Raw genomic sequence first — 111,780 nt, 5'->3', positions numbered from 1 at the left:
GTGGGCAGGTCGGCCGTGCGCATCCCCGCGAGCCGGCCGCGCCAGTAGTCGAGCTGCTCGTCGAGCGCGGCGGACCGCTCGCGCTCCCAGAGGGCGTAGTCGGCGTACTGCACGGGCACGGGCGGCAGGCCCGCCGCGACGCCGGCGACCGCGGCCTCGTAGGCGGCGGCCAGCTCGCCGAGGAGCCGACCGGTCGACCAGCCGTCGCAGACGATGTGGTGCATGGCCAGTACCAGCACGTGCTCGCCGGCGTCCACGCGCAGCAGGGTGGCCCGCAGCAGCGGTCCGCGGCGCAGGTCGTACGGCGTGTTCATCTCCGTCGCGAGGAAGCGCTCGACCGTGGTCTCGGCATCGGGCCCCGACACGTCGACGGTCGGCAACGCCTGGCCGGTGTGCTCGTGCACGACCTGGACGCCCCGGCCGTCGACCGCGTCGAAGGTGGTGCGCAGCATCTCGTGCCGACGCACGACCTGGTCGAGCGCGGCGGTGAGCGCCGCGGCATCGAGGCAGCCCCGCAGCCGCAGCGCGCGGAGCGCGTTGTACTCGGCGCTGTCCGGTTCCAGTTCGGCCAGGAACCAGAGCCGTTCCTGCGCCGACGACATCGGCGGCAGGCCGTCGCGCGGGGCGGTCGGGATCGGCAGGTCCTCGGGCGCGGACTCGCCGGCGAGGCGGCGCAGCAGCTCCGCCCGGAGGTGTGCCGGTACGGACGCGAACTTCTCGTCGAGCTGGGTCACTTGCGTTCCTCCCTGGGTCAGATCCGGCCGGGAGCCGCGGCGCCGGACACGGCGGCGAGGCTCGCGAAGACGCGCTCTCGGACCACTCCGGCGAGGTCGCTCACCCGACGGTGCTCGAAAAGATCTCTCGGGGAGACCGGCACGCCGAACGCCGCGCGCAGGCGGACGGCCAGGCGCATCGCGTTGATCGAGTCGCCGCCGAGGTCGAAGAAGCTGTCGTGTGTGCCCACCCGGGGCACGGCCAGTACCTCGCCCCAGATCCGGCAGAGGGCTTCCTCGGTCGGGTCGGCCGGCGCCACGTACGACTCCTCGTCCGGACGGACGCGCGCCACGGGCAGCGCCGCCCGGTCCAGCTTGCCGTTGCGGTTGACCGGCAGCTCCGCCAGCGGCACCACGGCAGCCGGGACCATGTACGCGGGCACGTGCCGGGCGACGTGTGCGCGCAGCTCGTCCGCCGGCACGCCGGTACGCGGTACCACGTACGCGACGAGCCGCTTGCCGGCGCCGTCGGCCTGCACGACGACCGCTGCCTCGGCCACCGCCTCGTGCCGCAGCAGTACGTGCTCCACCTCGCGCGGCTCCACCCGGAAACCGCGGATCTTGACCTGGTCGTCCGTCCGGCCGGCGAACACCAGCGTGCCGTCCGGGTTCCAGCGCACCAGGTCGCCGGTGCGGTACAGGCGGGCGCCCGGCTCGCCGAACGGGTCGGCCACGAAGCGCTCCGCGGTCAGACCGGGCCGCCCGATGTAACCGCGGCCCACGCCGTCGCCGCCGAGGTACAGCTCGCCCGTGACGCCGGGGGGCACAAGGCGCAGCCGGTCGTCGAGGACGTGGACACTGGTGTTGGCGATCGGCCTGCCGATCGGCACGTGGTCGTACCGGACGCCGGGCTCCACGGCGAACAGCGTCGCGGCGACCGCGCATTCGCTGGGACCGTACCCGTTGAGCAGACGGCGTCCGGGTGACCACGAGGCGGCGAGGTCCGGGGTGAGGACCTCGCCGCCGCACAGGATGGAGTCGAGGTGCGGGAGCGCCGCCGGGTCGAGCGCCGGCAGGACGGTCGGCGGCCCGGTGACCGCGCTGACATCGGCCTCCCGCAGTTGCTCGATGAGTTCGGCGCCGCCGTAGGTCCCGGTGGTCGCGGGGGCGACCAGGGTGGCGCCTCCCGCGAGCGTGCTGAACAGGACGAGTGAGGCGGCGTCGAAGCTCATCGGGGAGAGCTGGTAGATCCGGCTGCCGGGGCGCACGTGCAGGGGAACGACGGCCTCGACGGTGTTGACCATGGAGCGGTGCTCGACCATGGTGCCTTTGGGCTTCCCGGTCGAGCCCGAGGTGTAGACGGTGTACAGCAGATCGCGGGGGCTGCCGTGGTCGGGCGGGGCGGTCGCCGGCCGGGTGGCGATGGCGGGCCAGTCCGCGTCGAGCAGCACGAGCGGGGTCGTCGTGCCCGCGAAGAGGCCGCGGTGGCGGGTGTGGGTGAGCACCACTGCCGGGCGCGCCTCCGCCAGGATCGCGGCGGTGCGCGCGGCGGGGTAGTCGGGGTCGATCGGCACGTACGCGCCGCCTGCCTTGAGGGCGCCGAGGACGCCGACGACCAGGTCCGGGCCGCGCTCGACGGACACGCCGACCATCACGTCCGCGCCGACGCCGAGGCCGGTCAGGTGGTGGGCGAGCCGGTTGGAGCGCTCCTCGACCTCCGCGTAGGTGAGCCGGTGCTCGCCGCGCTCGATCGCGACGGTGTCCGGCCATCGGGCGGCGCGTTCGCTGATGATCCGGTGCATGCGCCGCTCGATGGAGTACTCGGAGGGAGCGGCCACGCCCCACTCGCCGAGGACGAGTTCCCGCTCGGCACCGGTCAGCGCGGTCACGTCGCCGACGCTCGGCGCGGAGCCGGCGGCCAGTGCGTCCAGCACCGTGATCAGACGCGCGGCGGTCCGCTCCACGGTGGCCGGCTCGAAGACCGTCTCGTCGTAGAGCAGTCGCATGGACAGCGACTCGTCCGGGAACACGCTCAGCGCCAGGGGGTAGTTCGTGGCGAACTCGACGTCGAACGCGCGGATCATGGTCCGGTCGAGCGGATAGTTCTGGAAGACGACGACGGTGTGGAACAGCGCGGTGCCGGGCGCCGTGTCGGCGAAGGACTGCACGCGGTTCAGCGGAGCGTGGCCGAACTCCCGCGCCACCGCCTGCTCGCGTTGCAGCTCCGCGAGCCAGGACCGGGTGTGCGCGTCGTCGTCCACCCGGACCCGGACGGGCTGGGTGTTGATCATCATGCCGACCATCGACTCGACGTCGGGCAGGTCCGCCGGCCGTACCGCCGTGCTCGTGCCGAAGCAGACGTCGCGTTCGCCGCTCAGACGCGCCAGCAGGATCGCCCAGGCCGCCTGGACCAGGGTGTTGGAGGTCAGCCCGGTGCGCCGGGCGTACGCCGAGACCCGCGCGGCCGTCTCCCGCGGAACCGTCACCTGCACCGCCTGTCTGGCCGCGGGACGGTGGCCCTCGGGCGGCTGTCGGTCGCCGGGCACGGAGACCGGCGTGGTGAAGCCGGCCAACCGGCCGCGCCAGTAGGCGTCGGCGGCGGCCAGGTCCTGGTCCGCGAGCCAGTGCACGAAGTCCTGGAACGGCGGCCGTCTCCGCACCGGCTCGCCGCGGTACGCCCCGAGCACGTCCTGGAGCAGTTCCCCGGCGCTCCACCCGTCGGTGAGCACGTGGTGCATCGACCAGACGAGCTGGACGGAGTCGGGGCCGAGCCGCACGAGGGTGACCCGGCTCAACGGCGCCCTGGTGAGGTCGAGGCCGGCGGCGCGGTCGGCGTCGAGCAGTTCCCGCAGCCGCGCGGGGTGCTCCGTCTCCGGTACGGCGCTCCAGTCGAGCCGGCTCACCGGCAGCGTGACCTCGTCCCTGACCAGTTGCACGGGCTCCTCGACGTCGGCCCAGCGGAGCTCGGTCCGGAGCACCGCGTGGCGTTGTGCGGCCTCCTGCCAGGCCCGGCCGAGACGCCCGGGGTCGGTGACGTCGCCGAGCCGGACGACGAACTGGACCAGGTGCAGCGACGGGTCGTCGAGCATGAGGGCGTCGAAGAGCATGCCGCTCTGCATGGAGGTCAGGGGGTAGCTGTCCGCCGGCGGCGAGCCGTGCGGTACCGCGGGGACGTTGTCGAGAGGCGTCGCCGCGTCGGCCAGCGCCTCGACCGTCCGGTGGTGGAAGACGTCGGCTGTGCTCACCCTGAGCCCTCCGGCCCGCGCCCGCGCGACGATCCTCATGGCCAGGATGGAGTCGCCGCCCAGGGCGAAGAAGTCGTTCCGCACACCGATCCGTTCGGCTCCGAGGGTCTCGGCCCAGATCGTGGCGAGGGCGCGCTCGGTGTCCGTGCGCGGCGCGCGGTACGCCTCGGCGTCGTCGGCCGGGGGCTCGGGCAGCGCGGACCGGTCCACCTTGCCGTTGGCGTTGACGGGCAGCCGGTCCATCCAGACGACGCGCGCGGGCAGCATGTAGCCCGGCAGGCGTCCGGCCACCTGGTCGAGCAGCTCGCGTGCGGCGAGGGGGCTCGGTCCGGTCGGATACGCGACGATGCTGCGCGTCGGGCCGCTCTCGCGCACCACCACCACGGCGTCGGTGACGCCGGGGCAGTCGCGCAGCGCGGCCTCGATCTCGCCCAGCTCGATCCGGAACCCCCGCATCTTGACCTGGTGGTCGGTACGGCCGAGGAAGTCGATGAGGCCGTCCTCGGTCAGGCGCACCCAGTCGCCGGTGCGGTAGAGGCGGCTGCCGGGCGTGAACGGGTCGGCCACGAAGCGTTCGGCGGTCAGCGCGGGGCGTCCGAAGTAGCCGCGGCCCGTGCTGTCGCCGCCGAGGTAGAGCTCTCCCGTGCCACCGGGTGCCACGGGGCGCAGCCGCTCGTCGAGCACGTACGTCTCGGTGTCGTCGAGGGCCGTGCCGATGACGGTGGCCCGGACGTGTTCCTCGTCCGGTGCCGTGCGGTGCGAGGTGGCGAAGACCGTGGACTCGGTCGGGCCGTACCCGTTGACGAGCGTGATGCCCGGGCAGGCGCTCCGCACCCGTTCCACGGCGGTCGCCGACGGGGCTTCGCCGCCGGCCCACACCTCGCGCAGCCCCGCGAAGCAGCCGGGCTGCTCCTCGGCGAAGAGCCGGAACAGCGTCGCGGTCAGGAAGACCGCTTCGAGGCGGTGCTCCGCGACGAGTGCGGCCAGCCCCGGCGGGGTCAGCTCCCCGGGCCCGATGACCAGACGGCCTCCGTTGAGCAGCGGCAGCCAGACTTCGAGGGTGGAGAGGTCGAAACCGAGCGGCGCGATGAACAGCGCGCTGCGGCCGAACGAGGCGCGCATACGGGGTTCCCGGGCCAGCGCCATGATGTTGCGGTGGGTGATGGACACGCCCTTGGGCCGGCCGGTCGAGCCGGAGGTGTGCATGACGTAAGCGAGCTGCTCCTCGTCCAGGATCATCTGCGGGGCGTCGGCGCGGCGGCCCGTGTCCGCGCCGTCCGCGAGGAGCACGGGCGTGCCGGCGGTCGCCGCCCGGCCGGCGGTCGACCGGTCGGCGATCAGCGCGACCGCGTCGGTCTCGGAGAGCATCCAGCGGATCCGGTCGTCGGGGTAGCTCTCGTGCAGCGGTACGTAGGCCCCGCCCGCCTTGAGTACGGCGAGCAGGGCGACGACGGTCTCGGCCGAGTGGCCCGAGCGGCCCGTCAGCATGCCGACCCGCGACTCGGCGGTCACTCCGGCGCAGACGAGGCGGTGGGCCAGGTGGTTGGCGCGTTCGTCCAGCTCGCGGTAGGTGAGGGTCGTGCCGGCCTCGACGACGGCGGGCGCGTCGGGTTGCTGCCGGGCATGCGCGGCTATGAGGTGGGGAAGAGCCCGGTTCTCCGGAGCGGCGGGTGCGTTGTCGAAACCGTGGGGCATGCTCGGCCCTTCACTAGAGACACACGTGGCGCGCGGATAGTGGACGGTCGAGCTTGGCGCGCGCGGGCGTACCGGCTCCACGTAGTTGAGCGGTGAGGAAACTGCCCGTTCGGCTGCCGGTCCCGCGGGGGGGTGCGCGAAACAGGTGAGGCGTGGCCGAAGCCACGCCTCACCTGCGCCGGCGGTCGTACGTCACTCGGGCCGTGCGATCGCCTCCACGGCCGGCGGCCGCAGTGCGAGCCGGGCCGGCAGCATCACGGCGGGCCAGGCGATCACCGCGGCCGCGACCACGATGCCGAGGTACATCAGGGGCGGTATGGACGGGAACACCGAGTGGCGTATCGCGTAGCTCATCCCGATCAGCGCCGGCAGCGCGGCCAGCGTGCCGACGACGACCGCGCAGAGCACGATGATGCCCGCCTCCTGGCGCATCATCGACCGGACCTGGCTGGTGCGGGTGCCGACGAGGCGCAGCAGGGCGAACTCGCGCCGGCGTGAGATCGTCGCCATGACCAGTGTGTTGACGACGGCGATGGCGAGATAGCCGAGCAGGACGGCGTTGAGCACGAGGCTGGTCCCCCCGCCGCTCGCGTCGTCGGTCGGTGCGGCGGTGACCGCCCCGGCGTCGCGCACGCCCAGCGTCGGGTACGGCTTCAGCGCCGCGGTCAGGTCCGCCTCCCGGCTGGAGTTGACCATCAGCCACTGGTCGAGGTGGTCGGTGGTGTGCGCGATGACCACGTCGTGGGGCAGGGTGACGTCGCCGAAGCCGAGCCCGTTCTCGTAGACCGCGACGACCTTGGCCTTTTCGACGGTGCCGTCGCCGAGGTGCACGTCGACACGGCCGCCCACGTCGACGCCGACGGTGCCGGCGACGAGGCGGCTGAGGGCGACCGTGGACCCGGTGAGACCACCGAGGTCGCCGCGCAGCACGTCCAGGTCCAGGGTGTCCGGTACGGCCGCGGGGTCGACGCCCTGGGCCGTGGAGAGCCGGTACTGGATGCTGTCGCCGTCGGGCCAGGTGAGGATCGTCGAGGTCCGGGCGACCGGGCCGACCGTGCGGACACCGGGGACGCCCCGCAGCTCCGCGGCCAGGCCGGGTGAGATCCCCGTGCTCGCGGAGGTCACCACATGGTCGGCGATCACGCCGTCGACGGCCTGGTCGTGTGCGGCGGCGGCGAGCGTCGTGCCGCTGAAGAGCTGTGCGGACGCCATGGTCACGCCCATGATCAGCGGGGTCGTGGCGGCGCTGAGCCGGCGGGCCCGGGCCCGGGAGTTGGCGAGGGCGAGGAACCGGGTGGCGTTGCCCGGGCGACGGCCGAGCAGCGTCACGACGCCGCCGAACAGCCTGGGTCCGAGCAGGCCGACGGCGATCACCAGGACCAGGGCGGAACTGGCGGCGCCGTCGATGGCGGACTCGCCGGGCAGCGCGATCGGCAGCACGATCGCGGCGGCCAGGCCCCCGGGCACGAGCAGCGCACCGAGCGAGAGCCGGAACCAGCCCAGCTTCCTCGATTCCACGGCCACGTCGCCGAGCGCCTCGACGGGACTGACCTTGGCCGCGCGCCGGGCCGCGAGCCAGCCGCCGATCCGGGCCGCGAGGACACAGATCAGCAGGGCGCACAGCACGGGCAGCGGTGTGATCACCAGCGAGAAGCCGGACGGCAGCGTGCCGGCCGCCGTGAACACGGCGTGCAGCAGCTTGGCGAGCAGGATGCCGGGGACGGCGCCGAGCACGGCGCCGGTCCCGCCGACCAGCACGGCCTCGCCGCCGATCATGCGCAGCACCTGCCGGGGGGTGGCGCCGACGGCCCGCAGCAGGGCCAGCTCGCGGCGGCGCTGCTGCACCGACAGGGCCAGCGTGCCGGAGACCACGATGATCACGAGCAGGATCATGGTGGCGCCGAACGCACTGGCGATCTCGATGACGAACGCCCGCATCTGCCCGACGTCGAGCGTCTCGACATCGCTGCGGTCCTCGCCGGTGTACGTGACCACGCCGGGCACGGCCTTCTTGATCCGGCCGGCGAGGTCGCCCGCGTCGGTCCCCTTCGAGGCCAGCACACCCACCGCGTCGATCTCGTCGGAGGTGCCGTAGAGCCGTGCCGCCTGGTCGTCGGTGAAGAAGACCGCGGACTGCCGGTCGAGCGCGGTCCCGGGCTCGGCGACGCCGCTGACCCGGTACGCCCTCGGTTCCGATCCGGTCACCAGCGTGACCTTGTCTCCCGGGGCGGCTCCGGCTCGCCGGGCGAGGTCGCCGTCGAGCACGACGTCGCCGGCCGTCTGCGGCCGGGTGCCCGAGCGCAGCGTGAACGGTGCCAGCACCGAGGCGGACCAGCCGTGCCCGTACACGGGCGGTCCGCCGAGGACGGCGTCCTGCTTCAGCACGGCCGTACGGACGCTGACGTCCCCGACCGCGGTCTCGACGCCCTTGACCGCAGCGACCTTCGCGACCGTGCCGGCGGGCAGCCTGACCCGTTCGGAGAGCCGGGGGTCCGTGTCGCCCTCGACGGGCATGGTCTGGGTGCCGCCGACGACCACGGCCGCGCGGTCGTACCGTTCGGCGGCGACTCCGGAGCTGATGCCGGTCTCCAGCAGCACACCGCACGCGGTGATCACGGCGGAGCCGACCGCGACGGCGATCAGCACCGCCGCGAAGCCGCCCTTGCGGCCGCGGATCGTGCTCCAGGCCAGCGAGAGGTTCCGGCGTGACAGCGTGCGGACCTTCTTCTTCGCCTTCCTGGCGGCCGGCGGATCCGCCGCCTCCGCCTTGCTCTTGCGGCTCACCACTCACCCAGCCTGGTCATCCGGTCGGCCACCCGCTCGGGCGTGGGCCCGACGAGTTCGCCGGCCAGGCGGCCGTCGGCCAGGAAGGTCACCGCGTCCGCGTGTGAGGCGGCGACCGGGTCGTGGGTCACCATCACCACGGTCTGGCCGGTCCGGTCGACGACCCCCCGCAGCAGTTGCAGGACCTGCCGGCCGGTGCGGGTGTCGAGCGCGCCCGTCGGCTCGTCGGCGAAGATGACGTCGGGTCTCGTGATGAGGGCGCGGGCGATGGCGACGCGCTGCCGCTGACCGCCGGAGAGCTGCCCGGGGTAACGGTCCCCCATGTCGGCGAGCCCGACGTGCGCCAGTTCGGCGTGTATCCGGTCGGTGGGGATCGGGGCGTCGGCCAGCCGGAACGGCAGGCCCACGTTGTCGGCGATGGTGAGCGAGTCGAGCAGGTTGTACGCCTGGAAGACGAACCCGACCCGTTCCCGGCGGAGTTCGGTGAGCTGCTCCTCGTTCAGGCCGGCCAGGCGGGTGTCGCCGAGGGTGACGCCGCCCTTCGTGGGTTTGTCGAGACCTGCCGAGCAGTGCAGGAACGTGCTTTTCCCCGAGCCGGAGGGACCCATGATCGCGAGGAACGTCCCGCGCGGCACCCTCATCGTCACGTCGTCCAAGGCTGTGACCGCGTTACGGCCGGAACCGTAGATTTTCGTCACGGATTCCAGTAAGAGAGCAGACCCGCCAGCCACTTCACACCCTTTCCCCGTTTCCTGGGACGGTAACGCCGACGCCCTCCCCGATCAACCCTGCCCCAAGGAAGAAACGTTTTCGAGCCGCACCTCGAAGGCAGGAGTAACGGCTTTCGCCCGCACGCCTCTCTTTTCGGCCACGGCTTTCCCGATCGGCTGCCCGACTGGATATTTACGCCTGATATACACCCTTCTGCCGGTAACGACTGGGCGCGGCGAGGGCCGGGCAGCGCCGTCACCAAGCGAGCCGACGTGGACGGGGGTGCCGTGGGGTGTGCCCTGGGGTGCGCCGTCCGGCAGGCGGCTCTGAACTGCGGGTTTCGCTCTGCGGTCAACAAGATGGCCGAACCGTCGGGCACGCCGAAATACTTCTCGACGCCCCGGAGGATTCCTCACCGCCGGGTGGGACGACAGCGCTTGACAATTCCCTTGCAGCGATGGGCAGCGAAAAAATGATTCCTGCGAATCTGGAACGCGCCGTCTACGGAATGTACGCCACGCACGCTCTGCGAGTCGCGGACGGACAGGGCGTCTTCGCGCACCTGATACGGCACAGCGGCGACAGCGCCGGGAAGATCGCGGCAGCCCTGGCCGTCGACGAGGACACCCTCGAGCGGCTCCTGCTGGTGCTGTCGTCCTTCGGCGTCCTCGACGCGGACGGCGATCGGTACGCGCTCGCGGCGGGCGTACGGCCGTACGTCGACCGCGAGGACCCCCGTTACCTGATGGGGTTCGTCGACCATCTGATCAGCGACACCTCCGAGCAGTTCGGACGGCTGAGCGGCTACCTGCGCGCGGGCAAGGCCGAGAGCGACCGGGACACGCCGGCTCCGTTCGAGGCCCTCTACCGCGACGACGAGTCGGTGGGCCGGTTCCTGAACGCGATGTGGGGCCTCAGCCATCACGTCTCGCACGAACTCGTGGCCCTGGCCGGCCTGAGCGACGCCCGGCGGCTGATCGACGTGGGCGGAGCGAGCGGACCCTTCTCGGTGGCCGCCCTGCACGCCTGCCCACAACTGCGCGCGACCGTGTTCGACCTCCCCCAGGTCCGTCCGCACCTGGCCGCACGAGCCGCCGAGCACAAGGTGGGAGACCGGCTGGACTTCGCGGCCGGCGACTTCTTCCACGACTCGTTGCCGGCCGGCGACTGCCTCGCCTTCGGCTACATCCTGTCCGACTGGGACGACGAGACCTGTGCGACGTTGCTGCGCAAGGCGTACGACGCCTGTCTCCCCGGCGGCCGGGTCCTCGTCATGGAACGGCTCTTCGACGAAGACCGCGGCGGCCCCCTCGCCACGGCCGTCATGAACCTCTCCATGCACGTCGAGACCCGGGGCCGGCACCGCACGGCGACCGAGTACCTGGGCCTGCTGCGTCGTGCCGGCTTCGTGGACGGCACGGTCCGGCGCTCCGGCGGCGACAAGCATCTGATCATCGGCCGGCGGGCCGAGAGCGGGTCCGGGCGGTGAGCGCCGTACCCGCCGTCGCTCCCGTCCCCGCGCGGGAACTGCCCGTCCGCTGCGCCGAGCTGGCTGCCCGGCTGCACGCCACGCCCCTCGCCGAACTGCCCGAGGAGGAGGTCCTTCGGCTGTCCGAGCAGTACGACGCGGCCGTGGCCGGGCCGGACACCGAGGAGAACGAGATCCTGCGGCTGCTGACCCGGCCGTTCAGCCGGCGCCTCGACATACCCGAGTACTACCGCTACACCGGACTGCACGTGACCGGCTGGTACCTCGCCCGGCGGGAGGACGCGTACGAGGCGAGCCTGCTGCTTCTGCACGCGCTCGTGACCGACCTGATCGCGCTGGAGGAGCGCGAGGCCGGGCGGCACGAGACCACGGTCGAGGAGGGCGCGGAACGCGTGCGCCGTCTGACGGCCGTGCTCGACCACCTCGGCCGGTCCCCCGTCGGCCCGGACCGCACCATGGCGGGCGCCGGGCTGGTCCGGCGCGCCGGCCACGACGACGTGCTGGTCCGCGACCTGCTGGTGGTCAACCGGTGCTCGGGATTCCGCTGGTCGGACAAGCACGACGAGCACATCTTCATGCGTGCCGTGCAGGCCTGCGAGATCGCCTTCTTCCTCGTCCGCTGGACCGCGCGCCGCGCGACCGAGGCCATCGGCCGTGACCGCGGCGCGTACCTCCTGCGGATGAGCCAGCTCACCTCGGCGGCCGACTTTTTGAACGTCGTCTTCCACGCGCTGCGCACGCTGACCCCGGAGCTGTTCATGGGCTTCCGGGACGCGACGGGGAGTGCCAGCGCGGTCCAGTCGCTCAACTACCACCTGATGGAGCTGGTGGTGTACGGCTACGACGAACGGAAGGCCGAGATCTACCAGCGGTTCGCGCACCTGGCCCCGGTCGGCAGCCCGCTGCTCCGCGCGTTCACGTCCCTGCGGGACGCCGCGGCCGGCGCCCGCGATGCCGACGTGCGCGAGGCCTTCGCGGCGAGCGAGGCGCCGCTGCACATCTGGCGCGGCCGGCACTACGGGTTCGGCCGCCGCTACCTGCCGGAGATGACGGGGTCCGGCGGCACCGAGGGCGCCGGTTACCTCAAACGCTTCGTCGGAAAAGCCGGACTGCCGTCCGGTGACCGTACGGACGACGCCGGGCACCTGCTCACCCGGTTCGCCTTCTGCTGACGGAGATCACTCGATTCCTATCCCGGCGCCCCGGCGCCGGTGAGTCCCGGCATCGCCGTGGCTCCAAGCACGCTTCGCCCGACACTCGCTTGAGAGGTGCTTGTGAACAGAATGCTGCCGACGGTCTCCGCGGAGAACCTGACCCAGTTCGAGACCCTCGCCCTGTCCAGCTCGATGAACCTCGCCGACGGGCACGCCCGCCAGCAGCTCACGGCCGCGCAGAGCAAAATCGTCGCCGAACTGCCGGACATGTGGGCCGAGGCTGCCGTGCGCCCGGTGGACGAGATCGAGCAGGAGGCCGCCGAGTCGTTCTTCGGCATGCTCGGCCAGCACAGTCATCCGTTCGCCGCCGGCCGGACACTGAGCTGCTACTCGTCCTCGCTGGCCATGGAGATCCTCGCCCGTTCGCTGGTCACCACGTCCGACGCGGTGGCGCTGATCCACCCCACGTTCGACAACATCCCGGACATCCTGCGCGGGGTCGGCCTGCGGCTGGTGCCGGTGGAGGAGGAGCAGGCCCACGACGAGGACCTGCCGGCGGAGCTGCTCGAACAGGTCGGGTGCGTCTTCATCACCACGCCGAACAACCCCACCGGCCGGGTGATGAGCGAGGCCCGCCTGCGCAGGCTCGCCGAGCAGTGCGCCGAGTACGGCGTGGTGCTGGCCCTGGACACCTGCTTCCGGGGGTTCGACCCCGACGCGCAGTTCGATCACTACGCCGTGCTCGACGCGAGCGGCTGCCGCTGGGTGGTCATCGAGGACACCGGCAAGCTGTGGCCCACGCTCGAACTCAAGATCGGCTGGCTGGTCCGCTCGGCCAACGTGGACCTGCCGGTCGAGAAGGTCCACTCGGACATCCTGCTGGGCACCTCGCCGCTGATCCTGCTCATGGTGAAGCGGTTCGCCGACGACGGGGCGGACGGCGGCCTGGCCGAGTTGCAGCGCACGATCGCCGACCACCGGGCCCTGGTGCGTGCCGAGTTGGCGGACGTGCCGGACATCGGTTTCGTCGACGACCGGGCCCGGGTCAGCGTGGAGCGCCTGCACGTCGGCTCGCGGCTGGGCATGGACGTCTGGTCGGCGGTCCGCTCGCAGAACCTCTACGTGCTGCCCTGCCAGAAGTTCCACTGGGCGAGGCCGCGCGAGGGCGAGCGGATGCTGCGCCTGGCCCTGTCCCGGAACTCCCCCACCCTGCTCGCGGGCGCGCGGGTGCTGCGCTCGGCCCTGCTGGGCGTGCCGGAGCTGCGGGGCTGATGGTGCGACCGGACACGACCGTCTCCCCGCTTCCGCAGGCCCGGTGGTGGCGTGCGGGAGTGGTGCAGGCCGTCTCCCCGCCCGGCGTCATCGACCTCGGGCCCGGCTACCTCGAACCGGCTCTGCTGGCGGTCGACGAGGTGCTGCCGCTCTACGCGGAGGCCCTCACCATGTTCGGCCCCGCGGCGCTCAGTTACGGCGCGAACGCCGGAGCCGAGCCACTGCGCGCCTCGCTGGCCGCCCGGCACGGCTGCACGGCCGAGGAGATCATGGTCACCGCCGGCAGCTCCCAGGCGCTGACCTTGCTGTGCACCGTACTGGGGCGGCCCGGCCGGTTCGCCGTGGTCGAGCGTACGTGCTACGACCTGGGCCGGAGCATCATGACGGACCACGGTCTGCGCCTGCGGGAAGTGGACGCCGACGGCGAGGGCGTACGGCCCGAGGCCCTGGACCGGGCCCTGTCCCACGGCGACGACGTGGCGTTCGTCTATCTGACGCCGACCTTCCACAACCCGACCGGCACGGTCGCGGGCGTACAGCGCCGCCGGGAGCTGCTCGCCGTCGCCGCCCGGCACGGCGTGCCGATCGTGGAGGACGACGCGTACACGGAACTGGGCCTGGACCGCCCCGCCCCGCCGCCCTCGCTCGCCGCGCTGGCCGCGCGCCGGGGGGTGATCCGGCTCGGGTCGTTCGCCAAGACACTCGGGCCGGGCCTGCGGCTGGGCTGGCTGGAGGCGGGACCCGGCCTGATCGACACGCTGGCCGGGCGCGGACAACTGGTCAGTGGCGGCGCGCTCAACCATCTGACCTCGCTGGCCGTGTCCATGCTGATGGGGGACGGCCGCTACGAACGGCGCCTGGCGTGGCTGCGTGGGCAGCTCCGGCTGCGGCGCGAGGCGCTCGTGGCCGCCCTGCGGTCCGGCCTGGACGAGTCGGTGACCGTCAGCCGTCCGGCCGGCGGCTTCTTCGTCTGGCTGACCTTCGACCCGCGGCGCAGCGAGGCGGCGCTGCTCGCCGCGGCCGGCCGGGCAGGCGTCGCGGTGGCACCGGGCTCCCGCTTCGGCAGCGCGGTCGGCACTCATCTGCGCCTCGCGTACAGCCTCAACCCGCCCGACCGTCTGGCGGAGGCGGCCGCGCGGCTCGCCGCCGCCTGGAGAACGGAGGAAACACCTCGATGACCACTTCCGTCGCCAGCAGCCTGCGCGGCTACAGCCTTCCGCTCTCCCCGTCCGGTACGTCGGCCACGCTCACTCCCCCGCCGTGGCACTTCTCCGGCGAGATCGTCATGGTCGACTACCACGTGGATCCCGCGGCGGCGGCGCTGTTCCTCCCGCCCGAGCTCGACCCCGGCGCCGATCCGGGGCAGGCCGCCGCGGTCTTCGCGCACTGGCAGTGGTGCTCGGAGCCGGGCACCGAACTCGCCGACCCGGGGGCCAGCCAGTTCAGCGAGTTCCTGATCCTGCTCGGCTGCGAGTACCGCGGCCGCCCCCTGGCCCGGTGCCCTTACGCCTGGGTCGACCAGCCCGTGCCGCTGCTGCGCGGCTGGGTGCAGGGAATGCCGAAGCAGTTCGGCGAGGTGCATCAGACCCGGCCGATGCGCGTCGGCAAAGCGGGGCCCCTGGGCTCTGCCGCGGGCGCCTATCACGGCACCGCCGCGGCCGGAGGCCGCCGCATCGCCCACGCCTCGGTGCACGTGACCGGCCCGGCCGCCGAACCGCCGGCGCTGCACACCGTGCCGCTGGTGCACAGCCGGGTCCAGTCGCCCTGGCTCGCCGGTGAGCAGCCGCCCGTGGAGCTGGTGACCTCGACCGTCACCGGAGTCGAGTTCTCCGAGGTGTGGTCGGGCGACGCGAGTCTCGAGATGTTCGACGTCCTGGACGCGGACTTCGCCTCGCTGCGGCCGGTCTCGGTCGGCCGTGGTCACGTGTTCGGATACGCCGAGACACTCGTCTCCGGCCAGGCACTCGCCTGAAACCCCTCCCGGAAGGAGCAGCACATGACGAACCCGTTCGACGACCCTGACGCGACCTTCAAGGTGCTGGTCAACGAGGAAGGCCAGCATTCGCTCTGGCCCGCTTTCGCCGCCGTCCCCGAGGGGTGGTCGGTCGCGCTGCCCGACACGGACCGCGACACCTGCCTCGCGTACGTCGAGGAGCACTGGACCGACATGCGCCCGAAGAGCCTGGCCGACCGCATGGCCTCGCGCTGATGGGTGTCGCGACCGTCGGCGGCATCCGGCTGCACTACGACGACCCCGTACCCGACGGCGGCGCAGGCGGGGAGCCGGTCGTCCTGGTCATGGGCTCCGGCGGTCGCGGCCGGACCTGGCATCTGTACCAGGTGCCGGCGCTCACCGCGTCCGGCTATCGAGTGATCACGTACGACTCCCGGGGTGTGCCCCCCAGCGACCCCGCCGAGGCGGGGTTGACGGTCGGCGATCTCGCAGCCGACCTGGCCGGGCTCATCGAGCACCTGGGGGCCGGGCCGTGCCGCCTGGTGGGCACGTCGCTCGGCGCGCACGTGGTGCAGGAGCTGCTGCTGACCCGGCCCGATCTGGCCACCGCCGCCGTGCTGATGGCCACCCGCGGCCGCGACGACCGCCTGCGCGCGGCCGCCGCCCGGGCCGAGATCGAGCTGCTGGATTCCGGCATCACGCTGCCGCGCCGCTATCACGCGGCCCGGCAGGCGATGCTGAACCTGTCCCCGCACACGCTCGACGACGACCTCGCGGTGTCCGACTGGCTCCCGGTGTTCGAGCAGTCGCAGTCGACCGGCCCCGGACTACGGCACCAGCTCGCCATCGCGCCGGACCCCGGTCGCCTCGCGGCCTACGCCGCGATCACCACGCCGTGCCTGGTCCTCGGCTTCGCGGACGACCTCGTCACGCCCCCGCACCTGGTCGCCGAGGTGGCGCGCGCCATCCCCGGCGCCGTCTACCGGCTGATCGACCACGCGGGTCACTACGGGTACCTGGAGCAACCGGAGGAGGTGAACCGGCAGATCCTCGCGTTCTTCGACGGCGTCGGCGAGCGACGGGACTGACCTGGCCGGAATCCCTCCATCGCACGGCCGGCCGACCCGATGCGAAGTAACATCCTGCGCGGGGGAGGGAGGCCGGCGTGGAGGAGTGGGCCCTGCCAACTGCTGTGACGCGTCGTGATGATGCCGGTGCCGACCGTGGGGCACCTGATGCCGCTGTGACGCGTCGTGACGACGGTGGTGGTCCCTCCGCTCTGCTGCGCTTACCGTCGGTGCTGGCCGAACGGTTCGTGGTGGTCCGGGAGTTGCCGCACCAGGGGCGAGAGGCGGATGTGCTGCTGGTCCGCGACGCGGCGGGGGGCGAGTTCGTCGCGAAGGTGTACCGCAGCGGGGTGCGGGTCGCTCCCGAGGTCTGGGAGCGGTTGCGGGGACTGGACACCGGCCATGTGGTGCGGGTGGTCGAGACGGGGTTCTCGGACGGGCGCGACTTCGAGGTGTCGGAGTATCTCCCCGGAGGGTCGCTGGAGGACCTGGTCGGGGCTGGGACCGTACTGTCGCCGGCTGTCCTGTCCGGGCTCGTCTCCCAGTTGACGGAGGCGGTCGGGCAGTTGCACGCGGCGGGGATCGTGCACGGCGATCTGAAACCGTCCAACGTGCTCCTGCGCCGGAGGGAACCACTGGAACTGGCGCTGGCGGACTTCGGTGTGAGCAAGTCCCTGGACGCGACGTCCCGGTTCACGCAACGCGTGTTCGGGACGCTGGCGTATTCGGCACCGGAGTACGTGTTCGGCGCGGAGGTGTCCGGTGCACAGGACTGGTGGGCGGTGGGGATGATCACCCGGCAACTGGCCACCGGCCGCTCACCGTTCCGGGACCTGTCGGAGCAGGCCGTCCGGCATCATCTGGCGACTCGGCCGGTCGATGTCTCGGATGTGGCGGACGAACGGTTACGGCTGCTGTGCAGGGGGCTGCTGGTCAGGGACCCGGTCCGGCGGTGGGGTGCCGCCGAGGTGCGCGGGTGGCTCGACGGCGGCACCCCGGAGGTGGCGGAGGAGCCACCGGCTCCCGGCACCGAACCGGTGAGCGCCACCGGTCTCAGGCCCCTGCGGTTCCACGGGGTGAAGTACACCGAGAGAAGGGCACTGGCCCGGGCACTGGCAGCGGACTGGGAGACCGCCGCACGCCGGTTCTTCGTGTCCATGGGAGACCGGGACGACCCCAGCCAGGGCTGGCGCCAACTGCGCACCTGGCTGGCGCAGTTCGAGGATCCCGACCGCGACGACGTCGAAGACCTCGTGGACCTGATCGACCTCCACCTCCCGGGAACCGACCCGCCGGACGTGAAGCTGCTGCGCCTGCTGCACTGGCTCGATCCGACGATGCCACCCGTGTACCGCGGCAAGCGCCTGCTCCCCGACGATCTGCTCACCCTCGCCGAACACGCCTCGTCCGCCCACGACGAGGCCGGGCGCCGGACCGCACGCGGGCTCGTCGACGAGTTGTACACCCGCGACCTGCTCGCCACCCTTGCGACGTTCGGCGAAGGCGCTCACCAGCTCGCCGGCGTAGACCGTCGTTGGCGTGATCTGCATGCCCGGTGGGAACGGCTGCGGGAGTCGGCCGCGCTGCCGTCCAGGATCCGCAAAGAGCTCATGGGCGCCGAGATCCGCGTGGAGGCGCTGGCCATCGCGGTGTCCCCGGAATGGGCCCGGGCGCTACGACAGCGGATCGAAGCCGCCGCGGCGCCCGTACGCGGCAAGACCGGCTGGTTCGACGCGCTGCTGGCCGAGGGCGGCGACCCCGTCCGTCACCTGGCAGCCACGCGCACGCTGCCGACGGCTGTCGCCGAAGCCCGCCGCCTGGAGGAGCTGCGCCGCGCGCACGCAGCCGCGGCGACGGATCATCCACCCGAGTGGCAGGACCCCGGGGACCGCGGCCGGTCCGGCACCCGGGAGGCGGTGCTGCGCGCCCTCGGCGGGGTGGCCCTGCTGTTCGCCCTGCCCGTCGGTGTGCCGCTGCTGCTGGGAACCCTGATCGGCGACGGGGACTTCCTGCAGCGGTTCATCCCGGCCGCCACGGTGATCTGCGGTGTCCCGCTCGCCTGCGAACTGGTGCTGGCGGCGAAGCTGGGACAGGTCTACCACCCGCGGTGGTCCCTGCAGTCCCGCCTCGCCGGCATCTTCCGCGGCCTGCCCGGCCGGCGGCACACCCTGGCAACGCATCTGTGGCCCATGCGCAGGCGCACGAAGGTCCTGGGCGGGGGCTGCCTCCTGTATATGGCCATCGGCACCGTGACCTGGGTGATCGTCACCCTGCGGGTGTGGTCACCGGTTCCCCTCGTGGTCGCGGCGGGGTACGGGCTCTGGACCTTCGTCCGCTACCGGGAGGGGCGCACAGCGCACCAGGCACAGCGGACCCAGCCTCTGGGGGAGCGATGAGCGGGCCCAAATGCACGACGTACCGGCGTGACCGGTCCCTCACCGCCGCGGCGTTGCGCGCGGCCGCACGAGACGCCGCGGTGCGCGAGGCCACGCGACGCCGTGCGGAAGCCGCCCGCGAGGCAGCCCTCCAGGCCGCGGCCGCCCGGGACGCGGCGGTACGCGGGGTGAAGACACGCAACGCTCGCATCACGGCCCTCTCCGTGTCCTGCCAGGACCTCAGGGAGCAGTACGGTGCCGCCATCGTCGTGACGCCTCCCGAGCCCTTGCAGATCGGCACGCAGTCCACGTCCCGGCTGGAAGCCTGGTGCGCCGAGGCCGACCGCGCGCTGGCCGCCGCGGAGCGGGAACTGCGGGAACAGGCCGCTCGCGCCGTCGCGGCCGCTCTGTTCTCCAGCGTGACCGGGCACACCGCCGAGCGCCGTCTGACCGACGCCGCCGAGCTGTTCGCGGCGTACGCAGAGGACACCGAGGACGCAGAGGACACAGCCGCGCGCGAGGATGTCGGACAGACCCTGACCCGGGTCCTGTCGCGCCTCCTCCCGGACTGCGACGAGGGCCACCGGGCGGAGGCTCGGCAGGCCGCCGCGCGGGTGGCCGAGGCGGCCACCGCCGACGAAGCACGCACCTGGCTGACCGAGACGAGGCTCCGGGTCCAGCGTGCCAATGCCGCCGCGGAGGCCGGGCGACGCGAGGCCGGCGAAGCGATCGCGCTCCTGCACGACCTCCAGGACGCCCGGGCAGCGGACGCGGACCCGGTGCGGGCCCTGCTCACGGAGGTCGTGGCCGGCCGCCGTACCCTCGACGAGCCGCTGCGCCGGCGCGTGGCCGACTGCCAGGCCGCGGCCGAAGCGGAAGCCGAGCAGCAGTACGTGGTCAACACGGTGGCCGACGCCCTCACCGACCTCGGCTACCAGGTCAGCCAGGGATTCGAGACGCTCACCGTCGCCGACGGCACCCTGCGCCTGTCACGGAGTGAATGGCCCGAGCACGCGGTCAACCTGGTGGTCGACCAGCAGAGCGGTCAGCTACGTACCGCGGTGGTGCGCACCGTTGCCGGAGGCGACGACGACGCCGCGCACACCGACGTCGAACGAGAGGAACAGTGGTGTCAGGACTTCCATGAACTGCGGGGCCGCCTCGCCCAGGCGGGGCTGAGCACGGACGTCCAGGTCGCGGTCCCGCCCGGACAGGTTCCCGTGCCCCTGGCCGTCTCCCCGGTCGCCCCGGACACGCGGGCCCGGCCCAGGCACCGGGAGAGTGACCGGTGACCCGCCCGACGGACCGCACCCGCGCCTCCGACGGATCGGCGCCGGCGGGGCCGTCGTTCGTCAGGGAGTTCGAGGCGACTCTTCCCGTGCACTCGCAGTTCGTGCTGTGGGGGAACCGCCATGACAGCTTCCTGTTCCGGGAGTCCGCCGACGCACGCCCCCGTCTGCTGTCCTTGCCCGACCTGCTCTGGGAGACGCTCCGTACGAACGGATACGCGTTCCTGCTCGTGCACGACCCCGTCGACGGCCTCCGGGTGCACCTGCCGGCCGGTGCCACGGCCGAGGAGGCCGGTCGGGCCGAGGCGGCCGTGGCCCGGCTGCTTCCCCGGTTCCCCCGGCCGGGAACACGTCCCTCGCTGGAGACCCTGCGCGGCCTGATGGCCGAACTGGCCCGCCCCGCACAGCCGGTCCGGGCGGCGCTGGCGATCGACGACGCCTCCCGCATCGCGCGCAGCGCGACGGACATGGAGCCGAACGAGCGGAGCTTCTTCAGGTTCTGTGCCGGGCTCTCCCGGACCGCCGTTCCGGTGGGTGCGCCGAGCGGACGTACGACCCCGCTCTACAACCCGGTGATCTGGCTGGCGGACCGTGAGGGCGATCTGCCGGCCTGGCTCACGTCGGCCAACGACCAGGTGCGGTCCATCGGGGTCCCGGTTCCGGATCTGGGCGACCGGCAGGCCACCGCGCGCCTGCTGATGAAGCTCTTCGGCGTCACGGACCTCGGCGCCGACCCACAGGCGTCCGAGGTGTGCGACGCGTTCGCGGCCCAGACGGACGGACTCACTCTGCAGGCGATGATCGAGGTCACGCGGCTGGCCCGGGACCGCGGCCTGACGATGACGGAGCTTCCGGACGCGATCCGCATCTACAAACTCGGCGTCATGGACAACCCCTGGAAGCGGGAGTACCTCCGCAGACGGATCACGGACGGCCAGCACTCGATCCCGCGGCGCGTCGTCGGACAGCCGCAGGCCGTCACCAAGACCCTCGACATCCTGAAGCGGGCAGCCCTCGGGCTGTCCGGCGCGCAGCAGTCCACGTCCTCCACCCGGCCGCGCGGCGTGCTGTTCTTCGCCGGCCCCACGGGCGTCGGCAAGACCGAACTGGCCAAGGCCGTCTCGTCGTTGGTCTTCGCGGACGAGTCCGCCTATCTGCGGTTCGACATGAGCGAGTTCTCCGCGGAGCACGCCGGGGACCGGCTGATCGGGGCACCGCCCGGGTACGTCGGCTTCGAGGCGGGCGGCGAACTGACCAACGCGGTGCGGCAACAGCCGTTCCGGGTGATCCTCTTCGACGAGATCGAGAAGGCCCATCCGCGGATCCTGGACAAGTTCCTGCAGATCCTCGAAGACGGCCGGCTGACGGACGGGCGCGGCTCGACGGTGCACTTCACCGAGTCCGTCCTCGTGTTCACCTCCAACCTCGGTATGAACGTGGACGACGGCAGCGGCCGGCTCGTGCCCCACGTCCACCCCGACATGCCGTACGACGAGATCGAGGAGCGCGTGAAAGCGGCGATCAGCGACCACTTCACCCGGGTCCTCGGCCGGCCCGAGCTGCTCAACCGCTTCGGGGACAACATCGTGGTGTTCAACTTCATCGACCACGAGGCGGCCACCCGCATCTTCGGCCTCCAGCTCGACAACATCATCTCCAGGGTCCACGAGGAACAGCGCATCGTCCTGGAGGTGGACCCCGAGGCCCGGGCCGCACTGCAGAAGTCCTGCACCGGCAATCCGCACATGGGCGGCCGGGGCATCGGCATGGCCCTGGAATCGCAGTTCGTCAATCCCCTCGCCCGGGCCCTGTTCGACCGCGGCTCGGCGGCCGGCGCACACGTCCGGGTGACCCGCCTGCGGCGCGAGGGCGATATCGTCTCCGTGGAGCTGGCATGACGGACTCCCCCGCCGCTCCCCGCCCCGTCGAGCTGATGCTGAACAAGGCGCACTACCCGGTGACCTCGCTGGGCCCCGGGACCCGGGCGGGCATCTGGACGCAAGGCTGCACGATCGGGTGTGCCGGCTGCGTCTCCCAGGACACCTGGACGGCCGACCCGGGCACGCTCGTGGACCTCGCGGCACTCCAGGCCTGGCTTTCCGGTCTGCCCGATCCGCTCGACGGGATCACCGTCTCGGGAGGAGAGCCGTTCCAGCAGCCGGAGGCACTCGCGGCGCTCCTGGAGTGGGTCCGCGCCTGGCGCCGCGAGCGGCCCGCGCCCCTGGACGTGCTCGTCTACAGCGGGTACTCCCTCGCCCGGCTGGAGAGGGAGCACGCCCCGCTCCTCCGCCAGTGCGACGCGGTGATCACCGGCCCGTACGTCGAGCACCTCAACACTCCGGGACTGCGCTGGAGAGGTTCGAGCAACCAGCGCCTGACCGCGCTGACCGATCTCGGGCGCGAGCGGTACGAGGGGACCGGCTCCGTCGACTCGGCACCGCCCATGCAGGTCGCGGTGGCCGACGGCCGCATCTGGTTCATCGGCGTACCCCGCCGGGGCGACATGGACCGCCTGGGCTCCCGGCTCCGCTCGGCCGGCATCACCCTGGAAGAGGTGTCATGGCGCAGCTGATCTGTCTGTCCTGCGGCCTGGAGGCGGAGGAGGACGATCTCGTCTGCCGGGGATGCTCCGGGAACCTCAGCCGTCCCGCCGTCGCCCGGTACCCCCTGCCCGGGCAGCCCCCGCACCCGCCGGCGGCCGGGCCGGAGACCTCGGGGGCGGTGGGCGAGGGCGATCCGGCCGAGGAGGGGCAGCCCCGGGTCTGCCCGCACTGCGGGGCCCCGGTTCCGGTGCCGGCCAATCAGGTGTGCGTGGCCTGCCAGCGGATGCTGGACGAGCCGCGCCCGTCCCGGACCGCCGGCTCCGGCGAGCGGGCCGCGGACGTGCAGGCGACCCGCCACGATGTGCCCACCACCGTCCTGCGGATCCGGTTCGGGGCGGTGGAGCGCACCGTGACGCCGGGCAGCACGCTGCTCCTCGGCCGCGCTCCGGCCGCCTACACGACGCACAGCCTGCTGGAACGCCACGACAACGTCTCCCGTCAGCACGCGACCGTCGGTCTGGAACCGGACGGCACCGCATGGGTGCGGGACGAGCACTCCACCAACGGCACCTTCGTGAACAGCAGCCCGGTCAGCCCCGGTGCGCGGACGCCCCTGCGGGACGGCGACGTTCTGCGGCTGGCCGCGGACTGCACGCTCTCGATCACCGTCGATCAGCCGGGTGAAGCGGACCGGCGGTGACCAGGTCCCGGGAATCGGCCGGGGTGTCCAGCACCGCGACGACCCGGGAACCACAGTGGGCGGCCGCTCACTGAATACCGGGGCCGGCCGGGCCGACGCGGTGCTCTGCCGCACCGGTTCAGTCGCACCCCTTGGCGCTGTCGGCCGTGACCGCCTTGGCCGTGTACGGGCACTGGAAGCCGATCCACCGCAGCTCCTCCCACAGTTGTGACCAGGGCTTCAGCGGGCCACGGCACACCATGAACTTCTGGCCGTCGTCGGACACGGGCAGGTCGTTCTCGTACGCGCCGCGCTTCTCGCACGACTGGAAGAGCTTGCCGAACTGCTTCGAGTCCACGCCGATGGTGATCACGGTCGTCTTGTCCTCGCCGGGCCGGCCGAAGTCGGCGTACGAGTTGTGGCCGCTGTACGCCTTCGGCAGCCCGTACTGCGGCCCCCACTTGTCGATCGCGCCGGCCTGGCCGTAGTGGTTGCCGTAAATGACGGTGTGGGCCTGCTCGTCCGGCGGCAGCGAGTGGTAGATGGCGCCCACCTGCCGGGTCATCGCGGGCCAGCCGGCCTGGTCGAACTGCGTGATGGCCGCGCTGCTGAGGACGGCGTTGCCCGCGTACGCGTCGATCGGGAGCGTCGGCAGCAGCAGGATCGCGCAGCTCACCGCGTTGAGCCCGGTCAGCCCGCCGATCACCGCGAACCGCTTGACGCTGCGCGCCCACCGGTCGACGACCACGGCCCCCGCGGCGAGGAGGACGTACTGCAGCGAGGTCGTGTAGGCGCCCTGCCCGCCCACGGCCAGCAGCAGGACCACCATCAGCAGGTACGACCAGCCGACGAACCGGTAGGCCCGCCACTCGGGACGGCGCAGCAGCGCGACCAGCCCGGCGATCCACACCGGGCTCAGGAAGATGCCGACGAGGAGGAGCTGCATCGGGACGAAGGTGCTGCGGGACAGGGTCTCCAGCGCCTTGGACAGCGCGGCGCTCATCTCCAGTTGGGGCAGGCCGTGCGTGATCTGCCAGATCAGCACCGGCGAGGCGATGGCCACGGCCACGCCGACGGCGGCCGGGAAACGCCAGGTCCGGAAGACCCACCGCGGACCGGACACCAGCAGCGCGGCCCCGAGGCAGAGGAGCAGGAGAACCAGCAGGTACTTCGCGGTGAGGCCGACGCCGACCACGACGCCGATCGCCCACCACAGCCGGGTGTCGCGGGTGCGCACCATCCGGATCAGCAGCCAGGACACCGTGACCCAGGACAGCTCGTCCCAGTTGTTCGTGCCCATGATGTGGCCGGTGAACATGACCACGCCCGAGGCGAACGCCATGCACGCCGCGAGTGTCTGCGCCCGGGAGCCGCCGCCCAGTTCGCGGGCGATCAGCGGGGCGAGCAGCACGGCGACGGAGGCCAGCAGCGCCGGCACCACGCGGAAGCCGAAGAGGTTGTCCCCGAACACCGCCGTCTCGGCCTTCGCGACGAGCGCCACGAGCGGCGGCTGGTCGATGTAGCCCCACGCGAGATGGCGGCTCGCCACCCGGGTGTACAGCTCGTCCACGTGGTAACCGTGCCGGGTGGCCAGCGCCAGCAGGCACACCGTCATCGCGGCGGCGGTCAGCGACACCGGCCGCCACGGCACGGGGGTCGGCCGGTCCGGCGGCGGGGACGCCTCTTGTTCCGGGGAAGCCGTCGCTGTCGCGGAAGTCATAAGGGACTCCGTTCCGTAGTGGCTCGCTGCCGTGCCGGTGCCGGACACGACTCAGCGCTCCACTATCGACGCGTGCACGGCTGTCCTCCACGAACTTGAACCGTGCCGACAATGCGCAGGCCGTGGGCTACGCCGGGGACGGGACGCGGCTGGCCTCGGAGTTTCGTCCACGGGGCAACTTCGTGGCGATGGCCGCCCCGCCGCCGGGAGACTCGGTGACGTCCGCTGCCGTCACGCGGGAAAGGCACGGCATGACCGCATCCCTGTCGCGCAACCGGAACTACCGCATCCTCTGGTCCGGCATGTTCCTGTCCGAGATGGCCGCCGAGATCGCGTACATCGCGTTCCCGCTGCTCGTGCTCGCCCACGGGGGCTCGGCGGCCGCGGTCTCCGGCGTCGCCGCGGTGCTCGCCGGCGCCCGTACGCTCGTCAGCCTGCCCGCCGGAGCGCTGGCCGACCGTGTACACCGCAAGCGGGTGATGGTGCTGGCCCAGAGCATCCGTACGGCGGCGATGCTCGGTGTCGCCGTCACCGTCCTGCTGGGCACCTGCCCGCTGTGGCAGATCCTGCTCGTAGCGGTCGTCGAAGGGGCGGCCGCCGGCGTCTTCGTACCGGCCGAGAACGCGGCCCTGCCCCAGGTCGTACCGGAGCACCAGTTGCCCCAAGCGCTGGCGGGCAACGCGGCCCGGCCGTTCGCCGCGCTGCTGATCGGTCCTGCGCTGGCCGGCTTCACGTTCGGGCTGCACGAGGTGCTGCCGTTCGCGCTGAACACGTCGGTGCTCGCGGTGTCGTTCGGGGCACTGGCGGCGCTGCACCTGCCGCGCCGTGCCGCCGGGCCCTCGGCCGGTGAGGCAACCGCGGCGGCCGCCGCGCCCCGGCCCGGCGGGTTCGGGCCGCTGCTGCGGATGCGCACCATACGGGCGACGATGGCCTGGATCGTCGGCGTGAACCTCTCGTTCCACACCCTGGTCGTGCTCGTCCTCATCGTGTCGGGCGAGGACGGCGTCGCGCCCGGGCAGATGGGCCTGATGATGACGTGCTTCGGCGCGGGCGGCTTGGCCGGCGCCCTGGCCGCCAACCGGCTGCACGCGGCGGCACTGTCGCCGGCGGTGCTCGTCATCGGCTCGACCTGGGTCTTCGCCGCCGTCGCGGGCGCCATGGCGTACGCACCGCGCGGCGTGCCGCTCGGCATCCTGCTGGGCGTGGCCGCGATGGCCATGCCGGTCGGGAGCACCGCCGTGATCACCTGCCAGCTGGCGGCCGTGCCCGACGGCTTGCGCGGACGCCTGTCCGGTCTGGTCGGTACCGGCTCCGAACTGGCCGCCACGGCCGGCCCCGTCACCGCCGGTGTGCTGGCCACCGCCACCCGGGACGGCTCCCTGAGCATTCTGGGCGCGTCCGCGCTGCTGGTGGTCGTCGCCACCGGCGTCACCTCCAGCCCGACCCTGCGCCGTCTCGCGCTGCCCCGGCCGTCGGCCGCGTGACCGCCGGCGCGCTCCTGACCACCGACAACGGAGGACGATGATGCTGAAGCTGCAGTTGCGCGACGAGGACATCGCCGCGATCGAGAAAATCACCGCGGAGGTCGCGGGGCGCTTCTCGTCCATCGAGGATCCCGCGCTGCACCGGGCCGCCCCGGTCTACGCGCACGAGTTGCCCCGCGCCCTGCGGACGGCGCTGGTCGACTTCAAGCTGACCGAGCCGTCGGGCGTGGTGGTCGTGTCCGGCCTGCCCGTCGACGACGCGGCGCTCGGACCCACCCCGCCGGACTGGCGCGACAAGGCCGCACCGGACGCGACGCTGCGCCTCGACATCCCGTTCCTGCTCATCGCCTGCCTGCTCGGCGAGCCGATCGCCTGGGCCACCCAGCAGGACGGGCGGGTCATGCACGACATCTTCCCGATACGTGCCCACGAGCACGGCCAGATCGGCTGGGGAAGCGCGGAGACGCTCACCTGGCACACCGAGGACGCCTTCCATCCGCTGCGCACCGACTACCTGGGCCTGATGTGCCTGCGCAATCCCGACGGGGTGGAGACGACCTTCGCCGACATCGCCGACGTGCGGCTCGACGACGTGACGCGCGAAGCCCTGGCGGAGGAGCGTTTCAAGATCCTTCCGGATGACTCGCACCGTCCGCAGAACCAGGTCGCGGGCGGCCAGGAGGATCCGGAAGCGGCCGAGCTGATGCGGCGCAGCGCCGAGCGGGTGGACAGCGCCCTGCGGTCCCCCGAGCCGGTCGCGGTCCTCTTCGGCTCGCAGCGGGACCCGTACCTCCGGCTGGATCCCTATTACATGCAGGGTGTGCACGGTGAACGCGAGCAGCGGGCCCTGGAGGAGATCGGCAAGGCCCTGGACAGCGTGATGGACGGGGTGGCCCTGCGGGCCGGCGATATCGCTTTCATCGACAACTACCGTGTGGTGCACGGCCGTAAGCCCTTCCGGGCGCGTTTCGACGGCACCGACCGCTGGCTGCGCCGGCTGAACGTCACCCGTGATCTGCGCAAGTCCCGGCACGCACGGCTCACGGCTCAGGCACGGGTCATCTACTGACGGGACGCCGCCAGGTGACGGGCGCCTCACGTGGCGGGGCCGACGAGGTCCTGGGTGCCGAGGACGGTGACGAGGGCGAGACGTTCGGCGTCCTCGGTGCCGGGTTCGGCGGTGTACACCATGATCCGCAGGTCGCTGCCCGCCACGGTGAGGATGTCGCAGTCCAGCGTGACCGGCCCGGCCTGCGGATGGTCGATCGTCTTCCGTGAGCCCTGGTGGCGGCCGACGGCGCCCGCGTCCCACAATTCGGCGAACCGCTCGCTGCCCGCGCGCAGTTCGGTGATCAGCCGCCGCAGCCGCCGGTCGGCCGGGTAGCGTTCGGAGGTCTCGCGCAGATCGGCGACGAGTGCGGCCTCCCGGTCGCGCTCCGCCTGCGGCGTACGCCGGGCCCCCGGCCCCGGACCGAGGAAGTGGCGCCACACACCGTTGCGTTCGTAGCCGCGCCGGCCGGACGGGTCGCCCATCAGGGCCGCGTAGGGCGCGTTGGCCAGGAGCAGGTTCCAGGAGGCGTCGAAGACGGCCACGGGCGTCCCCGTCAGGCGGTCCAGCAGCCGCTGGACGCTCGGGGTGAGGTACGTCGGCACCGTCTCGGGGCCCGGCGGCACGAGGCCGGCGAGCCGGAACAGGTGCGCGCGCTCCTCCTCCGTCAGCCGCAGCGCCCGGGCCAGGGCCTCCACGACCTGGGACGAGGGGTTGGTGGCCCGCCCCTGCTCGAGCCGTGTGACGTAGTCGACGGAGATCCCGGCCAGCATGGCCAGCTCCTCGCGGCGCAGCCCGGCCGCGCGCCGCTGTCCGCCGGCCGGTATCCCCGCCGCCTCAGGCCGGACCCGGTCGCGCCAGCGACGCACCGCCTTGCCGAACTCCGCCGTCGTCATGCGCCCAGTCTGCCCCGCCGAGCGGGTGCGTGCCTGGTACCGCTGGTCCCAGGAAGGCGGGACTCCTGGCTGCGCGGGCGGCCGGGGTGGACGGTGGGGGCATGACGACGACACTGATCACCGGAGCCAACAAGGGTCTCGGCTACGAGACCGCCCGCCGCCTCCTCCGCGCGGGACACACCGTCTACGTCGGCAGCAGGGACGCGGACCGCGGCCGCCGCGCGGCCGGGCGGCTGGGCGCCGGAGCCCGGGCCGTACAGCTCGACGTCACCGACGACGCGTCCGTCGCGGCGGCGGTGCGGACCATCGAAGCCGACGGCGGCCTCGACGTGCTGGTCAACAATGCCGGCATCGAGAGGCGCGGCCCGGCCAACGAGGTGCCCACCGCCGCGAACACCACCGCCGGCATGATGCGGGAGGTCTTCGAGACGAACGTCTTCGGCACGGTGCGCGTCACCCACGCGTTCCTGCCGCTGCTGCTGCGGTCCGCGTCGCCGGTCGTGGTCAACGTCAGCAGCGGCCTGGCCTCGCTCACGCGCGTGACGCGGCCGGGTCACCCGGCCGCCGCCTATCCCGGGGTGGCGTACCCGGCATCGAAGACGGCGGTCAACATGATCACCGTCCAGTACGCGAAGGCGTTCCCGGCCGTGCGGATCAACGCGGTGGAGCCGGGCTTCACCAGGACGGACCTGAACGGGAACACCGGGACCCAGACGGTCGAGGAGGGCGCCGAGATCATCGTCCGCATGGCACGGCTGGGCCCGGACGGCCCCACCGGCGGGTACTTCGACGCGGCGGGTCCCCTGCCCTGGTAGCCGTCCGCAACAGGACCGGCGTGGCCCCGCGTCGCACACGGCGAGCGTGGCCGGGGCGGACCGGCTGATCGTCGCCCACGTCGGCCGGTTCTCACTGCCGGACAGCCTTCAGGCCGCCTCGGTGTTGTCCCGCTCCAGTGCCGTGCGCAGCCACTCGTCGGCGGAGCCCGGGGTCGGTCGTGGCCGGTCGCCCGGGGGCGTCAGCACCACGGACGTCAGTTCCCAGTAGCGGTCCAGGCGCGGCGCCGCCGCGAGCCGCGCGGCCAGCAGGCGGCGGAAGTCCCGGGTGTCGGGGCTGCGGTAGGCGGTCGCGTACGCCGTCACGTAGGCCTCCAGTGCCTCGCCCGGGTGCGGCTGCCGGGCCCGGCGCAGGTGCGGGGCGGCCAGTTCGTAGGCTTCGGCGAGTCCCGCGTACAGCGCGGCCGCGCCGCGGGCCCCGGCCGTCCGGTGGATCTCCGGCTGGGGCTGCCGGCCGGCGGGGCAGGGGGCCGTCGTCATGGCGTGCAGCCGGGTGAAGGCGAGCACCTGGGCGGGGTCCGGCTCGTCGGGCGGCTGCGGAACGGCGACCTCCAGGAACCGGGCCGTGGCCCGGGCCGGCATCCGCGGCGGCAGCCAGGCACGCCAGAACCGGGCCAGCGCCGCCGTGCTCGGCGGGACGCTCACCGCGCCGATCAGCCGCAGCCGGTCGGCGCGTTCCGCGGGCGGGCACTCCCGCACCAGCCGCAGCGCCGCCTCCCGCCAGCGCAACGCCTTCAGCTCGCCGCCCAGTTCGCGCAGCCGGCCCGCGACGGCGTCCTCCAGCACACGGCCCGCCGCGTCCTCGTCCTGGACGATCCGGCGCACCTCGGGCAGCGGCAGGTCGAGGGCGCGCAGGGAGCGGATCAGCCGCAGCCGCTCCAGCGCCTCGGGGCCGTAGCGGCGGTGTCCGCCGCCGCTGCGGGACGCCTCGGGCAGCAGACGCCGGTCGGAGTAGAAACGGACGGTCTTGACGGTGACGCCGGCGCGCTCGGCGAGTTCGCCGATGCTCCACAGCACCTCGTGCGACGCGGACAGTTGAACCTCCCTCTGGGGGAGTTCCTACGGTACCGGCCTGCGGGTCCGGGCGGAGGTCCCGGTCCGCCGGCCACGGCGCGCGATCGGCGCGGTGGCGTGTGACAAAACCGAGGAGAGGGCCGATGGCCGTATTCATCATGGTGGCGGGCGTGTTCACCGGCGCCCACGTGTGGCAGGAGACGGCCGCGCGGCTGGTCGCGGCGGGCAGTGAGGTGCACGCGGTGCCGCTCGGCGGAGTCGACGCGGGCCGCCCCGCCACGGCGGCCGGCGTCGACCTGGAGACGCACATCGCGGACGTGGTGTCCGTGATCGACGCGGTGGACCCGGCGTCCGGCCCGGAGATCGTGCTCGTCGGCCACGACTACGGCATCCATCCGGTGCTCGGCGCGGCCGACCGGCGGCCGCAGCGTGTGGCCCGCGTGGTGTACCTGGACTGCGGGATGCCGCGGGACGGTGTCCCCGCCCTGGCCGCCGTACCGGACCAGGCGCTGCGCGCGCGGCTGGCGGAATGGGCCGAAAGCGGTGTGAGCGAGGGCGAGTTGGCGCCGCCCGGCCGGGATGAGTGGCAGCGCTGGGGCAGTACGGCCGGCGTCGGGGACGCGGCGCTGGACCGGCTCACGGCCCTGGCCGCGCCGCAGCCCCTGGGCACCCTGCTCCAGCCGCTGCGGCTGACGGGAGGGGCGGCCGCCGTGCCCACCACCGGGGTGCTGTGCACCGGGAACGGCGTCAGCGTCGACCTGGTCCAGCGGCTCGTCGACTTCGGCGACCCCGCGCTGGCCGCCCTGACCGGCCCTGGGGTCACCTTCTTCGAACTGCCCACCGGACACTGGCCGATGCTGTCCTGCCCGGCCGAGCTGGCGGACGTGCTGCTGCGTGCCGCGGCCGGCGCGGGGCGCCGTCTGCGCCCGGCCGGTGCCGACGCGCCGCCCGCGCACCTGCGGCCGTTCCCGCTGGACGTGCCCGAGGTGCCCCGGGACCGCCAGGGCCGTGTCGACCTGTACGCCCCCGACGCCGGAGGACCGCGGCCGGCCGTGGTCTTCGTGCACGGCGGTCCGGTCCCCGCCGGCGCCCGGCCGACCCCACGCGACTGGCCGACGATGGTGGGCTACGCCCGGCTGGCGGCCGCCGAGGGCATGGTCGGCGTGACCCTCGACCACCGGCTGCACGGCATCGGCGACTACCCGCGCGCGGCCGCGGACGTCAGCGCCGCGGTGGAACGGGTGCGGGCCGATCCCCGGGTGGACGCCGACCGGATCGCCCTGTGGTTCCTCTCCGGTGGCGGCCTGCTCACCGCGGACTGGCTGGCCGGTCCCCCGGCCTGGCTGCGCTGCCTGGCCGCCGCCTATCCGATCCTGGCGCCGCTGCCCAACTGGGGCCTGTCCGGCACCCGGTTCCGGCCCGACCTGGCGGTCGCGGGCGCGGGCACCCTGCCCGTCGTCCTCCTCCGGGCGGGGCGGGAGACACCCGAGATCGCCGCCACCGTGGAGCAGTTCGTGGCCGCGGCCGAGGGCTGCGGGGCCCGCCTGGAACTGGTCGACGTCCCCGACGGCCACCACGGCTTCGAGACCGTCGACGCTCCCGGGGAGGTCCGCCCGGCCCTGCGCCGCGCCATGCGCTCGGTGGTGGCCCACCTGACCGGCTGACCCCCGCGCGGCTCACCGCCCGGCGTTCCGCGCGGGGCCGGGCTCCGTCCCCGGGCGGGCTCAGTGGCCGAACGTCAGGCGCGGTACGGCGTTGCGGGCCAGGGAGTGCGCCTGGTCGGGCCACCAGGCGCCGGCGGGCGGGTCGACGACGCCGTACTCGGGGTCGACCGTGCCGCCGGTGCCGCGCGTGCAGCTGCCGTCGGACTCACCGGGGACCTTGACCCACAGATAGGCGTCGACGAGCGGGGTGCCCGTCGCGGAGGTGGGGCGCGGGCCGAGACCACGGCCGGGCGCGTTGCACCAGGCCTCCGGGTCCCCGCTGTACTTGCCGGGCTCCGGGGTCCAGGCGCCCCGGCCGTTGCGGCTGGTGTCGATCACGAAGTGGCGCAGTGCGCCGGCCGGCGGGGTGCCGGCGTATCGGTCGAACCAGGCGTCGGTCCACTTCCAGGTGGCGGGGTCGGCCGAGGAGACGCTGCCGCCGGGGGTGCCGTCGTTGGGGGCGGCGGACGAGTAGTACTGGTCGGCACACCAGTCGGTGTGGCCGCGTGCGGCCTCGGGTCCCTCGGTGGCGTACCACATGCACTTGGCGATCCAGGTGCCGTACCGGGCGTTGTGGTCGGTGGGGTGGGTGTTGGACACGTTCAGGGCGAAGCCGTCGCCGTACCGGACCCCGGCGTCGAGCAGCCGCTGCGCCATGTCGCCGACGGACCGCCACTGGACGTTGCCCGCGTCCAGGTAGACCGCGGTGTGCCCGCCGGCCTTCAGGGTCCGGACGGCGTAGGCGAGGTCGGCGATGCGGGCGGCCGTGCGTTCGCCCGTCGGGTCGGTGGCGAGACCGCACTCCCTGGGCAGCAGGGCCAGGCCGTCGGGTTCGACGACGACCACCGCCTTGTCGCCGGCGATGCCGGCGGCGAACGCGTCGATCCACTGCCGGTAGGCGGCGGAGGAGGCCGCTCCCCCGCTGGAGTACTGCGCGCAGTCCCGGCCCGGGATGTCGTAGGCGACCAGGACGGGGGTCCGGTGCGCGTTCCGGGCCCGGTGGACCAGCGTGCTCACCTTGGCGCGCACCTCCTCGGGCGTGCCCTCGGTGAACCATGTGGCCTGCGGCTGGCTCGCGAGCCGGGCCATGTTCGCGGCGTCCTCGATGTCGCCGTCCTTGAAGTCCGCGAGAGCCTGCTGCGCGGCCTTGCCGTGCGGGTCCGCGTAGAACTTGGTGGCGGGGGTGAGCGCGTCCTGCGTGGGTGTGGGTGTGGGTGTGGCCTGGGCCTGTGTGGCGGTGAGGGCGGCGCAGGCGGTGAGCGCCGCGATGACGGCGCCCACGCGGCGTCGTAGGGTGCGTGGTGGCATGGCTGCTCCTGGTGGAGGGGTGGAGGGGTGGAGGGGAGAGCGCCCGGCGGAGTGCCGGCCGCCGGGCCGCGGGTGTCCCGGATCAGTAGCCGTAGATCATCTTGTAGGCGACCTCGGGGAGGAACTGTCCGGCCGAGGAGCCGGCTCCGACGCCGCAGTTGCCGTCGGACTCGCCCGGGGTCTTGATCCACAGCAGCATCTCGGCGCCGCCGCCCACCCGTGTGGGAGTGCCGGTGCGGCGCCCGGCGGGGTTGCACCACTGGCCGTTGGAGCCGTTGCCGTTGCGGCTGGTGTCCACGACGAACGGCTTGGTGTAGCCGTAGCGGGCCTTCAGTTCGCTGTTGACGGCGTTGCCGAAGGTGATGTTCTCCGCCGTGGTGAAGTAGTTGGAGATGTTGAGCGAGAAGCCGTGGGCCTGCCGGAGGCCGGCCTCGTGGAGGCGCTGGGCCATGGTGGCCGGGGCGGCCCAGCCGGGGTTGCCGGCGTCGAGGTACACCCAGGTGTTGGGGGCCTTGCGGCTGAACTGGGTGAGGGCCCCGGTCAGCATGGCCTGGCGTTCGGCGATCTGGGCCTGTGTCATGCAGCCGTAGTCCCCGAGGGAGTCCGGTTCGAGGATCACGGCGGCCGGGCGGCCGGCGATCCCGCCGGCGAACTGGGCGATCCAGGTTGCGTAGGCGGACGGCGAGGCGGCTCCGCCCGCGGAGTGCCCGCCGCAGTAGTCGCGGTTGTAGATGTTGTAGGCGACGAGCAGGGGCAGTTTGTCCGAGGAGTCCGCCGCTCCCGCGTACGCGCCCGTGGCGGTGCCGATGGCGCCGCTCCACGAGCCGAACCAGCGGGCCATCGGGGTGTTGGCGATGGAGGTCTTGATCGCGGACGCCCGGCCGTCGCCGGGGTTGGCGGCGACCCACCTCTTGGCGCTGGAGTCGGGGTCCACGTAGAACCCGCTGGTCATGGTGGTCGGGTCGGCGGCGTGCGCGGACGGGGCGACGGCGAGCGCGAGCGGCAGGGCGAGGAGCGCTGCCGTGAGGGCGCGGATGCTGCGGCGCATGGCTGTACCTCGGGTTTCCTGGCAGGGAGGCGTCGCACGCTCTCGTCCCGTGCGTGCGACGCGCTGAGGAAGTGCGGTGGTACGGCGTCCCCGGGTGCCGGCGGGCTCTTCCGGCGGGAACGACACGCCGAGGGACCGGCGATACGTGCTGGGAGCGCTCCCAATGGAAGCGCTCCCAGTCGCGTCGAAAGCCCTCGGGTGTGGTCGGTATCGTGGGACGGGCCGGAAAGACTGTCAAGAGTCGGCGTGCGATGAGCCGTCAGGTGATCGCTCTTCACAGGGCGGGAACGAGGCTCTACAGTCCGGGAACTGGAAGCGGTCCCAGTGTCCGCGCCCACCTCCGCACTCACCTCCGTATCCGCCTCCGTACCCGCCCTGTCCGGCCCAGAGGGAAAGGTCCACGGTTCATGACCGAAGCCGCGCCGCGTCGGCAGCCGACGCTCGACGAGGTGGCCCGGCGCGCGGGCGTCTCCCGTTCCGTGGCCTCCCGCGCCCTCAACAACGCCCCGCACGTCAGCCGCGCCAAGCGCGAGGCGGTCGAACGGGTCGTCCGGCAACTGGGGTACGTGCCGAACCCGACCGCCCGCGCCCTGGCCACCCGTCAGACGGGAGCGGCCGCCCTGGTCGTCTCGGGAGAGGATCCGTCGATCTTCGCCGACCCCTTCTTCGCGCAGGTGATCGTGGGGGCGTCGGCCGCTCTGGAGGAGGCCGACCTGCATCTGATGCTGTGTCTGGCCGCGTCCGACCGGGGCCGCGAGCGGGTGGGGGAACTGCTGCGGTCCAAGGGCGCCGACGGCGTCATGCTGATGGCGCTGCGCGAGAACGACCCGCTGGTCCGGATGGCCGAGGAGGCCGAGATCCCCGTCGTGTTCGGCGGGCGCCCGGTCGGTCCGGCTCCCCGGTGGTACGTGGACGTCGACAACGCCGGCGGGGCGCGCGAGGCGACGGAATATCTGCTCTCGCGTGGCCGGACCCGCGTGGCCGCCCTCTGCGGGCGCCTGGACACCGAGGTCGGGCGTGCCCGCTACCGCGGCTACCGGGACGCGATGTTGGCGGCCGGCCTCGCTCCGTTCCCGCCGCAGGAGGCGGACTTCACCGAGCCCGGCGGAGCCGCCGCCATGGCCGCGCTCCTGGCGGAACACCCGCTTCTGGACGGGGTGTTCGCCGCCAACGACAACATGGGGGCGGGGGCGCTGCGCACGCTGCGCGCGGCCGGCCGGCCGGTGCCCGCCGCCGTCTCCGTGGTCGGCTTCGACGACCTGGCCGCGGCCCGGATCGCCGATCCCCCGCTCACCACCGTCCACCAGCCCGTCGAGGCGCTGGGGCGGGAGATGGCGCGGATGCTCGTCGCGCTGATCGGCGGACAGGACCCCACCCCGCTGATCCTGCCCACCCGCCTCGTCATCCGCTCCAGCGCCTGAGCACCCCGCCCGGCCGGCCCGGCGTGCCCAGCCACCTGCCCCTCCCCCGGCGGTCCGGCCGGCTTCCCGTACGGGTGGTCCGGCTCCCCGCAAGAACGCGCTCGTGGGACCGTTTCAGGGCGTGGTCAGCTCGAACCGCGTGACGCGGACCGCGCCGCCGAGCGCCTGCGTGGCGTGGTTGAAGAGGGCGAACCGGTACCCCATGAAGAACCGCCAGTCGTTGCCCATGGAGAAGGCGGGTCCCAGGCGGGTGAAGGTGGTGCCGTCGGTGCTGTAGGAGAAGGTGCCCGGGCGTGCCGAGCCGGGGCGGATGTCCGCGTTCGCGCGCAGCCAGATACGGCCGCCCGGCACGACGGCGCTCGCCAGCTCGGTGCCGGTGTTCGTGGTGTTCCAGTTGCCGTCCATGGCCAGTCCGCCGGTCATGACCACCCGTGTCACCCCGCCGTCGCGCTTGACCCCGATCCAGGCGGAGGAGTCGCGCAGCAGCGCCAGCCCGGCCCGGTCGCCGTCCCGCATGGCGGAGTGGTCGAGCTGGACCGTGGCGGTGGAGGTGGGTCCCTGGATGCGGTGTGTGAGGGTGTTGCGGGCCCAGTACAGGTCGTCGGTGACGGTCGCGGTCCGCAGGGTCAGGCCGCCGCCGACCGACCACTTGGTGTTGTCCGGGTTGTGGTTCCACTCCCACCTCGGGTTGAGGGCGGGGCCGTCGAAGGTGTCGACGCCGGTCATGGGAGCGACCCGGCGGGGCGGAGCGGGCACGGCCGGGCTGGGATACGTGGTGCCCCACGCGCCGTTGACGAGTTGGACGACGGGCCAGCCGTCCGGGGTCCAGGAGACCGGGGCGAGGACGGGCATCCGGCCGCCGGGGTACGCGTCGACGAAGGCCATGTAGTACCAGGCACCGCCCTGGGTCTGCACCAGCCCGCCCTGGTGCGGGACCCCGCCGCCGGGCAGCGGCCCGCGCAGGTCGAGGAGCACCTGACGCATCGTGTAGGGGCCGAACGGGCCGCTGGAGGACTTCAGGACGTACTGGCCGTTGGCGGGCCGGGTCACGAAGATGTAGTACTGCCCGTTGATCTTGTAGAAGCGGGAGCCCTCCAGGGTGCCGACGCTCGACGGTGCCGTGAACACCTGCTGCGTGCGGACCTGGGTGCGGCCGTCGGGCGAGAGCTGGGCCACGCTGAGGGTGGTGTTCCCGTACGCCACGTAGAGGGAGTCGTCGCTGTCGACGAGCAGCCCCGCGTCGTAGTAGGGGGTGCCGATCGTCGTCAGCCTGCTCCACGGCCCTTCGGCGGCGGTGGCGGTGTAGAGGTACGTCCGGGCGAAGTCGATCTGGCCGAGCCAGTAGAACGTCTTGTTGCTCGGCCGGTAGGCCAGTGACGACGCCCAGATGCCCCGGACGTAGCCCCGGGCGCCGTTCAGGTCGTACTTGGCGCCGAAGTCGAGCACGGGTACCGAGTGGCCGGCGATCTCCCAGTTCACCAGGTCGTACGAGCGCAGGACCGGCGCGCCCGGCGAGTAGTGCATGGTCGAGGCGGAGGCGTAGTAGGTGGCGCCGACGCGGATGACGTCGATGTCCGCGAAGTCCTGCCAGATCACCGGGTTCGTGAACTCCGTGGCGGCCGCGCGGTCCGGCCCCCGGGCGGGAGCGGCGGCGGCGCCGGAGGCCCCGGCCAGCGGGAGCACGGCACCGGCGGCCAGGCCGGCGGCGGCTCCCAGGGCGCTGCGGCGCGACACGGGCGGCTGACCAGTACATGACATATCCACGGCACTCTCCTGTACGTTCGCCATTTCGAACGATGGTCGATTTACCGAGCAACTCGGATGATAGGGGGGTGGTGAACCACGTCAATACCTCTCGCACGCATCGGATGACCACGCGCAACTTTCGAAGAGTCGGGTGCCGAGCACGCCCTCGCGGTCGCGGGCCCGCGCACAAGGTGCGTGAACTCCCCCGTAGGCTGCGGAGGTTGGGATCACCCACGGGAGAGGGAGCAGCACATGGCGACGGCGATCACGTTCGCGGCCTATGGAGGGCCCGAGGTGCTGGCGGTGTCCGAGGTCGAGGAGCCGGTGGCGGGCCCCGGCGAGGTGCGGGTGCGGGTGCGCGCCGCGGGGGTGAACCCGGTCGATGTGAAGGTGCGCCGCGGTGACTTCCACGGCATGACCCCGGCCTCGTTCCCCCAGCGGCTGGGCAACGAGTTCGCCGGGGTGGTCGACCAGATCGGCGCGGACGTCACCGGGTGCGCCGTGGGTGACGAGGTGCTCGGCTACACGGCCATGCGGGCGTACGCCGACGTGCTCACCGTCCCCGCCGACTCGGTGGTGCCGAAGCCCGCCGGGCTGTCCTGGGAAGTGGCCGGCGCGCTCTCCGCCGCCGGGCAGACGGCCGTCAACGCGCTGCGGGAGCTGAAGGTGACGGCCGGCGAGACCCTGCTCGTCCACGCGGCGGCCGGCGGTGTGGGCACCGTGGCCGTGCAGCTGGCCCGCCGTCTGGGGGCCCGTGTGATCGGCACCGCCAGCGAGCGCAATCACGACTACCTGCGTTCCCTGGGCACCGATCCGGTGGCCTACGGCGACGGGCTCGTGGAGCGGGTCCGCGCACTGGCGCCCGAGGGGGTCGACGTCGTGCTCGACGCGGTCGGCGGAGCGGCGGTCACCGCGTCCCTGGAACTGGTGGCCGACCGCACCCGGATCGGCACCACGGTGGACCAGCGGGCGGCGGACGAACACGGCATCATACGGCTGCGGGGCGCGCGCTCCGCGGCGGTCCTCGCCGAGTTGGCGCGTCTGGCGGCGGTCGGCGAGCTGGTGCTCCCCATCGCGGCCGCCTACCCCCTGGCGTCCGCCGCCGACGCGCACCGCGACGTCGAATCCGGCCATGTCCGCGGCAAGGTGGTGCTGACCGTGCCGGCCGCCGGCTGAGACCGGGCGCGCCGCCCGGCGGGACGCTCGCGGGCACGTCCGCCGCGCGGTGCGCCGACGGCGCCTTCCGGCGGGCGGGGCGCTCCGGTGCGCCGTGCACGCCCCCCGACTCCGCCGGAGGAACCGGCTCACACGGCTGACAGCGGGTACCGGGCGGGGCCCGTGACGCCTCGCACGCCTCCCCGTACGCTCTGGTGGCAGCCGTTCACGGTACGTGACACTGAGAGCCATCGTCCGCGGACACCGACGATGGAACCAGTGGGAAGGAACCACCCCTCCATGCACCGTGTCGCTTCACTCGCCCTCGCCTCGGCCGCCTTCGCGGCGGCAGCCCTCGGCACAGCAGGTCCCGCCACGTCCGCCCCCGCCACCACCGTTGCCGCCTCCGCCCCGTCCGCCTCCGGGAGCGGTGCCGCCGCCACCTACAGGTGCGACCCGGGGAACTTCTGCATCTACAGCAGCTGGGACGGCGGCGGCACCCGCTGCCAGTGGACCTCGGAGAAGATCGCGAACACCGCCGACCAGTGTTCCTTCATCCGCAACGGCAAGAACGTGCTGTCCCTGTGGAACGGAACCGGACACCGCGTCCAGTACTACACGCAGACCAACTACCACTCCCGGGTCGGCTCGACGCCCGCCGGACACGGAGGGAACCTCCAGGGCAGCTACCAGATCCGCTCGTTCAAGAAGCAGTAGGTCCCGCGCGGCGGCGCACGGGGCGGGGCACCGCCTCGGCGCGCCGCAGGACGCGCAGCCCCTCGTGCCGCTGGTCGACGATCCGCGCGGCGCGGGTCTCGGGGTACACGCGGTGCAGTTGGTCCACCAGCAGCTTGTGCTGGGTGTCCGGGTCGGCCTCCGGAGGCAGGGCGTAGGCGTGCGGTTCGACCACCGAGCCGTGGGTGCGTGCCGGTCGCGGCCGGGGCGCGCGGTCACCGGCCGGTTCCCGGGGCGGGGCGGCGGGCGACGAAGGTGTGGGTGATGCCGGTCTGCCAGCCCGGCAGCGGCAGGACGCGCACCCGCTCGAAGCCCGCGTCGCGCAGGCGTACGGCGAACCGGGCGGCGGTGTCGAACTCGACCACGCTGCGCCACAGGTGCCGGTACAGCCGCCCGTCGCCGAGTGCGGTGGCCACGGGCAGCACGAGGCCACCGCACACCGCCGTCCACACCGCGCGGTCCACGCGCCGGCCGCCGAGGGTGTACTCGTGCACGCCCAGCCGGCCGCCGGGTGCGAGCGCCGCGCGTACGGCGTGCAGGACGGCGTCGGGATCGGCGGTGTTGCGCAGCAGGTACGCGGCGAACACCGCGTCGAACGGGCCCTCGACGCCCGCCCGGCGCAGGCCTTCCGCCGGGGCGTGCACGAAGGAGACGCGGCGCGGCCACCGCTTGGCCGCGGCGCGCCGCAGCATCCCGGCGGAGGCGTCGACCGCGGTGATCTCGGCTTCGGGCAGGACGGCGGCGAGCGCCGCGGTCGAGGCGCCGGTGCCGCAGCCCAGGTCCAGGACGCGGTGCCCGCGCCCGCCGTCGGGCAGGCCCAGCCGGCGCACGGAGCGCCGCAACTGGGAGTGGTAGCCCGGGTTGGCGGCCACCAGGGTGTCGTAGCCGCGGGCGGCGTGATCGAAGGCGACGGTCAGGTCCGCGTCGCGCAGCACGGTCATGGGCACTCCTCGGTCCGGGGAAGGGGGCGCGGCGGACGCGCGGGGGTCGAACTCCGGGCGGCGGGTGCGGACGAACCCGCCGTGGAAATACTGGAGCAGCAGGGTGCGGGCGGGTGGCAGGCCGACCAGCGGGTGGGAGTCGAACACCTGGCGGGCGCGGAGCGTGCGGGGCCGTTGACCGGCGTCGCGGGCGGGGACGCGCGCGCCGCCCCGGGCGCCCTCGACGTCCGTCTCGATCACCGCAGCCCTCTCTCGGTCGGGTCGCACCGGGACCGGGGGCCGCCCGGGTGGCCGTACGGCCGCGCCGTGGTCCGGCACGCCGGAATGTGCCCGGTTTGTCAAGGAATATCACTCTCTTGGTGATGCTATCCGAGGCACCGCCGACCGATCGTGTCCGCCGCACCCGCGCCCGCACCCGGTGCGGTCGCCCTCGGCGGGACGACCGCCAGCCGACGACGAGAGGAACCGGGAAGCGCTCGCCCCAGCCGGGCGACCGTGCCGGTCCCGCACCGCGTCCGCGCCCCTGCCGCGGACCGGTGCTCGCCACCTCCGACCGGCGCGGCTTCTCCGGGGCCCGGCGCCTGGCGGTGCCGCTGCGTCCGCTGGGCCGTGCGGCCGCCGGACGCCTGGGGCGTGACGACCTGGCCTATGCCGAACGCCGCCGGCGGCTGCGGTCACAAGGGGGTTTCCCGGGCTGAACGGTCGTCACCGCCGCTGTGCGTTCCCGCAACTGGCCGCACACCCTGGCGTCCGTCCGGAATTGCGGCCGTTTCCGGTGTGCGGCAAGAGCCTTCTGTCACGCCCGCGTGAATTCCGGCGGCCCGTGGTACGGGAAACTCCGCTTTTCCTTGACCGGCCGCTCGCGCGGCTGCCACGATCGAGGGCATGACGATGCGACCGGACCTCACGCGGCGACGCCACGTCGACCTCGTGCGCGTCTCCAGCGCCTCCTGTCGCCCCGCGGCCTGATCACCCGCCCCTCACCACGGGTCCCGGTCCGCCCGCCGCCCCGGCGCGTCCCGACCCGCCGCCCGCCTCTCCGCCGCGTTCACTGCGCACCGGGCAGTGCCGCGCCTTTTCCCGCACCTCACCGATCCGGTGTTTCCCGGCGCCTGAATTCCGCGCGCCCGCACGGCATTTCCGCTTGACCGGCAACAGGAGTTCCGCATGTCCCAGGCACCCGTGAAATTCGCCTACTGGGTTCCCAACGTCAGCGGGGGACTCGTCACCAGCAAGATCGAGCAGCGGACCGACTGGGGGTACGAGTACAACCGCGAACTGGCCGTCCTGGCCGAGGACAACGGCTTCGAGTACGCGCTCACCCAGGTCCGCTACATGGCCAGCTACGGCGCCGAGTACCAGCACGAGTCGACCAGTTTCAGCCTCGCCCTGCTGCTCGCCACTCGGCGCCTGAAGGTCATCGCCGCCGTCCACCCCGGCCTGTGGCACCCTGGTGTGCTGGCCAAGCTGGGCGCCACCGCCGACCACCTGTCGCACGGCCGCTTCGCCGTGAACGTCGTCAGCGGCTGGTTCAAGGACGAGTTCACCGCGCTCGGCGAACCCTGGCTGGAGCACGACGAGCGCTACCGCCGCGCCGAGGAGTTCATCCGCGCCCTGCGCCGGCTCTGGACCGAGGACCACACCGAACTCTCGGGCGACTTCTACCGGTTGCGGGACTTCACCCTCAAGCCCAAGCCCCTGAGCGCCCCGGGGCGCCCGCACCCGGAGATCTTCCAGGGCGGCAACTCCACGGCTGCCCGTGCCATGGCGGGCCGCGTCTCCGACTGGTACTTCTCCAACGGCAAGGACTTCGCCGGGGTCACCGAGCAGCTCACCGACGTGCGCGCCGCGGCCGGACGGGCGGGCCGCGCCGCGCCGCGGTTCGGCCTGAACGGCTTCCTCATCGCCCGCGACACCGAGGCCGAGGCCCGCGAGACCCTGCGCGAGATCGTCGCCCGGGCCGACACCGCGGCCGTCGAGGGCTTCGGCGCGGCGGTCAGGCAGGCCGGCCGGTCCACCGCCGACGGCAAGGGCATGTGGCAGGACTCCTCCTTCGAGGACCTGGTGCAGTACAACGACGGGTTCCGTACCGGGCTGATCGGCACGCCCGAGCAGATCGCGGAACGCATCGTCGCCTACAAGCAGTTGGGCGTCGACCTCTTCCTGCTCGGCTTCCTGCACTACCACGAGGAGGTCGAGTACTTCGGCCGGCGTGTGCTGCCGCTGGTGCGCGAGCTGGAGGCCCGGCTCCCGGACACCGGGCCCGCGGCCACGGTCCCCGCGCCCGCCTGACCGCCGTCCCGTTCCCTCCGCGCCCCCGCCGCGTTCCGCCCGCGGGGAACCCGTCATCCCACCCGGAAAGAGGTCACCGAAGCATGAGCACCGTCGACTCCACCGACTGGCAGACCCGCCCCGCCCCGCGGACGGCCGAGGAATGGACCGCCCGGGCCGCCGAGGTCGCCGCCGTCCTCGCCACCGACGCCGCCGCCCGCGACCGCGCCGGGGCCACCCCGTACGCCGAGGTCCAACTGCTCAAGGACTCGGGCCTGGTCACCCTGCTCGGCCCCGTCGAGCACGGCGGCGCGGGCCAGTCCTGGCCCACCGCCTACCGCGTCGTCCGCGAGGTCTCCAAGGCCGACGGTTCCATCGGCCAGCTCCTCGGCTACCACTACCTGTGGAACTGGGCCGCCCGCCTGGTCGGCACCCGCGAGCAGTGGGAGCACGTCGAGGCCGAGGCCGCGCGCAACCGCTGGTTCTTCGGCGGCGCCGTCAACCCCCGCGACCAGGACGTCGTGGTCACCGAGGACGGCGACGACCTGGTCTTCACCGGGCGCAAGTCCTTCTCCACCGGCGGCAAGGTCTCCGACGTCACCGTCCTGGAGGGCGTCCTCGACGGCACCGACCAGCACGTCTTCGCCATCGTGCCGTCAAGCAGCGAGGGCCTGGTCTTCCACGACGACTGGGACAACATCGGCCAGCGGCTCACCGAGAGCGGCAGCGTCACCCTCGACGGGGTCCGTACGCCCTGGTCCTCCGCGGCCGGCTACGTCGACAAGCAGTTCCGGCCGCGCACGTACAACACGCTCAACGTGCCCACCATCCAGCTCGTCTTCGTCAACTTCTACCTCGGCATCGCGGGCGGCGCGCTGGAGACGGCCGCCGCGTACACCCGCACCAGGACCCGGCCCTGGCTGCACGGCGGTCACCAGCGCGCGGTCGACGAGCCCTACGTCATCGACACCTACGGCGATCTCACCGCCAAGCTGTGGGCGGTCGAGGCGCTCGCCGACGCGGTCGCCGCCGAGGGGCAGCGGCTGCACGACGACCCGGACGCCGTCACCGAGAGGACCCGCGGCGACTTCGAGGTGCGGGTGGCGGCGGTGAAGGCGCGGGCCACCGAGGTCGCCCTGGAGGTGACCAGCCGCATCTTCGAGGTGACCGGCGCCCGCTCCACGACGACCGCCGAGGGCCTGGACCGCTTCTGGCGCAACATCCGCACCCACACCCTGCACGACCCCGTCGCCTACAAGCGGCGCGAGGTCGGCCGCTGGGTCCTGGAGGGCGAACTGCCCGAACCCACCTGGTACTCCTGACCGGCGAGCGGTGCGGCGCCCCCGGCCGCGGGAGCCTGGACCGCCGCTTCCCGGGTAGCCGTATCCCACGGGGTCCGCGGAGCACGGGGCCCCCTGGTGAAAGGAGCGTCATGTCCGGAGTCCTGCAGCGCATCAAGCAGTTCGCGAGCAGCCCGCAGGGGCAGCGCACGATCGACCAGGTACGCCGCACCGCGGCCGATCCGCGCCGCCGGGCCCAGGCCCAGCGCCTCTTCGGCAAGCTGCGTGCCCGCCGGTCGGCGGGCTGACTCAGACGCCCGCGACCGACTGGATCCAGGAGCGGTACGCCGTCACGTTGGTGTACGCGGTGTTCGACTGACGGTCGCTGGTGGAGGCGACGCCGACCTGCACGCCGTTCGCCATCATCGGGCCGCCGGAGTCACCGCCGGCGGTGATCCCGTTGCCCCAGGTGGCGCAGATCGCGGAGCCGCCGTAGGCGTCGGTGCAGCCGCTGTTGACGGTCACGTTGGCGACCTTCAGGTAGCGGGACTGGCAGTTGATCTCCGAGCCGCACTGGGAGGTGGCGCCCCAGCCGTACACCTGCACGCCCTGGCCGACCCGCACCGTGCCGGGCTGTCCGAGCGGGGCGTAGGACGTCGAGACGGAGCGGTCGAGGCGGACGAGTGCCAGGTCGGCGCCGTGGGTGTAGGTCTGGACGCCGTTGGCGACCGTGCCGCCGCTGTACTGGTCCACGCTGCCGATGCGGAAGGACAGCGAGCCGCCGCTCACACAGTGTTTGGCGGTGAGCACCCAGGTCGGCGCGATGATCGTCGCCGTACAGGTCTCCTGGCCGTTCGAGTACAGCCGGGCGGCCCAGGGGCCGCTGTTGGCGTACCCGCCGCCGATGATGGGCTGGGGGCTCTTGGCGGTGACGGGTGCGGTCGCCGGCGCCGCGGAGGCGGTGGGGGCCAGCAGTGCGAGGGCGGAGACCGCCGCCGCGGCGATCGCGGGCGCGAGTCGTGATATACGCAAGGTTCCTCGATCCGGAACGCACGTCTGCCGACGTGCACGGGTGTGGGGTGGACGGCCGCGCGGACCGTGCCCACGCGCGGTGCCGCCACCGGACGGCACGCACGTCATGGACATGCCCTAGCTTCGGCAAGGAACCGTGCCCTGGGTACTAGTACTTCGCCATAACACCGCGTTATGGGCGGGCCCGGTCCGCGCGGCGGGCCAGGAGGGGCAGGGCGGCCGGGACGGCCAGGGTGACCAGGCCGAGCAGCCCGACGGCCGAGGACAGGTCCCCCACGACCGCCTTGCCGCCGAGGAGGACCAGCGGGCAGAGGAACTCGCCGAGGAAGAAGGCCGCCGTCCACAGACCGGTGCCGCGCCCCCGGTCGGCGAAGTCCAGCCGGGACATCGCGAGCGTCAGCAGCGACGGCAGGAGCAGGCCCGTGCCGACGCAGTTCAGCACGGCGCCCACGAGCAGCAGCGGCAGGCCGTCCGCCACGGACATGCACAGGAAGCCCGCGGCGCAGAGCAGGAAGAGCAGCGGCAGCCGGCGCCAGGGTCCGCCGGTGCGGCGGGTGAACAGGACCGAACCGAGCACGGTGGCGGCACTGGCGAGCGCGGTGACCGCACCGATCACACCGGTGGACTCCACGCCCAAGTCCGCCAGGAGATAGGACATCTCCACGGGCACCGTGTAGAAGACGACCGCGCCGAACACCGTCAGCAGGCACAGACCGGCCATGCGGCGCACCGGGAAGGGCCGCCGCTCGTCCGTCGCCGGCCGGGCGGCGGGGGTGACGGCGGGCAGGACGCGGGCCATGAGCGGGGCGAGCGGCAGCCCCACGGCGTACAGCCAGAACGGCGCCCGCCAGCCGGCCGCGCCCAGGACGCCGCCGAGCGCGAGGAACACCGTGGCGGACGCCGACGCGCACATGGTCTGCGCCGCGAGGTACCGGTCGCGGACCCGGCCGGTGTAGTAGTCGCCGATCAGCGTGGTGCAGCAGGTCATGACGGCCGCTTCGGCGACCCCCACCAGCACCCGGCTCGCCACGATGCCGTACAGGGAGTCCAGCCACAGCGGCACCGTGCCGAAGAGCGCGTAGAGGAGGGTGGCCGCGACCAGGAGGCGCTTGCGGCCGAGCCGGTCGACGACGGCACCGGCGAAGGGCGCGAGCAGGGCGAGCGAGAGCGCCGGCACGGTCAGCATGAGCGGCACCAGCGCGGTGCTGCCGGGCACGGCCTCGAAGTGGCGCTGTACGGCGGGCAGGACCGGGGCGAGCAGGACCGCGCCGAGGACGGGCAGACAACTGCCGGCCATCAGCAGGGCGGCGGGCGGTCCGCCCGGTGCGGCCGGGGTCGTGCCGTGGGCACGGGCGGGCGGGGCGGCGGATGCGGGCATGGCGGCACTCCGGGCGTGAGGTGCGGGAAGACGGCGCCGTCGAAGCGGACCCGGCCCGGCTGTCGCGGGACCCGGCGCAGGGCGCGTGATGTGCCACGACTATGCGGTCCGGGCACGGCCCTGCCCAGCCCTCGCACGATCCGAGTTCCGGATGGCGTTGATCCACGCGGTGGATGGACCGGCGCCCGGCGCCCGCAACACCGCGCGGGAGAGCCGTCCGCGCCGCCTCGGCAGAACAAGGCATAAGGGGAAGACCGGCCGGAAGATAAACGGCGTGGATACCGGTCATCCATGAAATCTATTTCCCAGATCACGGGTGCGCGGTCCAGATTGGTCACACCGCAATCAGGAGGACATGTCCGTGAAACCTGAACCCGCGTCCGCGCTCTTCGCCGGACCGTTCGCCCTCGCCACCCTCTCGGCCCCGGACGGGCCCGAGTTCCCCGCGCTCGTCACCCCCGACGGCCAGGCCCTCGACCTGCGGGCCGCCTTCGGTGACGGCCGGCTGACCACGCTGGACGTGCTGTCCGACTGGGAGACGACGCTGCCGCGGCTGCGCGCGCTGGCCGACGCCACCGGCCTGGCCCGCACCGCCGTCGCGGACTTGGGCGTGCACGCGCCGGTGACGCCGCGCCAGGTGTTCCAGTCGGGGGCGAACTACCGTCAGCACGTCATCGACCTGCACGTCGCCCACCGCGCACCCGGCGACGACCGGCCGGAGGACGAGCGGCGCGCGGAGGCCGCAGAGATCATGGACCGGCGGGCCGCCGAGGACCTGCCGTACGTCTTCCTCGGACTGCCGACTGCGATCACCGGCCCCTATGACGACGTCACCCTCCCCGCCTGGGTCGCAAAGCCGGACTGGGAGCTGGAGCTGGCGGTAGTGATCGGCCGGCCCGCGTACCAGGTGTCCGTCGAGGATGCGCTGGAGTACGTCGCGGGTTACACCATCGCCAACGACCTGACCGACCGGGCCACCGTGTTCCGCCGGGACATGCCGCAGATCGGCACCGACTGGCTGCGCAGCAAGAACGCCCCCGGTTTCACCCCGCTCGGCCCGTGGATCGTGCCGGCCGAATCGGTCGCGGACCCCGACGACCTGCGCGTCACGCTCAGGCTCAACGGCGAGACCATGCAGGACGAGTCGACCAAGGACATGATCTTCACGGTCGCGCGCATGGTGGCGTACGTCTCCCAGACCGCGCGTCTGCTTCCCGGCGATCTGGTGCTCACCGGCAGCCCGGCCGGCAACGGCATGCACTGGGGCCGGCTGCTGCGCGACGGCGACGTCATGGAGGGCACGGTCACGGGGCTCGGGACGCAGCGCACCCGATGTGTGGCGGAGGCGTCGTGACACTCGACCGGCACGACCCCGAGGGCGCGATCGCCGAGGCGGCCAAGGCGTACTCCAACTGGGGCCGTTGGGGCGCGGACGACCGGCTCGGCACCCTCAACTTCCTGGACGAGGCGAAGCGGCGCGAGGGTGCCGCGCTGGTCCGGCGCGGCGTCAGTTTCTCGCTCGCCCAGTCCTTCGACATGAACGGCCCGCAGAAGGGCTGGCGGCGGCGCACCAACCCGGTGCACACCATGCTGGACACCGGCACCGACGCCGCGCTGGGCAACCAGGGCTTCCCGCACGGCATCGGCGGCGCCGACGACGTGATCGCGATGCCGCTGCAGTGCTCCACGCAGTGGGACGGGCTCGGGCACATCTTCGACCACGGCAAGGCGTGGAACGGACGGGCGGCCGAGAAGGTCGTCACCTCCGACGGCGATCTGGTCACCGGCATCGAGCACATGGCGCCGTACGTCGCCGGGCGCGCGGTGCTGCTGGACGCGGGCCGGGTGATCGGCGCGGACGGTGAACTGCCCGACGGGTTCGCCCTCACCGAGGAGCACTTGACGGCGACGGCCGAGGCGCACCGCGTGGCCGTCGGCCGCGGGGACATCGTGCTGGTGCGCACCGGACAGCTCGCCCGGGCCCGCCGGGACGGCTGGGGCGACTACGCCGGCGGACCGGCGCCGGGTCTTTCGTTCACCACGGCCGGCTGGCTGCACGGCACCGAGATCGCGGCGATCGCCACCGACACCTGGGGCTTCGAGGTCCGCCCCAACGAGTTCGAGCACGCCTTCCAGCCGCTGCACCAGGTGGCCATCCCGAACATCGGCCTGCTGATCGGCGAGATGTGGGACCTGGAGGCGCTGGCCGAGGACTGCGCCCGCGACGGCGTGTACGAGTTCTGGCTCACCGCCGCTCCCCTGCCCATCACCGGCGCGGTCGGCTCCCCCGCCAGTCCGATCGCCGTCAAATAACGTACGGAACAAGGGAGTTCCCTTATGAGCACAACCCGCACGGTTCTGGTGATCGGCGGTGGCGCCGCAGGCAACGCCGTGACCGTCTTCCTGCGCCGCGCCGGCCTCGCGGTGGACCTGATCGAGGCCAAGGAGGACTGGAACGCCACCGCCGGCTCCGGTATCACCCTCCAGGGCAACGCCCTGCGTGTGCTGCGTGAACTCGGCGTCTGGGACCGGGTCCAGGAGGCCGGCTTCGGTTTCGGCTCGGTCGGCATCACCGCCCCCGACGGCACCGTCCTGCACGTCGCCCGGGACCTGCGCACCGGCGGCGACGACCTGCCCGCCACCGTCGGCATGCAGCGCCCGCGACTCCAGCAGATCCTCATCGAGGCGGTGCGGGCCAGCGGCGCGTCGGTCCGGCTGGGCACCACCGCCGAGATCCTGGACCAGGACGCGGACGGTGTCTCCGTACGCTTCAGCGACGGCACCGAGGGCCACTACGACCTGGTGATCGCCGCCGACGGCCTCGGCTCCTCGACCCGCGCCGCGATCGGCATCACGGACAAGCCCGAACCGACCGGCATGGCCATCTGGCGCGTCGCCGCCCCGCGCCCGGCGGGGGTGACGCGCACCGACCTCGCCTACGGCGGCCCGGCCTACATCGCCGGATACTGCCCCACCAGCGAGACCACCCTGTACGCGTACGTGGTGGAGGCCAACCGTGACCGGGCCGGGATACCGCCCGAGTCGTACGCGGACGAGATGCGCCGCCTGACCAGGCACTACGGCGGCTTCTGGCCCGAGATCACTGCGCACATCACCGACCCGGCGCAGGTCAACTACACCTGGTTCGACCGGCTGTTGGTGGAGGGATCCTGGCACCGCGGCCGCGTCGTCCTCGTCGGTGACGCCGCGCACTGCTGCCCGCCCACGCTCGCGCAGGGCGCGGCGCTGTCCCTTGAGGACGCGTGGGTGCTGGCGCAGATGCTGACCGGGTCCGGCGCGTGGGACGACGCACTGTTGCAGGCGTACCACGACCGGCGGATCACCCGGGTCCGCCCGGTCGTGGAGGCTTCCGTACAGATCGGCCAGTGGCAGCTCGAAGGGGTGCGCGACGCCGACGTGCCGGGCCTGATGGGCCGCACGATGACCATGCTCAGGGAGTTGCCGTGACCGCCGTGGACACGCCCACCGTGGACGTGCACGCCCACGTCCTGCTGCCCGGGGTCGAGTCGCTCGTCGCCGGTCTGCCCGGACACGCCGAGGCCAGGGCGCTGGATGCCCGGCGCAACGGTCCGGCGGCCCTCGCCGTCAGCGGCCCGATGGTGCGTGAGCGCCTCCCGCGCCTCACCGACGTGCACGTGCGCCTGGCGGCGATGGACGCCCAGGGCGTGGACGTCCAAGTGGTCAGCCCCTCCCCCTCGCACTACCACTACTGGGCCGACGAGGACACGGCCGAGAAGGTGTACCGGCTGGCCAACGAGGCGATGGCGGCGCACTGTTCGGCCGCGCCGGACCGGTTGCGCGGTCTCGGACTCGTACCGCTCCAGCACCCGGACCAGGCGGTCCGCGCGCTCGACCACGCCTTGGAGCAGGGCCTGGCCGGCGTGGAGATCTCCAGCCACGCTCCGGGACGCGAACTGTCCGACCCGGCCTACGCGCCCTTCTGGGCCCGCGCCGAGGAGAGCGGCGCGCTGCTCTTCCTGCATCCCTTCGGGTGCACCCTGGACGAGCGGCTGGACCGGTGGTACCTGTCCAACACGGTCGGACAGCCCACGGAGAACGCCGTCGCGCTCTCCCACCTGATCTTCTCCGGAGTCCTCGACCGGCACCCCGGGCTGAAGGTGATCGCGGCGCACGGCGGCGGTTACCTGCCCACGCACATCGGCCGCTCCGACCACGCCTGGTCGGCTCGCTCCGACGCGGGCGCCTCCTGCGCGCACCTGCCCAGCAGCTACCTGAAGCGGCTGTACTTCGACTCCCTCGTCCACGACCCGCAGGTGCTGCGGGAACTGGTCCGGGTCGCCGGCGCCGACCGGGTGCTGCTCGGCTCCGACTTCCCCTTCGACATGGGCACCGAGGACCCGGTCGGCGCCCTGCGCGCCGCGCGCCTGTCCGACTCCGACTTCCACGCCGTCAGGGGCGGCAACGCCGCCGCCCTGCTCTCCCTGGAGTGACACCATGAGCGCACGCCTGCTCACCCACCTGCGGCACGTCGACCTCGCCGTGCCCGACTACGACAAGCAGCTCGACTTCTACGCCGGCGTCTGGGGCCTGACCAAGGTCGCCGAGGACTCCGGGATCTCCTTCCTCGCCGCCGAGGGCTCCCCCGAGCAGTACGTCGTCCGGCTCCGCAAGGCCGCGGAGAAGCGCCTGGACCTCGTGTCGTACGGCGCGGCCTCCCGCGCGGACGTGGACACGCTCGCCGCGCGGCTGCTGGCCGGCGGTGTCCGGCTGATCACCCAGCCGGGCAAGGTGGACACGCCCGGCGGCGGCTACGGCTTCCGCTTCTTCGACGTGGACGGCCGCACCATCGAGGTCTCCGCCGACGTCGAGGTCCGCAAGCACCGCAAGATCGAGGAGAAGGAGGCCATCCCGGTCAAGCTCTCCCACGTCGTACTCAACTCCCCGGACCTGAACCGCACCCGCGAGTGGTACGAGCGGCACCTCGGCTTCGCCCTCTCCGACACGCTCAGCTCCCCGCACATGGGCGAGGTCATGCACTTCATGCGGATCAGCAACCAGCACCACTCCATGGCACTGGCCAAGGGCCCGCACACCTCCCTGCACCACGTCTCCTTCGAGATGCGCGGCATCGACGAGTACATGCGCGGCTCCGGCCGGGTGCTGCGCGCCGGCCACACGAAGATCTGGGGACCGGGCAGGCACCTGGCCGGCGACAACACCTTCACCTACTTCCTCGACCCGCACGGCAACACCGTGGAGTACACCACCGAGCTGGAGTGCCTGGACGAGGACACCTGGCACCCGCACGTCTACGACTTCTCCCAGCCCGAGGTCACCGACCAGTGGGGCACGGCCAACCCCATGAGCGAGATCGTGGCGAAGGAGTCCTTCAACGACCCCGACCGCGGCTGCTTCGTCGCCCCGCCGGTCTGATCCCATCCCCCGCTCCCGGGGGCGCGGCCGGCCCTGTCACCTGCCCTGACTCAGTCCCGCCGCGCCCTCGGGCCCAGCCTGCCCGGAGCCGCACCATGCGTTTCGCCGCCTACGCGCACCGACACCGGCCTCGCGTGGCCGTCGTGGAGGACGACGGCGCCCTCTACCCGCTGCCCGCAGTCACCTCGCTCACCGGCCTGCTGCGGGAGTCCGGCGGTCTGCCCGGCCTGCTCGCCGCGGGCGCGGCGGCGCTGGACGCGCCGCCCGGCCCGCACGTGTCGCAGGTCCGGCTGCTGCCGCCGCTCCAGCCCGCCTCCGTCCGGGACTTCGTCACCTTCGAGGAGCATGTCGAGGGCGTGCGGCGGTCGGTGGAGGGCACCGGTGGCGTACCGGAACAGTGGTACGCCGCCCCGACCTTCTACTTCACCAACCCGCACGCCGTCTACGGCCCCCACGACGACATCCCGGTGCCGCCCGGTTCCGCGGTGCTGGACTTCGAGCTGGAGGTCGCCGCCGTCATCGGCCGCGAGGGCCGCGACCTCACTCCGGAGCAGGCCCGCGACCACATCGTCGGCTACACCGTCTTCAACGACTGGTCGGCCAGAGACCTCCAGTCCGCCGAGATGAAGGTCGGTCTCGGCCCCTGCAAGGGCAAGGACACCGCCACCACGCTCGGCCCGTACCTGGTCACCGCCGACGAGCTGGAGCCGTTCCGGGACGCGGAGGGCTTCCTGCGGCTGGCGCTCACCGCGGAGGTCAACGGCGAGGTCGTCGGCCGGGATCTGCTGTCCCACATGAGCTGGACGTTCGAGGAGATGACCGCGTACGCCTCGCGCGGCACGCGGGTGGTGCCCGGAGACGTCCTGGGTTCCGGGACCTGCGGCAACGGCGGCTGTCTCGCCGAACTGTGGGGCCGCTCCGGCAAGCAGGTCCCGCCGCCGCTGAAGCCCGGCGACACCGTCACCCTCACGGTGGAGGGGATCGGGAGCGTGTCCAGCACCGTCGTGCCGGGCGCGGACCCGGTGCCCCTGCCGGCCGGCCGGCGCCGGTCCCGGGAACGGCCGTGAGCGGCCCGCACCCCCGCGAGTCCGCGGGGGTGCGGTGGTCGTGGCGCCCGGCGCGCGAGGGCGCGCCGGGAAGCGGCCGGCCGGCGCACCGCCCCGGCGGAGGACGTCGCGGCGGCCTCGTTGTCAGACCCGCGCGCTAGCTTGGCCACATGACGTCTCTGCGCCTCGCACCGTGGTCCGATCAGGGCATCGACCTGCTCCGCCGGCAGAACTCCGCCGAGTCGACCGAACACCTCGGGGGTCCGGAGACCGCCGAACAGCTCCGGCGCCGTCACGAGCGCTACCTCGACCTCACCGACGGCCGGATGTTCCTGGTCCTGCTGGCGGAACAGGTCGTGGGATCGGTGGGGTACTGGACGCGGGAACGGGGCGGGGAGCGCGTCCTGGAGACGGGCTACGGCATCCTTCCCGAGCACCAGGGCCGGGGCTTCGCGGTCGAGGCGGTGCGTCTGTGTGCGCAGCGGGCCCGCCGGGAGAGTTCCCACGCGTGGCTGCACGCGTTCCCCTCCGTGCACCACGGCGCGTCCAACGCCGTGTGCCGGAAGGCGGGTTTCGAGCTGGTGGGAGAGTGCGCGTTCGAGTATCCGCCGGGCCGGGTCATGCGCTCCAACGACTGGCGGCTCGCGCTCGGCCGGCCGGAGACCGGAGAGGACCGGCCCGGGTGACGCGGCGCGCGGAAGGCCGTCGTCAGCTCCGGGCGGCTCAGGGTCCGGCGGGCAACGGCGTCGGCGGGAGCAGGCCGCTCTCCCGCAGCCGGACCGTCATCCGCGTGCGGGCCGGCTTGCCGCTCGCCGTGCGGATGACGGCGGTGTGCGGGACGTCGAGCACGGCCTCGGGGGCCACGGCGAAGTCCGCGGTGATCCGGGCCGCGACGGCGCCGGTGTCGACGCGCCGCCCCCGTTCGGCCACGACCACGACGGCGAACGAGGCGCCGTACGGCAGCGCGACGCACTCCGCGACGCCCGGTTCCGTCGCCGCCGCCTGTTCCACGTCGGCGGCGAAGACGTTCGTGCCGTTGACGGAGACGCGGTCGGCGCGGCGCCCGTTCAGATAGAGCCGGCCCGCATCGAGGTAGCCGAGGTCGCCGGTGTCGAACCAGGTGGTGCGGTGGTCGGTGGCGCCGTCGTACCCGTCGAACAGTGTGGCGCCCCGCAGTTGGACCCGGCCCGTCTCCGCCTCCGGGCACCTGTCGCCCGACTCGTTCACGACGCGCAGACCGAGGCCGGGGACCGGGGTGCCGAGGCACGCGGTGGCGACGGGCCCTCGGGTGCGGAACGCGGTGGCGGGGTCCGTCAGCCGGTGCGAGGTGGCCATCAGGACGGCTTCGGCGAGGCCGTAGCAGAAGACCAGCGCGGTCGGGTCGAAGCCCCAGCGGGCGGTGGCGTCGAGGAAGGTGCCGACCGAGGCCCTGCGGATGGGCTCCGCCCCGCAGAAGACGGTGCCCCACGCCTTGAAGAGCGCGGGATCGGGCTGCTCCCGCTCCGCCGCCTCGGTGATCCGCGCCGCGAGGTAGCGCAGCATGAAGTCGGGGAAGGCGCTGTGGACACGCTCGGCGTCCCGGACCAGGCGCAGGGCCGCCAGGGGCCGGCGCAGGAAGGTGCCGGGCTCCTCCAGGACCACGTCGGCGCCCTGGACGAGCGCGGTCAGCGTGCCGATCAGGCCCATGTCGTGGTGGAGCGGCAGCGCCATCAGCCCGGTGTGGCCCGGCCGCATCCCGGAGACGTCCCGGATGGCCGCGATGTTGCCGAGGACCGCGCGGTGGGTGAGCGGGATGGGGCGCGGCATGCCGGTGGAACCGCTCGTGTACTGGACGAACGCCGGTTCCTGCGGGTCCCTCGCTGCGGGGCCGGCCGCCCGGTCCGGGCGCGGATCCAGCCGGAGGGCGGTCAGGCCGGGCACGGTGACGGTGAGCCGGAAGGCGTGGCGCGCGTGCTGCTGCCGGGCGACGGTGGCGAGGTACTGCCCGAGGACCGCGCCGGGCACGCGCGGCTTCACGGAGACGGGGACCGCGCCCAGGTGGAGCAGGGCCAGCAGGCCCAGCAGGCTCTCGCGGGAGCTGCCGGCGCGGAGCAGGACCCGGTCTCCGGGGCGCACGCCCTGATGGGCGAAGCCGGCGGCCGCCGCGGCGGTCTGCCGGGCGAACTCGGGGTAGGTCAGGGTCTCCCGCCGGGCGGAGGTGCCGAAGGTCACGGTGGCGGCGGCGCGGCCGGCCTGGGCGGCGAGGGCCTCGGGCAGGGTCGCCGCGGCGACGGCCGCGCCCCGCGGGGTGCCGGACTCCGGGGCCGTAGCGGCTTCGGGGTGCGCGGTGCCGGGTGTGCCGGGTCCGGGAGTCGTCATGCCGGGCTCCCGGCCCGGGCGAGCATCGCGTCCAGGTCGGCCCGGTGGACGCGTTTGGTGTGCCGGTCGACCAGGGCCAGGCGGACCCGGCCCCGGGCCATCACCGTGCCGTCGGGCCGTTCGACGTCCTGCGCCAGCGTAAAGCTGTACGCCGAGCGCTCCGCGAGACAGGTGCGGACGACGAGACGGCCGACCGGGTCCCAGTCGACCGCCTTGAGGTAGTCCAGCCGGAGCTGGAGCACCATGGCGACCACGGAGCCCTCGCGTGCGTCGGCGCCGTACGCGAGGCCCCACTCCCAGCGGCCGGTCTCCAGGAGCTGGACGTACACGCTGTTGTTCAGGTGGCCGGCCCAGTCGAAGTCGTTGGCGCGCAGGGCGACTTCGCAGGTGTGTTCCAGGACCGGCGGGGTGCTGTCCGTCATGCGGGGTGCCCTCCGGTCCGCGTCGGCCCGGCCAGCAGGACGACGACCGCGCCGGCCAGGCCGCCGGTGTGGCTGATCGACACCTCGGCGAGGACGTCGCTCTCCCGGCACCAGCGGCCGATGTCCCCGTGCAGCCGCAGCCGGGGCTGTCCGGCGGGCTCGTGGCCGACCTCGATCTCGGGGAAGGTGCACGGCGGTGCCCCTCCCAGCGAGCTGAGCGCCTTGATGAAGGCTTCCTTGGCCGACAGCAGGCCGGCCAGGGACGCGTCCGGGTCGGGGCGGGAGCGGCAGTGCGACCGCTCCCCCGGGGTGAACACCGCCGCGCTATCCCGCAAGTGCGGTCTGCGGGCGAGTTCCGCGACGGACTGCAGATCGAATCCGGTCGACATCGTTCGTGCGGAGACTGGCGAAGTAGGCACGCTTCAGGTCCTCGTAGGATCGGGTCTCGATGCCGGTGATCTCCCGGACCAGGGCGAAGACGCTGCCCAGCTTGCGCGCGTGCACCGAGCCCTCGTGCAGCGCGTCGTCGGCCAGGGCGAACGCGTCGTCGTCGGTGCGGATGCGCTCCCACCAGTTGACGAAGCCCTGCCGCTCGGTCTGGGCCGCGCGGGCCGAGCCGAAGGTCTCGCCGCCGTCGGGGCGGATCCAGGTGTACGCCATCGACAGCACGTCCTTGACGGGGTAGACCCCCGACTCCACCAGGGCCTTGGCGAAGGAGGCGAAGTACTGCCGGTGCTGCACCTCGTCCTTCATGATCGTGTGGAAGACGTCGTGCACCAGCTCGTCCTGGCTGGTGCGGGCCGCGTGCTGGTACGACACGCAGGCTTCGATCTCCACACAGGCCTGGAGGACGCAGACCCGGGCGTAGTTGTCGGTGGGGAAGGCGCCCCGGTGCTCGACGACCTCGGTCTCGTCGATCGGGTCGATGCCGGCCATCTCCATCAGGCGCCCGAAGGAGACCTCGTGGTGGGCCTCCTCCTCCAGCCAGTACCGGGCCGACCAGGCGGCGGCGATGTGCAGGACCTTGCTGCCCAGCGGGTTGGACTCGCTCAGTTCACGGGCCAGTTTGATGCCGTCCACGGCCAGGCGGATGCCGGCCGGCTGGGTGGTGAGCTCGGCGCGGGCGGCGTGCCAGAGGGCGGCCTTGTCCCGTTCGCCCGGCCGGGTGAGGCGGCGGCCGTCGAAGAGCTGGTCGGACGACCAGCGGCGCTGTTCGTGGTAGCTCTGCTGGGCGCGCAGCACCTCGGTGATGGTGGCGCCGGAGCGGAGTTCCTTGACGATGTCGGTCATGATCAGCATGTGTCCGCCTTCCGTTCGGCAGGGGTGTCGGTTCAGCCGGAGGCGGACGCGAGCTGCCTGCCGAGGGCCTGGACGACGTCGTCCGCGGTGTGGTCGAGGGTCATCGTCGGCAGTTCGACGTCCTCGTCGAAGCCGGTGTCGGCCAGCGCCCCCGCGAACGCGTCGAGCAGGTCGATGGAGTTGATCGCGCTCGGTGAGGCGACGAGGACCGCCGACAGCGGCTGTCCGGCGAACACCTCCTCCACCGTCAGGCCGAGGCGCTGTGCGACGTGCTGTCTGAGGTCGGTGAGCAAGGTGTCTCCCTGGGGCGTGTCGGACGGTGGGCGGGTGCCGGCCGGCGTGTTCAGAGGGCCGCCGCCGCCGACCAGTCGGGGGACCTGCCCAGCGCGGTCAGGACGAGGTCGAGGGTGCGGGCGCCGGGCGCCGTGGGCAGGGCGGGGCGGAACAGCGGGGCGGGCCCGAGCCTGCGCTCGTCGTCCGGCACCCGCAGGGCGTAGCCGAGGGCGGCCTCCACGACCTCCTCGTCCAGATGCAGCGGGAGGCCGAGGGTGCGCGCCACGTCCCAGCCGTGGACGACGTAGTCCAGGAAGTGGAAGCCGATGGCGATCGAGGCCGGGAAGGGCCGGCTGGTGCTGATCTCGGGGAGGATGAACTCCCGGGCGAACACGTCGGGACGGGAGAAACCGTCGATGACCGTCCAGGCCGCGTCCCGGTAGGTCGTGGAGGGATCGTCGCCGAGCGCGGTCGGCGCCCATACGGCGAGGTCGGCGCCGCCGCCCGAGGCCGCCGCGGCGAAGCCGTGGTGCTGGCCCGCCATGTGCGACACGAGCTGCCGGAGCGTCCAGCCGGCGCAGGGCGTCGGCAGGTCCCAGTCGTGCGGAGCGGCCTGCTGCACGAGCCGTACCGTCTCCAGCACAGCGGTCCGGTCCAGCTTCCGGATATCCATGCGGGCCCTTTCGCGAGAGGTGGTCCGGCGGAGACATTAGCACGACCGTGCGTTTAGTTTTAAGAGGCCGCGACGAACGGGGCCCGCCGGCGTGTCCGGCGGGCCCCTGGTCGTCCGGCGCCGGATCAGGCCCGGCCGGCCGCCTCGCGGGCCGCCGACTCGATGAACAGGGCCAGCCTGCGGACGCCCTCCACGATCTGCTCCGGCGCCAGGGAACTGCACGAGAGCCGGAGCCGGTGCTCTCCCCCGCCGTCCGGGTAGAAGTCGCTCATCGGCGTCCACAGCACACCGAAGGCGCGGGCGGAGCGTTCGAGTGCCGCGCTGTCGGCTATGAAGGGGACGTCGAGGACGAGGAAGAAGCCGCCCGTCGGCTCGTTCCAGCGCACGCCCAGCGCACGGCGGCGCTCCTCGGGGAAGTGCCGCTCCAGCTCGCCCAGCAGGGTGGCCAGGCTGGTGCGGTAGTGGGCGATCATCCCGGCGTTGGCCTCACGCAGCCGGCAGTCGCACTCCACCAGCAGTCCGCCGATGACGGCCTGGCCGACGGCCGAGGTGTTGACCGTCGTCATGCTCTTGATCTTGGACAGCTCCTCGGCCAGCAGCGAGCGCCGGCCGCCGGGACCGGCGACCTCCTGGTCGGCGACGACATAGCCGACGCGGGCGCCGGGCAGCGCGGTCTTGGCGAAGGACCCGAGGTGGAGCACCCTGCGTCCGCGGTCCATGGACTTCAGCGTGGGGCGGGCGGCGCCGGTACGGACGAAGAAACCGTAGGGGTCGTCCTCCAGGATCAGCAGGTCCGCCTCCGCCGCGACCTCAAGGAGCCGTTCCCGCGCGGCCACGGTCATGCTCGTGCCCGACGGGTTGGCGAAGTCCGGCACCACGTACAGGGCGCGCGGCCGTCCGCCCGCCTCCCGCACCCGCCGCGCGGCGGCCAGGAAGGCGTCGGGGTCGGGGCCGTCGGCGCCCTCCGGGACCGGGTGGGTCGCGATGTCGAGCAGACGGGCGGCGCCGGTGATGCCGACGTAGCAGGGCGAGCTGACCAGGAGCGTGTCCCCGGGCCGGGCGAACAGCGCCCGCAGGGTGAGCAGCATCGCCTCCTGGCAGCCGGTCGTGACGACGACCGACTCCGGCGGGACGTGGATCCCCTCGTCGTTGGCCAGGGTGCGGGCGATCAGTTCGTGGATGATGCCGTTGGTGCGCCCGTACTGGAAGAGGTGGGTGCGCACCCGCTCCTTCGACCAGCCGCGCGTCTGCTCCAGGTGGTCGGTGTAGGAGCGCAGATGGCGGGCGAGGTCCTCGGTCTCGAAGGTGCCCTCGGCGGGCCGGCCGGGGGCGAAGGAGAGGGCTTCGGGGAAGCGGCCGACGACCTCGTTGAGGAAGTTCATCGCGTCCAGCACCGGATCGGTGAGCGAGGCGTGCAGGTCCTGGAGGTCGAGGACCGAGGCGGCCGTGGTGTCCGTCATGGTCAGCCCCTGCCGGCGGCGTCGGCGAAGGCGGTGCGCAGATGGCCGGCGGCCTGTTCCACGGCCCGGCGGGCCGCGTCGAGCGTGCCGGACATCGTGAAGAACCCGTGGGCCATGCCCGGGTAGCGGGTCGTCTCCGCGCTCACGCCGCTCTCCCGCAGCCGCTGGGCGTAGCGTTCGCCCTCGTCGCGCAGCGGGTCGTACTCGGCGGTGATCACCAGGGCCGGCGGCAGGCCCGTGTGGTCGGGGGCGCGCAGCGGGGAGGCGAGGGGGTGCGTGCCGTCCTCGGGAGCGGCCAGGTAGTTGTCCCAGTACCAGCGCACCGACTTGTCGTTGAAGAGCAGCGGGTCGGTGTTCTCCCGGCGGGACGGGGTGTCCGCCAGGTAGTCGGTGTTCGGGTAGACGAGGAGCTGGGTCAGGATGTCCGGGCCGCCCGCGTCCCGGGCCATGAGCGTGACGGCCGCGGCGAGGTTGCCGCCGGCGCTGTCGCCGCCGACGGCCAGCCGGCCGGCGTCCCCGCCGAACCGGCCGGCGTTCTCGGCGGCCCACCGCACCCCCGCGAAGCAGTCCCGCGGGGCGGCGGGGAACTTGTGCTCGGGAGCCAGCCGGTAGCCGACCGCGACGGTGAGGCAGCCGACGGAGTTGGCCAGGCGCCGGCAGAGCGCGTCGCTGGTGTCCAGCGAGCCCAGCGTCCAGCCGCCGCCGAAGAAGTAGACGAGCACCGGCAGCGGTCCCTCGCCGGCCGGCCGGTAGACGCGGACCGGCACGGGCCCGTCGGGCCCGGCGACGGTGAGGTCGTCGACCCGGTCCACCGGTTCGGGCGTGCCGGCCTGCGCCCGGATGGCCGCGAGGTCGGCCGCCCGCGCCTCCTGGAGCGTCATCGTGTACAACGGGCGGACTCCCTCCGCCGCGCGCCGGTCGTAGAGGGTCTGCAACTGCGGGTCAAAGGGCATGGTGCCTCCGGTCCAGGGCCCGCGGGCCACGCGCTCGCGGGCGGTTCACAGGGTGTCGGGCAGCAGCGACGGGTCCGTCGCCACGCCGCGCAGCCGGCCGTCGATGCCGACGGCCGCCCTGCTGTAACAGGTGAAGTTGGAGTGCAGTACGGATTCGGCGTTCGCCATCTCCATCAGGGCCACGATCTCGAAGGCGAGCTGGGCGGTGTCGGCGTCCCAGCGGATCTCCCCCACCGCCTTGGCCTCGTCGATCATCTGCTCGACGAGGGTGAACCAGTTGCCGTGCGCGCTCGCCACGGCGTCGTGCACCTTGCCCTGGCGGGCGTCGTACTCCGCCGAGACGGAGTAGAAGAAGCACCCGCCCGGGAAGACGCGCTGCGCGGAGTAGGCGAGCCAGTTGCCGCACAGGCACCGCAGCCGGCCCAGGCCGGCGGGCAGGGCCCGGGCCGGCTGCACGACGTGCTCGATGAAGACCTTGATGGCGGCCCGCACGGTGGCGAGCTGTAACTCCTCCTTCGATCCGAACAGGGCGAAGACCCCGCTCTTGCTGAGGTCCAGTTCGCCCGCGAGGCGCCCGAGGGACAGGCCTTCCAGTCCCTCGACCGATGCGATACCGACGGCTCGCTGGAGGATCAGGCGCCGCGTCTGGTTGCCGCGCTCGATCCGTCCGTCCGTTGCTGTCCTTGCCAAGGAGCACCTCCTCGCGTCTCCCACCAGGGGGACGTCCGCTCTGCGATCACGTGCCTGCCCTCATTATGTGGACGACCGTGCGGACATGTGGGGAGAGTTCGGTTAGTGTACGGCCGTGCGGTTACTTCACAGCACGGTCGAACGCGCCCGAGTGCGCCATGAACACCTGGGGTGGCAGTGACGATGGCGCTGCACGAGTACGAGGCCGCGGCCAGGCAGCGCCTGTCCGGGCCGGTCTGGGACTTCCTGGCGGGCGGGAGCGGCACCGAGTCGATGCTGTCGGCCGGCCGCGAGGCCCTCGACCGGATCCGGCTGCGGCCGCGCTGTCTCGTCGACGTCTCGGCCTGCGATCCCGCCACCTCCCTGCTGGGTGCGCCCCTGGCGGCACCGCTCGGCATCGCCCCCATGGCGTACCACCGCCTCGCCGACCCCGAGGGCGAGGTGGCGACGGCGCGGGCCGCCGGCGAGACCGGCACGCTCTTCACGGTCAGCATGTTCGCGAGCCGCACCCTGGAGGACATCGCCGCGGCGGCCACGGGTCCGCTGTGGCTCCAGCTCTACTGGCTCAAGCGGCGCGCGCCGATGCTGGAACTCGTCCGGCGGGCGGAGGACGCGGGCTACCGCGCGCTCGTCCTGACCGTCGACGCGCCGCGCGTCGCCCACCGTCCGCGCGACGCCCGCAACGGCTTCGCGGTCCCGGACGGCATCCGCGCCGTCAACATCGACCCTTCCGTGATGTCCGCCTCCCATGCCGGCGAGGCCGGCGCGTCCGCCATCGCGCGGCATTCCCGGGAGCAGTTCGACGCCTCCCTCACCTGGGAGGACCTGGCCTGGCTGCGCGAACGCACCGCGCTGCCGCTCGTACTGAAGGGCGTGCTCACCGGGGAGGACGCCGCTCTCGCCCTGAAGTACGGAGTGGACGCCCTCGTGGTGTCGAATCACGGAGGCCGTCAGCTCGATTTCGCCCAGCCCGCCGCGGAAGCGCTTCCCGAGATCGCCGAGGTCGTCTCCGGGCGCTGTCCGGTGATCCTCGACGGCGCGGTCCGGCATGGCGCCGATATCGCCAAGGCACTCTGCCTCGGCGCGGATTCCGTTTTTATCGGGCGGCCCGTCCTATGGGGACTCGCGCATTCCGGAAGCGCCGGTGCCGCCGCCGTTCTGCATACGCTGGTGGCGGAGTTCGACGAGGTCATGGCATTGATGGGAACTCCTCGCATCCAGGATTTCGGACCCTCGGGAGTTACTCGGCGGTGAATTGATCCGCCCCTCCGGGTCGCCTCCCATTCATCTGTTTCGGCTTGGATGAAGGGGGCTTCGACCTGTGCTCCGACCTGCCGAAAAGGCTTCTCAGTACATCTTTCAAGTGTCCTGTAAAAACATAAAAGTACGCTTGATTACTGGTAAGTAGTGAGCAACGATGAATCTGCGGCCGCCGGGGGAGACACGACGGGCGGCCGGACCGTTCCACAGCTTTGATTGGTGGGGATTTCAGTGGGGGAAGCGGTGCCGATAGGGGCCGTTTACAGTGAAGGCGCCTGGATCGACGATCTCTTACTCAAGGGAGACGACCGGGAGACCGCCCTTCACCTGGCGGGACCGGTGAGCCGGGCGGAACTGCGCCGGCTCGTCGCGGACGAGCAGGAACGCCTCCAGACCGCCGGTCTGCTGGCCGGGGGCACGCTCGCCGTGCGGATGCCGCCCTCCCTCGCCTGTATCGTCGCCATGCTCGCCGGCTGGCGCACGGGGGCCCAGGTCGCTCTCGTCGACCACCGGCTGACGCCCTACGAGGTGGGCAAGGCGATCGCGCGGCTCACGCCGCAACTGGTCGTCGAACCGGTCGAGGACGTCACCGGCCGGCTGCGCGGACACTTCGACGTCAGCACCCGCATCACCCCGCTGCACGGCGGCCGTCCGGCCGCCTCGCCGCACGCCCTGCTCCAGCTCAGCTCCGGCTCGACCGGACCGTCGAAGGTCATCGGCCGTACGGTCGGCAGCCTCACGGCGGAACTCGACCGGTACGCACGGCTGGACGGCTATCCCGGCCGAGGCGACCGCATCGTCGTCCTGGCCTCGATCATCCACGTCCTCGGACTCGTCGGCGGACTGCTGCACGGCCTCGCCGCCGGCGCGGAGATCGTCCTGCCCGGCACCCAGACGCTCGACGGCATCCTCAAGGCCGTCGCCGCGGGCGACGCGCCGACCACCCTTCTCGGTGTGCCCTCGCAGGCCGCGCTGCTCACCGCGGCCCAGACCCCGCCACACCTCCCCCAGCTACGCCGGATGATCGTCGGCGGGGAACTGGTGCGGACGGACGTCTGGGAACGCTTCACCCGCAACTACCGGGCCGGGCTCGGCGCCATGTACGGCATGACCGAAGCCGGCGTCATCGCCACCGACCTCACCGGCGCCCACCGGCCGGGCCTGGTGCCCGCACCCGGCATGGACGTCCGCGTCGAGGACGGGCAGATCCTCCTGCGCCTGCCGGACACCCCGTACGTGGGGCCGGCGGACCCGTCCCGCTTCGTCGACGGCTGGCTGCACACCAAAGACGCGGGCAGTCTCGACGAGGACACCGGCCTGCTCACGGTGCACGGCCGGCTGGACTCCCAGGTCTCCATCGGCGGACTGAAGGTCGACCTCGCCGAGGTCGAGGAGGCCCTGACCACCCTGCCGGGCGTCGTGGACGCCGTAGTCGTGCGGGGCACCGGCATCGAGGCCTTCGTGACCGTGCGGGAGCGGGAGGTCTTCGACGGCCTCGCCGGTTCGCTCGCGGCGCGCCTCGCACCGTACAAGCGGCCCCGCACGCTGCACTCCCTGCCACAGATCCCGCGCACGGTCACCGGCAAGCCGGTCCGCAACGCGGAGATCCTCCGCAGTGCCGCGCGCGCCGCGGCCGCGGCGGGCGTGTCAGGCGCGGGCGCCGGAGGCGATCCGGCGCACCTCGACGTGGACACCGCCCTCGCCTGACCCCTCCCCGGCGGCGCCGGGCAGCGCGACGCCGAGGACATGACCTCCGCCGTCCGCCAGGACGGCCGTGGACGCCAGGGCGCCGGCGCCGGGCACCGGGCTCGGCACCGGCGGGGCGTCCCGGCCGGGGGGCCAGTGCCGCGGGAGCGGCATACGACGGCTCATCCCGCCGCCGCGCAGCCCCCGGCCGAGTGCCTTGCCGACGGCCTCCTTCTGCGTCCACAGCCACAGGAAGGCCACGGAGCGTTCCCGCTCGGGCAGTCCACCGATCCAGGCCGCCTCATCGGGATGGAGCCACGCCCGGGCCATCGGCCCGGCGCGCAGCCGCCGTACCCGTTCCACATCGACACCCACGAACGCCCTGCCCGTCAGGGCGATCGCCACCGCGCCGCGCGTATGGGCCACGCTCACGCGCACACCCGCACCGGCCCCGCCCAGAAAGGGGCGGCCGCCGGGTTCGTGCTCCACCCATACCTCGGACTCCGGGACGCCGAGCATCCGCGCCGCGTTCCGCAGCAGCAGGGTGCGTGCCGTGCGGCGCTCGTCCCCGTCCGTGGTGCACCACAGCACCGTCACCGTGTCCGGGTTCCAGCCCGGGTGCCCGTCCATGAAGCAGGAGTCAATCAAATGTCCGCTGAGGTTGAGAAGTTCATCATCGAGGCGCTGGAGAACATGAACTACGACGTGTCCGAGGTCACCGGCGACACCCCGCTCGGCCCGGCCGGGCTGGACCTGGAGTCCCTCTCGGTCGCCGAGATAGCGATCCAGGTCGAGGACACCTACGGGGTGAAGTTCGAGGAGGACGAGATGGAGACCGTCGCGCTCCTGACCGTCTCCGGGCTCGTCAAGGAGATCGTCGACCGGGCCTCCGCCGCCGCGGCCGCGGCCAGCTGAACCCGCGCCGTCCCTCCCTCCCCCGCGCCGGCGGCGGCCGGGAGGGACGGGGCGGGCGGCACGATCCGGACGTGCGGAACCGAGGACGCGACGCGGTGCCCGAAGAGCGAAGCGGCGGCACCTGTCCACGGGCGCACCGCCGGCGGCACCGCCCGCCCCCGGCGCGTCCGAGGCGGCGCGCTCCGCAGGCGCAGACCGACACACACATGGCCCGAAAGCAAGGGACCCCGGGAATGAACCCGAAGAACGAGCGCGCCCAACTCGCGGCCGATCAACGGCTCGGCGTGGGCAACGTGCTGACGACACTGATCGAGCGGGGCACCGGCCTCGACCAACCGACCCTCACCTTCGACACCGAGGTGGACGGCCACCCGGCCTGGCAGGCCCTGACCCTGGCCCGGCTCGGCGAACGCGTCGCCGCCCGGGCCGCCGCACTGCACGCCCTCGGCGTCCAGCCCCGGGACCCGGTCGCCGTCTGGGTGACCGACGGCGCCGACCAGGTGCTCAGCTATCTGGCGCTCGCCCGCCTGGGCGCGATCCCCGCGCTCGTCAACAGCCGGCTCCCCGCCGACCAGGCGGCCGAGTACATCCGGCGGCTGGGCGCCGTCGGCGTCATCGCCGACGGCCCGCACCGGGACGCGCTGGCCTCGGCCGGCAGCACCACCGCGCTGCTCGCGGACCCCGCCGACCTGGGCAAGGGCGACCCCGGCGCGGCCCCGACGCCGTACCGGCACCACGGCGGCGAGCCCGTCGTCATCACCCACTCCTCCGGGACGACCGGCCTGCCCAAGGCGGTCGCGCACTCCCACCACAGCCTGTTCGCGGCCATCCGGCACCGGCTGTCCCTGCCCAAGGGCCAGGGCCTGGACCGGATGCTGGGCGCGCTGCCCTCCGCGCACGCGGCCACCGTCATCGCGGTGAACCTCGCCCTGACCAACCGCGCCCAGCTCGCCGTGCTCTCCCGGCAGACCGGCTCCCTGGTGCTCGACGCCATCGAGTCCTGGCAGCCGGCCAGCGTGCTCGGCTTCGCCGCCACCTGGTCGGAGCTGGCGGGCGAGGACCTGACCGCACGCGACCTCGGCTCCGTGCGCACCTGGTGGAACACCGGGGACTGCGCGCACGAGGCGCACATCCGCAAGCTGATCGCGACCGGCACGCGCGAGTCGGTCACCGCGCAGGGACGGGTACGGCGCCCCGGCTCGTTCTTCGTGGACGGCCTGGGCTCCTCGGAGATGGGCCACTCCCAGTTCCACATCACGCACACCCCCGACACCCGGCGGTACGGCCGCTGCATCGGCAAGCCGCACGCCTTCTCCGAGGTCGCGGTCGTCGACGCCGACGGCGAGCGGCTCGGCACCGGCGAGGTCGGCCAGCTCGCCGTCAAGGCGCCGACCCTGTCGCTGGGCTACTGGAACGACTCGGTGACCACCTACCGCACCCGCCGGGACGGCTACTTCCTCACCGGCGACCTCGTCTTCCGCGACGAGGAGGGCTACTACTTCCACGTCGACCGTCTCGTGGACGCCGTCGACCTGGGTGAGGGCCACCGCCTCTACACCATGCTGTGCGAGGAGCAGGTCCTCGCCGACTGCGCCGACGTGCTGGAGTGCACGGTCGTCGCGGTGCCCACGGACGGCCGGGTCGTCACCTCGGTGCTGCTGGTGCTGGACCCGGAGGCCGACCAGGAGGCCGACCGCACGGCGCAGGTGCTCGCCGCGCTGGACCCGCACGTCGCCCGGACCGTCGAGCGCGTGGTCGTGGTCAGCCCCGAGCGCATCCCGCTCGGCGCGACCGGCAAGGTCCGCAAGTTCCTGCTGCGCCGGCGCTTCCTGGACGGCGAGCTGCTGGGCCAGGAGTCGGCCGCGAAGAAGGTGGCCGTATGACCGCCGCCGGCCCGGGTGCCGTGATCACGGGGCTCGGCACCTTCACCCCGCTCGGCCGCGGTGCCGCCGACACCTTCGACGCCCTGTGCCACGGCAAGTCCGGGCTGCGCAGGCCGCCCGAGGGGCACCTGCTCGCCGGTGTGGTGGGCAGCGCCGGCATCGCCCCGGACATCGAGGCGCGGGAGGTGCTGCCGCCCAGCGAGGGCCGGCTCGTCGACCGCTACGCCCTGATGGCCCTGGCCGCCGCCGACGACGCCCTCGCCGACGCGGGGCTCGTGGTGGGCCGGGACGTCGACCCGGAGCGCGTCGCCGTGGTCCTCTCCAGCGGTGCGGGCGGCCTGACCACGTACGAGGCGCAGGCCCACGAGCGGGTGCGGCGCGGCCCGACCGCGGTCAGCCCGTACCTGCTGCCCGGCATGCTGCCGAACATGGCCGCCGCCCGGATCGCCATCAAGTACGGGATCCGGGGCTGGAGTTCGGCCGTCGCCACCGCGTGCGCCGCCGGTGCCCACGCCGTGGCGGAGGCCGCCCGGCTGATCCGCTACGGCGAGGCCGACGTGGTGGTCTGCGGCGGTGCCGAGGCGCCGCTGAACCCGACCTCCGCGCTGGCGTTCGCCCACGCCCGGGCGTTGGCCGGCGGCTGGGACGACGACCCGGAGGCGGCCAGCCGCCCCTTCGACCGGCGCCGCAACGGGTTCGTCCTGGCGGAGGGCGCCGGCGTGCTGGTCGTGGAGCGGGTCGAGCACGCCGACGCCCGCGGCGTCGCCGGCTACGCCGACCTGCTCGGCTGGGGCTCCACCACCGACGCCTTCAAGCCCACCGCGCCCCGCCCGGACGGCGAGGGCGCGGCGCAGGCCATGCGCGGGGCGCTGCGCACGGGCGGACTGACACCCGACGACATCGGTTACATCAACGCGCACGGCACCGCCACCAAGCTGGGCGACATCGCCGAGACCAAGGCCGTCCAAGCCGTGTTCGGGGACCGCTCGCCGGCGGTGAGCAGCACCAAGTCCATGACCGGGCACCTGCTCGGCGGCTCGGGCGCCGTGGAGGCCGTCATCTGCGCCTTGGCCATCTCGCGCGGCACGCTGCCGCCCACGCACAACCTGGACGAGGTGGACCCGGCCTGCGACCTCGACCACGTGCGGGGCGAGGCCCGGCGCACCCCGCTGCGGGCCGCGCTGTCCAACTCGTTCGCCTTCGGCGGCCACAACGTCAGCCTGCTGTTCGGCACGGCCGGCACCCGCACCCAGCGGCACGGAGAGGGAGAGAGCTCGTGAACATCGGAGCCGTGGACCACGTCGAGTTCTACGTCGGCGACGCCCAGCAGGCCGCGTTCTACCTGTGCACCGCGTTCGGGTTCCGGGTGCGCGGCCAGGCGGGTCCGGAGACGGGCCGGCCCGACAGCCGGTCCCTGCTGCTCAGCCAGGGCGGCGTCGATCTGGTGCTCACCTCCGCGCTGACCCCCGACCACCCGGCGGCGCAGTACGTCTCCCGGCACGGCGACGGGGTGGCCACCATCGCCTTCGAGGTGTCCGACGCCGCCAAGGCGTTCCGGACGGCCGTCGAGCGGGGGGCGACGGCGGTGGAGGAGCCGGTCGTGCACAGCCGGTGCGGCACCGAGGTGGTCACGGCCTCCGTGCTCGGCTTCGGCGACGTCGCGCACCGCTTCACCCAGCGCACCGGGGACCGGGCCGACTTCCTGCCCGGCACGATGGACGTCTTCGCCGACGACCCCGACGGCGACGACGGGTTGCTGCACACCGTCGACCACGCGGCGATCTGCCTGCCGGCGGGCGAGCTGGCGCCGACGGTCGCGTTCTACGAGCGGGTCTTCGGGTTCCGGCAGATCTTCGAGGAGTTCATCGAGGTCGGCACGCAGGCCATGGACTCCAAGGTGGTGCAGAGCCCGTCCGGCAAGGTCACCTTCACGCTCATCGAGCCGGTGACCGACCGCCAGCCCGGGCAGATCGACGCGTTCCTGGCCCGCCACGGCGGCGCCGGCGTGCAGCACCTCGCGCTGCTCACCGACGACATCGTCGCCGCGGTGCCGGCCCTGGAGTCCCGGGGCGTCGGCTTCCTGGACACTCCCGCCACCTACTACGACGAGCTGGCCGAGCGCCTGGGCGAGCCCGACCTGCGCGTGGAGGACCTGCGGCGCACCAACGTCCTGGTCGACCAGGACCACTGGGGCCAGGTCTTCCAGATCTTCACCCAGTCCATGCACGTGCGGAAGACCTTCTTCTGGGAGGTCATCGACCGGCACGGCGCCCGCACCTTCGGCAGCGGCAACATCAAGGCGCTCTACGAGGCCGTGGCCCGCGAGAAGGCGCTCGCCTGACCCCGCGGCCGGCACCGCACGAGGGGCGACGGCGCCGCGGCGCGCGTCGCCTTCCCGCCCCGCCCTTCCCTGACGGCAACCGAGGCACTTGAGGAAGACCGTGACTGCTCAGAACACCGCTCCCTTCACGCTGACCGACGAGGAGCGCGCGCTCCTGCCCACCGACGCGGACGTCGACTTCTACGCCGAGCACGGCTGGTACCTGTCCAGGAAGCTCTTCACCGACGAGGAGACCGACCTCCTGGAGTCGGCCAGCGAGCGCTTCTACGCGGGTCACCGCGACCGGGAGCTGCCGGTGCGCCCGCCGAAGCTGGCCTACTGGGAGCCCGGACAGGGCTCGGTGCAGCGGCACAACGACTACATCCACTACGAGGACGACACCATAGGCCGCATCCTGCGCAAGCCGCTGCTCGGCGCGGTGGCCGCGCGGCTCGCCGAGGCGGAGGAGATCAGGGTGTTCCAGTCCACCCTGATCTACAAGCCGCCGGTGGCCGAGGAGCGGTCGAACATCGTGCCCTGGCACTTCGACAAGCACTACTGGGCCACCTCCACCTCCGAGCGGATGCTGACCGCGTTCATCCCCTTCCACGACTGCGACGAGGAGATGGGCACGATCACCATGGTGGACGGCAGCCACCTGTGGAAGGAGACCGCCGCCAACGACGCGACCTCGCTGCACTTCGCCGAGCGCGACCGCGGTGAACTGGACCAGATGCTGGAGGAGAACGCCGCCTACAACGGCGTCGAGGTCCGCAAGGTCCCGATGGTGATCCCGAAGGGCCACGTCAGCCTCCACCACTGCCGCACCTACCACGGCAGCGGCGCCAACGTCAGCGACCGGCCCCGCCGCGCCGTCTCCTTCCACCTCCAGGACGGCGGCAACCGCTACCGCGCCTTCCGCCGCTCCGACGGCACCCCGGTGACGTACAACCACGACGTCGTGGTGCGCCAGACCGCCGAGGGCACCCCGGACTACGCGGATCCCGAGTTCCTGCCGGTGCTGTGGCGCACCCGCTGATGCGCAGTGCGGCGGTGGTCGGGACGGGCCTGATCGGCACGTCGATCGCGCTCGCGCTGCGCGCCCGGGGCGTCCGCGTCCACCTCCTCGACGAGAACCCCGAGGCCGCGCACACCGCGGCCCGTCTCGGCGCGGGGGTGGCGGGCGCGCCGAGCGCCCCGGTGGACCTGGCCGTCCTCGCCGTACCGCCGCAGCATGTCGCGGCGTCCCTGCACCAGCACCAGGCGCGCGGGCTGGCCCACGATTTCACCGATGTCTCCAGCGTCAAGGTGCGGCCGCAGCGCGAGGCCGCGGAGCTGGGCTGCGACCTGGCCCGGTTCGTGGGCGGGCACCCGATGGCGGGCCGGGAGCAGTCCGGGCCGCTCGCGGCGCTGCCCGACCTCTTCCACGGCCGGCCCTGGGTGCTGACGCCGGCCGGCACCGCCGGCGAGCGGGCGGTCGGCCGGGCGACGGCGCTCGCCCACCTGTGCGGGGCGCGCCCGGTGGTGATGGAGCCCGCCCAGCACGACCGGGCGGTGGCGCTCGTCTCGCACACCCCGCACCTGGTGGCGACGCTGCTGGCCGGCCGGCTGCTGGACGGCGACGCGTCCCACCTCCGGCTCGCCGGGCAGGGGCTGCGCGACGCCACCCGGATCGCCGCGGGGGACGCCGATCTGTGGACCGACATCCTCAGCTCGAACGCGACGGCCGTCGTGGAGGTGCTGACCGAGCTGGCCGGGGAGCTGGGCGCGACCCTGGACGCCCTGCGCGAGCTGGCCGAGGGCCCGCCGGCGCACGGCACCGCGGGCCGGGCCCACCTCACCGCGGTCCTGGCCCGCGGGGTGACGGGGCGCGGCCTGATCCAGGGCCCGGCCCCCGACGGTCTGCGGCTGAGCGGTGTGGCCGCGGGGGCATGAGGCACCGCCGGGACCCGCGGCACCGTCCCGCCCCGGGCGGACGGCCGGGCAGCCCACGACGATTTCCGACCCAGTGGAGACAGTGACTATGACCAGCCGACGGCTCGACGTCTGCCTGATCGGTGCCGGGCCCCGCGGCCTCTCGGTCCTCGAACGGCTGTGCGCGAACGCCGCGTCCGTCCCGGACGGCCTCGCGATCACCGTGCACGTGGTCGACCCGTACCCGCCCGGCGCCGGACAGGTGTGGCGCACCGGGCAGTCCGAGCACCTGCTGATGAACACGGTGGCCTCCCAGGTCACGATGTTCACCGACGACAGCGTGCGGATCGAGGGGGCACTCGTCCCGGGACCGAGCCTGTACGAGTGGGCGCGCTTCCTCACCCTGATCGGCCCGATGGACGGTCCGCGCCACGACGAGCGGGTCCTCGCCGAGGCCCGCGCGCTCGGCCCCGACGCCTATCCCACCCGCGCCTTCTACGGCCACTACCTGGAGTGGGTCTTCCAGCGGGTGACGAGGACCGCGCCGGGCGGTCTGACGACCGTCGTGCACCGCGCCCGCGCGGTCGGCCTCGACGACGAGCCCGGCGGCACGCAGCGGGTGCGGCTGGACGACGGCACCGGCCTGGCGGGCCTGGACGCCGTCGTCCTCGCCCAGGGCCATCTGCCGGTACGGCCCTCCCGTCGCCGGCGCGCCCTGGGCGACTTCGCCGCGGCGCACGGGCTCGGCTACATCGCGCCCGCCAACCCGGCGGACGTGGACCTGTCGGCGGTGCGTCCGGGCGAGACGGTGGCCCTGATCGGACTGGGACTCAACTTCTTCGACTACATGGCCCTGCTGACGCTCGGCCGGGGCGGGCGGTTCGAGCGGCGGGACGGCCGGCTGGCCTACCTGCCGTCCGGCCGTGAGCCCCGGATGGTCGCGGGCTCCCGCCGGGGCCTGCCCTTCCACGCGCGCGGCGAGAACCAGAAGGGCCCGCACGGGCGGCACGAGCCGGCCGTGCTGACCGCCGGGGTGATCGAGGAACTGCGGTCGCGGCGGGCCGGGATCGACTTCCGCGAGACGGTGTGGCCGCTGGTCGCCAAGGAGGTCGAGACCGTCTACTACACGGCGCTGCTCACGGCCGCCGACCGGGCGGGCGACGCCCGCCGGCTGCGCGGGGCCTACCTCGCGGCGCCGCCGGGCGGCCGGCGCGAGCAGGACCTCCTCGACGAGTTCGGCATCGCCCCGGCCGACCGCTGGGACTGGGACCGGATCGCCCGCCCGTACGCGGGACGCGACTTCGCCTCGCCGGCGGACTTCCGTGCCTGGCTGGTCGCCGAGCTGCGCGCGGACCTGGTGGCGGCCCGCGCCGGCAACGTGGACGGCCCGCTGAAGGCGGCGCTGGACGTGCTGCGCGACCTGCGCAACGAGCTGCGGCTCGTCGTCGACCACGGCGGTCTCACCGGCCGCTCGCACCGGCGGGATCTGGACGGCTGGTACACGCCGCTGAACGCGTTCTTGTCGATCGGGCCGCCCGCCGCCCGGATCGAGGAGGCGATCGCGCTGATCGAGGCCGGGGTGCTGTCGGTGCTGGGCCCCGACGCCCGCGCCGACGCGGACGAGGCGCGCGGGGCGTTCGCGGCCGAGTCCCCCGCGGTGCCCGGCTCCCGGGTCCTGGCGAGCACGCTCATCGAGGCGCGGCTGCCCGAGATCGACCTGCGCACGACCGCCGACCCGCTGCTGCGCGGGCTCCTCGCGTCCGGGCAGTGCCGCCCGCACGAGGTCGGCGACCCCGCGGGCACGCCGTACGAGACGGGCGGCCTGGCCGTCACCGGGGCGCCGTTCCGGGTGATCGACGCCGCGGGCCGGGCGCATCCGCGCCGGTTCGCCTTCGGTGTGCCCACGGAGTCCGTGCACTGGGCGACGGCGGCCGGCATCCGTCCCGGGGTGAACTCGGTGACGCTCCAGGACTCGGACGCCATCGCGCGGGCCGTCCTCGCGGTCGCGGCGGACCGGCGGCCGGACGACGAGATGATCGGGGAGCTGGCCAGGTGAACACCGTGCACCTCGACGCCGGGCTGCTCAGCCCGGTGCGCGCCGGCAGCCCCGCCGAGGAGACCACCTCCGACCTGGCGTGGCTGCAGGCGATGCTCGACGCGGAGGCGGCGCTCGTCCGGGCCCAGGCGCAGCTCGGCAGCGTGCCCGCCGAGGCGGCGCGGACGATCACCGCGCTGGCCCGCGCCGACCGGCTGGACCTGCGCGCGCTGGCCGTGCTCGGCCGGGGCGCGGCCAACCCGGTCGTGGCCGTGGTGCGGGCGTTCACCGCGCTGGTGGCGGCCGAGGACCCGGCCGCCGCGGACTATGTGCACCGGGGCTCGACCAGCCAGGACATCCTGGACACCGGGTCGATGCTGGTGGCCGCCCGCACCCTGGACGTCCTGCTGGCCGACCTGGACCGGGTGGCCGGATCGCTGCGCGCGCTCGCCGGTGCGCACACGGGGACGCTGATGGCGGGGCGCACGCTGGCGCTGCACGCCGTGCCGACCACGTTCGGCCTGAAGGCCGCCGGCTGGCTGACGGCCGTGACGGAGGCGGCGGACCGGCTGCGCCTGCTGCGCCGCGACGGCCTGGTCGTCCAGCTCGGCGGCGCGGCGGGCACCCTCGCGGGATACGTCGAGTACGAGCGGCTGCACCGCGAGGCGCGGCGGGAGCCCCCGGCCGACGCCTACGCGCGCCGGCTCACGGAGCGGTTCGCCGCGGAGACCGGTCTGCGCGCCCCGCTGCTGCCGTGGCACAGCCACCGGGCGCCGATCGCCCGGCTGGGCGGCGAACTCGCCCTGGTCACCGGGGCGCTGGGCAAGATCGCCGTCGATGTCCAGTCGCTGGCGCGTACTGAGACCGCCGAGGTTGCGGAGCCGGCGGCGGCCGGCCGGGGCGTGTCCTCGGCGATGCCGCAGAAGCGCAACCCGGCGCTGGCCACGCTGATCCGGTCCGCCGCCCTCCAGGTGCCCGCGTACGCGAGTGTGCTGACGCAGGCGATGCTCTCCGAGGACGAGCGGTCGGCCGGTGCCTGGCACGCCGAGTGGCTGCCGTTGCGCGAGTGTCTGCGGCTGGCGGGCGGGGCGGCGTACACCGCGCGCGAGCTGGTGGCCGGGCTGGTGGTCTCGCCCGGGCGGATGCGGGCCAATCTGGAGCTGACCGGTGGGCTGATCGTCTCCGAGCGCCTGGCGGCGGTGCTGGCGCCGGTCCTCGGCAAGGCGACGGCCACCCAGGTCGTGAGCCGCGCCGCCGCCGAGAGCGCCGCCACCGGCCGCTCCCTGGCAGAGATCCTCGCGACCGTCCCCGAGGTCGCCGCCCGCTGGTCCGCCGACGACCTCCAGGCGCTGCTCGACCCGGCCGCGTACACGGGGGCGGCCGGGGAACTGACCGCGCGGGCGCTGCGGGCGGCCGGCGCCCAGGCGGACGACGCGGGGGACGACGCCGGGGCGCCGGACCGGGTCGCGGGAGCGGAGTCGTGAGCCGGGGTGCTCCGCTGGTCGGGGCGGCCCTCAACGCGCTGGCCCGGCCGGCGCCCGGGCTCGCGGGACACGCCGCCTACACGCTGTTCTGCCGTCCGCTGCGGCGCGGGAAGGTCCTGCCCGGGGAACGGGCCGCGCACGAGCGGGCCGTGACCGAGGAGGTGGTGGTCGCCGGCCGGCGGGTGCGGGTCTACCGCTGGGGCGACGGCACGCGGCCCGTGCTGATGCTGCACGGCTGGCAGTCCCGGGCGTCGCGGTACGCGGGTTTCGTGCCGCGCCTGGAGGCGCTGGGGCTGACCGGCCTCGCGTTCGACGCGCCCGGGCACGGCGACTCGGAGGGCAGCGGCACCACCGTCGTGGAGTACGGCGCGATCATGCGGCTGCTCCAGGAGCGGTACGGGGTCTTCCACACGGTGCTGGCCCACTCCTTCGGCGCCACCGGGGCCTTCCTGGCGCTCCGCGGCGGGCTGCGCGCCGAGCGGCTCGTCACGGTCGCCGCGGTGGCTGATTTCAGCCATTTTCCCGACGCGTTCGCCCGCATCCTGGGGCTCGGCCCCGGCCTGGCGGAGGACCTGCGCTTCCGGATCGAGCACCGGCTCTTCCCGGAGGTCGAGGACCCGTGGGCGGAGTTCGACGCCACCCGGCGGCCCGAGGGGATCGGGGTACGGATGCGGATCATCCATGACGTAGACGATGAAATGGTTCCGGTCGCGCAGGCGCACGCGCTCAAGTCCGCGTACGGGGACCGGGCGGAGCTGGTGCTCACCCGCGGCCTCGGCCACCGCAAGGTGCTGGGCGCGGCGGCCGTGCTCGACAGCGCGATGGACTTCATCGCGCCGGATGCGGCGCCGTCGCCCTTTTAAATGAACGCACGGTCGTTTACTTTTACGCGGTAGGTGTGACCGCTGCGGACCGGGCGACGGCGGCACACCGGACGAAGGGATCACCTCGCATGACGACCGCCTCCTCCCAGTCGCCGGACACCGGTCCGGCCGGGACAGCGCACGCGCCGGACGCCGAGCGGCCACCGCAGATCTCCCCGGCCGCCGCGGCCACGGCCAAGCTGGCCCTGCTCGTCGCGTCCGGCGCCACGTTCCTCGCCGTGCTCGACACCACGGTCGTGAACATCGCCTTCGCGGATCTGCGCGCCGACTTCCGCGACGCCTCGCTCTCCCAGCTGACCTGGGTCGTGACGGCGTACACCATCGTGTTCGCGGCGCTGCTGGCCGTCGCCGGCCGGGTCGCGGACATCATCGGCCGCAAGAAGCTGTTCCTGTGGTCGGCGGCCGTGTTCCTCGTGGCCTCGCTGCTGAGCGGGCTCGCCACCGGGGTGCCGATGCTCATCGCGGCCCGCGCCCTCCAGGGTGTGGGCGCGGCGGGGCTGATCCCCTCGGCGCTCGGCCTGGTGCTCCAGCACACGCCCCCGGCCCGCCGTCAGGTCGCCATCGGCATCTGGGGCGCGGTGGGCAGCATGGCCGCCGCCGTGGGCCCGAGCCTCGGCGGACTCCTGGTGGACGTCTGGGGCTGGCGCAGCGTCTTCCTGATCAACCTGCCGATCGGGCTCGTCATCCTGGCGGGCGCGGTCAAGCTGGTCGCGGACACGCCGACCGGGCGGAAGCTGCCCGACCCCGCCGGCACGCTCGCCCTGGCGCTCGGCGTCGGCGGTGTCGTCTTCGGCGTGACCCAGGGCACCGAGTGGGGCTGGAGCAGCGGACGCGTCCTCGGCCTGCTGGCGGGCGGTGCGGTACTGCTCGCCCTGGCCCTGCTGCTGTCCAAGCGGCACAGCGCGCCCGCCATCGAGCTGGACCTGTGGCGCAGCCGTGCCTTCGCGGCCACCAACGTCACCTCGCTGCTGTTCGGCGCGGCGATGTACTCCTACCTCCTCAGCTCCCTGCTGTTCCTCAACGCGGTGTGGGGCTACTCCGAGCTGAAGGCCGGTCTGGCGGTCACGCCGGGCGCCTTCGCCTCCGCGATCGGCGCCCTGGTCGTCGGGCGCCGGGTCGGGCCGGCCGGCCAGTGGGCCGCGGTCGCCGTCGGCTCCGCGCTGTTCGCCGTCTCGTGCGCCGGGATGGCCCTGCTGCTCGGCCCCGAGAAGCAGTACGCGGCGGTCTGGCTGCCCCTCGGCATCCTGGCCGGCATCGGCATCGGCGCGGCGCTGACCGCGATCTCCAACGCGGCCACCGCCTCGCTGCCGCCGCAGCGGTTCGCCTCCGGCACCGGTCTGCTCATGACCACCCGCCAGATCGGCGGCGCCCTCGGCATCGCCGCCCTCGCGGCCATCCTGGAGCGCCATTCCGTCCTCGACGACAAGGGCTACCTGCAGGTGTTCCTCGCCTGCGCCATCGGGGCCGTGGCCGCCGTCGCGGCGGCGCCCGCCATCCGGTCCCGGCCGGCCCGGACCACGTAACCGGCCATGTCCCGGCGGGAGCCGCCGGCTCCCCCGCCGCAGCGAAGAAGAGAGCGCATGCCACCCATCGACCGATCCGACCGCTCCGTCGCCCGGGCCGAGCACTCCCTGCTGGCGGAACTCCAGCCGGTGGTGGAGGACAACCTCCACCGTCATCTCGGCGTCGCCAAGGAGTGGTTCCCGCACGAGTACATCCCGTGGAGCGAGGGCCGTACGTTCGACGGCCCGCTCGGCGGACAGCCGTGGACCGACGACGAGGCCACCCTGCCGGAGGTGGCCCGCACCTCCCTGGTGGTCAACCTCCTCACCGAGGACAACCTGCCGGGCTACCACTTCGCCGTGGCCGAGTTCGGCAAGGACGGCGCGTGGGGCACCTGGGTGGACCGCTGGACCGCGGAGGAGGCCAGGCACGGCACCGCGCTGCGCGACTACCTCCTGGTGACCCGCGCCGTCGACCCGAGGGCCCTGGAGCGGGCCCGGATGACGCACATGTCGGGCGGTTACGCCCGGCCCGACGGCTTCAGCGCCCTGCACGCGATCGCGTACGCCGCGTTCCAGGAACTCGCCACGCGCATCTCGCACCGCAACACCGGTCAGGTGAGCACGGACCCCCGGTGCGACGCGCTGCTGGCGCGGATCGCCGCGGACGAGAACCTGCACATGGTCTTCTACCGCAATCTGGTCGAGGCGGCGCTGGAGCTGGTGCCCGACACCGCGATGCGGGTCGTCCGGGACGTCGTCGTCGGTTTCGAGATGCCGGGCTCCACCATCAAGGACTTCGGCCGCAAGTCGGCGGAGATCGCCCTCGCCGGCATCTACGACCTCCGGCTGCACCACGACAGCGTACTCGCGCCCGTCCTGCGCAAGCTGCGTGTCTTCGAGCGCGGCGGCTTCGGCCCGGAGGGCGAGCGGGCGCGTGAGGAACTGGCCGCGTTCATGGCCCAGTTGGATGCGAAGGCGACCTCGTTCACCACCCGCCGGGAGGGCATCCGCGCCGCCCGCGCCAAGCGGGAGTCGGCAGGGGTCTGACGACCGGCGGTACGAAAGAAGGGGGGCGGCCGGCTTGCGGCCACCCCCCTTCTTCCCTGTCCGGGTCCCGCGGACGCCGAGCCGTCGTCAGCCGTGGGCCCGCGGCGCCTGGTCGTCCGCGAGCGTGAGCCACTTGTCCGGGCGGCCGGCCCACTCCCCGGCGTCGGCGAGCGGCGCGGCCCCGGCGGTGGCCAGCGGCAGCCGCGGGGCGAGCCGGGCGTTCCACTCCAGGGCCGGCCGCAGTTCCGGGGGCAGCTCGTCCTCCGGGTAGATGGCGTCGGCCGGGCACGCCTCCACGCAGTTGCCGCAGTCGATGCACTCCTCGGGCTCGATCACGAGGAACGTCTCGGCCTCGCGGAAGCAGGCGACGGGGCAGTAGGTGACGCACTCGGCGAACTTGCACCGGACGCACTGCTCGGTGACGACGTGGGTCACGCGACTTCCTCCTGGTGTGTCCTCGGCGCGGCGGTCAGTCCGGGCTGCCCGTCGAGGAAGCGGTGTCCGGCGTCCAGCCCGGCCTGGTACGCCCGGGTGAGCCCTTCCGCGGTCGCGGCGGCGTAGTCGACGCCCAGGTCCTTGAGGTCCTGCTCCGGCTTGACGACCAGCACCCGGGCCCCGTCGAGCCGGGAGCCGTCGGCGATCTCCTCGGAGGCGTAGAGGTCGCGGAAGAGCGGGAAGGGATCGCTGCCGATCGCGACCAGCACGTCCACGCCCCGGGCCGCGACCTCGCGCGCCGGGCAGGAGCAGGTGTACGAGGCGTCGACGTACGGCTCCCCGTCGACCTCGGCCGGTACCGACCAGGCGTGCAGCATGCGCGTGGAGGCGTAGGCGACCGCGTCGTAGTTCTCCGGCGTCAGGCGGGGCCGGTCCGAGCCGGGCGCGGCCTGGGTGGAGAAGACGACCGGGGCGAGGTTCTCCCTCACCCAGCCGCGGTCGCCGGCGAAGACGTCGCGCAGCAGCCGCCGGCCGAGGGCCTTCGCGCCGGGGCCCTGGGTGGTCTCGGCGGCGGCCGGGTCGGTGACCTTGCTCGCGGCCAGCAGGTACTCCGGGGCGCCGGGCCGGAAGAGCCCTTCGCGCAGGAGCGGCCCGTACTCCGCGATGCTGTCGAGGACGACGGTGCTCATGCCCTTCTCGGCGGCGGCCGCGGCGGCACCCAGCCAGTAGCCGACGCCGGTCTGCCGGGCCCGGCCGATCGCGGCGAGGCCGCCGGACAGCCCCGAGGACGAGGCCGTGCCGTACACGTCCGCGCGCACCCCGCGCTCCTCGAAGGCGGCCAGCACACCGTGGCCGTAGACGCCCTTGAGCATCCCGGAGGCGACCGCGATGCCCAGGCGGCCCCGGGTGGCCGCGCCGGTCACGGCCGCGTCCGGTGGGCGCGGCCGTGCGGCCCGGCGGTGCCGTGGGTCCCGGCGGTCTCGGCCGGCCAGCCCTTCATGAACTCGGCGTCGATCACCGAGTCCAGGTGGTCCTTGAACCACTGGTTCGGGCCGGGTTCCCGGCCGTGCGCGACGCCGGGGGCGGGGTGCGGGATCGTCATGTCGTTCTCCAAGCGGGAGTGGTGACGATCCGACACAATAGCACGACCGTGCGTTTAGTTTGCTGATCATCACGTGGGGATGAATAAATAAGAGCGAACGGTCGTGCTAGCATTTCGCTCCGCCGAACACTGGAGGGCGTGCCATGGATCTCGCGACGGCGGCCGACGACACGGCCCTGAGCGCGGAGGGGGAGGCCGTGTTCGACCTCTTCCGCACACCGCACGGGCGCAGCAGACCCCGGCCCGACGAGCGGGCGGCCATCGACGGCGCGCGGACCGGCGAGCTGACCGTCGGGGGCAAGCGGGTGGTCACCTACGCCTGGGGCGGCGGCGAGCGGCCGGTCCTGCTGGTGCACGGCTGGGAGTCGCGCGCCTCGCGCTACGCCAAGCTGGTCACCCGGCTCGTGGAGTCGGGCTACAGCCCGGTGTCCTTCGACGCGCCGGGGCACGGCGAGTCCGGCGGCGACACCACCACCCTGGTCGAGTACCGCGCCGTCATCCGCGAACTGCACCGCCGGCACGGGGACTTCGCGGCCGTCGTGGGTCACTCCTTCGGGGCGCTGGCGCTGTTCCTGTCACTGCCGGAGGGGCTGCGCGCCGAGCGGATCGTGGCGATCAGCACCGTCCCCGACTTCTCCTACCTCGTCGACTCCTTCTGCGCCCACATGGCGCTGGACGCGCGGACCGGCGCGGAGGTCCGCCACCGGCTGGACCGGCACCTGTACCCGGGCGAGGACATGTGGACACGTTTCTCGGTCCTCCACCACGCCCCGCACGTACGCGTCCCCCTGCTGCTGGTCCACGACGAGAACGACGAGGCGGTCGGCGCCGAGCAGGCGGAGCGCATCGCCGGTGCCTTCGGGAGCCGGGCCCGTCTCGTCGTCACCCGCCGGCTCGGGCACCGGCGGATCCTCGGCTCCTCCCTGGTGGTCGACACGGTCACCCGGTTCCTCACCGGAGCGGAAGCCACCGCGGACGCTCCCCGCCGCACACACGAAGGAAAGACTGAGGTGACGGCACGATGAGCGGCCTTCTCGCGGGCAAGCGCGTCCTGGTGACGGGCGTCCTGATGGAGTCCTCGATCGCCTTCCACACCGCCCGGCTGGCGCAGCAGCAGGGCGCCGAGGTCGTCCTCACGGGGTACGGCCGGCTCGGCCTGGTCGAGCGGATCGCCCGGCGGCTGCCCCGGCCGGCCCCGCTGGTCGAACTCGACGTCCAGGACAAGGGGCACCTGGAGAGCCTGGCCGACCGGATCCGGCAGGAGGTGGGCGCCGACGTCCGCCTGGACGGTGTCGTGCACTCCATCGCCTTCGCCCCGCAGGACGCGATGGGCGGCAACTTCCTCGCCACCGGCTGGGACTCGGTGGCGACCGCCGTGGAGGTGTCCGCGTACTCCCTCAAAGCGCTCGCCGTGGCGTGCCTGCCGCTGATGGAGGAGCGCGGCGGGTCGGTCGTGGGCCTCGACTTCGACGCGGGCGTGGCCTGGCCCGCGTACGACTGGATGGGCGTGGCCAAGGCGGCCCTGGAGGCCACCTCCCGCTATGTCGCCCGGGACCTCGGGCCGCGCGGCATCCGCTGCAACCTGGTGGCGGCGGGCCCGGTCAAGACCATGGCGGCCCGGCACATCCCGGGGTTCGAGACCTTCCGCGAGGTGTGGGGCGCCCGTGCCCCGATCGGCTGGGACCTCTCCGACCCGGAACCGGCGGCCCGCGCCGTCGTCGCCCTGCTGTCCGACTGGTTCCCGCGTACGACGGGCGAGATCGTGCATGTCGACGGCGGTGTGCACGCCATCGGGGCGTGACGGCGCGCGGGGCGGGAACGGCAGGCGGCGGTCCGCTCGGGTGAGCGGACCGCCGTTTGCGTCACCGGCGCCGGGCGCCGGGGTGTCACGGAGCGGCAGGCAGCAGCGCGGGGTCGGTGGCCTCGGACCGCAGGCGGTTGAGGACGGCCTTGGCCGCCTTGTCGTAGCAGGTGAAGTCGTCGTGCAGCACGGACTCGGCGTTCGCCATCTCCAGGAACGCCATGAGTTCGAAGACCAGTTGCGGGATGTCGGCGTCCGGCGCGAGCTGCCCGGCGAGCTGTGCCTCCCGCGCGGTCTGCTCCAGGTAGGAGAACCAGTTGGTCCGGGCCGCGGCGAGCGTGTCGTGGACCTTGCCCTCGCGGGCGTCGTACTCGGCGGAGACCGAGTAGAAGAAGCAGCCGCCGGGGAAGACCCGCTCCCGGGAGTAGGCGAGCCAGCCCGTGCACAGGCGCCACAGGCGGCCGATGCCCGCCGGCAGGTCGCGGGCGGGCTGGACGACGTGCTCCAGGTACACGCTCACGGCGGTGCGGATGGTCGCGAGCTGGAGGTCCTCCTTGGAGCCGAACAGCGCGAACACGCCGCTCTTGCTCAGCTTCAGCTCGCTCGCGAGCTGTCCCATCGACAGGGCCGCGAGACCCTCCACGGAGGCGATCTCCACGGCTCGTCGCAGGATCAGCTGGCGCGTCTGGTTTCCGCGCGCGATCCGGCCGTCCGCCTGCGTTCCTGCCACGCCCATGTGCACCCCCGCTCTCCTGGAACCGGACTTTCACGGTCCGTCGAGTGTCCCCAGTGTAGCCAATGAGCGGACGTTCGTGCGGTTAGTATCCCGGAGAAGCGGAAGTACTCACTCCACGGGGGCGGTCCGCGGCTCGGTCCCACCGGCGTCCCGGCTCCCGTCCGCACCGTCCGGGCCGTGCGCCACGAAGTCGAGGACGGTGCGCACCACCTCGGCGTCGGCGAGGATCCGCCGGTGCCCGAGGCCGCTGGTGACGACGAGCCGGGCCTGGTCGCCGAAGGCCGCGGCCAGCCGGCGGCCCTGCGCCACCCTGATCCTGGTGTCGTCCTCGTCGTGCACCACCAGCAGGGGCGAGCGCACGACCCGCGGCATGTCCGTGAGCGAGAACGGCACCTCTTCGCGGGGCAGGCCGGGAAACAGCCGGTCGCGGATCTCCTCGTGCAGACGCGCCTTGAGCCCGTCGCGCACCTTCAGCTCGGCACAGAACTCCTCGACCAGGTAGTCGAAGTCGCAGACCCCGCTGAGGGTGACGATCCGCTGCGCCTTCACTCCGTGCTTCAGGCCGAAGAACGAGCCGAGCGCGCCCATCGAGTGCGCGATCAGGCAGTCGAACGTGCCGTACCGGTCGTGCAGCGCGGAGACGATGTCGCGGTAGTCCAGGATCGTGGTGCTGCGGCCGCCGGTGTCGCCGTGGCCCGGGGCGTCGAAGGCGACGACGCTGTGCCCGAGGTCGAGCAGCCCGGGGACGAAGGCGGAGAGCCGGGAGGCGCGGGACTGCCAGCCGTGCACCAGCAGCACCGGCCGGCCGCCGTCGCCCCAGCGGTACGTCACCGCGTGCTTGCCGCCGCCGATGTCCACGCGCTCCACGTGCGCCGCGGCCGTCAGCTCGCGTTCGGAGGAGCGCGGCCGGCTGCGCACGAGCGGCATGTGGAACAGGGCGAACGCGCCCTTGCCCGCCAGCCGTCCCGAGACGACGGAGGTGGTGTTGAGGACGGCGCTCGCAACGGCCTCGGTGGGTTTCATGCTCGCTGCTCCTCGGTCCGGCGTCAGGGCCTGGTATATTAGCACGCACGGCCGTGCAGTTTTAGAGGCGGTCCGGAAGCCGGACATCCCGCGCGGTCCGCTCCGTCATCCCGGTCTTCGAGGAGTCACCCCATGCCGGTGCCCGTCTGGTTCGCCCCCTGGAAGCCCGGCCCGGCGGGACGTGGCGGCCCGGACGGGGACGCGGGCGGGCAGCCGGGGGGCGCGGCCGTCGTGAGCGTCACCGACTTCGCCCCGCACCGTCCCTGGACCTCCGTCGGCGTCACCGTCGCCGGTATCGCCCTGCGCCGGACCTGGGACGACGCCGAGGGTGCGATCGGACTGTGGCTGTGGAGCGTGCCCGGTCTGCTGCGCCCGCGCTCCGGCTCGGTCTCCGTGTGGCGCGACGAGGACGGCCTGCGCGGCTTCATCGCCCGCTCCGACCATGTGCGGATCATGCGGGCCTACCGGGACCGGGGCGAACTGCGCTCGACGACCTGGCACACGGACCACTTCGACAGGGCCGCGACGCAGGAGGCGGCGCGGGCCCTCATCGAGGAGTGGTGCACGCGGCCGACGCCCGGGGCGTGAGGACGGGCCGTCACGCCCCGGGCGCGTTCGCACCGCGCGGCGCGAACGCCGGCGCCGTCACTTCTCGTACTGGTGCAGGGCCAGGCCGAGTCCGAAGAAGGTCGGCGCCCATTCACCGACGAAGATGCCCCAGCGGTCGGCGCGTTCCTCCCCCTTCTTCTCCACGCTCAGCGAGGCGCACCAGGAGATCACCGACAGGCCGATGGAGGCGAACGCGGCGGCGTAGGCGTGTTCGGCGCGGATACCCGAGTCATGGAGCTTCTTGACGATCACGGCAGTCTCTTTTCCCTTGACGGACGGTCGTGGTCCAGTTCAGCGGCAACGGCGGACGCGGGCGACCGCACGCGGGCGTCCGGGCGAATGTCGTACGGCAGGGGACGTGTGCGGATGCGCGTCGGCGGCCCCGCTGTCACGGTGGGACGGAGAGTGTCCGCGAGCAGGAGCCGGGCCGGGGCGGGTGGCGCGCGTCCGTCCAAGGGGCTCACCGTCCGCGTCAGTCCCAGACACCAGGCACGCCTCGGCACGTACCCCACTCGCTGCCGCCACCGGCCCCGGAGGTTCCGGCCCGTCCGATGGGCCCGGCCTCAGTGGCGGCCCGCGCGGGACCCGCGGTAGGCGGCGCGGCGGATCGCGGCCAGGGTGGGGCCGGGGGTGAAGTCCCGGGCGTCGCGCGCGTAGATGTCGAAGTCCGCGCTCCGGCGGGGCGGTACCGGCAGCGGCGTGCGCACGGTGAGCACGGCGAACGGACGCCAGGTACGGTCCGGCGTCTCGGCGCACAGGTCGAAGACGAGCGGGCCGGCGTCCAGGGCGCGGGCCAGGCTCGCCGGGTCGCCGTGCACCGGAGCCTGCGGGACCCGCCGGGGGAAGGCGGCCAGGACGCGGGGCCGTCCGCCCACCCGGTAGGACAGGAGGCTGGAGTACGGCCCGCCCAGCGCGTCGGCGCGGGGCAGCGGCAGCCGCCGGGACGCCCGGCCCCGGCCGCTGCTGGTGAGCAGCAGATCGAGGGCGCGGCCGGGACCGTCGGCCTCGTCCACCCGCACGGCGAGGCCCAGTCCGTCGGGCAGGCGCCGGGGCAGTCCGGCCGCACGGGACAGCCGTACCGTGGCGGTGAACCGTCCCGGCGCCGCCAGCCAGGGCACGCCCCAGCACGCGCCGCCGGGCAGGACCTCCAGCTCCGCCGCGCACGTCAGCCCGTCCGGGTGCAGGGCGGGCGCCCGGCGCAGACGGCCCAGCAGCCGGAAAGCCGCCTCCCCCCCCCCCCCCGCCGGTCTCCCGGCGCCCCGCGCGGGTCACCGACCGCACCAGCCGGGCGGCGGTGCGCAGCCGCGGCGGGCGCCTCAGGCCGCCGACGGCGCCGTGCGCGGCCGCCAGGCCACCGGCGGGCTCCCCCGCTGCCGTCCCGCCCACGGCGTCTCCCTTCGTACGGACGGCGCGCCGGGTACCCCCTCGGGCCGCACCCTCACTCCGTTTCGAGGGCCACCGTCGTCGTGACCCGGGTGAGCGCGGGTTTCCTCGGCACCGAACCGAAGCCGAACCGCACGGGCGGTGCCACGGGTGCCGTGACGCCGAGGTCGGCGCCTTCGAAGGTCGCCGACACCAGACGGACCGGCCGCAGGTCCCGGGCGCCGTACCACTCCCGGCGGCCGGTACGGGCACTCCCCCGGGTACGCACTCCGGGCAGCAGCAGCCGGGCCGGCCGGTCCAGCAGCGCGCTCCACGCCGGTCGGCGGGCGAGCGCGCCGGGCACGGCGCGCAGCAGCAGGCCCAGCGGCCCGCGCCGCCCGGTGGTGAAGCACAGTTCGAGTGGGCCCGCGCTCACGTTCCAGGTGCCGTCCGCGACGCCGACCCGCACGGGCAGGACGCGCACGGTGTCGAAGACGTAGGTGGCGGCGATGAAGTCCGCCGTCTCCCGCGTGGGGGCCAGCAGCAGCCGCTCCCCGTCGGCCCGCTCCAGCATCACGTCGCTGAACGCCCCGAAGGGTGACCGCTGCCAGTGGCCGAGGACGACGCGCGTCCCGGAGGTGGTGCCGAGGCCCGCGATCCAGCCGTCGAAGCGCAGCCTGCGGCGGCGCGCGGCCCGCCTGCGCGGCGGGCTCATCGCCGGGGCGCCGTCGGCGTGGTCCCCAGCCGGGGCCCGGGCCCGGGAACCGGCGGGCGGTGAGATTCCCAGCCGTACATGTCCGACTCCTTCCGGGAGGTGCGCGACAGGCCCGCCGACCGGGGCCGGCAGGCCCGCCGAGGCGGCCGGGCTCTCCGCCGGCGCCCCGACGGCGGCGCCGCCCAGGCGCCACGGGCTCCGGCTGCGGCTACGGCCCCGTGGCCGTCTCCCCCAGGATGCCGAACCGGCGCGGCGGGCGCGCCGTCCGGCCCGGCGGACGGCGCATCCGGACGCGGGACGGCGCGGCCCGGTGCCGGCAGGTGCCGGCGCGGAGGAACGGGCGCGTCAGTTGGTGCGCTGGGACCAGCCGGCGGGCAGGTCGCCGGGGGCGACGGAGACGACCGACTCGTCGTCCGCGCCGACGTACTCGAACAGGGTGATGCGGGCGAACTCGGGGACCACGTAGATCGGGTAGGTCGGGCCCTCGTCGCGGTACTTGCGCATCTCGTCCAGGTGGTCGTTCTGGTAGAGCACGGTCCGCTGCCCGTGCTCCCGGATCCAGTCCGGGAAGAAGATGACGCCGTGCAGCCGGCGCTTGCCCGGCAGGACGTTGACGGAGACGGACGTGCCCGTCGGCTCGGTCCAGGAGACCTTGTAGACGTCGTCGTCCAGCCGGACCAGGTCGACCTCCTGGTCCTTGACCCACCGTCCGCCGACGTGGCCGCTGTGGATCCGGTAGTCGATGGTGTGGTCGTTCTTCACGTACATCTCGTACTGCCAGCCGTTGGCGTACGTGTAGATGAAGCGGTGGCCGACGATCCCGGACAGGTCCTGCGGCGGGACGGGCTGGGCGACGGTGGTCTCGAATGCTCCGGTTCCGGTCATGGTGCGACTCCTCAGTGATCCTCGGGGCGCCCGCGGCCGGGTGCCCCGCACAGCTAATTTTGCCACAAAACAGTTTTGTTTCAAAACTAACCGGGTCCGTCACAATGTCCCCCATGGACACCGCCACCGAGTTCGGCCGGCTCCTCGGCCCCCTGCGCCGGGCCGTGCTGCGCACCCGCCGCACCGTGAACCTGCCCGACCTGCCCGAGGCCCAGATCGAACTGCTGCGCACCCTCACCGAGACCGGCGCCGCGACCCCGCGCGAGGTCGCGGCCCGACTGCGCGTCGCGCCGTCCACGGTCAGCAACCTCGTCCGGACGATGACCGCCGCCGGCCTGGTGGAGCGCACCCCGTCCGCCACCGACCTGCGCACCGTCCGCCTCACGGCCTCCCCCACGGCCGTGGAGATCCTCGACCGCTACGACCGCACCAGCACCGCCACCCTGCGGCGCGCGCTGGAGGATCTCGCCCCGCAGCACCGCGAGGCGCTGGAGCGCGCCCTGCCGGCACTCGCCGAACTCCTCACCGTCCTGGAGACGGCGCCGCCGGAGCGCTGAGATCCGCCGGCGCCCAGGGCCCGGCCGCTGCCGGTCACCCGCGCGAGTGGCGCGGCGGCCGGAACGTGGTGCACTCGGTACATGGGCCACGTCCGGACCGGGCCCGCGGACGGCAGCGCGCAGCCGCGTGGGGAACTGCTCACCTTCGGCCACGGCACGGCCGGCCGGGAGGCGCTGGCCGCGCTGCTGCGGGAGGCGGGCGTCGCCGCCGTGGTGGACGTCAGGACCGCACCGGGCAGCCGCCGGGACCCGGACCTGTCCCGGCAGCGGCTGGCCCGGTGGCTGCCCGGGGAGCGGATCGCCTACCGGTGGGAACCGCGGCTGGGCGGATGGCGCAGGCCGCCGCCGGACTCGCCGGACACCGTCTGGCGCAACGACTCCTTCCGCGGTTACGCCGCTCACACCCGCGACGCGGAGTTCCTCGCCGCCATGGACGTCCTGATGCGGCAGGCGGACGCGGAGCGCACGGCCGTGATGTGCGGCGAGGCGGTGTGGTGGCGCTGCCACCGGCGGCTGATCGCCGACTTCGCCGTCCTGGCGCGCGGCGCCCGCGTCCTGCACCTGATGCACGACGGACGCCTCACGGCACACACCCCGACACCGGGCGCGCGCCTGCGGAGCGACGGACTCCTGGTCTACGACGCCGGTGCGGGGGCAGGCGATGGGCAGGGCCACCGGTGAACGGTTTCTTTCGCGTTCCCTGCGCATGATCGCCCGGGACCGGGGTAGGCGCGGCCTCACCGGACCGCAGAGAGTGGTCCGGGCGCAAGTCGGGAGGGGCACGAACGATGATGACGACGGTCAGCAGCACCCAGGAGGGTACGCAGGCGCTGCCGGAGATCAGTGACCCCGCCAAGGTGGCGCCCAAGGACGCCCGGGAACTGTCCAGGCTGTTCTTCGACCGCCTGGCGGCACTGGAAGAAGGCACGCGCGAGTACCAGTACGCGCGGAACACGCTGATCGAGATGAACATGTCCCTCGTCCGCTTCGCCGCCGGCCGCTACCGCAGCCGGAACCCGGAGGAGATGGAGGACATCGTCCAGGTCGGCATGATCGGGCTGATCAAGGCGATCGACCGGTTCGAGATATCCCGCGAGGTGGAGTTCACCTCCTTCGCGGTGCCCTACATCGTGGGCGAGATCAAGCGGTTCTTCCGGGACACCTCCTGGGCCGTGCACGTCCCGCGCCGCCTCCAGGAGGCCCGCGTGCACCTCGCCCAGGCCACCGAGGAACTCCGCAGCCGCCTGGGCCGCACCCCCACCGTCAAGGAACTCGCCGAGCTGATGAGCCTGGGCGAGGACGAGGTCATCGAGGCCCGCATTGCCTCCAACGGCTACAACGCCGCCTCCCTGGACGCCGCCCTCGGCACCAACGACGAGAGCGAGACCGCCCTGGCCGACTTCATCGGCATGGACGACGCGGCCCTGGAACTGGTGGAGGACTTCCGCGCCCTGGCCCCGATGATCGCCGACCTCGGCGAGCGCGACCGGCAGATCATCCACTGGCGGTTCGTCGAGGAACTCACCCAGGCCCAGATCGGCGAACGTCTCGGCGTCTCGCAGATGCACGTGTCGCGGCTGCTCTCGCGCTGCCTGGCCCGCCTGCGCGAAGGCATGCTCGCCACCAACTGACGCCGACGCCCCCCAGGCCCCGCCTGGGGGGCGCGGGCCGTCCCGGCCCGGATGCCCGCGCCCGCACGCGGCGGGGTCCGCCTACCGCGGACGGCCGGCCTCCTCGGGCCGCCGCACCGCCACACGGTCTCCGCCCCGGGTGCGCAGCGGGACGTCGGTCTCACTGAGCACGCGATGGACGAACCCGTACGACCGTCCGTGCGCCTCGGCGATGGCGCGTATGGACAGGCCCTTCTCGTACTGCTCCTTCATCTCCCGCGCCAGCTTCTCGCGGACCGCACCGGTGATCTGCTTGCCCTTTTCCACGGCTCTCCCTCCAGGGATCGACGTCCGGGTGTGATCGTCGTCTACCCCGGGCGACGGGCCGCACACAGCAGGGGCCGGCACCCGCGCGCCGGCGGTCCGCCCGTCCGCCGGCGGCCTGGCGATACCAGAGCCAAAGAGATGAAAGGATGACCGACATGGATATTCGCCGCAGGAACAACGTCACGGTCACGGGCCCGTCCGACGGCCCGGTGCTGGTGATGGCGCACGGGTTCGGCTGTGACCAGAACATGTGGCGTCTGGTCGTGCCGGTCCTGGCGGAGCGGTACCGGGTGGTGCTGTTCGACTACGTCGGTTCCGGCGGCTCGGACCTGTCGGCCTGGACCGCGCAACGCTATTCCTCGCTGGACGGCTACGCCCGCGACGTGGTCGAGGTGTGCGAGGCACTGGACGTGCGGGACGCGGTGTTCGTGGGCCACTCGGTCAGCTCCATGGTCGGGGTGCTGGCGGCGCAGGCCGCACCGGAGCGGATCGCCGCGCTGGCCATGGTGACGCCCTCTCCTTGCTACATCGACGACGAGGGGTACCGGGGCGGGTTCACCGCGCAGGACATCGACGAGTTGCTGGACTCCCTGGAGTCGAACTACCTCGGCTGGTCCTCTGCCATGGCCCCGGTGATCATGGGCAACCCCGAGCGGCCGGAACTGGGTCAGGAACTGACGAACAGCTTCTGCGCCACCGACCCGGACATCGCCCGTGTCTTCGCCCGCACCACGTTCCTGTCCGACAGCCGCGCCGACCTGAAGAGCGTGACCGTGCCGACGCTGGTCCTGGAGTGCGTCGAGGACGTCATCGCCCCGCGCGAGGTCGGTGCCTTCGTGCACGCCGCGATCCCCGGCTCCCGCCTGGTCACCCTGGACGCCACCGGGCACTGCCCGCAGCTCAGCGCGCCGGAGGCCACCGCGCGGGCGCTGCTCGACTTCCTCGGGGACGTGAGGTGATGTGCTGTACGGGCGGGGGGCCCGACCCGTCCGGAGCGGATGGCGACCTGGGGACGGACGCGGCGTTCACCGCGCTGCTGGAGGACAGCCCCGAGGAGCTGTACGAATTGGCGCCTTGCGGCTACCTCTCCACGATGATGGACGGCACCATCGCCAAGATCAACACCACGCTGCTGGACTGGCTCGGGCTGACGCGCGAGGACGTGGTGGGGAAGAAGCGTTTCGCTGATCTGCTCACCGTGGGCGGGAAGCTGTACCACGAGACGCATTTCGCCCCGCTGCTGCGCATGCAGGGAGAGCTGGGCGGCATCGCCCTGGAGATGCGGACCGCCGGCGGCGGCAGGCTGCCCGTGCTGGTCTCCTCCCAGGTCAAGCACGGCAGCGAGGGCGATCCGCTGCTGATCCGCACCACCGTCTTCGACGCCTCCGACCGGCGCGCGTACGAGGAGGAACTGCTGCGGCGCCGCCAGGACGCCGAGCGGGCCCGCGTCGAGGCCGAGCGCGCGCGTGCGGAGGCGGAACGCGCGCGGGCGGAGGCCGAGGAGGCCCGCCGGCAGGCCGAGGCCGACCGGGCCCGGCTCGCCGACGCGCTCACCGTGCTCCAGCAGTCGCTCGTGCCCGCCTCGCTGCCCGACGTGCCCGGCGTGGAGTCGGCCGTCTACTACCACACCGCCTCGGCGGACCAGCTCGGCGGCGACTTCTACGACCTCTTCCCGATGCACGGCGACCGGTGGGGATTCTTCCTCGGTGACGTGTGCGGCAAGGGTCCCCAGGCCGCGGCCCTGACCTCCCTGACCCGCTACACCCTGCGGGCCGCGGCCCTGCACGCCCCGGAACCCGCCGCGGCCCTGACCGCGCTGAACGCCGTCCTGCACGAGCGGTACGCCGCGAGCGGCGATCCCCGCTACTGCACGGCCATCTTCGGCACCCTCCAGCCCGGCGCGGACGGCCACGTGCACGTCCGCCTCGCCTCCGGCGGCCACCCGCCGGCCCTCGTCCTGCGCGCGGGCGGCTACGCCGACTTCCTGCCGACCCCCGGCGGTCTGCTCGTCGGCGTGCTGCCCACCGCCCCGTTCGTCACCGCCCAGGCCACGCTCGCCCCCGGCGACACGCTCCTGCTGTACACCGACGGGCTCACCGAGGCCCGTACCGGCGCCACGCGTGACAGCCTCTACGGCGACGAGGCCCTGCACGAGTTCGCCGCCCGGCACGCCCCCGCCTCTCCCGGGGAGGTCATCAGCGCGCTGGCCGGGCTGCTGGGCGGTTTCGGCGACGGGCTGGAGGACGACACCGCCCTGCTCGCCCTCGGCGTCCCCGCCGCCCGACCGCGTCCCCTCCCGGCAACGGACCAGCCCCGATGACACCGCTGCACATATCCCGCCAAGACACTCCCGACGGTCCCCTGCTGCGGGTGGCCGGTGAACTCGACTACGACCAGGCCGGCAGCCTGCGCCAGGAGGTCGAACGCCTCTCGCTGGCACCGGGCCAGTGCCTGGTGTTCGACCTGTTCGGCCTGGAGCACTGCGATTCCACCGGCATCACCGTCTTCCTCGCGGCCCGCCAGTACGCCCAGTCCGCGGGCGCCGACGTGGCCCTGGCCGCGGTACCCGCCGACTTCCTGCGCATCCTGACCATCGTCGGTCTCGACCAGGTCTTCACGATCCGCCCCGGCACCGGGGCGGCCTGACCGGCAGGCACGGCGGCACGGGGCGGAGGGGGCCGGGGCCGCCCGGCCGGGAGGTTCGCGCTGGTTCCCCACGCGGCAGCCGGACCGCCCCGGCTTGTGACACCGCGTACCCGCGCACACCGGCTTTGCACGGGCCGTGGCCTCCCGGCCCGGTGCTCGCCGCATGTTCGGGGCGGGTACGGGTAAGCGGCCAGGCGTCGGCGGGCCGCCTACCGCCCGTCCGGGCCGGGCGGACACGCCCGGATTTCCCGGGCGGAGGCGTCCGGGCAGCCCTCCGGCCGTGGAAGCAGTCCTCCAAGTCCTCCTGCCGTGGCAGGCGCGAAGGGAAACGTTGCATGAGCGAGCACTCCCCGGACCGGGTGGCCGATGCCCAGCTGGACATCCTGCTCCAGTTGGTGGTCTCCCAGCCGGAGGCCAGCGTGGCCGTCTGTCTGACCATGCCCGGCGGCATCATCGCGGGTCATCTGGTCAGTCCCGTGGCCTGGGCGGACCGCTGGGAGGAGGTCGTGTCGGAGGCGACGGCCCGGCAGGAACGGTCCGAGGTGGTGGCGCAGCTTCCGCACACCGTGCAGGACGCCCTGCGGCAGATGGGCGGCGAGCCGGGCGGACGGCAGTCGTTCATCCATCTGGTGGACGTCACCTTCCTGTCCGCTCCCACGACTCCCACCGCGCCGCTGTGGCGCGGCCGGGTCAGCGACATCTCCGGCTGGTCCCTGGGCGCCCCGACGGGGTGACACCGGGTCCGGGGCGCGTTCCGGTGCCCCGTGGGCGTGGGGCCTGCTGCCGCAGGCCCGCGCCTGCCCGGACAGGGGACAGGGCCGTACGACGCCGCTCCGGGGCCTCCGTGGCGGCTCTGGCGGCCGTAGCGGCCCCGGGGCGGCCCTGGCAGGAGCGGGGCGTACAGCGGGCGAGGCGTACGGCCGTACGGCGCGGGCGGCCGGGGTCTCGCGGTCTCGGCGCGGACGCGGACGCCGGTACGCCCCTCAGGACGGTGGCGCCGGCCTGGGGCCGGCGGCGTGCGGGGTCACCCGTCCCGGCCGTCGGCCAGCGCGATCCGGGCGATCACGCTCTTGCCCAGCGGTTCGCGCACCACCGTGAAGGACTGCGCGACCGCCATCACGATCTCCAGGCCGTGCTGGCCCACGCGGTCCGGGTCCGCGGCCCGGGCCACCGGCAACGCGGTCTCCGAGTCCCGCACCACCACCTCGACCGCGTCCCGGACGATGCGCAGACTCATCCGCACCGGACCGGGCGCGTACTTGCGGGCATTGGTGATCAGCTCGCTCACCACCAGTTGCGTCAGATCCACCGCGCGGGCCGACACCCGCGACCCGTCGCGCGTACGCAGGCCGGTCAGGAAGTCCACCGCGAGATGCCGCGCTTCGGCGATGCAGCTGCCGTCTCCGTCCAGGAGAGCTGTCATCTCTATCGGCTCGGTGTCCTCCAGTCTGGTTCCGTCATCGCCCAAGCGCACTGCTTCCATACAGGCCGCCTTCACTACCGCTTCGCCCCGGCGTCTACCCGCGCTCTCGTCGCCTCACGCCCTACCCGCCCGGTCCACTCAGTCTTCCGGGTGTGGCTCCCGTACTATCAGGACAGCCTCCCGGTCGGGAAACCGGCCCGTCGGCAGACGCCTCTTGCAGAGGAGAAGTGGTGGAGACGAGAAGAGAGTGTGAAGTGGGTCCTCTGACAGTCGTGTCCACCGCCACCGACGGTGTTCACGTGCTCACCGTCGCCGGTGAGCTCGACCACCACACCGCCGGGCCGCTCCAGCAGGCCCTGGACGTCCACCACCTCGGGCCGGCGCCGCGTGCCGTGATCGACATGCGTCAGGTCACCTTCATGGACTCCAGCGGGATCAACCTCCTCATCTCCGCCCACCAGGCCCTCACCGGGGCCGGCGGCTGGCTGCGGCTGGCCGGCGTCCAGGACTCGGTGATGCGCACGGTGCGGCTCGTCGAGCTGGACACCCTCATCGCCTGCTACCCCGCCCTCCGCGAAGCCCTGCACGCCTGACCGCGCCGGACGCCCGGCGGCCCGCCGCCGGGCACGGTGCCCACCCTGATCGCGCGGCCCGGCGGGCCGTCTCGTACTCTTCCGCCATGGCATCGACTCCTCTCTCCCCTGCTCAGGCGCTCGAGACCCTGCTCGAGGGCAATCAGCGATTCGTGGCCGGTGCCCCGCGCCACCCCAACCAGGACGCCACGCGGCGGGCCGAACTCGCCCCGGCACAGAAGCCCTTCGCGGTCCTGCTCGGCTGCTCGGACTCCCGGCTGGCCGCCGAGATCATCTTCGACCAGGGCCTGGGCGACCTGTTCGTGGTCCGCACCGCCGGCCACGTCCTGGGCCCGGAGGTGCTGGGCAGCATCGAGTACGGCACGAGCGTGCTGGACTGCCGCCTCGTCGTGGTGCTCGGACACGACTCCTGCGGCGCCGTCGCAGCGGCCCGCGCCGCCGTCGAGGAAGGGCTCCCGGCCGCCGGCTACGTACGGGACGTCGTCGAACGCGTCACCCCCAGCGTGCTCGCCGCCCGCGCCGCCGGCCTCACCTCGGACAGCGACTTCATCGACGCCCACATCCAGCACACCACGGATCTGCTCCTGGACCGGTCCCGTGTCCTGGCCGACCAGGTCGCCTCCGGGCACACCGGTGTCGTCGGCCTCGGTTACCGGCTCTCCGAGGGCAGCGCCCGGCTGGTCACCGCCCACGGCGTCACCGCCCCGGCCGCGTCCACCGGACACACCGGCTGAAGCACCACCGGACTCGCCCCCACCCGCGGCGCGCGACCACCGCGCGCCGCACGGCCGTCCCGGGCCCCGGCGGGGCCGCGCGACACCGAGGCGTTGCCGAACGTCTGCCCGCGCCACCGCCGTCGGCCCCGGCCGCCGGGCCCGCGCACGCACGCGGCCGCCCCCGTACCCGGCGACGCCCGGTCCGCGGCGGCCCCGCGCCACCACCGCCGACCCGCTCGGCACGGCACAGCCAGAGCCGCCATCGGCCCCGGCTGACGATCCGGGCTCCGCACGCACGCGGACCTCGCCGCACCCGGCGGCGACACCCGGCCCACGGCAGGGCCCGCGCCCTACCGAGGCGTTGCCGAACGTCTGCCCGCGCCACCGCCGCCGGCCCCGGCCGCCGGGCCCGCGCACGCACGCGGCCGCCCTCGTACCCGGCGGCGACGCCCGGTCCGCGACGGGGACCGCGCCACACCGGACCCGCCCACCCGCGCCGTACCAAAGCCAGCCGCGCCCTACCGAGACCGGTCGGCAACGCCGCCACCGCCGGCCCGTCGACGCCCTCGCCACGGCCCTGTTGAAGCCGCCGCCGGTCCATCGTCCCCTTCCCACGGCACTGTCAAAGCCGCCGTCGGCCCCGGACGGTGGTCCGGGTTCGCGCAGGCGTGGTACGGGGTGGGGCGGACGGAGTCAGGGTGGCGCTGAGCAGTTTGCGTAGGGTGATCACCGCCGCTGCCAGGGCGATGGTGTCCCACGACGGTGTGCCGGCCAGTCTCAGCAGGCCCGCTGCGGTCAGGAAGTCGAGCAGGACGGCCAGGCCCTGCCGGGGGGCGCCGGCCAGGCGCCAGGCCGTCGCCGCGGCGACGAGACCGAGCCCCGCGGTCAGCACGGCCGCGCTCTCCGGCCACGTGTTCACGCCGGCGGGGTCCCGGCGCTCCGCGCGGCCTCCCGCTCGATCTCGGCCCGCTCCTGGGCGATCTCCCGGCCGAGGAAGTAGTTCAGCGCGGTCCGGATGGCCGCGATGGCCGCCAGTTGGCCGATCTCGGCGAAGCTGGGCGCGACCGCCGTGCGCAGCACGTCACCGGCGAGCTGGAACTCCAGGCCGAGGACGAGGAAGCGCCCGAGGCTCAGCCTGATCCGGTTGAACCCGTCCGCCTTCCCGCGGCCGCGCACACCCTCCTGGACGAACCGCGCGAACGCCCACACGGCCCCGAGGAAGATGATCAGCGCGCCCGCGGACTCGATCACTCTGACCAACTGGCCGATCACATCGCGCAGGACCGACTCGGACACCAGGCCCACCGACAGGGTCATGCCGGTGGCGTACCCCGCGGCGCGGCGGCGGACGCGCTTTCCGTACGGCGCTGCCTCCCGTGGAGTAGTCCCGGGGCCGCCGGCCCGCGGGTCAGTGCCCGTCGGTGACGGGTTCCCCGTCCGCCGCTTCGGCCGTCTCCTCACCGTCCCGTGGTGCGGGGTACAGCAGGACCTCGATGCCCGCCCGCAGATACCGCTCCACGGTGGCGTCCGGCGCCGAGATCAGGGCCGGGGGGCGGATCTCGGTGCGCATCAGGCTGGTGCCGAGCATCCAGGCCGCCAGCAGTTCCGCCCGCAGATCGGCGTCGGGACCGCCGAGGCGGGAGGCCAGCCGTTTGGTGAAGACGTCCGTGAAGTCCGCTCGCAACTGCGCCACCGCCTCGTCCCGGCCGGAGGACCGCAGCACGGTCAGCACCGGATGGGGGAAGGCGCCGTTGTTCGGCGCGCCCGAGAGCAGCGCGCAGAACCAGTCGGGAATCGTCTCGACGGGCTCCTCCAGCAGCGGTTCGAATATCTTCCCCGCGCCCACCACGTCGTTGAACAACGCTTCCTTCGAGCCGAAGTAGCGGTAGACGAGGGCGGCGTCCACGCCCACGTCGCCCGCGATGTCGCGCACGCTGGTGCCCTCGTAGCCGTACTTGCCGAAGCGGAACGCCGCGGCGGACCTGAGGGCGGTGCGTGTGGCCGGGGCCGAGCGTTTGTGGGCGGGCCGGCAGACCTCCGCCTTCGACGTCTCGCCCTCGTCTGCTGCCGTCACGTCACCGCACCTCCGTCGTCGCGGACGTCCCGCTGTCCGCACCATGTTCCCGGGTGAAGCGACTGTCTCAAAGTCGCCGACGTAAGTCACCAAGCGTTGACTTGCGTTCGCGTCACCTGTCAAATCTGAGACAGGTCAACGATTGATGACTTGAGAACCCGCTGTGCCGGGCCGCACGACGGAGTCGGCCCGTTCCTGGTCTCCCGCACGATGCGGCGGCGCGCGTCCTCGCCGCCCGTTCCCGAAGCCGCGCCCCGTCCCAGCCGCGTCTTGTCCGAGCCGCGCCGGGTCGGAGCCGCGTCTTGCCGAAGCCGCCGTGCGCGGGCCCCACCGACCGGAAGTGGTGATCATCTGTGCCTGCTCGACATGTCGCCGTGATCGGAACCGGATACGTCGGACTGACCACCGGCGCCTGCCTGGCCTCCCTGGGGCACCAGGTGGTGTGCGCCGACGCCGACCCGCACAAGGTCGGACGGCTGCGCGCGGCCCAGGTCGACATCCTGGAGCCCGGTCTCCCGGAGGCCGTGCGGGACGGCCTGGACGCGGGCCGGCTGGAGTTCACCGGCGACACCGCGGCCGCCGTCGCCGAGGCCGACGTGGTGTTCCTGTGCCTGCCCACCCCCATGGGAGCGGGCGGCGCGGCCGATCTCGCCGCCGTGGAGGCCGTCGCGGCACAGATCCGCGAGGTGCTGCGGCCCGGCTGCGTCGTCGTCAACAAGTCGACCGTGCCGGTCGGCACGTGCGAACGCGTCGCCGCGCTGCTCGGCCGGACGGACGTGACCGTGGTGAGCAACCCGGAGTTCCTGCGCGAGGGCCGCGCCGTGCACGACTTCCTGCACCCCGACCGCGTCGTGATCGGCGCCGCCGACCCGGATGCCGCCCGGCGCGTGGCCGCCCTGTACGACGAACTGGACGCGCCGCTCGTGCTCACCGACCCCGCCAGCGCCGAACTGACCAAGTACGCGGCGAACTTCTTCCTCGCGATGAAGCTGTCGTTCGCCAACAACCTCGCCACCCTCTGCGAGCGCTTCGGCGCCGACATCGCCGATGTCACCGAGGGCATCGGGCGCGACCCGCGCATCGGCTCGGCGTTCCTGCGGCCCGGGCCGGGCTGGGGCGGCTCCTGCCTGCCCAAGGACACCCACGCCCTGCTGACCATGTGCGACCTCTCCGGTGTCGACTTCCCGCTGCTGAGCGCCACCATCGAGACCAACGTCGCCCACCAGCGCCAGCTCGTGGAGCGGGTCGCCGCCGCGTGCGGGCGCGGCGGGGACGGCTCGCTGCACGGCGTACGGCTCGCCCTGTACGGCATCACCTTCAAGGCGGGCACCTCCGACCTGCGGGACTCGCCCGCTCTCGCCGTCGCCCGGCTGCTGCGCGAGCGGGGCGCCGAACTCACCGCGTACGACCCGGCGTTGCGCGAGCAGCGACCCGACCTGAGCGACCTGGTCGACCTGGTCGACGACCCGGTGCGGGCCGCGGAGGGCGCGGCGGCCTGCCTGGTCCTGACCGAGTGGCCGCAGTTGCGGGACCTCGACTGGGCGGCGATCGCCGCGCGCATGGCCGGCCACGAGGTCCACGACTTCCGCAACCTGCTGGACCCGGACCTGCTCGCGCGGGCCGGGCTGAGCTGGCAGGGCATCGGACGCCCCGCGTCAGCCGTGCGGGTGCCGTAAGGCGCGCGCGGACACCGGCGTCCTGCTCCAGGCGCCCCCTCACATTCCCGGCGTTCCACCGACTCACGGCCTCGGCGTCCCACCGGTCCCAGGCTCCCGAAGTCCTCGACGGAAAGGTTCACCCCATGCGGGTTCTGTGCACCACGCTCGGCAGCCCCTCCCACGGGCGTGCCCAGCTCCCTCTGCTGCGCGCGCTGGCCAAGTCCGGGCACCAGGTGCTGGTGGCCACCACCGAGTCCCTCGTCGCGGTCTTCCGTGACGACGACGTGGAGGTGACCGCCGCGCTGCCCCGGTTCAACCCGCTGGCCATGATCGGCCCCTACCTCTCCACGCTCCCGGAAACCCTCGACATGACCCAGCCGTCCCCGGAGATGGCCCGGCTGCTGACGCGCGGGCTGGCCGGACCGGGCGTCAAGACGCAGTTGGACATCCTGCTGCCCCTCGCCCGGGAGTTCCGCCCCGATCTGATCCTGCGGGACGGCATGGACATGAGCGCGGTGCTCACGGCCGAGCTGCTCGGTGTGCCGCAGCTCCCGACGCCCTCCGGGTTCAGCAACATCATGGACCCGGCCGAGCTCCTGCCCCAGCTCAACGAACGGCGCGAGGAGCTGGGGCTCGCGGTGCCGGACGACCCGCTGTCCGTCGTACCGCACGGCCGGGTCGACTACGTACCGCCCGCCTTCTCCTTCGCCCGGCACCTGCCGCCGACCTGGTCCTACCGGCAGACGGTGGACGTCGAGCGCGGCGCGGTGCTGCCCCCGTGGGCGGCCGAGCTGCCCACGGACCGCCCGCTGGTGTACGCCGCGATCGGCACCGCCCTGCCGTCGATCCGCGAGCACCTGGCGGACCCGGCCGCGTCGCTGCCGGTGAAGGTGCCGGACACCGCCGAGACCCTGCGCGCGTTCGCGGACGCGGCGGCCGAGCTGGACGACTGCACGGTGGTCGTGTCGACGTCGGGGGTCCCGCTGGACACCGGCTCACTGCCCGGGCACGTCCACGTCACCGAGCGCGTGCCGCAGCCGCTGCTGCTGGAGTCGGTCGACCTGTTCGTCACCCACGGCGGGTTCAACAGCATCCGCGAGGCCATGCGCACCGGCACACCGCTGGCGGTGCTGCCGCACTTCGGGGACCAGCACGCCAACGCGGAACGCGTGGTGGAGCTGGGCCTCGGCCGGCACATCACCGACCGCGGCGCGGGCGGGATCGCCGCGGTCTGCCGCGAGCTGCTTGCCGACCCCGCCTCCCGGGCGCGGGCCCGCTCGGCCCGGCTGGCGATGCTGACCCTGCCGGACGTCGAGCAGGCGGTCGGCGACCTGGAAGGGATCGCCGGCTAGCCGGACACGCGGACCGCCCCCGAGATCTCCCGATCCCTTCCCCTAGGACGACTTGTGACCTTCTCCGACACCCGGCGGCAGGACGCTTCCGGGGACGCGTCCCCGCGGCTCAGTCACCGGCAGATCACCACCGTCATGTCCGGTCTGGTGCTCGGGATGTTCCTGGGGGCGCTGGACCAGACGGTGGTCTCCTCCGCGCTGCGGACCATCGCCGACGACCTCCAGGGGCTGACGGCCCAGGCGTGGGTGACCACCGCGTACCTCATCACCGCGACGCTCGCGACACCGCTGTACGGCAAGCTGTCCGACATCCACGGCCGCCGCACCGTCTACCTCGCCGCGATCGCCCTGTTCACCGTCGGATCGCTGCTGTGCGGTGCGGCCACGTCGGTCTACGAACTGGCCGCCTTCCGCGCGGTGCAGGGGCTCGGCGGGGGCGGGCTGATGTCGCTGGCGATGACGATCGTCGCCGACATCACCACGCCCCGCGAAAGAGGCCGCTACCAGGGCTACTTCATGGCCGTGTTCGGCGGCGCGAGCATCGCCGGACCGCTGGTGGGCGGTGCGTTCGCGGACCGGGCCGAGCTGCTCGGCATCGCCGGCTGGCGCTGGATCTTCCTGGTCAACGTGCCGCTCGCCGCGGCGGCGGCCGTGACGATCGTCCGGGTGCTGCGCTTCCCGCACCGGCGGGTCCGCCACCGGCTCGACTATCCGGGGGCGCTCGCCCTGGCGGTGGGGCTCGTGCCGCTGCTGACCGTCGCCGAGCAGGGCCGTGCCTGGGGCTGGGCCTCGCCCGGGGCCCTGGCGCTGTACGCGGTCGGCGCGGTGGGGCTGGCCGTGTTCGTCCTGGTGGAGCGGCGGGCGGGGGACGCCGCGCTGCTGCCGGCGCGGCTGTTCCGCATCCGGGCGTTCCGGCTGGGGGTGGGGCTGCACTTCGTCGTCGGCATAGCCATGTTCGGCGCGATGACGACGCTGCCGCTCTACCTCCAGCTCGTCCGCGGCATGAGCCCCATGGCGGCGGGCGTGGCCGGCCTGCCCACGGTCTTCGCCAATCTCGCGGTGACGCTGCTGGTGGGCCGGCTGATCTCGCGGACCGGCCGGTTCAAGGTCCATCTCGTCGCCGGTACCGGCGCGCTCACCGCCGCGATGGCCGTCTTCGCGACGCTGCGCGTGGACAGCCCGTTCTGGCAGGTGGCGCTCGGCATGGCCCTGATGGGCGCCGGGCTCGGCGCGACGATGCAGACGCTGACCACGCTCGCCCAGAGCGAGGTGCCCCGTGCGGACATGGGCGCGGCGACGGCCTCGGTCAACTTCTTCCGATCCAACGGCGGCACGGTCGGCACCGCCGCGTTCCTGTCCGTCCTGTTCTCCACGGCGGCCGGCCGGATCGCCGACCGGCTGGCCGACGCCCGCCACGACCCGGGCTACCGCCGGCTGCTGGCCGAGCCCGGCAACGCGCACGCTCTGGCGGGTGTGGTGCGGCCCGCCGGCGGTGTCGACCTGGAGGACTCGGCCTTCCTGCGCGCGCTCGACCCGGGCGCGGCGCTGCCGTTCCTGGAGGGGTACGTCGCCTCGATGCGGGTGGTTTTCCTGGCCGGCGCCGCGGTGGCCCTGGTCGCCTTCCTGATCGCGGCCTGGCGGGTACCGGACCTCACGCTCTCCGACGAGTAGGACGCCCGGCGCGGCGGGTGCGGAAGGCGAGCGGTCCGCGCCCCGCGCCGGCCCGGCGGGCGTCCGGTCACAGGAAGCGCCGGATCGGGGTGACGGCGGCTTCCTTGGCGCGCTGGAGCATGTTCCGGCGTCTCCAGCGGTCGAGGTCGATCTCGACGCTGTGTCGCAGGTCCGCGTCGTAGTCGCGGTCGAGCGCGGCGGTGAACTTCTCGTCCAGTACGGCGAGCATGACCTCCTCGTCGTGGTCCATGGAGCGCCGGTTGAAGTTGGTGGACCCGATCAGCGCGGCGACCGAGTCCACGGTGATGATCTTGGCGTGCATCATGGTCGGCTGGTACTGGCGGACGCGCACGCCCGCCTCCAGCAGCCGGGTGTAGTGGTGCTGGCCGGCGAGCTGGCAGGCACGCTGGTCGGTGTGCGGGCCGGGGAGCAGGATCTCCACCCGCACACCCCGCCGGGCGGTCCGGCACAGCAGGTCGATGAAGTAGGTGTCGGGCGCGAAGTAGGCGGTGGCGAGGCGGAAGCGCTCCTCGGCGGAGGTGAGCATCACCCGGATGAGGGTCTGCATGTCCTGCCAGCCGATGCTGGCGGAGCCGCGCACCACCTGGACGACCGAGGAGCCCGGCTGCGGGTGCTCGGTGAAGAGGTCGCGGTCGTCGAAGAGTTCGTCGTGGCACTCGGCCCAGTTCTGCGCGAAGGCGGCCGCGATGCCGTCCACGGCGGGGCCGCGCACCTGGACGTGGGTGTCGCGCCACTCCTCCGGGCCGCGGGCGTCCCCGCACCATTCCTCGGCGATGCCGACGCCCCCGGTGAACGCGGTGTGCTCGTCGATGACGAGCGCCTTGCGGTGGCACCGGTGGTTCTGCTTGAACGGCGACAGCCAGACCGGCTTGCGGAACCAGGCCACCTGCACGCCGGCCGTGTCCATGACGTCCAGCAGGTCCCGTTCGATCTCCTTGGCGCCGAACCCGTCCAGCAGCAGCCGGACGCGCACCCCCGCGCGGGCGCGGTCGGCGAGGGCGTGGGCGAAGTCCCGGGCGATCTGGCCGCGCCAGTACACGAACGTCATCATGTCGATCGTGTGCCGGGCCGAACCGATCGCCCGGAGCATCGCGGGGAAGATCTCGTCGCCGTTGCGCAAGGGGAGGAGTTCGTTGCCTTCGGTGGCGGCGATGCCGATCAGCCGCTCCAGACGGCGGCGCAACCGCTGCTTGCGTGCCGCCGCGTCGGCCGCGGAGCCGCGGGCAGGGGCCGTCGGCATGCCGTCGAGTATCACGTCGTCTCTCCCGTTCGTTCACAGGGCCGGATGCGGTGCGGGTGCCCGCGGGGGTCCGAGAAGCAGCATGCCCTGCGGGCCCTCCCGCACTCCCGGCGGCCCACCCCGTGCGGCGGTGCGCCGCACGGGTCCTGTCTGCTCCCGTGTTCAGCGGGCATACGCGGTGAGCCGGAGGGCAGCACCTCCGGCCGGACACCGCCGCATCACCGCGAGACGTCGACCACGGGAGTACGCATGCCGACCGCTGTATCGGGGACACCCGCCGGGCTGCACGGTGAGAGACCCGGGGAAGGCGCCGTCGCGGCCGTGGGCGGGGCGCGCGGGACCGGCCGGGCCGCCGCCTGGATGGTCGCGCTGACCGTCTGCCAGACCGCGTTGCTGGTGGGCATCGGTCTGCTGATCACCGGCCCCGCCCGCGGTCTGTGGCCCCTGACGGCCGAGGACCGGGTCGACGAGGCCCTGGAGCGGATGCGCACGGGCTCCCTCACCACCCTATCCTCGGTCGTGTCGGAGGCCGGCAACACCGGGACGGTGATCGGCGTCACCGTGGTGAGCTGTCTGGCCCTGCTCCTGCTGCCCGGACTGCCCAGGTGGCGGCAGGCCGTGTTCCTGGCCCTCGCGGTGTCCGCGCAGTCCCTGGTCTTCCTGGTGATCACGGTGGTGGTGGACCGGCACCGCCCGGACGTGCACCGTCTCGACGGTTCGCTGCCGACCTCCAGCTACACCTCCGGTCACACCGGCGCGGCCACCGCGCTCTACGGCGGCCTGGCCGTGCTGGCGTTCACCCGGCTGCGCGGCCCGTGGCGCGGGATCGTGGCCGGCCTGCTGTGCGTCCTGCCCCTCCTGGTGGGCGCCTCCCGGCTCTACCGGGGCATGCACCACCCCACCGACGTCGTGGGCGGTGTCGTGAACGGCGCCCTGTCGCTGCTGGTCGTGGGGTCCGCCGTGCTCGCGGACGGTCGCGTGACCGCTCCCGGGGCACGCGCGCTCCCCGCCCTCACCGGCCGCCCGGAGCCGCTGCCCGGCCACCCCGCCGTGATCTGCAACCCGACCGTCACCGGCCGGGCCGACCGCGACGCCCTGCGCCGGGTCCTGCGCGACCACGGCCTGACCGCACCGGTGTTCCTGGAGACCACCGCCGCCGACCCCGGCGGCGGACAGGCGGCCGAGGCGGCCCGCGCGGGCGCGGCGCTCGTGGTGGTCTGCGGCGGGGACGGTACGTTCCGGGCGGCGGCCGACGCCCTGGCGGACAGCGGGGTCCCGCTGGCCCTGGTGCCCTGTGGCACCGGCAACCTGCTGGCCCGCAACCTCGGTCTGCCCCTCAGCCCCGCCGGCGCGCTCGACGCCGCGCTGCGCGGTGCCGTCCACCGCGTCGACCTGGGCCGTGTCGAGGGCGACGGGCTGCCCGCGACCCACTTCGCCGCCATGTCCGGCGCGGGTCTGGACGCCGCGATGCTGGAGCGGGCCAACGCCGGCGGCCGGACCAAGTCCCTGCTGGGCTGGCCCGCTTACGCGGTGGCACTGCTGCGCGTGCTCCGCACCCCCCGGATGGAGGTGAGCGTCCGGCTGGACGACGCGCCGGTCCTGCGCCGGACGGCCCGCATGGTGCTCCTCGGCAACGTCGGCACCGTACAGGGCGGTCTGCGGCTGCTGGCGGAGGCCCGTCCCGACGACGGACGGCTCGACCTGCTGCTCCTGGACCCGCACGGGCCGGCCGGCTGGCTGCGCGCGGTGTGGACGCTGTGGCGGGGCGGGGCGGCGCGCCCGGCCCCGGCGGCGGACACCGTCCCGCAGCGGACGGGCCGGCCGGGCGGCGCGCCGGTGGAGTTCTTCACCTTCCGGCGTGCCGAGTTCACCTTCGGCACGCCCCAGCCGCGCGAACTGGACGGCGATCCGGTGACATCCGGGCGCCGGCTGACCGCGGAGGTCAGGCCCGGCGCCCTGACCATGCTGCTGCCGGCCCGGGGGGAATGAATGGGTACCGCGACCAAGGTTCCGGAGACGCGGGACATGAGCGGGGAGGAGCTGTCCGCCGACGAGGCGTGGGCGGCCCTGCGCCGCTACGGCGGCTGGCCCCTGCTGCGGGACGCCTTCATCCGCTTCCGTTACGCCGACGGGTTCAGTCACTCCCGCGCCCTCGCCCTCCAGACGGTGCTGGCCGTCGTCCCCCTGGCGATCGCCTTCGTCGGCCTGTCCACCGCGCTGCACACCGAGGGCATCGGCCGGCTCGCGGAACTGACGATCCACCGGATCGCCCGGGGCCCCAGCGCCGACGTCGTCGACGACGCGCTCGCCCGCAGCCGGCGCACCGCGGGTGACGGAGCCGCGGTCGCCCTCTGGTTCGGCGCCGTCTTCTCGCTGGTCAACGTCACCACCGCCATGTGCCAGATCGAACGCGGCGCCAACCGGATCTACGGCAACGAACGCGACCGCCCCTTCCACCGGAAGTACCTGCGCGGTCTGGTGATGTCGGTCGGCGCCGGGCTCCCGCTCGGCCTGGGCTTCGTCGTCATGGTCGCCGGCGACGACCTCGCCTCCGCGGCGGTCGCCGTCTACCACCTCGACGACAGCGCCCAGCGGGCCTGGACCCTGCTGCGCTGGCCCTTCGGGCTGCTGCTCGCCCTGATCTCCGCCAGCACCGTCTTCCGCCGCGCGCCGCGCCGCAAACAGCCCGGCTACACCTGGCTCGCCTTCGGCGCCGCCGTGTACCTGGTGCTGTGGATGACACTGACCTGGCTGCTCAGCCTCTACCTGGACCTCAGCGGCTCCTTCGACACCGTCTACGGCCCGCTCAGCGCCTTCATGTCCCTGCTGCTGTGGGCCTACCTGACCTCCATCGCCCTGTTCCTCGGACTGTCCTTCGCCGCCCAGCTGGAAGCGGCGCGCGGCCGGCGCCCCGGCCCGGTCCAAGCCGATCCGGGAGTCTGAATGACCACACGGACCACACGGACCGCCCCGCGACGCCTCGGCGCCCGCCGCCGGCGGGCCGACCGCAGGTTCGGCGCACGGCTGCTCGCCGCCGCGGCCGTCGCCGCGGTGTCCGCGGTGGCCTTCGGGCTGCTGCTGACCCTGGTCGAAGGAGAGTGGCGGCCCTTGCGGCGCGTCGACGTCGGTGCCGCGCGGCACCTGCACGAGGTCGCCGTCCGCCACCCGGCCTGGACCGACGTCCTGCACCTGCTGTCCGACCGGGTCTGGGACCCCGTCACCCTCCGCGCCGCCGTCGCGGTCCTGACCGGCTGGCTGCTCCACCGCAGGGCGTGGCGCCTGGCGGCCTGGGCGGCGGTGACCGCGGTGGCCGGCGGTCTCGTGGGCGTCCTGGTCAAGGCGGTGGTGGAGCGGGCCAGGCCCGCGCTGCACGACCCGGTGGCGCACGCCCCGGGCTACTCCTTCCCGTCCGGTCATGCGATGACGGCCACCACGTCCTTCGCCGTCCTCCTGCTGGTGCTGCTGCCCGTGATCCCGCGGGCCCTGCGGACCGCGTGCTGGTGCGTCGCCGTGGTCTCGGTGCTCGGCGTCGGCTTCACCAGGGTCGCCCTGGGGGTGCACTGGTTCAGCGACGTGCTGGGCGGCTGGCTGCTGGGCCTGGCCGTCGTCGCCCTGACCACCTGGGCGTTCGAGGCGTGGCGTGCCGAAGCCGGCCGGCAGCGCGCCCCGGTGGCCGAGGGCCTGGAACCCGAACTCACCGAGCCCGCCCCCGAACGGTGAACCGGCGGACCCGGCGGCCGTGACGCGCGGCGCACGGACCGCGCACCGGCCGGGCGGGGCCGGCGACAGCGGCTACGGCTACGGCTACGGCTACGACATGCGCGCCGGGCACGCGATGACGTGCGGGCATGCCGGCCGGTGACGCGGGCAGTAGGGAATGACGGGTGCGGGGTGCGCACCATCCTGGCCTGGGAGGGGCGTAGTGATGCGTATCTGGCAGGAGAACACCGAGGTGGGCCCCCGGCCCGGACGGATGTCGCCCCTGGGCGCGACGTTCGACGGCGCCGGGACCAACTTCGCCGTGTTCTCCGAAGCGGCGCAGCGGGTGGAGCTGTGTCTCTTCGACGAGGACGGCACCGAGGAACGGATCGCGCTGACCGAGGTGGACGGCTTCGTCCACCACGTCTACCTGCCGGACGTCGGCCCGGGCCGGCGCTACGGGTTCCGGGTGCACGGACCGGACCGGCCCGAGCGCGGCGAGCGCTGCAACCCGAACAAACTGCTGCTCGACCCGTACGCCAAGGCGATCGAGGGCGGGGTCGAGTGGAACGAGGCGCTGTTCGGCTACCACTTCGACGACCCCGGCACCCGCAACGACCTGGACTCCGCGCCGTACATGCCGAAGTCCGTGGTGGTGAACCCCTTCTTCGACTGGGGCAGCGACCACCCGCCGCGGACCCCGTACCACGAGACGGTCGTCTACGAGGCGCACGTCAAGGGCATGACGCAGACCCACCCCGCGATCCCGGAGGCGATGCGCGGCACGTACGCGGCGCTGGCGCACCCCGCCATGGTGGACTACTTCGTCAAGCTGGGCGTCACCGCGGTGGAGCTGATGCCGATCCACCAGTTCGTCCAGGACCACGGGCTGGTGGAGAAGGGCCTGTCGAATTACTGGGGTTACAACACCATCGGCTTCTTCGCCCCGCACAACGCCTACTGCTCCTCCGGCCAGCGCGGCGAACAGGTGCAGGAGTTCCGGTCGATGGTGAAGACCCTGCACGAGGCCGGCATCGAGGTCATCCTCGACGTCGTCTACAACCACACCGCCGAGGGCAACCACCTGGGGCCGGTGCTGTCGCTGCGGGGCCTGGACAACGCCGCCTACTACCGCCTGTCGGAGGAGGACCCGCGCTTCTACTGGGACACCACCGGCACGGGCAACAGCCTGCGGATGAACCACCCGCACACCCTCCAGCTCATCATGGACTCGCTGCGGTACTGGGTGACCGAGATGCACGTCGACGGCTTCCGCTTCGACCTCGCGGCCACCCTGGCCCGGCAGTTCCACGAGGTGGACCGGCTGTCGTCGTTCTTCGACCTCGTCCAGCAGGACCCGGTGATCTCCCAGGTGAAGCTGATCGCCGAGCCCTGGGACGTCGGTGACGGCGGCTACCAGGTCGGCAACTTCCCGCCGCTGTGGACCGAGTGGAACGGCAAGTACCGCGACACCGTGCGGGACTTCTGGCGGGGCGAGGGCGGCACCCTGGGCGAGTTCGCCTCCCGGCTGACCGGTTCCTCCGACCTGTACCAGAACGACGGCCGCCGGCCCTACGCGTCGGTCAACTTCGTCACCGCCCACGACGGGTTCACGCTGCGCGACCTCGTGTCGTACAACGACAAGCACAACGAGGCCAACGGCGAGGGCAACCGGGACGGCGAGAGCCACAACCGTTCCTGGAACTGCGGTGCGGAGGGCCCCACCCGCGACCGCGGGATCCTCGCCCTGCGCGCCCGCCAGCAGCGCAACCTGATCGCCACCCTGCTGCTCTCCCAGGGCGTGCCGATGATCAGCCACGGCGACGAACTCGACCGCACCCAGCACGGCAACAACAACGCCTACTGCCAGGACAACGAACTGTCCTGGATCGACTGGGCGCACGTCGCCGAGGGAAGCGAACTGCTCGACTTCACCCGCAAGCTGATCACGTTGCGCCGCGACCATCCGGTCTTCCGCCGGCGGCGGTTCTTCAAGGGGCGTGCCGCCCACGGGAACACGGCCGGGGAGGCCGGGGAGAAGGACATCGCCTGGCTGACCCCCGCCGGGCGCGAGATGACCGACACCGACTGGGACACCGGGTTCGCCAGGTCCCTGATGGTCCACCTCAACGGCGAGGCCATCACGGAACCGGACCTGCGGGGCCTGCGGGTGACGGACGACTCGTTCCTGCTGCTGTTCAACGCCCACAGCCAGCCCCTGACCTTCACCGTTCCGGAGGAGCTGGGCCCGTGGTGGGCGGTGGAGGTGGACACCGCCATCCCGTACACGGAGTACCGGCCGCTGATCAAGGGCGGCAGCGAGCTGGAGGTCGAGGCGCACTCCCTGTTCGTGCTGCGCGGTCACCACGAGGAGTGACCCCGCGGGCCGCCGCACCCGGGTGCGGCGGCCCGGACCGGGTCAGTCGTCGCCCGGCTCTCCGTGGCTGCGCACGACCTCCTTCACCTTGGCCACCGCGAACCCCCAGCCCTGCTCGACGGTCGGCTTGGCCGGTACGGCGATCTCGTCGGGGTTGGTGAGCACATCCAGCAGCACGGGGCCCGGATGGGCGAAGGCGCGGCGCACGGCGCTCTCCACCTCGGCCGGATCGGTCACCCGGATGCCGGTGATGCCCATGGCCTCGGCCACGGCGGCGAAGTCGGGGTTGTCCAGCACGGTGCCGAACTCGGGCAGTCCGGCCTGTTCCTGTTCGAGTTTGACCATGCCCAGCCGGCGGTTGTCGAAGACGACCAGCTTGACGGGAAGGTCGTACGTCTTCAGCGTCATGAGGTCGCCGAGGAGCATGCTCAGTCCGCCGTCGCCGCAGAAGGCCACCACCTGGCGCTCGCGGTCCAGGCCCTGGGCGCCCAGGGCCTGGGGCATGGCGTTGGCCATCGAGCCGAGGTTGTAGGAGCCGATGAGCCGCCGGTCGCCGCGCATCTCGACGAAGCGCGACAGCCACACGGTGGCCATGCCCGTGTCGGAGGTGAAGACGGCGTCGTCGGCCGCGAGCCGGTCGACGGCCGCGGCCAGGACCTCCGGGCGGATGTCGTGGGCGCGGTTGTCCAGCGCGGAGCGGATACGGCCCACGAGGCCCTTGTCGTGCGCGGGGTCGGCGAGCCGGGCCTGGCCGGCGCGCCACTGGCCGAAGCGTTCACGGGCCTTGTCCAGGTGCCCGCGGTCGCGTGCGCCGTCGGTGCCGGGCGGTGCCGCGGTCAGGTGGTCCAGGAGGTCGCGCACGGTGGCCCCGGTGTCCCCCACCAGCCCGACCTCCACCGGTACCCGGCGGCCGATGTGGGTGGGCTCGGTGTCCACCTGGATCACGGTCCGGCCCTCGGGATACCAGTCCCGGTAGGGGAAGTCGGTGCCGAGCAGCAGGAGGGTGTCCGCGTCCTGGAGGGCCGCCGCCGCGGCGGGGTTGCCGATCAGGCCCGTCTGGCCGACCTGGAAGGGGTTGGCGTCGCCCTCGAAGCCCGCCTTGGCCTTCAGGGTGAGGACCATCGGTGCGGCCAGGCGGTCGGCAAGGGTGAGGACGTGCTCGCGGGCGGCGTGGGCGCCCTGCCCGACCAGCAGCGTGACGCGTTCGGAGCGGTCGAGGAGTTCCGCGGCGCGGCGGACGGCGGCCTCGTCCGGCCGGCTCACCGGCGCGTTCAGGGAGAAGCGGGCCGGCCGGTCGGCGGTCAGTTCCCGCTCGCCCAGGTCGCCGGGCACCGTGAGGACCGCGACTCCCTTGCGGCCCAGCGCGTTGCGCACCGCGGTCTCCAGCATCTGCGGCAGCTGGTCGGCCGAGGTGACGGTCGCGCGGAAGACGGCCACGTCGCTGAAGAGGGCGTCGTTGTCGACTTCCTGGAAGTAGTCGCTGCCGATTTCGGCGAGCGGTACCTGACCGGCGATGGCCAGGACCGGGGTGTGGCTCTTGGCCGCGTCGTACAGTCCGTTGAGGAGGTGGACGGAGCCGGGTCCGACGGTGCCCATGCACACGCCGAGGGTTCCGGTGAGCTGCGACTGGGCGCCGGCCGCGAACGCGGCGGCCTCCTCGTGCCGGCAGCCCACCCATTCCAGGCCCTCGGTGGTGCGGATGGCGTCGGTCAGGGGGTTGAGCGCGTCTCCCACGACGCCGAACACCTGGCGCACGCCAAGTTCGCTCAGCGCGTCCACGATGACGCGGGCTACGGTACGGGCCATGTGAGTCCTCCAGGTCATACGGTGAAACGGTCGGGGTCGGCGGCCTGCCAGTCGGCCGCCCACGAGGCCGGCGACCCGGCGAGCAACTGCCCGGCCCCGAGCCACTCGTACAGTTCCTCGTAGGAGCGCTCGGTGACGGGGTCGACGCGTCGGCGGAGCATGTGCGGGCGCAGGTCCGCGGGGTCGGTGACGCCCATGGACGCCATGATCTGCAAGGCGCTGGAGACGGTGGCCTCCTGGAAGCGCCGGACGCGCGCCGTCTTGTCGCGGACGTCGAGGGCGCGGGCGCGGCGGGGGTCCTGGGTGGTGACGCCGGTGGGGCAGGTGTTCGTGTGGCACCGCTGGGCCTGGATGCAGCCGACGGCGAACATCATCGCCCGGGCGGCGTTGCCGTAGTCGGCGCCCTGCACCATGCGTTTGACCAGGTCGGTGCCGGTGGCGATCTTGCCGCTCGCGCCGATCCTGATCCGGTCGCGCAGGCCGGTGCCCACCAGGGCGTTGTGCACGGTGAGCAGCCCCTCGGTGAGCGGGGTGCCCACGTGGTCCGCGAACTCCAGGGGCGCGGCACCGGTCCCGCCCTCGGCGCCGTCCACGATGATGAAGTCGGGCGCGGTGCCCTCCTCCAGCATGGCCTTGCACACGGCCAGGAACTGCCGGCGCGAGCCGACGCACAGTTTGAACCCGGCGGGCTTGCCGCCGGACAGCTCGCGCATGCGGGCGATGAAGCGGACGAGTTCGCGCGGGGTGGAGAACACGCGGTGGTACGGCGGGGAGATGACCGTCCGTCCCTCGGGCACGTCCCGCACCCCGGCGATCTCCGCGTTCACCTTGGCGCCCGGCAGCACCCCGCCGATGCCGGGCTTGGCGCCCTGCGACAGCTTCAGGGACACGCACTTGACGTGGTCGTGCGCGGCCTTGTCGGCGAACTCGGCCGGGTCGAAGTCACCCTGGTCGGTGCGGCAGCCGAAGTAGCCGGTGCCGATCTCCCAGACGAGGTCGCCTCCCGGACGCAGGTGGTAGGCGGACAGCCCGCCCTCCCCCGTGTCGTGGGCGAAACCCCCGGCGGAGGCACCGCCGTTGAGCGCGAGGATCGCGTTGGCGGACAGCGAACCGAAGCTCATCGCCGAGACGTTGAGCAGCGCCATGTCGTACGGGCGGGTGCAGTCCGGGCCGCCGATCCGCACGCGCGGCGGGTCGTCCGGCACCGGGCACGGCGCCATCGACGGGACCAGGAACTCGTGGCCGGGCTCGTACACGTCCCGTTCGGTGCCGAAGGGCTCCTCCGCGTCGACGCCCTTGGCCCGCTCGTAGACGATGCTGCGCACGTCCCGGTCGAAGGGGCGCCCGTCGTAGTTCCGTTCGACGAAGTACTGCTGCAACTCCGGGCGTATGCGCTCCATGAGGAAGCGGAGGTGGCCGAGGACGGGGTAGTTGCGCAGCACCGAGTGCCGGCGCTGCACCAGGTCCCAGGCGCCCAGGGCACCCACGGCCAGCAGCGGCAGGGCCGCGGCCCACCAGTAGGGCGAACTGCCGACGGCTGCGGCCAGTGCGCCGAGGCCGGCCACCAGGATCAGGACGATGATTCCCACGCGTGTCACACCTGGCGCCTTGCCCGGTTACCGGTCGCCATGCGTGGCGGCCGGGTTCCGGCCACCTCCGGCCGTCTCGGAGTGGCGCGTCCGGTGCGGCCGCCGATCGTCCAGGTCTGACCTGGGAGAACCGGGGCAGCAGTGCTGATGCACCTAGGGCGTGTCTCTTTGATGGGTTGATCAGTTGATCGGATGTGCCCGTCCGATTAGTGATCACCGATGCGATGTGGGACCGGATCGAGCCGCTG

104 protein-coding genes and 2 pseudogenes (1 of these 106 only partly in view) are annotated in these 111,780 nt (G+C 73.3%); 64 read left to right on the top strand and 42 right to left on the bottom strand.

The window, feature by feature from the left end:
- From ACZ4SV_RS14375 to ACZ4SV_RS14360, 4 genes are all read right to left on the bottom strand, one after another.
- A protein-coding gene (locus ACZ4SV_RS14375) for an amino acid adenylation domain-containing protein (protein ID WP_468004309.1) crosses the window boundary here: on the bottom strand, nucleotides 1-734 show its start. The gene continues 8,401 nt to the left of window position 1, outside the view; the window shows 734 of its 9,135 coding nt (coding positions 1-734); it begins with the start codon at nucleotides 732-734; its stop codon lies beyond the left edge, outside the window.
- Between the two features lie 17 nt (nucleotides 735-751).
- Nucleotides 752-5,653: an amino acid adenylation domain-containing protein gene (locus ACZ4SV_RS14370; protein WP_468004307.1), complete on the bottom strand. Its 4,902-nt coding sequence runs from the start codon at nucleotides 5,651-5,653 to the stop codon at nucleotides 752-754.
- Between the two features lie 192 nt (nucleotides 5,654-5,845).
- Complete coding sequence (locus tag ACZ4SV_RS14365) at nucleotides 5,846-8,440, bottom strand: ABC transporter permease (RefSeq protein WP_468004305.1); 2,595 nt, start codon at nucleotides 8,438-8,440, stop codon at nucleotides 5,846-5,848.
- On the bottom strand, nucleotides 8,434-9,084 hold the full coding sequence (locus ACZ4SV_RS14360; RefSeq protein ID WP_397979551.1) for an ABC transporter ATP-binding protein: 651 nt from the start codon (nucleotides 9,082-9,084) through the stop codon (nucleotides 8,434-8,436). The genes ACZ4SV_RS14365 and ACZ4SV_RS14360 overlap by 7 nt, the downstream gene beginning before the upstream one ends.
- A 536-nt stretch (nucleotides 9,085-9,620) precedes the next feature.
- On the opposite strand from ACZ4SV_RS14360, the gene ACZ4SV_RS14355 reads away from it, so the two are divergent.
- The 12 genes from ACZ4SV_RS14355 to ACZ4SV_RS14300 all read left to right on the top strand — a co-directional run bounded on the left by ACZ4SV_RS14355 (nucleotide 9,621) and on the right by ACZ4SV_RS14300 (nucleotide 22,991).
- Nucleotides 9,621-10,637, top strand: a complete 1,017-nt coding sequence (locus ACZ4SV_RS14355; RefSeq protein ID WP_468004303.1) for a methyltransferase — start codon at nucleotides 9,621-9,623, stop codon at nucleotides 10,635-10,637.
- The gene (locus tag ACZ4SV_RS14350) at nucleotides 10,634-11,809 is read left to right on the top strand and encodes a tryptophan 2,3-dioxygenase family protein (RefSeq protein ID WP_468004301.1); all 1,176 of its coding nucleotides are present in this window, start codon (nucleotides 10,634-10,636) and stop codon (nucleotides 11,807-11,809) included. Before ACZ4SV_RS14355 ends, ACZ4SV_RS14350 begins: the two co-directional genes overlap by 4 nt.
- A 96-nt stretch (nucleotides 11,810-11,905) precedes the next feature.
- Nucleotides 11,906-13,063, top strand: a complete 1,158-nt coding sequence (mppP, locus tag ACZ4SV_RS14345) for an enduracididine biosynthesis enzyme MppP (protein WP_397979555.1) — start codon at nucleotides 11,906-11,908, stop codon at nucleotides 13,061-13,063.
- Nucleotides 13,063-14,241: an aminotransferase class I/II-fold pyridoxal phosphate-dependent enzyme gene (locus ACZ4SV_RS14340; protein WP_468004299.1), complete on the top strand. Its 1,179-nt coding sequence runs from the start codon at nucleotides 13,063-13,065 to the stop codon at nucleotides 14,239-14,241. Before mppP ends, ACZ4SV_RS14340 begins: the two co-directional genes overlap by 1 nt.
- Nucleotides 14,238-15,035, top strand: coding sequence for an enduracididine biosynthesis enzyme MppR (gene mppR / locus ACZ4SV_RS14335; RefSeq protein ID WP_365941909.1), 798 nt, complete (start codon nucleotides 14,238-14,240; stop codon nucleotides 15,033-15,035). The genes ACZ4SV_RS14340 and mppR overlap by 4 nt, the downstream gene beginning before the upstream one ends.
- A 24-nt stretch (nucleotides 15,036-15,059) precedes the next feature.
- On the top strand, nucleotides 15,060-15,272 hold the full coding sequence (locus ACZ4SV_RS14330; RefSeq protein ID WP_468004297.1) for an MbtH family protein: 213 nt from the start codon (nucleotides 15,060-15,062) through the stop codon (nucleotides 15,270-15,272).
- Nucleotides 15,272-16,105, top strand: a complete 834-nt coding sequence (locus ACZ4SV_RS14325; protein WP_468004295.1) for an alpha/beta fold hydrolase — start codon at nucleotides 15,272-15,274, stop codon at nucleotides 16,103-16,105. Before ACZ4SV_RS14330 ends, ACZ4SV_RS14325 begins: the two co-directional genes overlap by 1 nt.
- A gap of 155 nt (nucleotides 16,106-16,260) precedes the next feature.
- Complete coding sequence (locus tag ACZ4SV_RS14320; protein ID WP_468004293.1) at nucleotides 16,261-18,480, top strand: serine/threonine-protein kinase; 2,220 nt, start codon at nucleotides 16,261-16,263, stop codon at nucleotides 18,478-18,480.
- Nucleotides 18,477-19,751, top strand: a complete 1,275-nt coding sequence (locus ACZ4SV_RS14315) for a hypothetical protein (RefSeq protein WP_468004291.1) — start codon at nucleotides 18,477-18,479, stop codon at nucleotides 19,749-19,751. Before ACZ4SV_RS14320 ends, ACZ4SV_RS14315 begins: the two co-directional genes overlap by 4 nt.
- Nucleotides 19,748-21,646, top strand: a complete 1,899-nt coding sequence (locus ACZ4SV_RS14310; RefSeq protein WP_468004289.1) for an AAA family ATPase — start codon at nucleotides 19,748-19,750, stop codon at nucleotides 21,644-21,646. The genes ACZ4SV_RS14315 and ACZ4SV_RS14310 overlap by 4 nt, the downstream gene beginning before the upstream one ends.
- The gene (locus tag ACZ4SV_RS14305; protein ID WP_468004287.1) at nucleotides 21,643-22,320 is read left to right on the top strand and encodes a 4Fe-4S single cluster domain-containing protein; all 678 of its coding nucleotides are present in this window, start codon (nucleotides 21,643-21,645) and stop codon (nucleotides 22,318-22,320) included. The genes ACZ4SV_RS14310 and ACZ4SV_RS14305 overlap by 4 nt, the downstream gene beginning before the upstream one ends.
- Nucleotides 22,308-22,991 (top strand): FHA domain-containing protein, encoded by a 684-nt coding sequence (locus tag ACZ4SV_RS14300; RefSeq protein WP_468004285.1) that lies wholly within the window; start codon nucleotides 22,308-22,310, stop codon nucleotides 22,989-22,991. The genes ACZ4SV_RS14305 and ACZ4SV_RS14300 overlap by 13 nt, the downstream gene beginning before the upstream one ends.
- 118 nt (nucleotides 22,992-23,109) lie before the next feature.
- Here ACZ4SV_RS14300 and ACZ4SV_RS14295 read toward each other — a convergent pair whose 3' ends face one another.
- Complete coding sequence (locus ACZ4SV_RS14295; RefSeq protein ID WP_468004283.1) at nucleotides 23,110-24,690, bottom strand: glycosyltransferase family 39 protein; 1,581 nt, start codon at nucleotides 24,688-24,690, stop codon at nucleotides 23,110-23,112.
- Nucleotides 24,691-24,941: 251 nt separating this feature from the next.
- Between ACZ4SV_RS14295 and ACZ4SV_RS14290 the strand changes: the two genes are divergently transcribed.
- A complete protein-coding gene (locus tag ACZ4SV_RS14290; RefSeq protein WP_468004281.1) occupies nucleotides 24,942-26,174 on the top strand; it encodes an MFS transporter in 1,233 nt (410 codons plus the stop codon).
- Between the two features lie 37 nt (nucleotides 26,175-26,211).
- The gene (gene gntD / locus ACZ4SV_RS14285) at nucleotides 26,212-27,243 is read left to right on the top strand and encodes a guanitoxin biosynthesis L-enduracididine beta-hydroxylase GntD (RefSeq protein WP_468004279.1); all 1,032 of its coding nucleotides are present in this window, start codon (nucleotides 26,212-26,214) and stop codon (nucleotides 27,241-27,243) included.
- Nucleotides 27,244-27,269: 26 nt separating this feature from the next.
- Here the strand turns inward: gntD and ACZ4SV_RS14280 are convergent, their stop codons facing one another.
- On the bottom strand, nucleotides 27,270-28,118 hold the full coding sequence (locus ACZ4SV_RS14280; protein WP_468004277.1) for a helix-turn-helix transcriptional regulator: 849 nt from the start codon (nucleotides 28,116-28,118) through the stop codon (nucleotides 27,270-27,272).
- Nucleotides 28,119-28,219: 101 nt separating this feature from the next.
- On the opposite strand from ACZ4SV_RS14280, the gene ACZ4SV_RS14275 reads away from it, so the two are divergent.
- The gene (locus tag ACZ4SV_RS14275) at nucleotides 28,220-28,933 is read left to right on the top strand and encodes an SDR family oxidoreductase (protein ID WP_468004275.1); all 714 of its coding nucleotides are present in this window, start codon (nucleotides 28,220-28,222) and stop codon (nucleotides 28,931-28,933) included.
- Nucleotides 28,934-29,041: 108 nt separating this feature from the next.
- On the opposite strand, the gene ACZ4SV_RS14270 is transcribed toward ACZ4SV_RS14275, so the two are convergent.
- A complete protein-coding gene (locus ACZ4SV_RS14270; protein ID WP_468004786.1) occupies nucleotides 29,042-29,986 on the bottom strand; it encodes a helix-turn-helix domain-containing protein in 945 nt (314 codons plus the stop codon).
- Nucleotides 29,987-30,108: 122 nt separating this feature from the next.
- Between ACZ4SV_RS14270 and ACZ4SV_RS14265 the strand changes: the two genes are divergently transcribed.
- Nucleotides 30,109-31,629: an alpha/beta hydrolase gene (locus ACZ4SV_RS14265; protein ID WP_468004273.1), complete on the top strand. Its 1,521-nt coding sequence runs from the start codon at nucleotides 30,109-30,111 to the stop codon at nucleotides 31,627-31,629.
- 60 nt (nucleotides 31,630-31,689) lie between these two features.
- Here ACZ4SV_RS14265 and ACZ4SV_RS14260 read toward each other — a convergent pair whose 3' ends face one another.
- On the bottom strand, nucleotides 31,690-32,976 hold the full coding sequence (locus ACZ4SV_RS14260) for a glycoside hydrolase family 6 protein (protein ID WP_468004271.1): 1,287 nt from the start codon (nucleotides 32,974-32,976) through the stop codon (nucleotides 31,690-31,692).
- An 82-nt stretch (nucleotides 32,977-33,058) separates the two neighbouring features.
- On the bottom strand, nucleotides 33,059-34,024 hold the full coding sequence (locus tag ACZ4SV_RS14255; RefSeq protein ID WP_468004269.1) for a glycoside hydrolase family 6 protein: 966 nt from the start codon (nucleotides 34,022-34,024) through the stop codon (nucleotides 33,059-33,061).
- Between the two features lie 407 nt (nucleotides 34,025-34,431).
- On the opposite strand from ACZ4SV_RS14255, the gene ACZ4SV_RS14250 reads away from it, so the two are divergent.
- Nucleotides 34,432-35,445, top strand: a complete 1,014-nt coding sequence (locus tag ACZ4SV_RS14250) for a LacI family DNA-binding transcriptional regulator (RefSeq protein WP_468004267.1) — start codon at nucleotides 34,432-34,434, stop codon at nucleotides 35,443-35,445.
- A gap of 114 nt (nucleotides 35,446-35,559) precedes the next feature.
- Here the strand turns inward: ACZ4SV_RS14250 and ACZ4SV_RS14245 are convergent, their stop codons facing one another.
- On the bottom strand, nucleotides 35,560-37,203 hold the full coding sequence (locus ACZ4SV_RS14245) for a glycoside hydrolase family 43 protein (RefSeq protein ID WP_468004265.1): 1,644 nt from the start codon (nucleotides 37,201-37,203) through the stop codon (nucleotides 35,560-35,562).
- 240 nt (nucleotides 37,204-37,443) lie between these two features.
- Between ACZ4SV_RS14245 and ACZ4SV_RS14240 the strand changes: the two genes are divergently transcribed.
- Nucleotides 37,444-38,367, top strand: a complete 924-nt coding sequence (locus ACZ4SV_RS14240) for an NADP-dependent oxidoreductase (protein ID WP_468004263.1) — start codon at nucleotides 37,444-37,446, stop codon at nucleotides 38,365-38,367.
- Between the two features lie 279 nt (nucleotides 38,368-38,646).
- Nucleotides 38,647-39,063: a peptidase inhibitor family I36 protein gene (locus ACZ4SV_RS14235; protein WP_397935857.1), complete on the top strand. Its 417-nt coding sequence runs from the start codon at nucleotides 38,647-38,649 to the stop codon at nucleotides 39,061-39,063.
- Nucleotides 39,064-39,124: 61 nt separating this feature from the next.
- Here ACZ4SV_RS14235 and ACZ4SV_RS14230 read toward each other — a convergent pair.
- The 3 genes and pseudogenes from ACZ4SV_RS14230 to ACZ4SV_RS14220 form a co-directional block, all read right to left on the bottom strand.
- Nucleotides 39,125-39,274, bottom strand: a pseudogene (locus tag ACZ4SV_RS14230) (isorenieratene synthase); the annotation flags it as partial.
- A gap of 22 nt (nucleotides 39,275-39,296) precedes the next feature.
- Nucleotides 39,297-40,022, bottom strand: a complete 726-nt coding sequence (locus tag ACZ4SV_RS14225; RefSeq protein WP_468004784.1) for a methyltransferase domain-containing protein — start codon at nucleotides 40,020-40,022, stop codon at nucleotides 39,297-39,299.
- 51 nt (nucleotides 40,023-40,073) lie between these two features.
- A pseudogene (locus tag ACZ4SV_RS14220) lies at nucleotides 40,074-40,262 on the bottom strand (lycopene cyclase family protein); the annotation flags it as partial.
- Nucleotides 40,263-40,384: 122 nt separating this feature from the next.
- Between ACZ4SV_RS14220 and ACZ4SV_RS14215 the strand changes: the two are divergent.
- The 5 genes from ACZ4SV_RS14215 (at nucleotide 40,385) to ACZ4SV_RS14195 (ending at nucleotide 43,881) form a co-directional block, all read left to right on the top strand.
- Entirely contained in the window at nucleotides 40,385-40,720 is a 336-nt protein-coding gene (locus ACZ4SV_RS14215) for a DUF5914 domain-containing protein (RefSeq protein WP_468004782.1), read from the top strand.
- Nucleotides 40,721-40,907: 187 nt separating this feature from the next.
- Complete coding sequence (locus tag ACZ4SV_RS14210; protein WP_397950384.1) at nucleotides 40,908-40,991, top strand: putative leader peptide; 84 nt, start codon at nucleotides 40,908-40,910, stop codon at nucleotides 40,989-40,991.
- 198 nt (nucleotides 40,992-41,189) lie between these two features.
- Nucleotides 41,190-42,314 (top strand): dimethylsulfone monooxygenase SfnG, encoded by a 1,125-nt coding sequence (sfnG, locus tag ACZ4SV_RS14205; RefSeq protein ID WP_468004261.1) that lies wholly within the window; start codon nucleotides 41,190-41,192, stop codon nucleotides 42,312-42,314.
- A gap of 83 nt (nucleotides 42,315-42,397) precedes the next feature.
- Nucleotides 42,398-43,615 (top strand): acyl-CoA dehydrogenase family protein, encoded by a 1,218-nt coding sequence (locus ACZ4SV_RS14200; protein ID WP_468004259.1) that lies wholly within the window; start codon nucleotides 42,398-42,400, stop codon nucleotides 43,613-43,615.
- A gap of 110 nt (nucleotides 43,616-43,725) precedes the next feature.
- Complete coding sequence (locus ACZ4SV_RS14195; protein ID WP_365878555.1) at nucleotides 43,726-43,881, top strand: hypothetical protein; 156 nt, start codon at nucleotides 43,726-43,728, stop codon at nucleotides 43,879-43,881.
- Nucleotide 43,882: 1 nt separating this feature from the next.
- Here ACZ4SV_RS14195 and ACZ4SV_RS14190 read toward each other — a convergent pair whose 3' ends face one another.
- Nucleotides 43,883-44,605 (bottom strand): S1 family peptidase, encoded by a 723-nt coding sequence (locus ACZ4SV_RS14190; RefSeq protein ID WP_365878557.1) that lies wholly within the window; start codon nucleotides 44,603-44,605, stop codon nucleotides 43,883-43,885.
- 172 nt (nucleotides 44,606-44,777) lie between these two features.
- A complete protein-coding gene (locus ACZ4SV_RS14185; protein ID WP_468004257.1) occupies nucleotides 44,778-45,983 on the bottom strand; it encodes an MFS transporter in 1,206 nt (401 codons plus the stop codon).
- 355 nt (nucleotides 45,984-46,338) lie between these two features.
- On the opposite strand from ACZ4SV_RS14185, the gene ACZ4SV_RS14180 reads away from it, so the two are divergent.
- The 7 genes from ACZ4SV_RS14180 to ACZ4SV_RS14150 all read left to right on the top strand — a co-directional run bounded on the left by ACZ4SV_RS14180 (nucleotide 46,339) and on the right by ACZ4SV_RS14150 (nucleotide 53,130).
- On the top strand, nucleotides 46,339-47,337 hold the full coding sequence (locus ACZ4SV_RS14180) for a fumarylacetoacetate hydrolase family protein (protein WP_468004255.1): 999 nt from the start codon (nucleotides 46,339-46,341) through the stop codon (nucleotides 47,335-47,337).
- A complete protein-coding gene (locus ACZ4SV_RS14175; protein WP_468004253.1) occupies nucleotides 47,334-48,296 on the top strand; it encodes a cyclase family protein in 963 nt (320 codons plus the stop codon). Before ACZ4SV_RS14180 ends, ACZ4SV_RS14175 begins: the two co-directional genes overlap by 4 nt.
- A gap of 24 nt (nucleotides 48,297-48,320) precedes the next feature.
- Complete coding sequence (locus ACZ4SV_RS14170; protein WP_468004251.1) at nucleotides 48,321-49,451, top strand: FAD-dependent oxidoreductase; 1,131 nt, start codon at nucleotides 48,321-48,323, stop codon at nucleotides 49,449-49,451.
- Nucleotides 49,452-49,456: 5 nt separating this feature from the next.
- On the top strand, nucleotides 49,457-50,455 hold the full coding sequence (locus tag ACZ4SV_RS14165; RefSeq protein WP_468004779.1) for an amidohydrolase family protein: 999 nt from the start codon (nucleotides 49,457-49,459) through the stop codon (nucleotides 50,453-50,455).
- Nucleotides 50,456-50,459: 4 nt separating this feature from the next.
- Nucleotides 50,460-51,398 (top strand): VOC family protein, encoded by a 939-nt coding sequence (locus ACZ4SV_RS14160; RefSeq protein WP_468004249.1) that lies wholly within the window; start codon nucleotides 50,460-50,462, stop codon nucleotides 51,396-51,398.
- Between the two features lie 95 nt (nucleotides 51,399-51,493).
- Nucleotides 51,494-52,465, top strand: a complete 972-nt coding sequence (locus ACZ4SV_RS14155) for a fumarylacetoacetate hydrolase family protein (protein WP_468004247.1) — start codon at nucleotides 51,494-51,496, stop codon at nucleotides 52,463-52,465.
- 149 nt (nucleotides 52,466-52,614) lie between these two features.
- A complete protein-coding gene (locus ACZ4SV_RS14150; protein ID WP_468004245.1) occupies nucleotides 52,615-53,130 on the top strand; it encodes a GNAT family N-acetyltransferase in 516 nt (171 codons plus the stop codon).
- A 37-nt stretch (nucleotides 53,131-53,167) separates the two neighbouring features.
- Here ACZ4SV_RS14150 and ACZ4SV_RS14145 read toward each other — a convergent pair whose 3' ends face one another.
- From ACZ4SV_RS14145 to ACZ4SV_RS14105, 9 genes are all read right to left on the bottom strand, one after another.
- Nucleotides 53,168-54,802 carry an AMP-binding protein gene (locus ACZ4SV_RS14145; protein WP_468004243.1) on the bottom strand — a complete coding sequence of 545 codons (1,635 nt, stop codon included), beginning with the start codon at nucleotides 54,800-54,802 and terminating at the stop codon, nucleotides 53,168-53,170.
- Nucleotides 54,799-55,224 carry an acyl-CoA thioesterase gene (locus tag ACZ4SV_RS14140; RefSeq protein WP_365941942.1) on the bottom strand — a complete coding sequence of 142 codons (426 nt, stop codon included), beginning with the start codon at nucleotides 55,222-55,224 and terminating at the stop codon, nucleotides 54,799-54,801. The genes ACZ4SV_RS14145 and ACZ4SV_RS14140 overlap by 4 nt, the downstream gene beginning before the upstream one ends.
- Nucleotides 55,221-55,613 carry a holo-ACP synthase gene (locus ACZ4SV_RS14135; RefSeq protein ID WP_468004241.1) on the bottom strand — a complete coding sequence of 131 codons (393 nt, stop codon included), beginning with the start codon at nucleotides 55,611-55,613 and terminating at the stop codon, nucleotides 55,221-55,223. Before ACZ4SV_RS14135 ends, ACZ4SV_RS14140 begins: the two co-directional genes overlap by 4 nt.
- Nucleotides 55,549-56,523: a ferritin family protein gene (locus tag ACZ4SV_RS14130; protein WP_365883614.1), complete on the bottom strand. Its 975-nt coding sequence runs from the start codon at nucleotides 56,521-56,523 to the stop codon at nucleotides 55,549-55,551. The genes ACZ4SV_RS14135 and ACZ4SV_RS14130 overlap by 65 nt, the downstream gene beginning before the upstream one ends.
- A gap of 32 nt (nucleotides 56,524-56,555) precedes the next feature.
- Nucleotides 56,556-56,816, bottom strand: coding sequence for a hypothetical protein (locus ACZ4SV_RS14125; protein ID WP_365883615.1), 261 nt, complete (start codon nucleotides 56,814-56,816; stop codon nucleotides 56,556-56,558).
- Nucleotides 56,817-56,866: 50 nt separating this feature from the next.
- On the bottom strand, nucleotides 56,867-57,469 hold the full coding sequence (locus tag ACZ4SV_RS14120) for a TIGR03086 family metal-binding protein (RefSeq protein ID WP_365883616.1): 603 nt from the start codon (nucleotides 57,467-57,469) through the stop codon (nucleotides 56,867-56,869).
- 125 nt (nucleotides 57,470-57,594) lie between these two features.
- Entirely contained in the window at nucleotides 57,595-58,929 is a 1,335-nt protein-coding gene (locus ACZ4SV_RS14115) for an aminotransferase-like domain-containing protein (protein ID WP_468004238.1), read from the bottom strand.
- Nucleotides 58,930-58,931: 2 nt separating this feature from the next.
- Complete coding sequence (locus ACZ4SV_RS14110; protein ID WP_468004236.1) at nucleotides 58,932-59,882, bottom strand: alpha/beta hydrolase; 951 nt, start codon at nucleotides 59,880-59,882, stop codon at nucleotides 58,932-58,934.
- A gap of 45 nt (nucleotides 59,883-59,927) precedes the next feature.
- A complete protein-coding gene (locus ACZ4SV_RS14105; RefSeq protein WP_397969147.1) occupies nucleotides 59,928-60,572 on the bottom strand; it encodes a TetR/AcrR family transcriptional regulator in 645 nt (214 codons plus the stop codon).
- A gap of 171 nt (nucleotides 60,573-60,743) precedes the next feature.
- On the opposite strand from ACZ4SV_RS14105, the gene ACZ4SV_RS14100 reads away from it, so the two are divergent.
- Both ACZ4SV_RS14100 and ACZ4SV_RS14095 read left to right on the top strand, forming a co-directional pair.
- Complete coding sequence (locus ACZ4SV_RS14100) at nucleotides 60,744-61,826, top strand: alpha-hydroxy acid oxidase (RefSeq protein ID WP_468004233.1); 1,083 nt, start codon at nucleotides 60,744-60,746, stop codon at nucleotides 61,824-61,826.
- A 345-nt stretch (nucleotides 61,827-62,171) separates the two neighbouring features.
- Nucleotides 62,172-63,539, top strand: a complete 1,368-nt coding sequence (locus ACZ4SV_RS14095; RefSeq protein ID WP_468004232.1) for a class I adenylate-forming enzyme family protein — start codon at nucleotides 62,172-62,174, stop codon at nucleotides 63,537-63,539.
- Here ACZ4SV_RS14095 and ACZ4SV_RS14090 read toward each other — a convergent pair.
- Complete coding sequence (locus ACZ4SV_RS14090; protein WP_397935893.1) at nucleotides 63,480-64,148, bottom strand: 4'-phosphopantetheinyl transferase family protein; 669 nt, start codon at nucleotides 64,146-64,148, stop codon at nucleotides 63,480-63,482. The two genes, ACZ4SV_RS14095 and ACZ4SV_RS14090, sit on opposite strands and share 60 nt — an antisense overlap.
- 18 nt (nucleotides 64,149-64,166) lie before the next feature.
- Here ACZ4SV_RS14090 and ACZ4SV_RS14085 point away from each other — a divergent pair, with 18 nt between their 5' ends.
- The 11 genes from ACZ4SV_RS14085 to ACZ4SV_RS14035 all read left to right on the top strand — a co-directional run bounded on the left by ACZ4SV_RS14085 (nucleotide 64,167) and on the right by ACZ4SV_RS14035 (nucleotide 77,505).
- Nucleotides 64,167-64,433 (top strand): phosphopantetheine-binding protein, encoded by a 267-nt coding sequence (locus ACZ4SV_RS14085; RefSeq protein WP_365883139.1) that lies wholly within the window; start codon nucleotides 64,167-64,169, stop codon nucleotides 64,431-64,433.
- Between the two features lie 233 nt (nucleotides 64,434-64,666).
- Entirely contained in the window at nucleotides 64,667-66,316 is a 1,650-nt protein-coding gene (locus ACZ4SV_RS14080) for a class I adenylate-forming enzyme family protein (protein ID WP_468004229.1), read from the top strand.
- The gene (locus ACZ4SV_RS14075; RefSeq protein ID WP_365941939.1) at nucleotides 66,313-67,596 is read left to right on the top strand and encodes a beta-ketoacyl-[acyl-carrier-protein] synthase family protein; all 1,284 of its coding nucleotides are present in this window, start codon (nucleotides 66,313-66,315) and stop codon (nucleotides 67,594-67,596) included. The genes ACZ4SV_RS14080 and ACZ4SV_RS14075 overlap by 4 nt, the downstream gene beginning before the upstream one ends.
- A complete protein-coding gene (gene hppD / locus ACZ4SV_RS14070) occupies nucleotides 67,593-68,657 on the top strand; it encodes a 4-hydroxyphenylpyruvate dioxygenase (RefSeq protein ID WP_365941938.1) in 1,065 nt (354 codons plus the stop codon). The genes ACZ4SV_RS14075 and hppD overlap by 4 nt, the downstream gene beginning before the upstream one ends.
- Nucleotides 68,658-68,757: 100 nt before the next feature.
- Nucleotides 68,758-69,675, top strand: coding sequence for a phytanoyl-CoA dioxygenase family protein (locus tag ACZ4SV_RS14065; RefSeq protein WP_468004227.1), 918 nt, complete (start codon nucleotides 68,758-68,760; stop codon nucleotides 69,673-69,675).
- On the top strand, nucleotides 69,675-70,571 hold the full coding sequence (locus tag ACZ4SV_RS14060) for a prephenate dehydrogenase (protein ID WP_468004225.1): 897 nt from the start codon (nucleotides 69,675-69,677) through the stop codon (nucleotides 70,569-70,571). The genes ACZ4SV_RS14065 and ACZ4SV_RS14060 overlap by 1 nt, the downstream gene beginning before the upstream one ends.
- 88 nt (nucleotides 70,572-70,659) lie before the next feature.
- Entirely contained in the window at nucleotides 70,660-72,606 is a 1,947-nt protein-coding gene (locus ACZ4SV_RS14055) for an FAD/NAD(P)-binding protein (RefSeq protein ID WP_468004223.1), read from the top strand.
- Nucleotides 72,603-74,069: a nitrosuccinate lyase gene (locus ACZ4SV_RS14050; protein ID WP_468004221.1), complete on the top strand. Its 1,467-nt coding sequence runs from the start codon at nucleotides 72,603-72,605 to the stop codon at nucleotides 74,067-74,069. Before ACZ4SV_RS14055 ends, ACZ4SV_RS14050 begins: the two co-directional genes overlap by 4 nt.
- The gene (locus tag ACZ4SV_RS14045; protein WP_468004219.1) at nucleotides 74,066-74,932 is read left to right on the top strand and encodes an alpha/beta hydrolase; all 867 of its coding nucleotides are present in this window, start codon (nucleotides 74,066-74,068) and stop codon (nucleotides 74,930-74,932) included. Before ACZ4SV_RS14050 ends, ACZ4SV_RS14045 begins: the two co-directional genes overlap by 4 nt.
- 89 nt (nucleotides 74,933-75,021) lie before the next feature.
- Entirely contained in the window at nucleotides 75,022-76,476 is a 1,455-nt protein-coding gene (locus ACZ4SV_RS14040) for an MFS transporter (protein ID WP_468004217.1), read from the top strand.
- Between the two features lie 57 nt (nucleotides 76,477-76,533).
- Nucleotides 76,534-77,505, top strand: coding sequence for an acyl-ACP desaturase (locus ACZ4SV_RS14035; protein ID WP_468004215.1), 972 nt, complete (start codon nucleotides 76,534-76,536; stop codon nucleotides 77,503-77,505).
- 87 nt (nucleotides 77,506-77,592) lie between these two features.
- On the opposite strand, the gene ACZ4SV_RS14030 is transcribed toward ACZ4SV_RS14035, so the two are convergent.
- From ACZ4SV_RS14030 to ACZ4SV_RS14020, 3 genes are read right to left on the bottom strand one after another with little or no spacing between them, the layout of a single operon-like run.
- Nucleotides 77,593-77,940: a 4Fe-4S binding protein gene (locus ACZ4SV_RS14030; RefSeq protein WP_468004213.1), complete on the bottom strand. Its 348-nt coding sequence runs from the start codon at nucleotides 77,938-77,940 to the stop codon at nucleotides 77,593-77,595.
- Nucleotides 77,937-78,863, bottom strand: coding sequence for a hypothetical protein (locus ACZ4SV_RS14025; protein WP_468004211.1), 927 nt, complete (start codon nucleotides 78,861-78,863; stop codon nucleotides 77,937-77,939). The genes ACZ4SV_RS14030 and ACZ4SV_RS14025 overlap by 4 nt, the downstream gene beginning before the upstream one ends.
- Entirely contained in the window at nucleotides 78,860-79,042 is a 183-nt protein-coding gene (locus ACZ4SV_RS14020) for a hypothetical protein (RefSeq protein WP_468004209.1), read from the bottom strand. Before ACZ4SV_RS14020 ends, ACZ4SV_RS14025 begins: the two co-directional genes overlap by 4 nt.
- A gap of 143 nt (nucleotides 79,043-79,185) precedes the next feature.
- Between ACZ4SV_RS14020 and ACZ4SV_RS14015 the strand changes: the two genes are divergently transcribed.
- Nucleotides 79,186-80,067: an alpha/beta hydrolase gene (locus tag ACZ4SV_RS14015; protein WP_468004207.1), complete on the top strand. Its 882-nt coding sequence runs from the start codon at nucleotides 79,186-79,188 to the stop codon at nucleotides 80,065-80,067.
- Complete coding sequence (fabI, locus tag ACZ4SV_RS14010; protein ID WP_365879890.1) at nucleotides 80,064-80,843, top strand: enoyl-ACP reductase FabI; 780 nt, start codon at nucleotides 80,064-80,066, stop codon at nucleotides 80,841-80,843. The genes ACZ4SV_RS14015 and fabI overlap by 4 nt, the downstream gene beginning before the upstream one ends.
- 85 nt (nucleotides 80,844-80,928) lie before the next feature.
- Here fabI and ACZ4SV_RS14005 read toward each other — a convergent pair whose 3' ends face one another.
- Nucleotides 80,929-81,579: a TetR/AcrR family transcriptional regulator gene (locus ACZ4SV_RS14005; RefSeq protein WP_468004206.1), complete on the bottom strand. Its 651-nt coding sequence runs from the start codon at nucleotides 81,577-81,579 to the stop codon at nucleotides 80,929-80,931.
- Between the two features lie 108 nt (nucleotides 81,580-81,687).
- Nucleotides 81,688-82,602 carry an alpha/beta fold hydrolase gene (locus tag ACZ4SV_RS14000; protein WP_468004204.1) on the bottom strand — a complete coding sequence of 305 codons (915 nt, stop codon included), beginning with the start codon at nucleotides 82,600-82,602 and terminating at the stop codon, nucleotides 81,688-81,690.
- Between the two features lie 132 nt (nucleotides 82,603-82,734).
- Between ACZ4SV_RS14000 and ACZ4SV_RS13995 the strand changes: the two genes are divergently transcribed.
- Nucleotides 82,735-83,190 carry a hypothetical protein gene (locus ACZ4SV_RS13995; RefSeq protein WP_468004202.1) on the top strand — a complete coding sequence of 152 codons (456 nt, stop codon included), beginning with the start codon at nucleotides 82,735-82,737 and terminating at the stop codon, nucleotides 83,188-83,190.
- Nucleotides 83,191-83,247: 57 nt separating this feature from the next.
- Here ACZ4SV_RS13995 and ACZ4SV_RS13990 read toward each other — a convergent pair whose 3' ends face one another.
- The 4 genes from ACZ4SV_RS13990 to ACZ4SV_RS13975 form a co-directional block, all read right to left on the bottom strand.
- The gene (locus tag ACZ4SV_RS13990; RefSeq protein ID WP_365879898.1) at nucleotides 83,248-83,463 is read right to left on the bottom strand and encodes a hypothetical protein; all 216 of its coding nucleotides are present in this window, start codon (nucleotides 83,461-83,463) and stop codon (nucleotides 83,248-83,250) included.
- A 311-nt stretch (nucleotides 83,464-83,774) separates the two neighbouring features.
- Nucleotides 83,775-84,329, bottom strand: coding sequence for a phosphodiesterase (locus tag ACZ4SV_RS13985; protein ID WP_468004200.1), 555 nt, complete (start codon nucleotides 84,327-84,329; stop codon nucleotides 83,775-83,777).
- Nucleotides 84,330-84,649: 320 nt separating this feature from the next.
- A complete protein-coding gene (locus ACZ4SV_RS13980) occupies nucleotides 84,650-85,288 on the bottom strand; it encodes a hypothetical protein (protein ID WP_468004198.1) in 639 nt (212 codons plus the stop codon).
- Between the two features lie 345 nt (nucleotides 85,289-85,633).
- Complete coding sequence (locus tag ACZ4SV_RS13975; protein WP_468004196.1) at nucleotides 85,634-86,173, bottom strand: phenolic acid decarboxylase; 540 nt, start codon at nucleotides 86,171-86,173, stop codon at nucleotides 85,634-85,636.
- Nucleotides 86,174-86,286: 113 nt separating this feature from the next.
- Between ACZ4SV_RS13975 and ACZ4SV_RS13970 the strand changes: the two genes are divergently transcribed.
- The 3 genes from ACZ4SV_RS13970 to ACZ4SV_RS13960 all read left to right on the top strand — a co-directional run bounded on the left by ACZ4SV_RS13970 (nucleotide 86,287) and on the right by ACZ4SV_RS13960 (nucleotide 88,361).
- Nucleotides 86,287-86,730, top strand: a complete 444-nt coding sequence (locus tag ACZ4SV_RS13970; RefSeq protein ID WP_365882131.1) for a MarR family winged helix-turn-helix transcriptional regulator — start codon at nucleotides 86,287-86,289, stop codon at nucleotides 86,728-86,730.
- Nucleotides 86,731-86,811: 81 nt separating this feature from the next.
- Nucleotides 86,812-87,411 (top strand): DUF488 domain-containing protein, encoded by a 600-nt coding sequence (locus ACZ4SV_RS13965; RefSeq protein WP_468004194.1) that lies wholly within the window; start codon nucleotides 86,812-86,814, stop codon nucleotides 87,409-87,411.
- 107 nt (nucleotides 87,412-87,518) lie between these two features.
- The gene (locus ACZ4SV_RS13960; RefSeq protein ID WP_468004192.1) at nucleotides 87,519-88,361 is read left to right on the top strand and encodes an RNA polymerase sigma factor SigF; all 843 of its coding nucleotides are present in this window, start codon (nucleotides 87,519-87,521) and stop codon (nucleotides 88,359-88,361) included.
- A gap of 81 nt (nucleotides 88,362-88,442) precedes the next feature.
- Here the strand turns inward: ACZ4SV_RS13960 and ACZ4SV_RS13955 are convergent, their stop codons facing one another.
- Nucleotides 88,443-88,667: a helix-turn-helix domain-containing protein gene (locus tag ACZ4SV_RS13955; protein WP_365882135.1), complete on the bottom strand. Its 225-nt coding sequence runs from the start codon at nucleotides 88,665-88,667 to the stop codon at nucleotides 88,443-88,445.
- Between the two features lie 155 nt (nucleotides 88,668-88,822).
- On the opposite strand from ACZ4SV_RS13955, the gene ACZ4SV_RS13950 reads away from it, so the two are divergent.
- From ACZ4SV_RS13950 to ACZ4SV_RS13935, 4 genes are all read left to right on the top strand, one after another.
- Nucleotides 88,823-89,626, top strand: coding sequence for an alpha/beta fold hydrolase (locus tag ACZ4SV_RS13950; protein ID WP_468004189.1), 804 nt, complete (start codon nucleotides 88,823-88,825; stop codon nucleotides 89,624-89,626).
- Entirely contained in the window at nucleotides 89,626-90,987 is a 1,362-nt protein-coding gene (locus ACZ4SV_RS13945) for a PP2C family protein-serine/threonine phosphatase (protein ID WP_468004187.1), read from the top strand. Before ACZ4SV_RS13950 ends, ACZ4SV_RS13945 begins: the two co-directional genes overlap by 1 nt.
- Complete coding sequence (locus ACZ4SV_RS13940; RefSeq protein ID WP_365882139.1) at nucleotides 90,984-91,313, top strand: STAS domain-containing protein; 330 nt, start codon at nucleotides 90,984-90,986, stop codon at nucleotides 91,311-91,313. The genes ACZ4SV_RS13945 and ACZ4SV_RS13940 overlap by 4 nt, the downstream gene beginning before the upstream one ends.
- Before the next feature lie 335 nt (nucleotides 91,314-91,648).
- Nucleotides 91,649-92,047 carry a hypothetical protein gene (locus tag ACZ4SV_RS13935; RefSeq protein ID WP_397935938.1) on the top strand — a complete coding sequence of 133 codons (399 nt, stop codon included), beginning with the start codon at nucleotides 91,649-91,651 and terminating at the stop codon, nucleotides 92,045-92,047.
- 290 nt (nucleotides 92,048-92,337) lie between these two features.
- On the opposite strand, the gene ACZ4SV_RS13930 is transcribed toward ACZ4SV_RS13935, so the two are convergent.
- On the bottom strand, nucleotides 92,338-92,796 hold the full coding sequence (locus ACZ4SV_RS13930; RefSeq protein ID WP_468004184.1) for an ATP-binding protein: 459 nt from the start codon (nucleotides 92,794-92,796) through the stop codon (nucleotides 92,338-92,340).
- A gap of 212 nt (nucleotides 92,797-93,008) precedes the next feature.
- Between ACZ4SV_RS13930 and ACZ4SV_RS13925 the strand changes: the two genes are divergently transcribed.
- Together ACZ4SV_RS13925 and ACZ4SV_RS13920 are read left to right on the top strand one after the other, a co-directional pair.
- Entirely contained in the window at nucleotides 93,009-93,329 is a 321-nt protein-coding gene (locus ACZ4SV_RS13925) for an STAS domain-containing protein (RefSeq protein ID WP_365882143.1), read from the top strand.
- 86 nt (nucleotides 93,330-93,415) lie between these two features.
- A complete protein-coding gene (locus ACZ4SV_RS13920; protein WP_365878194.1) occupies nucleotides 93,416-94,063 on the top strand; it encodes a carbonic anhydrase in 648 nt (215 codons plus the stop codon).
- Between the two features lie 604 nt (nucleotides 94,064-94,667).
- Here the strand turns inward: ACZ4SV_RS13920 and ACZ4SV_RS13915 are convergent.
- The 3 genes from ACZ4SV_RS13915 to ACZ4SV_RS13905 all read right to left on the bottom strand — a co-directional run bounded on the left by ACZ4SV_RS13915 (nucleotide 94,668) and on the right by ACZ4SV_RS13905 (nucleotide 96,119).
- Nucleotides 94,668-94,964, bottom strand: coding sequence for a hypothetical protein (locus ACZ4SV_RS13915; protein WP_468004181.1), 297 nt, complete (start codon nucleotides 94,962-94,964; stop codon nucleotides 94,668-94,670).
- Complete coding sequence (locus tag ACZ4SV_RS13910) at nucleotides 94,961-95,362, bottom strand: DUF1622 domain-containing protein (RefSeq protein ID WP_468004179.1); 402 nt, start codon at nucleotides 95,360-95,362, stop codon at nucleotides 94,961-94,963. The genes ACZ4SV_RS13915 and ACZ4SV_RS13910 overlap by 4 nt, the downstream gene beginning before the upstream one ends.
- A gap of 91 nt (nucleotides 95,363-95,453) precedes the next feature.
- A complete protein-coding gene (locus ACZ4SV_RS13905; protein ID WP_365880507.1) occupies nucleotides 95,454-96,119 on the bottom strand; it encodes a TetR/AcrR family transcriptional regulator in 666 nt (221 codons plus the stop codon).
- Nucleotides 96,120-96,493: 374 nt separating this feature from the next.
- Here ACZ4SV_RS13905 and ACZ4SV_RS13900 point away from each other — a divergent pair, with 374 nt between their 5' ends.
- The 3 genes from ACZ4SV_RS13900 to ACZ4SV_RS13890 all read left to right on the top strand — a co-directional run bounded on the left by ACZ4SV_RS13900 (nucleotide 96,494) and on the right by ACZ4SV_RS13890 (nucleotide 100,800).
- Complete coding sequence (locus ACZ4SV_RS13900) at nucleotides 96,494-97,795, top strand: UDP-glucose dehydrogenase family protein (RefSeq protein WP_468004176.1); 1,302 nt, start codon at nucleotides 96,494-96,496, stop codon at nucleotides 97,793-97,795.
- Nucleotides 97,796-97,920: 125 nt separating this feature from the next.
- Entirely contained in the window at nucleotides 97,921-99,129 is a 1,209-nt protein-coding gene (locus ACZ4SV_RS13895) for a glycosyltransferase (protein ID WP_468004174.1), read from the top strand.
- A gap of 54 nt (nucleotides 99,130-99,183) precedes the next feature.
- Complete coding sequence (locus tag ACZ4SV_RS13890) at nucleotides 99,184-100,800, top strand: MDR family MFS transporter (RefSeq protein ID WP_468004172.1); 1,617 nt, start codon at nucleotides 99,184-99,186, stop codon at nucleotides 100,798-100,800.
- A 67-nt stretch (nucleotides 100,801-100,867) separates the two neighbouring features.
- Here the strand turns inward: ACZ4SV_RS13890 and ACZ4SV_RS13885 are convergent, their stop codons facing one another.
- The gene (locus ACZ4SV_RS13885) at nucleotides 100,868-102,061 is read right to left on the bottom strand and encodes a phospholipase D-like domain-containing protein (RefSeq protein WP_365880499.1); all 1,194 of its coding nucleotides are present in this window, start codon (nucleotides 102,059-102,061) and stop codon (nucleotides 100,868-100,870) included.
- 249 nt (nucleotides 102,062-102,310) lie between these two features.
- On the opposite strand from ACZ4SV_RS13885, the gene ACZ4SV_RS13880 reads away from it, so the two are divergent.
- From ACZ4SV_RS13880 to glgX, 5 genes are all read left to right on the top strand, one after another.
- Nucleotides 102,311-104,050: a bifunctional phosphatase PAP2/diacylglycerol kinase family protein gene (locus tag ACZ4SV_RS13880; RefSeq protein ID WP_468004170.1), complete on the top strand. Its 1,740-nt coding sequence runs from the start codon at nucleotides 102,311-102,313 to the stop codon at nucleotides 104,048-104,050.
- The gene (locus ACZ4SV_RS13875; RefSeq protein ID WP_365880497.1) at nucleotides 104,051-105,004 is read left to right on the top strand and encodes a YihY/virulence factor BrkB family protein; all 954 of its coding nucleotides are present in this window, start codon (nucleotides 104,051-104,053) and stop codon (nucleotides 105,002-105,004) included. It begins immediately after the preceding gene.
- On the top strand, nucleotides 105,005-105,781 hold the full coding sequence (locus ACZ4SV_RS13870) for a phosphatase PAP2 family protein (RefSeq protein WP_468004167.1): 777 nt from the start codon (nucleotides 105,005-105,007) through the stop codon (nucleotides 105,779-105,781). It abuts the gene before it with no gap.
- 19 nt (nucleotides 105,782-105,800) lie between these two features.
- Entirely contained in the window at nucleotides 105,801-105,923 is a 123-nt protein-coding gene (locus ACZ4SV_RS13865) for a hypothetical protein (RefSeq protein WP_468004166.1), read from the top strand.
- A 63-nt stretch (nucleotides 105,924-105,986) separates the two neighbouring features.
- Nucleotides 105,987-108,137: a glycogen debranching protein GlgX gene (glgX, locus tag ACZ4SV_RS13860; RefSeq protein WP_468004164.1), complete on the top strand. Its 2,151-nt coding sequence runs from the start codon at nucleotides 105,987-105,989 to the stop codon at nucleotides 108,135-108,137.
- A gap of 42 nt (nucleotides 108,138-108,179) precedes the next feature.
- On the opposite strand, the gene ACZ4SV_RS13855 is transcribed toward glgX, so the two are convergent.
- A complete protein-coding gene (locus tag ACZ4SV_RS13855) occupies nucleotides 108,180-109,943 on the bottom strand; it encodes a thiamine pyrophosphate-dependent enzyme (RefSeq protein WP_468004162.1) in 1,764 nt (587 codons plus the stop codon).
- Between the two features lie 14 nt (nucleotides 109,944-109,957).
- A complete protein-coding gene (locus ACZ4SV_RS13850; protein ID WP_468004777.1) occupies nucleotides 109,958-111,526 on the bottom strand; it encodes an FMN-binding glutamate synthase family protein in 1,569 nt (522 codons plus the stop codon).
- Between the last annotated feature and the right edge of the window lie 254 nt (nucleotides 111,527-111,780).

It is taken from the genome of Streptomyces sp. NPDC027672, from assembly GCF_055566335.1.
The sequence above is the reverse complement of the archived record's forward strand: the minus strand, read 5'-3'. Positions and strand labels throughout refer to the sequence as shown.

Coding starts and splice junctions, on each gene's coding strand:
- ACZ4SV_RS14370 (WP_468004307.1), bottom strand. CDS start 5,653: ATGCCCCACGGTTTCGACAACGCACCCGCCGCTCCGGAGAACCGGGCT.
- ACZ4SV_RS14355 (WP_468004303.1), top strand. CDS start 9,621: ATGATTCCTGCGAATCTGGAACGCGCCGTCTACGGAATGTACGCCACG.
- ACZ4SV_RS14340 (WP_468004299.1), top strand. CDS start 13,063: ATGGTGCGACCGGACACGACCGTCTCCCCGCTTCCGCAGGCCCGGTGG.
- mppR (WP_365941909.1), top strand. CDS start 14,238: ATGACCACTTCCGTCGCCAGCAGCCTGCGCGGCTACAGCCTTCCGCTC.
- ACZ4SV_RS14330 (WP_468004297.1), top strand. CDS start 15,060: ATGACGAACCCGTTCGACGACCCTGACGCGACCTTCAAGGTGCTGGTC.
- ACZ4SV_RS14325 (WP_468004295.1), top strand. CDS start 15,272: ATGGGTGTCGCGACCGTCGGCGGCATCCGGCTGCACTACGACGACCCC.
- ACZ4SV_RS14315 (WP_468004291.1), top strand. CDS start 18,477: ATGAGCGGGCCCAAATGCACGACGTACCGGCGTGACCGGTCCCTCACC.
- ACZ4SV_RS14305 (WP_468004287.1), top strand. CDS start 21,643: ATGACGGACTCCCCCGCCGCTCCCCGCCCCGTCGAGCTGATGCTGAAC.
- ACZ4SV_RS14300 (WP_468004285.1), top strand. CDS start 22,308: ATGGCGCAGCTGATCTGTCTGTCCTGCGGCCTGGAGGCGGAGGAGGAC.
- ACZ4SV_RS14295 (WP_468004283.1), bottom strand. CDS start 24,690: ATGACTTCCGCGACAGCGACGGCTTCCCCGGAACAAGAGGCGTCCCCG.
- ACZ4SV_RS14290 (WP_468004281.1), top strand. CDS start 24,942: ATGACCGCATCCCTGTCGCGCAACCGGAACTACCGCATCCTCTGGTCC.
- gntD (WP_468004279.1), top strand. CDS start 26,212: ATGATGCTGAAGCTGCAGTTGCGCGACGAGGACATCGCCGCGATCGAG.
- ACZ4SV_RS14280 (WP_468004277.1), bottom strand. CDS start 28,118: ATGACGACGGCGGAGTTCGGCAAGGCGGTGCGTCGCTGGCGCGACCGG.
- ACZ4SV_RS14275 (WP_468004275.1), top strand. CDS start 28,220: ATGACGACGACACTGATCACCGGAGCCAACAAGGGTCTCGGCTACGAG.
- ACZ4SV_RS14265 (WP_468004273.1), top strand. CDS start 30,109: ATGGCCGTATTCATCATGGTGGCGGGCGTGTTCACCGGCGCCCACGTG.
- ACZ4SV_RS14260 (WP_468004271.1), bottom strand. CDS start 32,976: ATGCCACCACGCACCCTACGACGCCGCGTGGGCGCCGTCATCGCGGCG.
- ACZ4SV_RS14255 (WP_468004269.1), bottom strand. CDS start 34,024: ATGCGCCGCAGCATCCGCGCCCTCACGGCAGCGCTCCTCGCCCTGCCG.
- ACZ4SV_RS14250 (WP_468004267.1), top strand. CDS start 34,432: ATGACCGAAGCCGCGCCGCGTCGGCAGCCGACGCTCGACGAGGTGGCC.
- ACZ4SV_RS14245 (WP_468004265.1), bottom strand. CDS start 37,203: ATGTCATGTACTGGTCAGCCGCCCGTGTCGCGCCGCAGCGCCCTGGGA.
- ACZ4SV_RS14240 (WP_468004263.1), top strand. CDS start 37,444: ATGGCGACGGCGATCACGTTCGCGGCCTATGGAGGGCCCGAGGTGCTG.
- ACZ4SV_RS14235 (WP_397935857.1), top strand. CDS start 38,647: ATGCACCGTGTCGCTTCACTCGCCCTCGCCTCGGCCGCCTTCGCGGCG.
- ACZ4SV_RS14225 (WP_468004784.1), bottom strand. CDS start 40,022: ATGACCGTGCTGCGCGACGCGGACCTGACCGTCGCCTTCGATCACGCC.
- ACZ4SV_RS14215 (WP_468004782.1), top strand. CDS start 40,385: ATGCTATCCGAGGCACCGCCGACCGATCGTGTCCGCCGCACCCGCGCC.
- ACZ4SV_RS14210 (WP_397950384.1), top strand. CDS start 40,908: ATGACGATGCGACCGGACCTCACGCGGCGACGCCACGTCGACCTCGTG.
- sfnG (WP_468004261.1), top strand. CDS start 41,190: ATGTCCCAGGCACCCGTGAAATTCGCCTACTGGGTTCCCAACGTCAGC.
- ACZ4SV_RS14200 (WP_468004259.1), top strand. CDS start 42,398: ATGAGCACCGTCGACTCCACCGACTGGCAGACCCGCCCCGCCCCGCGG.
- ACZ4SV_RS14195 (WP_365878555.1), top strand. CDS start 43,726: ATGTCCGGAGTCCTGCAGCGCATCAAGCAGTTCGCGAGCAGCCCGCAG.
- ACZ4SV_RS14185 (WP_468004257.1), bottom strand. CDS start 45,983: ATGCCCGCATCCGCCGCCCCGCCCGCCCGTGCCCACGGCACGACCCCG.
- ACZ4SV_RS14180 (WP_468004255.1), top strand. CDS start 46,339: ATGTCCGTGAAACCTGAACCCGCGTCCGCGCTCTTCGCCGGACCGTTC.
- ACZ4SV_RS14170 (WP_468004251.1), top strand. CDS start 48,321: ATGAGCACAACCCGCACGGTTCTGGTGATCGGCGGTGGCGCCGCAGGC.
- ACZ4SV_RS14160 (WP_468004249.1), top strand. CDS start 50,460: ATGAGCGCACGCCTGCTCACCCACCTGCGGCACGTCGACCTCGCCGTG.
- ACZ4SV_RS14155 (WP_468004247.1), top strand. CDS start 51,494: ATGCGTTTCGCCGCCTACGCGCACCGACACCGGCCTCGCGTGGCCGTC.
- ACZ4SV_RS14150 (WP_468004245.1), top strand. CDS start 52,615: ATGACGTCTCTGCGCCTCGCACCGTGGTCCGATCAGGGCATCGACCTG.
- ACZ4SV_RS14145 (WP_468004243.1), bottom strand. CDS start 54,802: ATGACGACTCCCGGACCCGGCACACCCGGCACCGCGCACCCCGAAGCC.
- ACZ4SV_RS14140 (WP_365941942.1), bottom strand. CDS start 55,224: ATGACGGACAGCACCCCGCCGGTCCTGGAACACACCTGCGAAGTCGCC.
- ACZ4SV_RS14135 (WP_468004241.1), bottom strand. CDS start 55,613: ATGTCGACCGGATTCGATCTGCAGTCCGTCGCGGAACTCGCCCGCAGA.
- ACZ4SV_RS14130 (WP_365883614.1), bottom strand. CDS start 56,523: ATGCTGATCATGACCGACATCGTCAAGGAACTCCGCTCCGGCGCCACC.
- ACZ4SV_RS14120 (WP_365883616.1), bottom strand. CDS start 57,469: ATGGATATCCGGAAGCTGGACCGGACCGCTGTGCTGGAGACGGTACGG.
- ACZ4SV_RS14115 (WP_468004238.1), bottom strand. CDS start 58,929: ATGACGGACACCACGGCCGCCTCGGTCCTCGACCTCCAGGACCTGCAC.
- ACZ4SV_RS14110 (WP_468004236.1), bottom strand. CDS start 59,882: ATGCCCTTTGACCCGCAGTTGCAGACCCTCTACGACCGGCGCGCGGCG.
- ACZ4SV_RS14090 (WP_397935893.1), bottom strand. CDS start 64,148: ATGGACGGGCACCCGGGCTGGAACCCGGACACGGTGACGGTGCTGTGG.
- ACZ4SV_RS14085 (WP_365883139.1), top strand. CDS start 64,167: ATGTCCGCTGAGGTTGAGAAGTTCATCATCGAGGCGCTGGAGAACATG.
- ACZ4SV_RS14080 (WP_468004229.1), top strand. CDS start 64,667: ATGAACCCGAAGAACGAGCGCGCCCAACTCGCGGCCGATCAACGGCTC.
- ACZ4SV_RS14075 (WP_365941939.1), top strand. CDS start 66,313: ATGACCGCCGCCGGCCCGGGTGCCGTGATCACGGGGCTCGGCACCTTC.
- ACZ4SV_RS14060 (WP_468004225.1), top strand. CDS start 69,675: ATGCGCAGTGCGGCGGTGGTCGGGACGGGCCTGATCGGCACGTCGATC.
- ACZ4SV_RS14055 (WP_468004223.1), top strand. CDS start 70,660: ATGACCAGCCGACGGCTCGACGTCTGCCTGATCGGTGCCGGGCCCCGC.
- ACZ4SV_RS14040 (WP_468004217.1), top strand. CDS start 75,022: ATGACGACCGCCTCCTCCCAGTCGCCGGACACCGGTCCGGCCGGGACA.
- ACZ4SV_RS14035 (WP_468004215.1), top strand. CDS start 76,534: ATGCCACCCATCGACCGATCCGACCGCTCCGTCGCCCGGGCCGAGCAC.
- ACZ4SV_RS14020 (WP_468004209.1), bottom strand. CDS start 79,042: ATGACGATCCCGCACCCCGCCCCCGGCGTCGCGCACGGCCGGGAACCC.
- ACZ4SV_RS14015 (WP_468004207.1), top strand. CDS start 79,186: ATGGATCTCGCGACGGCGGCCGACGACACGGCCCTGAGCGCGGAGGGG.
- fabI (WP_365879890.1), top strand. CDS start 80,064: ATGAGCGGCCTTCTCGCGGGCAAGCGCGTCCTGGTGACGGGCGTCCTG.
- ACZ4SV_RS14005 (WP_468004206.1), bottom strand. CDS start 81,579: ATGGGCGTGGCAGGAACGCAGGCGGACGGCCGGATCGCGCGCGGAAAC.
- ACZ4SV_RS14000 (WP_468004204.1), bottom strand. CDS start 82,602: ATGAAACCCACCGAGGCCGTTGCGAGCGCCGTCCTCAACACCACCTCC.
- ACZ4SV_RS13995 (WP_468004202.1), top strand. CDS start 82,735: ATGCCGGTGCCCGTCTGGTTCGCCCCCTGGAAGCCCGGCCCGGCGGGA.
- ACZ4SV_RS13980 (WP_468004198.1), bottom strand. CDS start 85,288: ATGAGCCCGCCGCGCAGGCGGGCCGCGCGCCGCCGCAGGCTGCGCTTC.
- ACZ4SV_RS13975 (WP_468004196.1), bottom strand. CDS start 86,173: ATGACCGGAACCGGAGCATTCGAGACCACCGTCGCCCAGCCCGTCCCG.
- ACZ4SV_RS13970 (WP_365882131.1), top strand. CDS start 86,287: ATGGACACCGCCACCGAGTTCGGCCGGCTCCTCGGCCCCCTGCGCCGG.
- ACZ4SV_RS13965 (WP_468004194.1), top strand. CDS start 86,812: ATGGGCCACGTCCGGACCGGGCCCGCGGACGGCAGCGCGCAGCCGCGT.
- ACZ4SV_RS13960 (WP_468004192.1), top strand. CDS start 87,519: ATGATGACGACGGTCAGCAGCACCCAGGAGGGTACGCAGGCGCTGCCG.
- ACZ4SV_RS13950 (WP_468004189.1), top strand. CDS start 88,823: ATGGATATTCGCCGCAGGAACAACGTCACGGTCACGGGCCCGTCCGAC.
- ACZ4SV_RS13945 (WP_468004187.1), top strand. CDS start 89,626: ATGTGCTGTACGGGCGGGGGGCCCGACCCGTCCGGAGCGGATGGCGAC.
- ACZ4SV_RS13940 (WP_365882139.1), top strand. CDS start 90,984: ATGACACCGCTGCACATATCCCGCCAAGACACTCCCGACGGTCCCCTG.
- ACZ4SV_RS13935 (WP_397935938.1), top strand. CDS start 91,649: ATGAGCGAGCACTCCCCGGACCGGGTGGCCGATGCCCAGCTGGACATC.
- ACZ4SV_RS13930 (WP_468004184.1), bottom strand. CDS start 92,796: ATGGAAGCAGTGCGCTTGGGCGATGACGGAACCAGACTGGAGGACACC.
- ACZ4SV_RS13920 (WP_365878194.1), top strand. CDS start 93,416: ATGGCATCGACTCCTCTCTCCCCTGCTCAGGCGCTCGAGACCCTGCTC.
- ACZ4SV_RS13910 (WP_468004179.1), bottom strand. CDS start 95,362: ATGACCCTGTCGGTGGGCCTGGTGTCCGAGTCGGTCCTGCGCGATGTG.
- ACZ4SV_RS13895 (WP_468004174.1), top strand. CDS start 97,921: ATGCGGGTTCTGTGCACCACGCTCGGCAGCCCCTCCCACGGGCGTGCC.
- ACZ4SV_RS13885 (WP_365880499.1), bottom strand. CDS start 102,061: ATGCCGACGGCCCCTGCCCGCGGCTCCGCGGCCGACGCGGCGGCACGC.
- ACZ4SV_RS13880 (WP_468004170.1), top strand. CDS start 102,311: ATGCCGACCGCTGTATCGGGGACACCCGCCGGGCTGCACGGTGAGAGA.
- ACZ4SV_RS13875 (WP_365880497.1), top strand. CDS start 104,051: ATGGGTACCGCGACCAAGGTTCCGGAGACGCGGGACATGAGCGGGGAG.
- ACZ4SV_RS13870 (WP_468004167.1), top strand. CDS start 105,005: ATGACCACACGGACCACACGGACCGCCCCGCGACGCCTCGGCGCCCGC.
- glgX (WP_468004164.1), top strand. CDS start 105,987: ATGCGTATCTGGCAGGAGAACACCGAGGTGGGCCCCCGGCCCGGACGG.
- ACZ4SV_RS13855 (WP_468004162.1), bottom strand. CDS start 109,943: ATGGCCCGTACCGTAGCCCGCGTCATCGTGGACGCGCTGAGCGAACTT.